General features: G+C 63.8%; 81 protein-coding genes, 1 tRNA gene and 1 pseudogene (1 of these 83 running past the window's edge). 48 read left to right on the forward strand and 35 right to left on the reverse strand.

Going from position 1 to position 85,254, the window contains the following annotated elements:
• The 6 genes from NKH33_RS15895 to tsaD form a co-directional block, all read right to left on the reverse strand.
• Nucleotides 1–295, reverse strand: partial view of a DUF1761 domain-containing protein gene (locus NKH33_RS15895; protein ID WP_352920496.1) — the 5' portion only. 122 nt of this gene lie to the left of the window's left edge; 295 of the gene's 417 nt are visible here — the first part of the coding sequence; the start codon lies at nt 293–295; its stop codon lies beyond the left edge, outside the window.
• A gap of 48 nt (nt 296–343) precedes the next feature.
• A complete protein-coding gene (locus NKH33_RS15900; RefSeq protein WP_502896515.1) occupies nt 344–1,042 on the reverse strand; it encodes a class I SAM-dependent methyltransferase in 699 nt (232 codons plus the stop codon).
• Nucleotides 997–1,422: an EVE domain-containing protein gene (locus NKH33_RS15905; RefSeq protein ID WP_023680473.1), complete on the reverse strand. Its 426-nt coding sequence runs from the start codon at nt 1,420–1,422 to the stop codon at nt 997–999. Before NKH33_RS15905 ends, NKH33_RS15900 begins: the two co-directional genes overlap by 46 nt.
• Nucleotides 1,423–1,603: 181 nt before the next feature.
• Nucleotides 1,604–1,900, reverse strand: coding sequence for a YciI-like protein (locus NKH33_RS15910; protein WP_352470768.1), 297 nt, complete (start codon nt 1,898–1,900; stop codon nt 1,604–1,606).
• A gap of 26 nt (nt 1,901–1,926) precedes the next feature.
• Nucleotides 1,927–2,937 carry an NAD(P)H-dependent glycerol-3-phosphate dehydrogenase gene (locus NKH33_RS15915; protein ID WP_352920499.1) on the reverse strand — a complete coding sequence of 337 codons (1,011 nt, stop codon included), beginning with the start codon at nt 2,935–2,937 and terminating at the stop codon, nt 1,927–1,929.
• On the reverse strand, nt 2,934–4,019 hold the full coding sequence (gene tsaD / locus NKH33_RS15920; protein ID WP_352540951.1) for a tRNA (adenosine(37)-N6)-threonylcarbamoyltransferase complex transferase subunit TsaD: 1,086 nt from the start codon (nt 4,017–4,019) through the stop codon (nt 2,934–2,936). Before tsaD ends, NKH33_RS15915 begins: the two co-directional genes overlap by 4 nt.
• 94 nt (nt 4,020–4,113) lie before the next feature.
• Here tsaD and hemC point away from each other — a divergent pair, with 94 nt between their 5' ends.
• The 6 genes from hemC (at nt 4,114) to NKH33_RS15950 (ending at nt 10,440) form a co-directional block, all read left to right on the forward strand.
• Nucleotides 4,114–5,040, forward strand: a complete 927-nt coding sequence (gene hemC / locus NKH33_RS15925; RefSeq protein ID WP_352817356.1) for a hydroxymethylbilane synthase — start codon at nt 4,114–4,116, stop codon at nt 5,038–5,040.
• Between the two features lies 1 nt (nt 5,041).
• Nucleotides 5,042–5,755, forward strand: coding sequence for a uroporphyrinogen-III synthase (locus NKH33_RS15930; protein ID WP_352920502.1), 714 nt, complete (start codon nt 5,042–5,044; stop codon nt 5,753–5,755).
• Nucleotides 5,756–6,079: 324 nt separating this feature from the next.
• A complete protein-coding gene (locus NKH33_RS15935) occupies nt 6,080–7,570 on the forward strand; it encodes a COG4223 family protein (protein WP_352920505.1) in 1,491 nt (496 codons plus the stop codon).
• Nucleotides 7,571–7,578: 8 nt separating this feature from the next.
• Nucleotides 7,579–9,186 carry a heme biosynthesis protein HemY gene (locus tag NKH33_RS15940; protein WP_352920507.1) on the forward strand — a complete coding sequence of 536 codons (1,608 nt, stop codon included), beginning with the start codon at nt 7,579–7,581 and terminating at the stop codon, nt 9,184–9,186.
• A 39-nt stretch (nt 9,187–9,225) separates the two neighbouring features.
• Nucleotides 9,226–9,705 (forward strand): tellurite resistance TerB family protein, encoded by a 480-nt coding sequence (locus NKH33_RS15945; RefSeq protein ID WP_352470762.1) that lies wholly within the window; start codon nt 9,226–9,228, stop codon nt 9,703–9,705.
• A gap of 18 nt (nt 9,706–9,723) precedes the next feature.
• A complete protein-coding gene (locus NKH33_RS15950; RefSeq protein ID WP_352920510.1) occupies nt 9,724–10,440 on the forward strand; it encodes a glutamine amidotransferase in 717 nt (238 codons plus the stop codon).
• On the opposite strand, the gene NKH33_RS15955 is transcribed toward NKH33_RS15950, so the two are convergent.
• From NKH33_RS15955 to NKH33_RS15980, 6 genes are all read right to left on the reverse strand, one after another.
• Nucleotides 10,441–11,682, reverse strand: a complete 1,242-nt coding sequence (locus NKH33_RS15955; RefSeq protein WP_352920513.1) for an MFS transporter — start codon at nt 11,680–11,682, stop codon at nt 10,441–10,443.
• Nucleotides 11,683–12,139: 457 nt separating this feature from the next.
• Nucleotides 12,140–12,604: a Ros/MucR family transcriptional regulator gene (locus tag NKH33_RS15960; protein ID WP_352481010.1), complete on the reverse strand. Its 465-nt coding sequence runs from the start codon at nt 12,602–12,604 to the stop codon at nt 12,140–12,142.
• 164 nt (nt 12,605–12,768) lie between these two features.
• Nucleotides 12,769–13,473, reverse strand: coding sequence for an ROK family protein (locus tag NKH33_RS15965; RefSeq protein WP_352920516.1), 705 nt, complete (start codon nt 13,471–13,473; stop codon nt 12,769–12,771).
• Between the two features lie 19 nt (nt 13,474–13,492).
• Nucleotides 13,493–14,869, reverse strand: a complete 1,377-nt coding sequence (gene zwf, locus NKH33_RS15970) for a glucose-6-phosphate dehydrogenase (RefSeq protein WP_352920518.1) — start codon at nt 14,867–14,869, stop codon at nt 13,493–13,495.
• 22 nt (nt 14,870–14,891) lie between these two features.
• Nucleotides 14,892–15,908, reverse strand: coding sequence for a phosphogluconate dehydrogenase (NAD(+)-dependent, decarboxylating) (gene gnd / locus NKH33_RS15975; protein ID WP_352920521.1), 1,017 nt, complete (start codon nt 15,906–15,908; stop codon nt 14,892–14,894).
• Between the two features lie 100 nt (nt 15,909–16,008).
• A complete protein-coding gene (locus NKH33_RS15980) occupies nt 16,009–18,420 on the reverse strand; it encodes a glucan 1,4-alpha-glucosidase (protein ID WP_352920524.1) in 2,412 nt (803 codons plus the stop codon).
• A 219-nt stretch (nt 18,421–18,639) separates the two neighbouring features.
• Between NKH33_RS15980 and NKH33_RS15985 the strand changes: the two genes are divergently transcribed.
• From NKH33_RS15985 to NKH33_RS16005, 5 genes are all read left to right on the forward strand, one after another.
• Nucleotides 18,640–19,653, forward strand: a complete 1,014-nt coding sequence (locus NKH33_RS15985) for an ABC transporter substrate-binding protein (RefSeq protein WP_352481006.1) — start codon at nt 18,640–18,642, stop codon at nt 19,651–19,653.
• Between the two features lie 74 nt (nt 19,654–19,727).
• Nucleotides 19,728–21,221 carry a sugar ABC transporter ATP-binding protein gene (locus NKH33_RS15990; protein ID WP_352834711.1) on the forward strand — a complete coding sequence of 498 codons (1,494 nt, stop codon included), beginning with the start codon at nt 19,728–19,730 and terminating at the stop codon, nt 21,219–21,221.
• A gap of 1 nt (nt 21,222) precedes the next feature.
• On the forward strand, nt 21,223–22,197 hold the full coding sequence (locus tag NKH33_RS15995; protein WP_023678190.1) for an ABC transporter permease: 975 nt from the start codon (nt 21,223–21,225) through the stop codon (nt 22,195–22,197).
• A gap of 2 nt (nt 22,198–22,199) precedes the next feature.
• The gene (locus tag NKH33_RS16000; protein WP_352540864.1) at nt 22,200–23,147 is read left to right on the forward strand and encodes an ABC transporter permease; all 948 of its coding nucleotides are present in this window, start codon (nt 22,200–22,202) and stop codon (nt 23,145–23,147) included.
• Nucleotides 23,148–23,268: 121 nt separating this feature from the next.
• Nucleotides 23,269–25,338, forward strand: a complete 2,070-nt coding sequence (locus NKH33_RS16005; RefSeq protein WP_352920527.1) for a 3-hydroxyacyl-CoA dehydrogenase NAD-binding domain-containing protein — start codon at nt 23,269–23,271, stop codon at nt 25,336–25,338.
• An 8-nt stretch (nt 25,339–25,346) separates the two neighbouring features.
• On the opposite strand, the gene NKH33_RS16010 is transcribed toward NKH33_RS16005, so the two are convergent.
• Nucleotides 25,347–26,159 (reverse strand): response regulator transcription factor, encoded by an 813-nt coding sequence (locus tag NKH33_RS16010; protein WP_352767438.1) that lies wholly within the window; start codon nt 26,157–26,159, stop codon nt 25,347–25,349.
• A gap of 114 nt (nt 26,160–26,273) precedes the next feature.
• Between NKH33_RS16010 and NKH33_RS16015 the strand changes: the two genes are divergently transcribed.
• The 10 genes from NKH33_RS16015 (at nt 26,274) to NKH33_RS16060 (ending at nt 37,365) form a co-directional block, all read left to right on the forward strand.
• The gene (locus tag NKH33_RS16015; RefSeq protein ID WP_023678187.1) at nt 26,274–27,404 is read left to right on the forward strand and encodes an ABC transporter ATP-binding protein; all 1,131 of its coding nucleotides are present in this window, start codon (nt 26,274–26,276) and stop codon (nt 27,402–27,404) included.
• Nucleotides 27,385–28,548, forward strand: a complete 1,164-nt coding sequence (locus tag NKH33_RS16020; RefSeq protein WP_352451301.1) for an ABC transporter substrate-binding protein — start codon at nt 27,385–27,387, stop codon at nt 28,546–28,548. The genes NKH33_RS16015 and NKH33_RS16020 overlap by 20 nt, the downstream gene beginning before the upstream one ends.
• A gap of 76 nt (nt 28,549–28,624) precedes the next feature.
• The gene (locus NKH33_RS16025; protein WP_352451300.1) at nt 28,625–29,488 is read left to right on the forward strand and encodes an ABC transporter permease; all 864 of its coding nucleotides are present in this window, start codon (nt 28,625–28,627) and stop codon (nt 29,486–29,488) included.
• Nucleotides 29,488–30,300 carry an ABC transporter permease gene (locus NKH33_RS16030; RefSeq protein ID WP_352470749.1) on the forward strand — a complete coding sequence of 271 codons (813 nt, stop codon included), beginning with the start codon at nt 29,488–29,490 and terminating at the stop codon, nt 30,298–30,300. The genes NKH33_RS16025 and NKH33_RS16030 overlap by 1 nt, the downstream gene beginning before the upstream one ends.
• 12 nt (nt 30,301–30,312) lie before the next feature.
• The gene (locus tag NKH33_RS16035) at nt 30,313–31,074 is read left to right on the forward strand and encodes an SDR family NAD(P)-dependent oxidoreductase (protein ID WP_023678183.1); all 762 of its coding nucleotides are present in this window, start codon (nt 30,313–30,315) and stop codon (nt 31,072–31,074) included.
• A gap of 140 nt (nt 31,075–31,214) precedes the next feature.
• The gene (pcaF, locus tag NKH33_RS16040) at nt 31,215–32,420 is read left to right on the forward strand and encodes a 3-oxoadipyl-CoA thiolase (RefSeq protein WP_352920532.1); all 1,206 of its coding nucleotides are present in this window, start codon (nt 31,215–31,217) and stop codon (nt 32,418–32,420) included.
• 152 nt (nt 32,421–32,572) lie between these two features.
• Nucleotides 32,573–33,604, forward strand: coding sequence for a BMP family protein (locus NKH33_RS16045; protein ID WP_352683733.1), 1,032 nt, complete (start codon nt 32,573–32,575; stop codon nt 33,602–33,604).
• 274 nt (nt 33,605–33,878) lie between these two features.
• Entirely contained in the window at nt 33,879–35,369 is a 1,491-nt protein-coding gene (locus tag NKH33_RS16050; RefSeq protein ID WP_502906736.1) for an ABC transporter ATP-binding protein, read from the forward strand.
• Nucleotides 35,369–36,424 (forward strand): ABC transporter permease, encoded by a 1,056-nt coding sequence (locus tag NKH33_RS16055; RefSeq protein ID WP_352540873.1) that lies wholly within the window; start codon nt 35,369–35,371, stop codon nt 36,422–36,424. The genes NKH33_RS16050 and NKH33_RS16055 overlap by 1 nt, the downstream gene beginning before the upstream one ends.
• The gene (locus NKH33_RS16060; RefSeq protein WP_023678177.1) at nt 36,421–37,365 is read left to right on the forward strand and encodes an ABC transporter permease; all 945 of its coding nucleotides are present in this window, start codon (nt 36,421–36,423) and stop codon (nt 37,363–37,365) included. Before NKH33_RS16055 ends, NKH33_RS16060 begins: the two co-directional genes overlap by 4 nt.
• A gap of 14 nt (nt 37,366–37,379) precedes the next feature.
• Here the strand turns inward: NKH33_RS16060 and NKH33_RS16065 are convergent, their stop codons facing one another.
• Nucleotides 37,380–38,147: an SDR family NAD(P)-dependent oxidoreductase gene (locus tag NKH33_RS16065; protein ID WP_352681879.1), complete on the reverse strand. Its 768-nt coding sequence runs from the start codon at nt 38,145–38,147 to the stop codon at nt 37,380–37,382.
• A gap of 264 nt (nt 38,148–38,411) precedes the next feature.
• Here NKH33_RS16065 and NKH33_RS16070 point away from each other — a divergent pair, with 264 nt between their 5' ends.
• Both NKH33_RS16070 and NKH33_RS16075 read left to right on the forward strand, forming a co-directional pair.
• Nucleotides 38,412–38,567, forward strand: a complete 156-nt coding sequence (locus tag NKH33_RS16070) for a hypothetical protein (RefSeq protein WP_023678176.1) — start codon at nt 38,412–38,414, stop codon at nt 38,565–38,567.
• Between the two features lie 130 nt (nt 38,568–38,697).
• Nucleotides 38,698–39,645 carry an LLM class flavin-dependent oxidoreductase gene (locus tag NKH33_RS16075; protein WP_352920536.1) on the forward strand — a complete coding sequence of 316 codons (948 nt, stop codon included), beginning with the start codon at nt 38,698–38,700 and terminating at the stop codon, nt 39,643–39,645.
• Between the two features lie 31 nt (nt 39,646–39,676).
• Here the strand turns inward: NKH33_RS16075 and NKH33_RS16080 are convergent, their stop codons facing one another.
• Genes NKH33_RS16080 through NKH33_RS16090 form a run of 3 tightly spaced genes read right to left on the reverse strand, consistent with a single transcriptional unit; the run spans nt 39,677 to nt 42,577 of the window.
• A complete protein-coding gene (locus tag NKH33_RS16080) occupies nt 39,677–40,624 on the reverse strand; it encodes a dihydrodipicolinate synthase family protein (protein ID WP_352920539.1) in 948 nt (315 codons plus the stop codon).
• Entirely contained in the window at nt 40,614–41,609 is a 996-nt protein-coding gene (locus tag NKH33_RS16085) for a Gfo/Idh/MocA family protein (RefSeq protein ID WP_352920541.1), read from the reverse strand. The genes NKH33_RS16080 and NKH33_RS16085 overlap by 11 nt, the downstream gene beginning before the upstream one ends.
• The gene (locus NKH33_RS16090; protein WP_352451282.1) at nt 41,606–42,577 is read right to left on the reverse strand and encodes a Gfo/Idh/MocA family protein; all 972 of its coding nucleotides are present in this window, start codon (nt 42,575–42,577) and stop codon (nt 41,606–41,608) included. Before NKH33_RS16090 ends, NKH33_RS16085 begins: the two co-directional genes overlap by 4 nt.
• A 97-nt stretch (nt 42,578–42,674) precedes the next feature.
• Between NKH33_RS16090 and NKH33_RS16095 the strand changes: the two genes are divergently transcribed.
• From NKH33_RS16095 to NKH33_RS16125, 7 genes are all read left to right on the forward strand, one after another.
• A complete protein-coding gene (locus NKH33_RS16095) occupies nt 42,675–43,388 on the forward strand; it encodes a FadR/GntR family transcriptional regulator (RefSeq protein ID WP_352920543.1) in 714 nt (237 codons plus the stop codon).
• Nucleotides 43,389–43,420: 32 nt separating this feature from the next.
• The gene (locus NKH33_RS16100; protein ID WP_352920545.1) at nt 43,421–45,001 is read left to right on the forward strand and encodes an ABC transporter substrate-binding protein; all 1,581 of its coding nucleotides are present in this window, start codon (nt 43,421–43,423) and stop codon (nt 44,999–45,001) included.
• Between the two features lie 66 nt (nt 45,002–45,067).
• Nucleotides 45,068–46,027: an ABC transporter permease gene (locus NKH33_RS16105; protein WP_023678169.1), complete on the forward strand. Its 960-nt coding sequence runs from the start codon at nt 45,068–45,070 to the stop codon at nt 46,025–46,027.
• Nucleotides 46,024–46,929, forward strand: a complete 906-nt coding sequence (locus NKH33_RS16110) for an ABC transporter permease (protein WP_502893704.1) — start codon at nt 46,024–46,026, stop codon at nt 46,927–46,929. Before NKH33_RS16105 ends, NKH33_RS16110 begins: the two co-directional genes overlap by 4 nt.
• An 18-nt stretch (nt 46,930–46,947) precedes the next feature.
• On the forward strand, nt 46,948–47,865 hold the full coding sequence (locus tag NKH33_RS16115; RefSeq protein ID WP_352817410.1) for a dihydrodipicolinate synthase family protein: 918 nt from the start codon (nt 46,948–46,950) through the stop codon (nt 47,863–47,865).
• A complete protein-coding gene (locus NKH33_RS16120) occupies nt 47,862–48,872 on the forward strand; it encodes an ABC transporter ATP-binding protein (protein WP_352920589.1) in 1,011 nt (336 codons plus the stop codon). Before NKH33_RS16115 ends, NKH33_RS16120 begins: the two co-directional genes overlap by 4 nt.
• Nucleotides 48,872–49,840: an ABC transporter ATP-binding protein gene (locus NKH33_RS16125; RefSeq protein ID WP_352920547.1), complete on the forward strand. Its 969-nt coding sequence runs from the start codon at nt 48,872–48,874 to the stop codon at nt 49,838–49,840. Before NKH33_RS16120 ends, NKH33_RS16125 begins: the two co-directional genes overlap by 1 nt.
• Before the next feature lie 15 nt (nt 49,841–49,855).
• On the opposite strand, the gene NKH33_RS16130 is transcribed toward NKH33_RS16125, so the two are convergent.
• The 3 genes from NKH33_RS16130 to NKH33_RS16140 are packed head-to-tail and all read right to left on the reverse strand — an operon-like array spanning nt 49,856 to nt 51,366.
• Entirely contained in the window at nt 49,856–50,800 is a 945-nt protein-coding gene (locus tag NKH33_RS16130) for a haloacid dehalogenase type II (protein WP_352920549.1), read from the reverse strand.
• A complete protein-coding gene (locus tag NKH33_RS16135; RefSeq protein WP_352470731.1) occupies nt 50,742–51,062 on the reverse strand; it encodes a DUF167 family protein in 321 nt (106 codons plus the stop codon). Before NKH33_RS16135 ends, NKH33_RS16130 begins: the two co-directional genes overlap by 59 nt.
• Nucleotides 51,063–51,075: 13 nt before the next feature.
• Complete coding sequence (locus NKH33_RS16140; RefSeq protein ID WP_023678162.1) at nt 51,076–51,366, reverse strand: YggT family protein; 291 nt, start codon at nt 51,364–51,366, stop codon at nt 51,076–51,078.
• A 165-nt stretch (nt 51,367–51,531) separates the two neighbouring features.
• Here NKH33_RS16140 and NKH33_RS16145 point away from each other — a divergent pair.
• The 4 genes from NKH33_RS16145 to NKH33_RS16160 all read left to right on the forward strand — a co-directional run bounded on the left by NKH33_RS16145 (nt 51,532) and on the right by NKH33_RS16160 (nt 57,211).
• Nucleotides 51,532–51,607 (forward strand) — tRNA-Ala (locus NKH33_RS16145).
• Nucleotides 51,608–51,858: 251 nt separating this feature from the next.
• Entirely contained in the window at nt 51,859–52,317 is a 459-nt protein-coding gene (locus NKH33_RS16150; RefSeq protein WP_352920552.1) for a twin-arginine translocation signal domain-containing protein, read from the forward strand.
• A gap of 120 nt (nt 52,318–52,437) precedes the next feature.
• Nucleotides 52,438–55,650 carry an AfsR/SARP family transcriptional regulator gene (locus NKH33_RS16155; RefSeq protein ID WP_352920554.1) on the forward strand — a complete coding sequence of 1,071 codons (3,213 nt, stop codon included), beginning with the start codon at nt 52,438–52,440 and terminating at the stop codon, nt 55,648–55,650.
• 223 nt (nt 55,651–55,873) lie between these two features.
• Complete coding sequence (locus tag NKH33_RS16160) at nt 55,874–57,211, forward strand: LGFP repeat-containing protein (RefSeq protein ID WP_352540887.1); 1,338 nt, start codon at nt 55,874–55,876, stop codon at nt 57,209–57,211.
• Between the two features lie 129 nt (nt 57,212–57,340).
• Here NKH33_RS16160 and NKH33_RS16165 read toward each other — a convergent pair whose 3' ends face one another.
• Nucleotides 57,341–57,499, reverse strand: a complete 159-nt coding sequence (locus NKH33_RS16165) for a hypothetical protein (protein ID WP_352920556.1) — start codon at nt 57,497–57,499, stop codon at nt 57,341–57,343.
• Between the two features lie 177 nt (nt 57,500–57,676).
• Nucleotides 57,677–58,510, reverse strand: coding sequence for an NAD(+) synthase (gene nadE, locus NKH33_RS16170; protein ID WP_352920558.1), 834 nt, complete (start codon nt 58,508–58,510; stop codon nt 57,677–57,679).
• A gap of 212 nt (nt 58,511–58,722) precedes the next feature.
• Here nadE and NKH33_RS16175 point away from each other — a divergent pair.
• Nucleotides 58,723–59,119: pseudogene (locus NKH33_RS16175) on the forward strand (transposase); the annotation flags it as partial.
• 327 nt (nt 59,120–59,446) lie between these two features.
• Here NKH33_RS16175 and NKH33_RS16180 read toward each other — a convergent pair.
• From NKH33_RS16180 to NKH33_RS16200, 5 genes are all read right to left on the reverse strand, one after another.
• Nucleotides 59,447–61,501: a M3 family metallopeptidase gene (locus NKH33_RS16180; protein WP_352920591.1), complete on the reverse strand. Its 2,055-nt coding sequence runs from the start codon at nt 61,499–61,501 to the stop codon at nt 59,447–59,449.
• A 171-nt stretch (nt 61,502–61,672) separates the two neighbouring features.
• Nucleotides 61,673–62,185 carry a hypothetical protein gene (locus NKH33_RS16185; RefSeq protein ID WP_352920560.1) on the reverse strand — a complete coding sequence of 171 codons (513 nt, stop codon included), beginning with the start codon at nt 62,183–62,185 and terminating at the stop codon, nt 61,673–61,675.
• Between the two features lie 195 nt (nt 62,186–62,380).
• Entirely contained in the window at nt 62,381–62,791 is a 411-nt protein-coding gene (locus tag NKH33_RS16190; RefSeq protein ID WP_352470724.1) for a nuclear transport factor 2 family protein, read from the reverse strand.
• A gap of 10 nt (nt 62,792–62,801) precedes the next feature.
• Nucleotides 62,802–63,446 carry a carbonic anhydrase gene (locus tag NKH33_RS16195; RefSeq protein ID WP_352451260.1) on the reverse strand — a complete coding sequence of 215 codons (645 nt, stop codon included), beginning with the start codon at nt 63,444–63,446 and terminating at the stop codon, nt 62,802–62,804.
• 194 nt (nt 63,447–63,640) lie between these two features.
• Nucleotides 63,641–64,177 carry a TetR/AcrR family transcriptional regulator gene (locus NKH33_RS16200; protein ID WP_352683701.1) on the reverse strand — a complete coding sequence of 179 codons (537 nt, stop codon included), beginning with the start codon at nt 64,175–64,177 and terminating at the stop codon, nt 63,641–63,643.
• 149 nt (nt 64,178–64,326) lie between these two features.
• Here NKH33_RS16200 and NKH33_RS16205 point away from each other — a divergent pair, with 149 nt between their 5' ends.
• Together NKH33_RS16205 and NKH33_RS16210 are read left to right on the forward strand one after the other, a co-directional pair.
• Nucleotides 64,327–65,604 carry an efflux RND transporter periplasmic adaptor subunit gene (locus NKH33_RS16205; protein WP_502906734.1) on the forward strand — a complete coding sequence of 426 codons (1,278 nt, stop codon included), beginning with the start codon at nt 64,327–64,329 and terminating at the stop codon, nt 65,602–65,604.
• Nucleotides 65,601–68,687, forward strand: coding sequence for an efflux RND transporter permease subunit (locus NKH33_RS16210; protein ID WP_352613219.1), 3,087 nt, complete (start codon nt 65,601–65,603; stop codon nt 68,685–68,687). The genes NKH33_RS16205 and NKH33_RS16210 overlap by 4 nt, the downstream gene beginning before the upstream one ends.
• Nucleotides 68,688–68,734: 47 nt before the next feature.
• On the opposite strand, the gene NKH33_RS16215 is transcribed toward NKH33_RS16210, so the two are convergent.
• The gene (locus NKH33_RS16215; RefSeq protein WP_352920562.1) at nt 68,735–69,199 is read right to left on the reverse strand and encodes a L,D-transpeptidase; all 465 of its coding nucleotides are present in this window, start codon (nt 69,197–69,199) and stop codon (nt 68,735–68,737) included.
• A gap of 600 nt (nt 69,200–69,799) precedes the next feature.
• Between NKH33_RS16215 and NKH33_RS16220 the strand changes: the two genes are divergently transcribed.
• Complete coding sequence (locus tag NKH33_RS16220; protein WP_352451255.1) at nt 69,800–69,967, forward strand: hypothetical protein; 168 nt, start codon at nt 69,800–69,802, stop codon at nt 69,965–69,967.
• A gap of 76 nt (nt 69,968–70,043) precedes the next feature.
• On the opposite strand, the gene NKH33_RS16225 is transcribed toward NKH33_RS16220, so the two are convergent.
• On the reverse strand, nt 70,044–70,730 hold the full coding sequence (locus NKH33_RS16225; RefSeq protein ID WP_352920564.1) for a winged helix-turn-helix domain-containing protein: 687 nt from the start codon (nt 70,728–70,730) through the stop codon (nt 70,044–70,046).
• Nucleotides 70,731–70,776: 46 nt separating this feature from the next.
• Here NKH33_RS16225 and NKH33_RS16230 point away from each other — a divergent pair, with 46 nt between their 5' ends.
• On the forward strand, nt 70,777–71,556 hold the full coding sequence (locus NKH33_RS16230) for a response regulator (protein WP_352920593.1): 780 nt from the start codon (nt 70,777–70,779) through the stop codon (nt 71,554–71,556).
• A 39-nt stretch (nt 71,557–71,595) separates the two neighbouring features.
• A complete protein-coding gene (locus tag NKH33_RS16235) occupies nt 71,596–73,683 on the forward strand; it encodes a PAS domain S-box protein (protein WP_352920566.1) in 2,088 nt (695 codons plus the stop codon).
• An 87-nt stretch (nt 73,684–73,770) separates the two neighbouring features.
• Here NKH33_RS16235 and NKH33_RS16240 read toward each other — a convergent pair whose 3' ends face one another.
• Nucleotides 73,771–74,175: a hypothetical protein gene (locus NKH33_RS16240; RefSeq protein ID WP_352540892.1), complete on the reverse strand. Its 405-nt coding sequence runs from the start codon at nt 74,173–74,175 to the stop codon at nt 73,771–73,773.
• A gap of 419 nt (nt 74,176–74,594) precedes the next feature.
• Between NKH33_RS16240 and NKH33_RS16245 the strand changes: the two genes are divergently transcribed.
• A complete protein-coding gene (locus NKH33_RS16245; protein WP_352920568.1) occupies nt 74,595–75,797 on the forward strand; it encodes an aromatic ring-hydroxylating oxygenase subunit alpha in 1,203 nt (400 codons plus the stop codon).
• A gap of 11 nt (nt 75,798–75,808) precedes the next feature.
• On the opposite strand, the gene NKH33_RS16250 is transcribed toward NKH33_RS16245, so the two are convergent.
• From NKH33_RS16250 to NKH33_RS16260, 3 genes are all read right to left on the reverse strand, one after another.
• Nucleotides 75,809–76,576 (reverse strand): DUF429 domain-containing protein, encoded by a 768-nt coding sequence (locus NKH33_RS16250; protein ID WP_352920595.1) that lies wholly within the window; start codon nt 76,574–76,576, stop codon nt 75,809–75,811.
• 92 nt (nt 76,577–76,668) lie between these two features.
• On the reverse strand, nt 76,669–77,553 hold the full coding sequence (gene pdxY / locus NKH33_RS16255; protein ID WP_352470715.1) for a pyridoxal kinase PdxY: 885 nt from the start codon (nt 77,551–77,553) through the stop codon (nt 76,669–76,671).
• Between the two features lie 9 nt (nt 77,554–77,562).
• Nucleotides 77,563–77,814: a hypothetical protein gene (locus NKH33_RS16260; protein ID WP_023678142.1), complete on the reverse strand. Its 252-nt coding sequence runs from the start codon at nt 77,812–77,814 to the stop codon at nt 77,563–77,565.
• A 161-nt stretch (nt 77,815–77,975) separates the two neighbouring features.
• On the opposite strand from NKH33_RS16260, the gene NKH33_RS16265 reads away from it, so the two are divergent.
• The 6 genes from NKH33_RS16265 to ppa all read left to right on the forward strand — a co-directional run bounded on the left by NKH33_RS16265 (nt 77,976) and on the right by ppa (nt 82,456).
• A complete protein-coding gene (locus NKH33_RS16265; RefSeq protein WP_352470713.1) occupies nt 77,976–78,620 on the forward strand; it encodes a LemA family protein in 645 nt (214 codons plus the stop codon).
• A 238-nt stretch (nt 78,621–78,858) separates the two neighbouring features.
• Nucleotides 78,859–79,641, forward strand: coding sequence for a TPM domain-containing protein (locus NKH33_RS16270; protein WP_352920571.1), 783 nt, complete (start codon nt 78,859–78,861; stop codon nt 79,639–79,641).
• Nucleotides 79,642–79,645: 4 nt separating this feature from the next.
• The gene (locus NKH33_RS16275) at nt 79,646–80,536 is read left to right on the forward strand and encodes a TPM domain-containing protein (protein WP_502906735.1); all 891 of its coding nucleotides are present in this window, start codon (nt 79,646–79,648) and stop codon (nt 80,534–80,536) included.
• Nucleotides 80,537–80,546: 10 nt separating this feature from the next.
• Nucleotides 80,547–81,185, forward strand: coding sequence for a TPM domain-containing protein (locus tag NKH33_RS16280; protein ID WP_352920573.1), 639 nt, complete (start codon nt 80,547–80,549; stop codon nt 81,183–81,185).
• A gap of 117 nt (nt 81,186–81,302) precedes the next feature.
• Nucleotides 81,303–81,809: a GNAT family N-acetyltransferase gene (locus NKH33_RS16285; protein WP_023678138.1), complete on the forward strand. Its 507-nt coding sequence runs from the start codon at nt 81,303–81,305 to the stop codon at nt 81,807–81,809.
• Between the two features lie 116 nt (nt 81,810–81,925).
• Complete coding sequence (gene ppa / locus NKH33_RS16290; protein ID WP_352451245.1) at nt 81,926–82,456, forward strand: inorganic diphosphatase; 531 nt, start codon at nt 81,926–81,928, stop codon at nt 82,454–82,456.
• A gap of 17 nt (nt 82,457–82,473) precedes the next feature.
• On the opposite strand, the gene NKH33_RS16295 is transcribed toward ppa, so the two are convergent.
• The gene (locus NKH33_RS16295) at nt 82,474–83,064 is read right to left on the reverse strand and encodes a hypothetical protein (RefSeq protein ID WP_352814775.1); all 591 of its coding nucleotides are present in this window, start codon (nt 83,062–83,064) and stop codon (nt 82,474–82,476) included.
• A 98-nt stretch (nt 83,065–83,162) separates the two neighbouring features.
• Entirely contained in the window at nt 83,163–83,768 is a 606-nt protein-coding gene (locus NKH33_RS16300; RefSeq protein ID WP_352920575.1) for a TetR/AcrR family transcriptional regulator, read from the reverse strand.
• A gap of 82 nt (nt 83,769–83,850) precedes the next feature.
• Here NKH33_RS16300 and NKH33_RS16305 point away from each other — a divergent pair, with 82 nt between their 5' ends.
• Complete coding sequence (locus NKH33_RS16305; protein ID WP_352920577.1) at nt 83,851–85,134, forward strand: MFS transporter; 1,284 nt, start codon at nt 83,851–83,853, stop codon at nt 85,132–85,134.
• Nucleotides 85,135–85,254 lie beyond the last annotated feature (120 nt).

An 85,254-nucleotide genomic window follows, 5' to 3' on the forward strand; every position in this document is an offset into this window, starting at 1 on the left:
AAAGCGTGGTGGCGACGAACCCCAGCCAGAGAACGAAGCCGAAGATCACCCCGGCAAGCAGGCTCGGCTCGCCGCCGGTCACGGCGCCGATGATCAGCGACATGACCAGCGCCATGACGATCTCCGCGACGAAGGAGACGACGAAGGGCAGCATCGATTTGCTCATCGTCGCCGGATCAAGCTTGGCGGCCTTCAGCCACGGCTTGCTCAAGCCCATGTACCAGGCCGCGCCGAACAACCACGCCACGACGGCGGCGACGATTACCGCCAGCCAATTGATTGCTGAAAAATCCATGGTTCCCTCCGGTCGATTGCGCGATGGAACGCCTGTTCGGCGATGCCGTCAAGCAAGGCGCCAGACGGTGGTGCGCTTGACCTCGGCGTCCTCCAGCGCCCGGGTCACCGCCACTTCATAGACGGCAAGCGGTTCCAGTCCCGCCCTCGGCAGATAGGAACGGCCGGGATCGCCGACGAGGATGTCGCCGCCGCGCGCCTTCAGCGCGACGAACCACGGCATCAGCCTGTCGGCGAAAGTTTTGTCGTAGAAGACGTCGCCGGCCAGCACCACGTCCCAGCCGGCATCGCTGCCGATGCAGTCGCCGATGAGGAATTTTATCTCGGTCCCATTTGCCTCGGCATTGAGGCGGATCGCGGTCGCGCAGAATGGGTCGATATCGGCGGCGATCACCTCGGCAGCTCCGGCCTTCACCGCGGCAATGGCGACAAGGCCGGAGCCGGAGGCGAAGTCGAGCACGCGCTTGCCGCGCACCGCCGCCGGATTGTCGAGGATGTAGCGGGCAAGGCCTTGGCCGCCGGCCCAGGCAAAAGCCCAGAAGGGCGGCGGCAGGCCGATTTCGGTCAGCTCGTCCTCGGTCCGCTGCCACAGTTCGTGCGCCTCGTCGGCCAGGTGCAGGCGGATCTCCGGCACATGCGGCGGCGCCATCAGCGCCGTGTTGTCGAGGATGAATTTCCTGGCGCTGTCCGGCGTCAGCGCCGTCATGGCGCCGGCGTCAGGCCGCCCATGCGGCAAACCTCTTGCCATTCGGCCGGCGTCACCGGCTGCACAGACAGCCGCCCGAGCCGCACCAGCGCCATGTCGGCCAGCTTTGGATTGGCCTTGGCCTGCTCCAGCGTCACCGGCTTCGGCATGGCCTTGAAGGCGCGGATGTCGACGCACTCCCAGCGGGGATCGTCGGTGGTGCTGTCCTGATGGGCCAGAGCGCAGACTTCGGCGATGCCGACGATGTCCAGCCCGTCATTGGAATGGTAGAAGAAGCCGAGATCGCCGATCTGCATCGCCTTCATGTTGTTGCGCGCCGCATAATTGCGCACGCCGTCCCACTGCGTGCCGGCCTTGCCCTTGGCCTTGAGGTCCTCGAAGGAGAAGACCGAAGGTTCGGATTTGAACAGCCAGTAGTTCATCTCAGTTGTCCCGTTGCCGTTGTCGGTTTGTCGCTATCCAGCGTTGGCGCTGCCCCTCACCCTTACCCGCTCCCCGTAAGGACGGGGAGAGGGGTCGCCAGCGCTGGAGCTTCTCCCTTCTCCCCGTTCTTCACGGGGAGAAGGTGCCGGCAGGCGGATGAGGGGCAGCGCGAACGAACGATCATTCACTCACAGGTTTGTTGAAGCTCCAGTTCCATTGCCGGATTTCGACGCTTTCGAACAGCCCTGCCTTGGTATAGGGATCGGCCGCCGACAGGGCTTTTGCCGCCGCCAGATCGGGCGCCTCGACAACGACGAGGCTGCCGTCCGGCTTGCCGTCGGCGTCGAGGAAAGGGCCGGCGAAACCCAGTTTCTTGTCGCCGTTCAGCCCTTCCAGAAAGGCAATGTGCTCGGGCCGCGTGTCGAGCCGCACCTGCAGGCTTCCTGGCTTGTCCTTGCAAATCAACGCAAACAGCATCTTTCCATCTCCGCAATCGTTCGCGATTACATGTCGGTTTCGGTCTTGAGTGGCCTTGTCATCAACGCCGACACAGCCTGGTCTATGGTTATGGTGCCGTCCAGTATGGCGGCGACGGCGGCGATGATCGGCGCGTCGATCCGGCGCTCGCCGGCGATGCGGGCGGCGATTGCCGCCGTCGGCACGCCTTCGGCCAAAGGCAAGCCGGCAAGCGGCTTGCCTTGCCCCAGCGCCAGCCCATAGGCGAAATTGCGCGACTGCGCGGACGAGCAGGTGAGCAGCAGGTCGCCGAGGCCGGAAAGCCCCATCAGCGTCTCCGGCCTGGCGCCAAAGGCGGCGCCGATGCGGCGCAATTCGACGAAGCCGCGCGTCACCATCGCCGCCTGGGCGCTGGCACCGAGCCCGGCGCCGGTGACGGCACCCGCGGCAATGGCAAAGACGTTCTTCAGCGCGCCGCCGATCTCGACGCCGATCAGATCGTCGCTCGAATAACAGCGCAGATTTTCCGCCGAAAAGCGGGCGGCAAGCTCGGTGGCCAGAGCCTCGTCGCGGGCGGCGACCACGACGGCCGTCGGCAGGCCCCTGGCGACATCGGTGGCAAAGCTTGGGCCGGACAAAGCGGCGACCGGATTTGCCGGCAGTATTTCCTCGGTGATGGACGACAGCAGCGCGCCGGTGTCGCGCTCGATGCCCTTGGCGCAGAGGACCAGCGGGACCCCTTCCGGCATATGGCTGGACGCGGCCGTCAGCATAATCCGCAACGATTGCGCCGGCGCTACCGCCAGAACGCAGTCGGCACCGTCGAGCGCCGCCTCGATGTCGCTCGTCGCCACGATGCCGGGATCAAGCGCAATGCCCGGCAGATAGCGCGGATTTTCGCCACGGTCGACCGCCGCGACGGTCTCCGGGTCGCGCGCATAGAGGCGGACGAAATGACCGGCGCGCAGCGTGGCCAGCGCCAGCGCCGTGCCCCAGGCGCCGCCGCCGAGCACGGCGACGCGCCAGCCGCTTGGCGCCTTGTGCTCGCTGCCGGTCATGCCTTGGCCCCACGCCGGCCCGAGCCGACCATCGGGGCCGAGACGCTGTCCAGCGGCCAGCGCGAGCGCGGCACGAAATCGGCGGCGTTTTCACCTGATATGCCGGCGCGCAAGCGCTCGATGCCGGCCCAGGCGATCATCGCCGCATTGTCGGTGCAGAGGTTGAGCGGCGGCGCGACGAAGCTGAACCCGGCCTGCTCGCACAGGCCCTGCAATGTCGCCTTGATGGTCCGATTGGCGGCGACGCCGCCGGCGACAACCAATGCAGGCTCGGCCTTGTCCGGGAATTGCTGACGGAACCGGGTCAGCGCCCGCGCAACACGGTCGCCCAGCGCATCCGCGACCGCCGCCTGGAACGAGGCGCAGATATCGGCGACATCCTGGTCGCTCAGCGGGGCAATCGCGGTTGCCGCCTGGCGCACCGCGGTCTTGAGGCCGGAGAAGGAAAAATCGGGCTGCACGGAGCCCTTCATCGGGCGCGGAAAGGCGAAACGCGTCGCGTCACCGGTTGCCGCCGCCTTCTCGACATTCGGTCCGCCCGGATAGGGCAGGCCGAGCATCTTGGCCGTCTTGTCGAAGGCTTCGCCAAGCGCGTCGTCGATCGTCGTCGCCCAGCGCTGGTAGTCGCCGACGCCGCGCACGGCGACGATCTGGGTATGGCCGCCGGAGACCAGCAGCAAGAGGTAGGGAAAGTCGAGCCCGTCGGTCAGCCTGGCCGTCAGCGCGTGGCCTTCGAGATGGTTGATGGCGATCAGCGGTTTTTTTGCTGCCGCGGCGATTGCTTTGGCCGTCATCAGGCCGACGATCAGCCCGCCGACAAGACCGGGGCCGGCGGTGGCGGCAATCGCATCGATGTCGGCGAGCTCGACGCCGGAATCGGCCAGCGCTGCCTCGATGATGCCGTCGAGCGCCTCGACATGGGCGCGCGCGGCGATCTCCGGCACGACGCCGCCGAAAGCAGCATGCTCCTCGATCTGGCTGAGCACGATGTTCGACAGGATTTGCGGCGTGCTGCGACCGTCCAGCGCCACCACGCTGGCGGCGGTCTCGTCGCAACTCGTCTCGATGCCCAGAACGCGGATCAATTCGTCGCTGTCCTCGATGATTGTGCAACCGGCCTTTCCCCGATAGGAGAAAGCCCGAAAACCTGCCGGGGGTTATCACGGACGACGCGTCATGCAAACAACCTTGAGAATCGGAACACGCGGCAGCCCGTTGGCGCTGGCGCAGGCGCATGAAACGCAGGCGCGGCTGATGGCGGCGCACGGCATGCCGGCGGAAGCTTTCGAGGTGGTTGTCATCTCGACCACCGGCGACCGCATCCAGGACCGGCCGCTGTCGGAAGCCGGCGGCAAGGGCCTGTTCACCAAGGAGATCGAGGAGGCGCTGCTGGCGCGCCGCATCGACATCGCCGTGCATTCGTCGAAGGACATGCCGACGCTGTTGCCCGAGGGGCTGGAACTGTCCGCGTTCCTGCCGCGCGAGGACGCGCGCGATGCCTTCATCGGCAAGGCGGCGCGAACGATTGCCGGCCTGCCGCAAGGCGCCAGGGTCGGTTCGTCGTCGCTGCGGCGCCAGGCGCTGATCCGGCGGATGCGGCCGGACGTCGAAGTGGTGATGTTTCGCGGCAATGTGCAGACGCGGCTGCGCAAGCTCGACGACGGCATCGCCGACGGCACCATCCTCGCCTATGCCGGGCTGAAGCGGCTCGGGCTCGAAGACGTCGTCACCGACCTGATGCCGCTCGAGGTCTTTCCGCCGGCGCCGGGGCAAGGCGCGATCTGCATCGAAAGCCGCATCGGAGACCGCGACGTGGAACAGATGCTGGCAGCGATCCACGACGGGCCGACCGGCGAGGCGCTGGCCTGCGAGCGCGCCTTCCTGGCGGCGCTCGACGGGTCCTGCCGCACGCCGATCGCCGGACATGCGACGATATCGGGCGGAACGGTTTCCTTTGCCGGGCTGATCATCTCGCCCGATGGCACGCAGTCGCATGAAGTCAGGCTGCAAGGGCCGGCGCAGGAGGCGGCGCGCATTGGCGCGGAAGCCGCGGCGACCGTTCGGGCCAAGGCCGGCGAAACATTCTTCGATGGCTGGACCTGACATGCTCCGCGTCCTGGTGACGAGGCCCGAACCGGGCGCGTCGCGCACGGGGCGCCGGCTTGCGGATGCCGGCTTTCAGCCGATCCTGCTGCCATTGACCGGAACCGTGACGCTGCCGGTCGATGCCGGCGCGCTCGCTGACGCCGCGGCGGTCGCGGTCACCAGCGCCAATGCCGTTCGCCATGCGCCGAAAGAGGTCATCGCGGCGCTCGCCGGCTTGCCGTGCCACGCCGTCGGCAGGAAGACGGCGGAAGCCGCCCGCGCTGCCGCGTTTCTGTCGGTCAGCGAAGGCCCGGGCAATGCCGAGGCGCTGGCCGATGCGCTTGCTGGCGGTTACGCGGGGCAGACGATCGTCTATCTCTGCGGGCGGGTAAGATTTCCCGGCTTCGAGGAAGGGCTGTTGGCGTCGGGCGTTCAGATCCGCGCCGTCGAGACCTACGACACCGTTGTCCTGGATTACTCCGACGAGGCCGTTCTTGCGCGCCTGTCCGCCCGGCCGGTCGAGGCGGTGCTGCTCTATTCGGCCAACGCGGCAAAAGCGATGCAGGCCCTGGCTAGCCGGCCGGCGCTGCGTAGCCTTTTTCAGGACACGCGCTGTTTCGCGCTGTCGGGACGCATTGCCGCGGCCTTGGGCGATGTCGCTGGCGAAAGGATACGGATTGCGCTCGAGCCCAGCGAAGATGCCTTGCTGGGACTTTTGCAGGCGCCGCGCTGATGGCATTAGCGGCGGCTCTGTGCCGTGCTTGAAGGGCGGCGCCAAACGCAGGCGATTGCCCTCGGGCACATTTTGTTCTTGCTTTGTGCCGGCAGCTATGCTAGTAATTTGGTTATGGTGCCAATTGGCTCCAACGACCCGCCCGCCGAGGCGGGTTTTTTGTGTGCCGAGCATGGGCCTTGGCTTGAAACGCGGATTCGGCCCTGCGGCGTTTTGCCAAAACTGAACTCCAAGCCGTGGCGTCATCACGCCGCCCCTTTTCACCGCTTGGTGATGTGCTAGACCCTTTCAACCATCCCGAAGCGAATTTTGCGGAGCCCGAGCATGGTCAAGACGCCGAAGATGCGGCATTCCAAGAGCCGCCGTGAGCCGGTGACCATCGAGCTTGAGCCTGGCGCCGTCTCGCGAGTCGCCGACGAACAGAATGCCGTGACCTCGCGGACCGACGAGGCGCGGGCCGAGGAAGCGGCGAACGCCTCGCAGCCGGAGCCACCTGAAGAGCCGGTGCATGCGGACCAGACCGATCTCGAGCCATGGGAACATGCCGACGCAGCCGCGCCGGCCGGCACGCAAGAGCCGGCGGACGCCGGCGTCGATTCTGCCAGGGAAGCGGAAACCCCTTATCCCGCCGGTTCGGATGCGCCGGCCGGGCGCTCCGCGGTTTCCGATTACAGTTTCGAAGATGCATCCAGCGGAACCGGGGCCAACGAACCGAGGATCCCAGGTTCCGGTGAGAAGACAGCTGAGACGAGGGACGACCATATGGCAGCGCAGCCGAAGCGAAGCGGCATCAACGGCATCGCCGCCGGTATTATCGGCGGCGTCATCGCCCTCGCCGCGGCCGGCGGGCTGCAATTTGCCGGCCTGCTCGGTGCGCCGGGGTCGGGCGGCGTGTCGCTCGACGCGGTCAATGGTGAGATCGTTTCGCTGAAACGCGAGGTCGCGGACCTCAGACAGGCCGGCGCCAACAATGACGCATCGGCCAAGGTGGACGGGCTGTCGTCGGCGCTGGATCAGGTCAGGGCGGACGTCGCGGCGTTGAAGTCGGCGGTCGAGCAAGGCGGTGCCGGCGACAATGCCGGCCTGGCAGCACTTGGCGACAAGGTAAGGCAGATCGAGACGGCGGTTGCGGCCCTCGGCAAAGCCGGCGGTACGGCGCCGGTCGATCTCGGCCCGCTCAACGAAAGGCTGGCCGCGCTCGATGCGCTGGTGAAATCGGCCGGCGAGACGACAAAGGCGCAGGACAGCCGGCTTGCGGCCCTGGAACGGTCGGTTTCACAGATCTCCGGCAAGGTCGATGCACAGGCTTCGCAGCCGAAGATCGCACTGGCCATTGCCGCTTCGGCGCTCAAGGCAGCGCTCGACCGTGGTGCACCGTTCGCCGCCGAGCTGGAAACCTTTGCCGCGATCTCACCCGATGCACCCGAGATCGCGACGTTGCGCACCTATGCCGAAAAGGGCGTCCCGATGCGCTCCGAGATCGCCGCCGAAGCGGACGCCGCCGCCAACGCGATGGTCGCTGCCGCGACGCCCATCGACCAGAATGCCGGCATCCTGCAGAAGCTGCTGTCCAGCGCCGAATCGCTGGTCAAGGTCAGGCCGATCGGCGCCGTCGAAGGCACCGGCGTTCCGGAAACCGTCGCGCGCATGGAGGTCGCGGTCAACCAGGGCGACTACGCCAAGGCGCTCAGCGAATACGAAACCCTGCCTGAGGCGGCCAAGGCCGCCGGCGCCGACTTTGCCGGCAAGCTGAAAGCGCGGATGGAGGTCGAGACGCTGATCGATTCGCTCATCGCCGGCGCGATGAAGGCGTGAGGAACCCGATGATCCGCATCCTCGCCTTCCTTGCCGTCGTCTTTGCGCTCGGGCTCGGCTTCGCCTGGCTGGCCGACCGGCCGGGCGAAATGCTCGTCACCTTCAACGGCTATCAATATCAGGTCAGCCTGATGGTCGCGGCGGTGGCGGTCGTTGCCGTGGTTGCCGCGGTGATGATCGTCTGGTGGGTGATCAAGGCGCTGTGGAACAGCCCCTATACGATCTCGCGCTATTTCCGCGTGCGTCGCCGCGACCGCGGCTACCAGGCGCTGTCGACCGGGATGATCGCCGCCGGGGCCGGTGACGGCGCGCTCGCCCGCAAGAAGACCAAGGAAGCGGCAAAGCTGATCCGCTCCGATCAGGAGCCACTGATCCAGCTGCTCGACGCGCAGGCCTCGCTGCTCGAAGGCGACCATGAAGGCGCCCGCGAAAAGTTCGAGACCATGCTCGATGATCCCGAAATGCGGCTGCTCGGCCTGCGCGGGCTTTATCTCGAGGCCGAGCGGCTCGGCGACCGCAACGCAGCCCGCCACTATGCCGGCCGTGCCGCGGCGGTGGCGCCGCAACTGGCCTGGGCGGCCGAATCGACGCTGGAAGACCTGACTGGACGCGGCGACTGGGATGGCGCGCTGAAACTGGTCGACGCCCAGAAGTCGACCCGGCAGATCGAGCGTGACGCCGCCAACCGCCGCCGCGCCGTGCTGCTGACCGCCAAGGCGCAGGCGCTGATCGACAGCGATGCCAATGCCGCAAGGGCGGCGGCGCTCGAAGCCAACCGGCTGCGGCCGGATTTTGCACCGGCGGCGGTCGTCGCGGCGAAATTGCTGTTTAGGCAGAACGACGTGCGCAAAGGCTCGAAAATCCTCGAGGCGGGGTGGAAGGCCGAGCCGCATCCGGAGATCGCCGAGCTCTACACCCATGCCAGGCCGGGCGATGCCGTGCTCGACCGGCTGAACCGGGCAAAGAAGCTGCAGGAGCTGAAGAAGAACCATGCCGAGTCCTCGCTTGCCGTGGCGCGCGCCGCGCTGGATGCGCAGGATTTTTCAACCGCCCGCCGGGAGGCGGAAGCCGCGATCCGCATGGATCGCCGCGAAGGCGCCTATCTGCTGCTGGCCGATATCGAGGAGGCCGAGACCGGCGACCAGGGCAAGGTGCGGCAGTTGCTGTCGAAGGCGGTGAGAGCGCCGCGCGACCCGGCCTGGGTTGCCGATGGTGTCGTCTCCGAACGCTGGGCTCCGGTATCGCCGATCACCGGCAGGCTCGATGCATTCGAATGGCGGGCGCCGATGGAGCGGCTCGGGCAGTTGATCGACGGTCATGAGGATACGCCGGAGGCGCCGGTGCCGGCCATCGCGGCTCCAGCCGGGCCGGCACAGGAAAGAGCCGGGACGATCGAGCACACGGCGGAGACACCGGGCACAGCGACCGAGGAGAAGACGGACGACCGTGCCGGCGAGGATCATGTGACACCAATCACCGCGGCGGCGTTTGCCCAAGTGCCGGAAGATGCCGAGGCCGTCGAGCCAGCGCAGGAGCTGACGCGGCTGCCCGACGACCCTGGCGTCGATCCAGACGACGCGGCGGATAAATCGACGCGCCGGTTTCGTTTATTCTGATCAGGGTCGAGTGGACCCGGGCTTATTGGGAATGATTTGATGTTCGAACGCGTTTTGTCGTTTCTAAGGGATCTGCCGTCCGGTGGTGGCGCCAGCCCCAGCGCCGACGATCCGCGCATTGCCGCGTCCGCCCTGCTTTTCCACGTGATGAACGCCGACGGGGTGCGCCAGGATAGCGAATGGGAACGGTTCAAGAAGGTGCTGGCGGAAAGCTACTCGATCAGCGGCGACGAACTCGACGCGTTGGCGGCTGCCGGCGAGCGGGCCGACAATGAGGCGATCGACCTCTACGCCTTCACCAGCGTGCTCAAGCGCCATCTCGACGCCGAGGCGCGAAAGGCCTTCATCGGCCTGATGTGGGAGATCGTCTATGCCGATGGCGAGCTGCACGAGCTCGAGGACAATACCGTGTGGCGGGTCGCCGAGCTGATCGGCGTCGAACGTCGCGACCGTGTCGAGGCGCGCCTCAAGGCGGCCGCCGCGGCTCCTGGTGCTGCCGGAACCTCAAGCGACGAATAGACAGGATCCCGCCTTCCAATGCCGCCCAAGCCAAGTCCGAGACCAAAGATCCTGATCGTGCTGCATCAGGAGCATTCGAGCCCCGGACGGGTCGGCCATATGCTTATCGAGGAAGGCTTCGACCTCGACATCCGCCGACCGCCGCTCGGCGAGGCCTTGCCGCAGACGCTGGATGGCCATGCCGGCGCCGTGGTGTTCGGCGGGCCGATGAGCGCCAATGACGGCGACGAGTTCGTCCGCCGCGAGACCGACTGGCTTAAAATTCCGCTCAACGAGAACCGGCCGCTGCTTGGCATCTGCCTCGGCGCGCAAATGCTGGTCAAGCATCTTGGCGGCAGGGTCGAGGGCCACGGCGAGGGCCTCGTCGAAATCGGCTGGTATCCGCTTAAGGCGACCGAAGCGGGCAGCAGGCTGATACATTGGCCGGAGATGGTCTATCAATTCCATCGCGAGGGCTTTTCGCTGCCGAAGGACGCGACGCTTTTGGCGACGGCCGAAACCTATCCCAACCAGGCCTTCCGCTATGGCGACAATGCCTGGGGCATCCAGTTCCATGGCGAATTGACCCGGGCGATGATGCAGCGCTGGGTGGTGCGCGGCGCGCACCGCTTCGAACTGCCCGGCGCGCAGCCCGGCCGCGACCATCTCGGCGGCCGGCTGATCTGGGACATGCACCTCAAGCGCTGGCTCGGCGAGTTCCTGCCGATGATTTTCGGCAAGCCGGCGCTGCGGTAATCAGTTTCGCCCCCTGAGATGACGCACCTTGCGCAGCTGCGGGAACAGCACCGCCCATAGGCCGGCAACGGCGATCGCCCCGACACCCCCGACCACCACGGCCGGAACCGTGCCGATCAACGCCGCCATGGTACCGGCGCGGAATTCGCCGAGCTCATTGGAAGCGCCGACAAACACCTGGTTGACAGCGTTGACGCGGCCGCGAACGTCGTCCGGCGTCCACAGCTGGATCAGCGTCTCGCGGATATAGACGCTGAACATGTCGGTGGCGCCGAGCAGCGCAAGGGCCGCAATCGACAGCCAGGTGATGGTCGAGAGGCCGAACAGAACCGTGAATGCGCCGAACAGCGCGACGAAGGCGAGCATGACAAGGCCGGCATGGTTGCGGATCGGGTGTCCGGCCAGCCAGATGGCGACGCAGATGGCGCCGACGCCGGGCGCCGAGCGCAACAGGCCGAGCCCCCATGGGCCGAGTTCGAGGATATCGCGCGCGTAGACCGGCAGCAGCGCCGAGGCGCCGGACAGGAGCACCGCAAACAGATCGAGCGAAATCGCGCCGAGCACGATCTTTTCGCTCCAGATATAGCCGAAGCCGGCGAACAGGGTCTGTACCGTCGGCCTGTCGGTCCGGCTGCGCTGGGCAGGCTTCGGGATGGTGAAGATCAGCACGGCGGCAACCAGCATCAGCACGGCGGCGGTGGTGTAGGCGGCTTCGGCTGAAAGCCCGTAGAGCAGGCCGCCGGCGACCGGCCCGACGATGGTTGCCGTCTGCCAGGCGGACGAGTTCCAGGCGATGGCGTTGGCGAAATCCTCGGGCGGCACCAGATTGGCGAACAGTGATGAGGAGGCCGGCCCGAAGAAGGCGCGCGCGATGCCGAACATGGCGAGCACGATGAAGACCGGCATCGGCCCGGAGAGGCCGCGTAGCGTCAGCAGCAGCAGGGCCAAGGCGCAGCCCGCCTCGACCAGCACCGCCGCCGCCATGATCAGCCGGCGCCCGAAACGATCGGCAACGTCGCCGGTGACCAGCACTAGCAGCAGCGAAGGCAGGAACTGGACGATGCCGACAAGGCCGAGGTCGAACGGGTCGCGGGTGAGATCGTAGATCTGCCAGCCGACGGCGACCGACACGATCTGGGTGGAGAATGTCGAGAGGAAGCGCGCCGCCCAGTAGCTCAGGAACGGCCGGTGGCGAAAGGCGGCATAGCGCTGGTCGGATGGTACTTGGGATTCTGTGGTCATGGAATAAGGCCCCGTGGCGGCTATGTCGGCCGGCGGGGCACTTCCACGATGGGCGCTGGTCCGGCCAAAAAAGCCTTTAGCGCAGTTCGGCGCAGGGCGCGCGCAAAAATCCGGCGTGGCTCCAGCTTTTTTCAGGCTGCCATACCAATTGCAGGCGGCAACCACGCTCGGCGGAGATGGAGAGGGTTATTTGGCGCGCAGGTCGAGTTCCTTCGCGCCCCCCTCTGTCCTGCCGGACATCTCCCCCTCAAGGGGGGAGATTGGACGTCGCGACGTCCTTCGCCAGTCTCCGGCTTCGAAGGCAATTTGTACGTTCAAAGATTTGTACGTTTAAAGCGTAGCGCCATCGGCGAGGCAGCTGATCTCCCCCCTTGAGGGGGAGATGTCCGGCAGGACAGAGGGGGGCGCTGTCCCGCCAATCTTCGAGGCTTGCGTTTGCAGGGCTTCGAACGATGCTTTAGGCCGTCGCCTTGGCCTTCCTGCCCCTGCCCTTGACGGGCGCGGGCGGGGGGGCTTTGCGGCCGAGACCGATCGCCTTGGCCAGCTGCGAACGCGAGGCCGCGTAGTTGGGGGCGACCATCGGGTAGTCCGACGGCAGGCCCCATTTGGCGCGATAGGCGTCGGGCGTCAGCCCGAAATGAACGCCGATATGGCGCTTCAAGGATTTGAACTTCTTGCCGTCCTCGAGACAGATGATGTAGTCCGGCGTCACCGATTTCTTGGGATTGACGGCAGGCGTCAGCGGCGCGGCGACCGGCACAGCCGGTTGCCCGAGGCCGCCTATGGAAGCGCTGACGCTGGCGATGAGATCGCCGAGGCCGGAAGCCGGCAAGCGGTTCTTCTCGACATAGGCGGACACGATATGGGCGGTCAGCTCGAGCAGGTCGATATTTTTGCGAGCGTTGTTGTTGTCGTCGGTCAATCTATCTCTCCGTCCATGGGGGTCGCAGAAATTCCTAGTCGGCAAATCTGCGCAATGCAATGACGCCGCACCACGTCACACATTATTTTGAATAATAATACTAACGGCAGCGCGGGATTAACAACCCTGAGCCGGTGCTCGATAATATCAGACAATCAGCAATATCAAATAATCAGGGATTTGTCGCGCCATAGTCGAAATCCGCCCTCGAAGGCGCGTGTGTTGTCGCCGCGTCTGCAATCGGCGGGCAAGTCGGTGAGTTCGTCGACATTGCCGCCGCCGATGACCACGTAGTCCGGCTGCATGGCGGCGCGAAGCCGGTCGACCACGTCGAAGACGTGTTTGCGCCATTTCTTCTTGCCGCGCTTTTGCAGGCCGCGTTCGCCGACATAGTCTTCGAAACTGCCGCGCTTCTTGTAGGGAAGATAGGCAAGCTCCATCGGCTGGGCAACGTTATCGACGATCATCGCGGCCCCAAGGCCGGTGCCGAGGCCAAGGAACAGCATGCGGCCGCCCTCATAACTGCCGATGGCCTGCATGAGCGCATCGTTAACGACCTTGACCGGTTTGCCGAACTCGGCGGCGAAATCGCAGCCGACCCAGCCCTTGCCGAGATTGGCGGGTTCGGTCAGTGGGCGGTTGTGGTGCACCGGGCCCGGATAGCCCATCGAGACGACATCGTAGTGCAGCCCTTCGGCGAGCGTCTTCACCGCCGCGACCATCTGCTGCGGCGTAAGCTCCGGTCCGGAAGCGGTCTTGCGCTCGTCGCCGCCGGCACTGGTGCGGATCTTGACGTGCGAGCCGCCGATATCGATCGCAAGCACGATCTTTTCTTCCTCCGATGCCGGGTGCCTCACCGCCTTGGCCATCGCCTTCGCCTCCCAGAAATCATTTCGCCGGATTGATCCAGCCGTTCGGCGGCCCGAATCCAGCCATGGCTTCGGCCGGCCCCCATGTCTTTGGCGCGTAGACAGGGGGCGGCGTGGTGTCGCCGAGCACCGGGCCGACGATGCGCCAGGCGAGCTCGCTGGCGTCCTGGCGGGTGAACAGCTGGCCGTTGCCGTTCATGGCGTCGCCGATCAACCGTTCGTAAGGCGGCATGTCGCCCTTCGAATCGTCCAGCGCGGTGAGCTCGACCTGCTCACCGACCATGTCATCGCCGGGCGCCTTGCGCCGGGCTCCGATCGAGATCGCCACCTGAGGATCGATGCGGAAGCGCACGTGATTGCAGTCGCCGGGCTTGATCGGATCGAAGACGTCGAGCGGCGGCCGCTTCAGTTGCACGATGACCTCGGTGGCGTGCACCGGCAGGGATTTGCCGGCGCGAATGAAGAACGGCACATCCTGCCAGCGCCAGGTATCGACGAAAAAGCGCACCGCCGCGAAGGTCTCGACCGGCGAGTTCGGCGCCACGCCCGGCTCGCTGAGATAGCCGTCGAACTGGCCGCGCACCACATCGTCCCTGGTCAGCGTCCGGATCGCCCGCAGGACCTGCACCTTCTCGTCGATGAGATCGTCGGCCGAGCGGCCGACCGGCGGTTCCATGGCGAGCAGCAAGAGGATATTGAGCAGATGGTTTTCGATGACGTCGCGAATGCAGCCGACCTCGTCATAGAAGCGGCCGCGGCCCTCGACGCCGAAATCCTCGGCCATGGTGATCTGCACGCTCTCGACGTAATTGCGGTTCCAGATCGGCTCGAGGAAGGAATTGGCGAAACGGAAATAGAGCAGATTCTGGATCGCCTCCTTGCCGAGATAATGGTCGATGCGGAAGATCGACTTTTCGTCGAAAACCAGATGCAGCACCCGGTTAAGCCAGCGCGCCGATTGCAGATCGTGGCCGAACGGCTTTTCCACCATCAGGCGCGCGCCCTGGGCGGCGCCCGACTGCTCCAGCCCCTGGACGACCACCTCGAACATCGCCGGCGGCACCGCCAGATAGTGCAGCGGCCGCTCAGCGCCGCCGAGCGCGGTCTTCAGCTTCTCGAAGGTCGCAGGCGCCCGATAGTCGCCACTGACATAGCGCAGCAGCAATGCAAGCCTGGCAAAGATCTTGTCGTCGATGCTGCCCAAGGCGTTGACGATGCCGTCGCGGGCGCGCGCCTGCAGCTTGGCCAGGTCCCACGGATCGAAGGCGACGCCGATCACCGGCTCGTTCAGCGTCCCTTTGGCCACCATGGCGTAAAGGGCGGGGAAGATCTTCTTGTGGGCGAGATCGCCGGTGGCGCCGAAAAGCACCAGCGTGTCCGATCGTTCCTGGCTCATGGGCGTGCCTCCCTGTCGCCCGTCACGAGCCGGCCTTGGGTTTTTCGACATGGCCGCCAAAGGCATAGCGCATGGCGGACAGAAGCTTGTCGGCGAATTCGGATTCGCCTTGCGAGGAGAACCTGTCGAACAGCGCCGAGGACAGCACCGGCGCCGGCACGCCGGTGTCGATCGCCGCCTTCAGCGTCCAGCGGCCTTCGCCGGAATCCGAGACCCGCCCGCCGAACTGCGTCAACGACGAATCGGCCTTCAGTACGCCGGCCGTCAGGTCGAGCAGCCACGAGCCGATGACGCTGCCGTGCCGCCAGACCTCGGCCACTTCAGCGATGTCGATGTCGAACTGGTAATATTGCGGGTTTTCCAGCGGGCTGGTTTCGGCATCGGCGGTGCGCTGCCGTTTGCCGGCATTCGCCGACTTCAGGATGTTCATGCCTTCGGCATAGGCGGCCATAACGCCATATTCGATACCGTTATGGACCATCTTGACGAAATGGCCGGCGCCGCTTGGTCCGCAGTGAAGATAGCCGAAGGGCGAGGTTCCGGCATCCTTGGCAGGAGCGGGCGAAGCGGCGTCGGCGCCCGGCGCCAGCGTTGCGAAGACCGGATCGATATGCTGGACCGCGCTGTCGGGGCCGCCGATCATCAGGCAGTAGCCGCGCTCGAGGCCCCAGACGCCGCCGCTGGTGCCGACATCGACATAGCTCAAGCCTTTCAAGGCGAGGCGCGCGGCGTGGTCGACGGCCTCGTGGTAATAGGAATTGCCGCCGTCTATGATGATGTCGCCCGGCTCCATCAGGGCAGCCACCTGGTCGACGATCTTGCCGGTGATCGCCGCAGGCAGCATCAGCCAGGCGCTGCGCGGCTTCGCCAGCTTGCCGACGAACTCCTCCATCGACGCCGCTCCGACCGCGCCGGCGCTCACAAGCGCGGCGACGCTCGCCGGGTTAATATCGTAGACGACGCATTCGTGGCCATCACGCAGCAGGCGCCGAACCATGTTGGCGCCCATCCGGCCCAGTCCCATCATTCCTATCTGCATGGTCTCGTCCTGCCTTACTTGAGGGATCGATGATCTAGTGGCGCTGTGATTGAAGCATGATCTTTTCCAAAAACCGGTCTCCACTCTGCGGGATCATGTTCTATCCGGTATCGCCGATGCCGACAGAAAAGTCAGCATTCTCCCAATGGCCGCTGTCGGGCCAGAAGAAAGTGAAGACAATGCTATTGCCCGGGCTATTGCCCGGAGCAATCTCGGCAACCTGCAATTCCGCAAGATGGATGCCGAAAGCATTCGCGGTGGTCTCGGTGTCATGGACGGTTGCCCAATCGTCGCTGCTCCAATGAACCACCGCCCGGGCCAGAAGTTCGATGCGCAGCGCCTTGCCTGCCGGGATGGTACGGATCTTGTGGCTGAAACGCCATGCCCTGAAGCGCGACACCGTCCTGCCCTCGATATAGCGCTTGACCCCTTGCGGCGGCATGTCGAACACGGCGCCGTCGCGGAGAGAACGCAGCAGCTTGATGTGCTCGGAATGCGCCCAGACCAGCGGCTTGGCGCTGCCGGAGGGCCCGCCATGCCGCAATTCGCGCTCCGGCATGTCGGGACCGTCCCAGACCTGCTCCGGCAGCAGGCCGCCCGGTCCGGCAGAGTTCTCGAACGTCCTGAGCAGGCTTGCCGCACTATGCCTGCGGCCTGCCGCCAACTCGTAATGAGCGCGCTCGCCGACCAGCAGCGGCCAGGGCCGGCCCCGGCCGGTTCCATCGAAGGGCGCGCCGTCGGCATGCTCGCCATAGCCGTCGCCATTGTAGCGGTACCAGAGCGGGCCCTGCGGCAGCTCGCAGCGCAATTGCGCGTCGATCACCTTGACCGTGTCGAGGATGCGCGGATCGTCGGCTGCCCGCAAGCCGAAGCGGACCAGCGCCAGCGCATCGGGGCTGACGATCGCCTCGGCCGGCCGGTCCGTATCGGCCGGCGGGCGGTTCTTGATCGGGACGTAGCCGTCTTTCGGCGATGCCGCGCCGGCTTTGTCGGGCGGCGCAATGCGGACATAGTGGCCCTCGACGCCGGCTTCATCGCCCGAGGAGCTACCGGCGACGTAGGTCCAGCGTTCGATCTGATCGTTCCAGACGTCGGCGGTTTCGCGCAGATAGTTTGCCGGCTCGGCTTTGCCGGCGGCATCGAAGATGTCGGCAGCCGCAAGCAATGCGGCGATCTCGACGGCAAGCGTGAACGGGCTGTAGCCGGCGTCTTCTTCCCAACGGTCCTCGCCGGTGACCGGGCCGTTGCGCACGACATAGGCGGTAGCGCGCTCGATCATCGGCATGAAGGAGGAGAGTGCGGCAGGCGGCAAATGGCCGGCGCGGCGCAGTGCGTCGGCAAGCAGCAGCGGGAAGGCGCATTCGTCCATCTGGATGCCCGGCCAATAGGCCGATCCGTCGAGCCAGGCGTTCTGCGGCCAATGGCCGTCCGGCTGCTGGATCGAGCGCAGATAGCCAAGGATGCGCAAGGCTTCCGCCGGGTCGCCGGCGGCGAGGAAGCCGCCGGCGGTTTCGACCAGATCGCGCGGCCAGACCAGGTGATAGCCGCCGAGATCGTCGTCGCCCTTGTTGAAGCCCCACGGGATCGACAGGCTGGCAACGGCTGCTCCGGCGGACGACCGGTGTGTCGCCAGCACCGCCGTGCTGAGGCGGTAGCTGTTGAGGCCGGACGCCGCATGCCGGTCCAGCGGCAGCAATCCGGCCTGCCATTTGCGCCATTTGTCGACGTAGGATCCGGCTGCGGGCTCAAAACCTTGCCTCAGGCTGGCGAAAGCGGTTTCCGCCGCCTGTTGCGGCGTCGTGCCGAAGCCGAGCGCCAGCGATATTTTTGGGTTTGCGGCCGAAAAGGCGATCTCGCCGGTCAGCGCGACATTGCCATCCTCGGCCCTGCGGCAGGCCGGATCGAGCCGGCCGCCTTGACCAAGCTGCTGCCAGCCGTCGGAGACGCCGACATAGCCGGCCGAGCACGCCTTCCACGGCAACGACGAGGCGAGCGCCAGGCAGGTGCCGCGTCCCGATGCAAACAGGACAGGCTGTCCTTCATGGTCGTCGATCCAGGCGGTGTTGCCCATGCCGGCGTTGACGAGGTGCGGTGCCAGCAGCGCGTAGACGCGGTAGTCGGCGGCCGCGCCTTTGAGCGGCGTGAACATGATCTCCTGCAGCAAGACGGGACGTTCCGGATCCGTCAGGATGCGCTTTTCGATCCTGTAGGTTCCATCGCTTGCGGTGTTGACCAGCCGGTAGGCAGGCACCCCGTCCGCCAGGGGTTCGATACTGTGTTCGGCGTCGCGTTTTTCTTCCGAGAAATAGCCGTCGGGTCCGGTGACGATCAGCCCCAGATCGCGGGTGCATGCGCTATCGAGGCGCGGGTAGTAGATCTCGTTGAGGATACCGTGGCTGATGGTGAACCAGATCGGGCAGGCCGGCGAGAGCGCGGTGCCGACGCCGCTCTTGGCGCTCGAGGTCCAGCGTGCCGGAATGCCGGGTGCACCCGGGGCAAGGTTCGTCGCCATCCAAATCGGTCTCCAGTGCCATCCCTAGACCAGGAGTCGAACCGGTTTCAATGATTGCACCGCAAGTTGATCGCCGGCCATGGTTTGATGTTGACAGCTTGCCGCCTATCTGCATTTGTCTGATAATAGATAAAAAACAAGATTGTGAGCGTATCAGCCAATACCCACCAGCCAGCCATTAACCACCAGTAAGACAGCAACTCACGGGAGGAGTATGACATGAGGAAAATATTCGCTTTAGGAGCTCTTGCGGCGATGCTCGCCGCAGGTACCGCTCTTGCCGACACCAGCGGCAAGAAAATCGCTTTCTCCAACAATTACGCCGGCAATTCCTGGCGGCAGGCGATGCTGGACAGCTACGCCATCGTTACCAAGAAGGCGGTTGCCGACAAGGTGGTCGGCGCCGCGGACGTCTTCACGACGGCCGACAAGGAAGTGCCGACGCAGGCAGCCCAGGTGCAGAACCTGATCCTGCAGGGCTATGACGCGATCGTCATCAACGCGGCGTCTCCGGATGCGCTCAACGGCGCCATCAAGCAGGCCTGCGACGCCGGCATCGTCGTCGTTTCCTTCGACGGTATCGTCACCGAACCCTGCGCCTACCGCGTCGTCGTCGACTTCAAGGACATGGGCAAGCAGGAAGTCGAGCAGATGGCCAAGTTCCAGCCCAAGGGCGGCAACCTGCTGGAAATCCGCGGCCTCGCCGGCACTTCGATCGACGATGCCATCCATGCCGGCATCCTCGAAGGCGTCGCTGCCCATCCCGAGTTCAAGATCGTCGGCTCGGTGACCGGCGACTGGGACCAGACCACGGCACAGAAAGCCGTAGCGACGATCCTGCCTTCGCTGCCGGATGTTGTCGGGGTCGTCGACCAGGGCGGTGACGGCTACGGCGCGGCGCAGGCTTTCGCCGCCGCCGGCAAGCCACGCCCGACCATCATCATGGGCAATCGCCAGGACGAGTTGCAGTGGTGGAAGGAGCAGAAGGAAAAGGACGGTTACAAGACCTGGTCGGCATCGATCGCACCGGGCGTATCGACGCTTGCCTTCTGGGTGGCGCAGCAGGTGCTCGACGGCCGCACCGACGTGCCGCACGACCTGCTGGTGCCCTATCTTGCCTTCACCCAGGACGATTTCGAGGCCGCGCTGCCGAAGATTCCGAAGGGCGGCGTCGCCAGCCACGAATACACGCAGGAAGACGCCATCGCGGCGATCAAGGCCAACATCAAGTGAGCATGGCGCTATTGTTGCCGCCACGGATAACCGGGTATCGTTGAGGGATGCCCGAGGCCAATGCAGACATCATCATGCCGGATGGCGCCGAAAAGCTTTTCGGCGCCGTCAGTTTGGACATCATAAGACTGGACGGAGCCGAAAAACATTTCGGCGCCGTCAGGGCGCTCGCCGGTGTCGATTTCAGCGTTCGTGCCGGAGAATGCGTCGGTCTCGTCGGCCATAACGGCGCCGGAAAATCGACGCTCATGCATATGGTGGCGGGCACGCTTGCCCCCGACAGCGGGCAGATCGCGGTCCGCGGCGGTGTCGAGGCAAGTTATTCGGTGCCGCGCGCGCAGCAGCTCGGCATACGCTGTGTGTTCCAGGAGCTGTCGCTCTGCCCGAACCTCAGCGTCGCCGAGAACACGCGGATCAACCACGCGTCGCTGCATGGCTTCGGCTGGCGGCGCAAGGCGGCCGATCTGATCGCCGCCAAGCTCGACGAGATCTTCCCCGGCCACAGCATCTCGGCATCCGACATCGTCGGTGATCTTTCCATCACCAGCCGGCAGATGGTGGAGGTGGCGCGCGCCTTCACGGTCACGCAGGAGCCGCTCGAGCTGGTTATCCTCGACGAGCCGACATCCTCGCTCGACGCGCATACCGCCGGCCAGCTGCTGGCGTTCGTGCGCCGCTTCATCGCTGCCGGCAAGAGCTGCATCCTGATCTCGCATGTGTTGGGCGAAGTGCTCGGAAATGCCGACCGCATCGTGGTGATGCGCGACGGCAAGGTGGTCGCCGCCGGGCAGGCCGACGCCTTCGACCGCGACAGGCTGGTGACAGCGATGGGCGGAGCGGAGGCGCGCGAGAAGACCGCCGCAGAGATTGCGAGCGGCAAGCCGGAGCCCGGTCCGCTGCGGGTCCGGGCGCGCCCGGCGCGACAGCAGGACGGCAACGAGCTCGTCGCCCGTGCCGGTGAGATCATCGGCCTTGCCGGACTTGCCGGGCATGGGCAGACCGATCTTTTGCTGGCTATCTTTGCTGCGGCTTCCCGTGCCAAGACCGGCATCGAGGTCACCGCGCCGGTGGCGCTGGTTGCCGGCGACCGCCAGTCGGACGGGATTTTTCCGCAATGGTCGATTGCCGAGAACATTGGCATCCGTTCGCTGGCGCGATTGCGCAACGGCCTCTTGATCTCGCCGCAGCGCGAAGCCGAGCTCGCCGAGTTGTGGCAGCGGAAAATCGGCATCCGTACGCCCGACATGAACAACAACATCTTCTCGCTGTCCGGCGGCAACCAGCAGAAGGCGCTGTTCGCGCGGGCGCTCGGCTCCGACGCCAAGATCGTGCTGATGGACGATCCGATGCGCGGCGTCGACATTGGCACCAAGCTCGAAGTCTACGACCTGGTGCGCGAGGAGGCTCGCCATGGCCGCACTTTCCTATGGTACACCACCGAAACCGAAGAGCTCGACAATTGCGACCACATCTATGTGTTCAAGAACGGCCGGATCGTCGCCAACCTTCATCGCGACGAACTGACGGAGGAAAAGATCATCCAGTCGTCGTTCGGCGATGCGGCCTGAGATGACAGCGGTATCCGTCGAGAATGGGCTAAAATCTTCGGCTCGCGCCACCAGGCGGGCGCGCATGCTGCGCAGCCTGCTGCCGGCACTGTCGCTGGCGCTGGTGCTCATCGCCATCGCCTGGCTCAACCCGCGCGCCATCAGCTATTTCGGTTTCAGCCTGATGCTCAATCTGGCGATCCCGATCGCTCTGGCGACGATCGCGCAGATGTTCGTCATCGCCGGCAACGAGCTCGATCTGTCGATCGGCACCTTTGTCGGCTTCGTCGGCTGCGTGACGGCGACATGGCTGAAGGACGCGCCGCTGCTCGGCGTCGTGATCCTGCTCGGGTCGATCGGCGTCTACGCGCTGCTCGGCGCGCTGATCCATCTGCGCAACCTGCCCTCTATCGTGGTGACGCTCGGCATGAGTTTTGTCTGGCAGGGCATGGCCATCCTCATCCTGCCCAAGCCCGGCGGCAAGGCGCCGGACTGGCTGCTGGCGCTGATGGCCTTCAAGCCACCCTTCATTCCGTTCCCGATCATCGCGGCATTGCTGATCGCAGCCGTCGTCCATTTTGGCCTGATGCGCACCTCCTACGGCGTCATCCTGCGTGGATCGGGCGGCAATTCAGCCGCACTCAAGCGCGCCGGCTGGTCGCTCCTGCGCACCAAGATCGCGCTGTTTGCGCTGACCGGCCTGTTCGGCGTTTTGTCCGGCATGGCGCTGATCGGCATCACCACCTCGGCCGATGCCAATATCGGCAATGGCTACACGCTGCTTTCGATCGCCGGCGTCATCCTCGGCGGCGGCGAGTTCGTCGGCGGCCGGGTGTCGCCGATCGGCGCCGTCATCGGCGCGCTGACGCTGGCGCTGGCGGCATCGCCCCTCTTGACGTTCATGCACATTCCGCCCGACTGGCAGGTCGCCGCCAACGGCGCCATCCTGATCATCGTGCTGGCGGCGCGGGTGCTGATCAGCCGCAGGGAGAGGTGAGCATGGCATCGCTGCGGGCACTGCTCGCCAGACCCTGGATCTGGTCGTTCTTCGGGGCGCTGCTGGTGTGGCTGGCAACCATCGCCTTCACCGGCGGCTATGGCGGCGGCGGCATGATCACGGCGGCGCTGTCGCTCGCCGTCTTCACCGTCATCGTCGGCGTCGGGCAGATGTTCGTCATCACGCTCGGGCCGGGCAATGTCGACCTGTCGCTGCCGGCCAATATCGGCCTTGCCAGCGCCGTCGCCATGAAGGTCATGGACGGCAATGATGCGATGATCGCGGTCGGGCTGCTGGCCGCGCTTGCCTGCGGCATGGCGATCGGCGCCGTCAACTACCTGCTGATCTGGGCGCTGCGCATTCCGCCGATCATCGCGACGCTGTCGGCCAGCTTCGTCATCCAGTCGGTCGATATCAGCTATGGGCGGGGCCTGCAGATCAAGCCGCCGCCGGGCTTTGCCGACTTCACCAACTGGCAGGTGTTCGGCATCCCGGTGCTGGCGATCCTCACCGTGCTGTTCACCATCGGCGCCGGCATCGTTTTGCAGCGCATGATCTACGGACGCTCGGTGCTGGCGATTGGCCAGAACATCCGCGCTGCCTGGCTGGCCGGCGTCAATGTCGGCCGCACCCGCTTCCTCACCTACACGCTGTCGGGCGCGCTCGGCGGCCTCGACGGCGCACTGCTCGCCGGCTATTTCCGCGGCGCCAATGTCGATATCGGCAATGAGTATCTGCTGGCCTCGATCGCCGTCGTCGTCATCGGCGGCACGTCGGTGGCGGGCGGCAAGGCCAATGTGCCGGGGGTCTGGGGCGCGGCGCTGTTCCTGGTGCTGCTGTTGACCATGCTCAACACGTTCGGCGTCAGCGTCGGCGTCCGCCTGGTGCTGACCGGGCTGATCATCGTCGGCGTCATCACCGCCGCCGGCGGGCAGAAGGCGCTGCGCTAAAGCAAGGCCACCCGGCGGCGAAGGGATATCGATCCGGCCTGCAAAACACGTGGTTCCCATCCGCATGCCAGCGCTGTAAATCCCGTCGCGCTATTGGCCAACATCATTGCGTGAGGTTTGCGTGTCCGATTTCGTCAGCACTACAAGGCACGGCAACGTCGCGGTGGTGAGCATCGACAATCCGCCGGTCAACGCGCTGAGCTTCCATGTGCGCGAGCCGCTGATGCAGGCGCTCGTTTACCTGCGCGACGAGCCGTCGGTCGGAGCAATCGTGATAGCATGCGCCGGGCGGACCTTCGTCGCCGGCGCCGACATCACCGAATTCGGCAAGCCGGCGCGGCAACCGGACCTGGGCGCCCTAGTCGCCATGCTGGAAACCATCGCCAAGCCGACGGTCGCGGCCATTCACGGCACTGCGCTCGGCGGCGGCCTGGAACTGGCGCTCGGCTGCCATTTCCGTGTTGCCGACCGAACGGCAAGGCTCGGCCTGCCGGAAGTCAAGCTCGGCCTGCTGCCGGGCGGCGGCGGCACGGTTCGCCTGCCGCGCCTGGTTGGTCCGCTGAAGGCACTCAGCATGATCGTTTCGGGAACGCCGATCGGTGCGGCCGAGGCGCTCGCCGCCGGCCTGGTGGATGCCGTCTTCGATGGCGACCTGACCGCGCAAGCGGTGAGTTTCGCCAACGAAACGGCCGCGAAAGGCGGTCCGTTCACGCCGGTGCGCGACCGCAATGATCGCCTCGACCAGGCCGACTTGCCGGCGTTCGACAAGGAAGCGGCAGTGCTTGCCGGCAAAGCACGCAGCCTCGAGGCGCCGATCGCCTGTGCGCAGTCGGTCCGCAACGCCCTGACGCTGCCCTGCGACGAAGCGCTGGCGGCGGAGCGCGACCTGTTCGTCAAGCTTGTCGCCGGGGACCAATCACGCGCGCAGCGGCATTTGTTCTTCGCTGAACGTGAGGCGGCAAAGATTGCCGGCAAGGACGTCGCCAGGCGCAAGATCGCCCGGGTCGGCGTCATCGGCGCCGGCACGATGGGCGGCGGCATCGCCATGGCGTTCGCCAATGGCGGCGTCCCCGTGACCTTGCTGGAAGCGACACACGAGGCCTTGCAGCGCGGGCTGGCGACGATCAACAAGAATTATGCCGTTTCCGTCATCCGCGGCTCGCTGAGCGAAGACGCCAAGCGCCAACGGCTTGGGTTGTTCAAGGGTTCCACCGACTATGCCGATCTTGCCGATTGCGACCTGATCGTCGAGGCCGTGTTCGAGGAGATGGCGGTCAAGAAGGATGTTTTCGGCAGGCTCGATGCCGTGGCCAAGCCGGGCACGATCCTCGCCACCAACACCTCCTATCTCGACGTCAACGAAATCGCCGCGTCGACGTCGCGGCCGCAAGATCTCCTCGGCATGCATTTCTTTTCGCCGGCTAACGTCATGAAGCTTTTGGAAATCGTCCGCGCCGAAAAGACTTCGCCCGACGTGCTGGCGACCATCGTCGATCTGGCACGGCGGATCGGCAAGGTGCCGGTCGTCGTCGGCGTCTGCCACGGCTTCGTCGGCAACCGCATGCTGGCGGCGCGCGGTGCGGAACTGGAGACGCTTCTGCTGGAAGGCGCAATGCCGCGCCAGGTCGACCAGGTGTTCACCGATTTCGGCTGGCCGATGGGGCCGTTCGAGATGAGCGATCTCGCCGGCCTGGACATAGGCTGGCGCAACCGCAAGGCGCGTGGCCAGACGGCCGTGATCGCCGATGCGTTGTGCGAACAGGGACATTTCGGCCAGAAGACCGGCAGCGGCTTCTATCGCTATGAAGGCGGTTCGCGCACGCCGCTGCCCGATCCCGATGTCGAGGCGCTGATCCGCAACAAGGCTGCCGGGCGCGGTGTTGCACCGCGCGCGATCGGCGCCGAGGAGATCATCGAGCGGACGCTCTATCCGATGATCAACGAGGGCGCCAAAATCCTCAAGGAAAAGATTGCCGCCCGCGCCTCCGATATCGACGTCGTCTGGGTCAACGGCTACGGCTTCCCGGTCGGCAAGGGCGGGCCGATGTTCTGGGCGAGCCTCGAAGGCGTGGACAAGATCATCCAGCGGCTGGATCACTGGCACCAGCAGACCGGCAAGGATGTCTTTCGAGTGGCACCCCGGCTCAGGCAAATGGCCGAAACCGGTTCCTGGGACGGCGCTGCCGGCTGAACTTGGGACTACCGAATCCGTGCGTCCATGATCTCGACAAAACGCGCGAACAGACCCGCCTGCGACTTTATCTTGAGCTTGCGGTAAATGTTGCGGCGATGAACTTTTACGGTTCCCGGCACGATGCGCATCGCCCTGGCAATCGATTCCGTGGAATGGCCCTGAAGCACCAGATCGACGACATGCTGTTCGCGCGGCGTGAGCGAAAGGCTCTTCCAGATGTGAGCACGTTCGAACTCACTGACCGGAGTAATCGCCTCGTCTTGCTTCGTCCCAACCGGTCCGTCAGCCGGAAGGGTAGGCCAGCGTAGCCTGACGAGGCTGATCACCGCAGGCGCCATGTCGCGCAGCAACCTGGCATCGGCGGTTCCGAACGGCCCCGAAGCGCGCAATCGCATTAGCGAGACCACCAGCGCGTCCTTTCCCGACAGCGGCACGAAAAAGCCGACCTCCTCCGCAAGCCTGGTCTGGCTGTAATAGGAGCGGTAATATTCGCTGGCATAGAAGCGATCCGGCGCCAATTCGCGCATGCGCCAAAAGCCTTCCTTGCGCTCGACTGCCGCATGGTGGAACGGATCGAGCAGATAAGGCCCTTCCTGATAGAGCGCGACGAAGACGTGGCTTTCGGCCGGCGAGAATGTCTCGAACAGCAGCGGCGGGCGTGAGGCGCCGCGATAGCCGAAGATCACGCAATGATCGAAGCTGACATGCTGGCGGAGCCAGGCGACCATCGCCTTGCCGAAAAGCTCGCCGCTCGTCTCCCGCGTCGCTGCGATGAGCGCAGCGAGCCGGCTGTATTCATCGCTGCGTGAAACGCCCAATTCATACCCCTCCAGACGAGAAAATAGACGAAATATACCACCTGGGAGGTATATACTAGCCGCCATTGGCTCTGATAGCGTTTCGAGACCAACTAGCCGCTGGAGCCCGCAGCTTTGACCGCAGTGCCCGACATCGAGTTTCGCGGGGTCACCAAACGCTACGGCAGCGTGATCGCGGTCAGCGGCATCGATCTTGCCATCCCGCCGTCTGCCTTTGTCGCGTTGCTCGGGCCGTCCGGCTGCGGCAAGACAACCTGTTTGCGCATGATCGGCGGTTTCGAACAGCCAAGCGAAGGTGTGGTATTCATCCGTGGCCGCGACATGGCCGGCACGCCGCCCTATCGGCGGCCGGTCAACATGGTGTTCCAGCAATATGCGTTGTTTCCGCATCTGGATGTGGCGGACAACGTCGCCTATGGCCTACGCCAGGCGCGGCCGCGCCTGTCGTCGCGGGAGATCAGCCTGAAGGCAGGCGAGGCGCTCGCCATGGTTCGGCTTGCCGGCTATGGACGCCGCAAGATCCATGAGCTTTCCGGCGGCCAGCAGCAGCGTGTCGCCCTGGCGCGGGCGCTGGTCAACAAGCCGGCGGTGCTGCTGCTCGACGAGCCCCTGGCGGCGCTCGACAAGAAGCTGCGCACCGACATGCAGATAGAGCTGCAGAACCTGCAGCGCGAGATCGGCATCACCTTCGTCCTGGTCACCCACGATCAGGAAGAGGCACTGTCGATGAGCGATTTCGTCTGCGTCATGAATGGCGGGCGCATCGTCCAGCTTGGGCAGCCGAGCGAAATCTACGACGAACCCGCCGACCTCTTCGTCGCCGATTTCGTCGGCAAGACCAATCTCTTGAGCGGCAAGGTCGTCGGGCTCTCGGGCAAGCTCGTCGAGGTAGCGCTTGCCGACGGCACCGTCATCGCCGCGCGCAAGCGCACTTCGCTAGCCCAGGGCGAAGCCGTCTCGGTCAGCCTGCGTCCTGAATCCTTAAGTCTCGGCGCGCCCGGAAGCGGCCGGCTGAACGGGCTTGTCCGCAACCGGATCTTTCTCGGTTCCACCGCGGAATATGCAATCGAGGTCCAAGGCATCGGGACGCTGCTCGCCAAGGCCGATCATCTGGTTGGCGGTGGAAATCTCTTCAAGCCGGGTGAACCCGTCGCCGTCGGCTTTACAGCCGGAACGCCGCTGGCGTTTCCGGAGAATAACGGGACCAACCAGAGGGAAAACAAAAATGTCGAAATCGTATCGTGACGGACTGCCGATAAGCCCTGAAAAATTCGTCGACCAGTTGATGCGCCTCAAGCGCGGTTCCATCGGCCGCCGCGAGTTCCTTGGCCTCACCGGCCTAGGCATCGCAACGGCAGTAATGGCCCGCGAACTCGGCATCATGCCGTCGCCAGCCTTCGCCCAGGAGGGGCTTGGCGACCGCATGTCGATTGCCACCTGGCCCAATTATCACGACCCGGCGACGTTCGAGAATTTCAAGGCCGAAACCGGCGTTGCCGTCGAGGTGAACGTGTTCGGGTCAAACGAGGAGATGCTGGCCAAGCTGCAGGCCGGCGCCTCGGGCTGGAGCCTTTTCGTTCCGACCAACTACACGATCTCGACTTACAAGAAGCTTGGCATCATCGAAGCGCTGGATATGGCCAAGCTTGCCAATTATGACGGCTCGCAAGAAGACCCGCGCTTCACTGGGGAAGGCACCATCGACGGGGTGACCTACGCTGTGCCGAAGAATTGGGGCACCACCGGATTTGCCGTCAACACCAAGAAACTGACCAAGCCGATGACGAGCTGGAAGGAATTCTGGGACACGGCCATGGCGGAGGGCGACGGCCGGACCATGGTTCATGATTACCAGCTGACCACGATCGGCAACGCGCTGAAATATTTCGGCTTCTCGTTCAACTCGCTGAGGCCGGAGGAACTCGCCAAGGCGGAGGAATTGCTGCTGAAGGTCAAGCCGCATCTGTTCGCGGTCTCTAGCGACTACCAGCCGTCGATGCGTGCCGGCGACGCGTGGATGACGATGTGCTGGACCAATGACGGGGCGCAGCTCCACCGCGACATCCCCGAAATCGCCTACGTGCTTGGCAAGGAAGGCGGCGAGATCTGGACCGACTTCTACGCAATACCCAAGGATGCGCCGAACAAGCCTGCCGGCTATGCCTTGCTCAACTATTTGATGAACCCGAAAGTCGCGGTCAAGGAGCACCTGGCCAACGGTGCGCCTTCCACCGATGCGCGGGTCAATGCGCTGCTGCCCAAGGAGGTGCTGGACAATCCGATCCTCTATCCGGCGGCGGATCTGCTGAAGCCGCTCGAATTCGGTGCGGCTGCGACGCTAACCGATCCGGGCCGGGCCGAATTGATGGCACGCTTCAAGTCGGCTTGAACCGGGCAGGCCACAGGCTCGATGCAGGCAACTCCCCGGCGGACAGATGTCCGCCGGCACCCGGGCGGTTTTTTCAATGCGCAGCAACGTCCTCCGTCACAATCTCCTGACCGCCCTGCTGCTCGGTCCAGCAACGGCGTGGCTGGTGGTGTTTTTAGTTTTGCCGTTCGTGGCGATTGCCGTTTTCAGCGTCGGCGAGCGGGCGCCGGAAGGCGGCTATCAGGCCGCTTTCACCTTGGCGCAGTTTGCCAATCTTCCGGCGCGGGCGACCGCCTTCTGGAACACCATGGTGCTGGCGCCGGCGGGCGCACTGGCCTGTCTTCTCGTTGCCTATCCGGTCGCCTATTACCTCGCTTTGCGCGCACCCGAACGGTGGCGGCTGATCCTGCTGGCGCTTGTCGTCATCCCGTTCTGGACCAGCCTGCTGATGCGAACCTATGCCTGGATGTATGTGCTTGGCGGGCGCGGCATCCCAGCTCTGCTGGCCTATGTCGGGATGGAGGACGTGCGGCTGATCAACACGCCGGGAGCGGTTCTGCTCGGCATCGTCTATGGTTATCTGCCGCTGATGATCCTGCCGATCTATGTCAGCCTCGAGCGGCTCGACCGCCGGCTGCTGGAGGCCTCCGCCGATCTCGGCGCGACGCCGATCTCGACATTCCTCGGCGTGACGCTGCGGCTGTCGCTGCCAGGTGTGATGACCGGCTTCTCGCTGGTCATGATCCTGCTGCTCGGCGAATATCTGATCCCGACGCTACTCGGCGGCGGCAAGGTCTTCTTCATCGGCAACGCGCTGGTCGATCTGTTCCTGCAATCGCGCAACTGGCCATTTGGATCGGCAATCGCCATCACACTTGTGGCGGTTTCAGTGGTCGTGCTGCTTGCCGCGAACCGCATTTCGACCCGGCTTTCGGGTGCCCGCCGGGTGGACCTGATCTGATGCGTGCCTTCGTCGTTGCGGTCTTTGCCTTTCTCTACCTGCCGATCGCGCTGGTGGTGCTGTTTTCGTTCAACGCCGGCCACCACGCCAGCGAGTTCACTGGCTTCTCGGTGCAATGGTACGGCAAGGCCCTGGCAAACCCGTTCCTGGTCGAAGCGCTGAAGAACAGCCTGTTCATCGCCACGACCAGCGCCTTGCTGGCGGCGCTGTGCGGCACGGCCGCCGCGCTTGGCCTAGCGCGTGTCGGCGCGCGGACGCGAGCCGTGTTCGATGCGCTTTTGGGTGCTGCGATCGTCGTTCCTGGTGTCGTCATCGGCATCTCGACGCTGGTCGCGCTGGTCCAGCTATTCGGGGTGGTCAACCCGTTTGTCGCTTCGCTGTGGCCGAACGACCAGCCGCCGCGCCTGGCGCTCGGCTATGGCTCGATCATCGCCGCGCACGGGCTGTTTTCGATGGCGCTGGTGGCGATGATTGTCAGCACGCGCCTCGGCAGCCTCGACCGCAATCTGGTCGAGGCCTCGAGCGATCTTTACGCTACCCCGCTGACGACGTTCCGCAGCATCGTGTTGCCGCAGATCATGCCGGCGGTGATCGCCGGCTTCCTGCTCGCCTTCACATTCTCCTTCGACGATTTCATCGTCGCGTTCTTCGTCGCCGGCGCACAGACGACGTTGCCGATCTATGTCTTCGCCTCGATCCGGCGCGGGGTCACGCCGGAGATCAATGCCATCGCGACGATCGTGCTCGTCGCCTCCGTTCTGCTCGTGGTGCTTGCCCAATGGCAACTGCGGCAACGAAAACCATCACACTGAAAGATAAAAAACATGATTCTGAGAGATCGCATCGCAGTGGTGACGGGTGCCGGGTCGGGGATCGGGCGTGCCGGCGCCATGATGATGGCCAGGGAAGGCGCGCTCGTGGTGATCGCCGACAGGGACCAGGCGGCGGGGGAAGCAACCGCTTCCGACATTCGTGCGGCCGGCGGTCGGGCCGAGGCCGTCGCCACCGACGTCGGCGAGGATGCGGCGGTCGAGCAGCTCATTGCGGGAACGCTGGGCCGGCATCGGCGGATCGACATCCTGCACAACCATGCCGGGATCCAGGTCGGCGGCACGCTGACCGAAGTCGGCGCCGACGGCATGGATGCCTCCTGGCGGATCAATGTGCGGGCGCAGTTCCTCGCGGCCAGGCTGGTCATGCCGTCGATGATCGCGCAAGGCGGCGGGGTGATCCTGAATACCGCCTCGAATTCGGGTGTGTTCTACGACCGCGAAATGATCGCCTACGCAACGTCAAAACATGCAGTGGTGGCGATGACCCGGCAGATGTCGCTCGACTATGCCAAACACAATGTCCGCATCAACGCGCTGTGCCCCGGCTGGGTCGATACGCCCTTCAACGAGCCGTTCATCGCGCAGATGGGCGGGCGGGCGGCGATCGAGAACTATGTCCGCACCAAAATTCCCATGCAGCGCTGGGCCAGCGCAGAGGAAATCGCCGAAGCGATCCTGTTCCTCGTCTCCGACCGCTCGTCCTTCATGACCGGTCAGGCGCTGGTGATCGACGGTGGAGAAAGCATCGGCTGATCCGCCGCTCCCGGTGGGCGGCAGCTGAAATTCTCTTTGGCCTAACGGCCGGCAGCGAGATGTGCTTTCGTCTCAAGGAGAATGCGGCCAAGATGGCGGGCCGGGAGAAGAAATCGTCAGTGCAAGAGAGAGGCGGCATAATGGCCGAGGCGTATATCTGCGACTACATCCGCACGCCGATCGGGCGCTTCGGCGGTTCGTTGTCGGCGGTCCGTGCCGACGATCTCGGCGCTATCCCTCTGAGGGCGCTGGTCGAGCGTAATTCGGGCATCGACTGGGCCGCCATCGACGATGTCGTCTATGGCTGCGCCAACCAGGCCGGCGAGGACAACCGCAATGTGGCGCGCATGGCGCTGCTGCTGGCCGGCCTGCCCAAGGAGGTTTCGGGCTCGACCGTCAACCGTCTCTGCGGTTCGGGCATGGATGCGGTGATGATTGCTGCCCGCGCCATCAAGGCCGGCGAGGCGGAGTTGATGATATCAGGCGGCGTCGAATCGATGAGCCGCGCTCCGTTCGTGCTGCCGAAGGCAGAGACCGCCTTTTCGCGCAATGCCGAGATTTACGATACCACGATCGGCTGGCGCTTCATCAATCCGCTGATGAAGAAGCAATACGGCGTCGATTCGATGCCGGAGACCGGCGAGAACGTGGCGGAAGAGTTCGCTGTCTCCCGCGCCGACCAGGACGCATTTGCCGTGCGCAGCCAGGACAAGGCTGTAGCCGCACAAGCCAATGGCCGGCTGGCAAAGGAAATCACGCCGGTGACGATCGCGCAGCGCAAGGGCGATCCGGTCGTTGTCGACAGAGATGAGCATCCCCGCGGGGGCACGTCGATCGAAGCGTTGGCCAAGTTGCCGACGCCGTTCCGACAAGGCGGCACGGTTACGGCCGGCAATGCATCGGGCGTCAATGACGGCGCCGCGGCGCTGATCGTCGCCTCGGAAGCGGCAGCGAAGAGATGCGGACTGACGCCGATTGCCCGCATCCTCGGCGGTGCCACCGCCGGCGTCGCTCCGCGGATCATGGGCATCGGTCCGGTGCCGGCCACGCAGAAGCTGTGTGCCCGGCTCGGCCTGACGCCGCAACAGTTCGACGTCGTCGAGCTCAACGAGGCCTTCGCCTCGCAAGGCATCGCCGTGCTGCGCCAGCTCGGCATTGCCGAGGACGCGGAGCACGTCAATCCGAATGGCGGCGCCATCGCGCTCGGTCATCCGCTCGGCATGTCCGGCGCGCGCATATCAGGCACGGCGGCGCTGGAGCTGCGTGAACGCGGCGCCAGATACGCGCTCGCCACCATGTGCATCGGTGTCGGCCAGGGCATCGCCGTGGCGCTGGAGCGATTGTGAGCAAGCGTCGATTTGCCAGGCCATTTAATGGCGCGTTCCGCCCACTCAAATTTGACCATGTGGACAAAAGCCGGGCACCGTTCCATAGTTCCTTCGCCGATATTCCAGAGAAGAGAGCCGGCTCGACACGGCGCCAATCAGAGGGGCATGCAATGGACAACGGGAAGAGCAGAATCCAATCGAAACGCGAAGAGCTTTCGCGCCGCAACGTGCTGGAGCTGGGCGCGCTCGGCCTGGCGGCGGCGATGCTGCCGGGCAGCGCCTTTGCCAAGACCAAGAAGCTGAAAGTGGCGGCTATCTTCGCCACGCCGATCGAGGAGCCGTGGGACAACCAGATCCATGTTGCCCTGCAGAAGGCCGAGAAGGAACTCGGCATCGAATACAAATGGTCGGAGAAGGTGCAGACGGCCGATTTCAGCCGCGTCATGCGCGAATATGCGCAGGGCGGCTATGAGCTGGTGCTGGGGGATGCCTTCGCCGCCGAGCGCGAATCGCGCAGGACCGCCAAGCAGTTCCCGAAGACTGCCTTCCTGTTCGGCTCCGGCGCCGGGCCGGCCGAGCCGAATTTCGGCGTTTTCGACAACTGGATTCACGAGCCGGCCTATCTGTCCGGGATGATCGCCGGAAAGATGTCGAAATCGGGCACGATCGGCGCCGTCGCGGCGATGGGCATTCCGGAAGTGAACCGGCTGGTCAACGCCTTCTTTGCCGGCGCCAGGGAGGTCAATCCCGACATCAAGAAGAAGGTCGCCTTCATCGGTTCGTTCTTCGATCCGCCAAAAGCAAAGGAAGCGGCCGTCGCCCAGATCGATGCCGGCGTCGACGTCATCTATGCCGAGCGCTTCGGCGTCATCGAAGCGGCGGCGGAGAAGAAGATCCTCGCTATCTCCAACATGTCGGACCAGTCGAGCCTCGGCCCCGACACCGTGATCACCGGGCCGGTCTGGGACATGTATCCGACCGTCGAGCAGGCGATCAAGCTGGTCAAGGCCGGCGTCTTCACCGCGCAGGATTACGGCGATTTCTCGCGCATGGCCAAGGGCGGCTCCTACCTCGCGCCCTATCACAAGTTCGACAAGACGCTGCCGGCCGAGGTCAAGGAACTGGTCGAGAAGAAGAAGGCCGAGATCCTCGATGGCAATTTCCGCGTCGACGTCGATGAGAATACGCCGGTCTCTGACTGAGCGATGTCTTTTGGGGGTCTGGCGCTTGTCGCACCCCCCTCTGGCCTGCCGGCCATCTCCCCCTCAAGGGGGGAGATTAGCAGCTTCGCCGACAGCACCTCTTCTTCAGCGCTGACGATTTGCGAAAGCCGAAGTGACATCCGATCTCCCCCCTTGAGGGGGAGATGGCCGGCAGGCCAGAGGGGGGTGCAGCGCATTCCCGTCGATCAAAGCTGAACCGTAAAGCCAATTCCGATCGGGAGCACCCTTGTCAACGCCTGCCCCTCTTATTGAAATGCGCGGCATCTCCAAGAGCTTTGGCGCCGTCCAGGCGAACGAGGCCGTCGATCTCAGCGTGGCGCCGGGCGAAATCCTCGGGCTGCTCGGCGAAAACGGCGCCGGCAAGACGACGCTGATGAACGTGCTGTTCGGCGCCTATGCGCCCGATGCCGGCGAGATCCTGGTGCAGGGCCGGTCGGTGGCGATCAACAGTTCGGCCGATGCGCTGGCCGCCGGCATCGGCATGGTGCACCAGCATTTTCATCTCGCACCGCGGCTTTCGGTGCTGGAGAACCTCTTGATCGGCATTCCCGGCAGATCGGGCCGGATCGACCGCGCCGGCGGGCTGGCGCGGCTCGCCGAGATCGGCCGCCAGCACGGGCTGACGCTCGACCCGGACCTCGCCGTCTCGGCGCTGTCGGTCGGCGAGCAACAGCGGCTCGAAATCGTCAAGGCGCTGTTTCGCGGCGCAAGGCTGCTGATCCTCGACGAGCCGACGGCGGTGTTGGCACCAACCGAGGTCGACGGGCTGTTTTCGGCGCTGCGCTCGATGGCGGCACAAGGGCTCGGCATCATTTTCATCTCGCATAAGCTCAACGAGGTGCGAGCGCTGACGCATCGCTGCGTCGTGCTCCGGCATGGGCGCGTTGCCGGCCGCGTCGATGCGCCGGCCAGCACCACGTCCTCGGAGATGGCGCGGCTGATGTGCGGCCACGAGATCGTGCCTCCGGCCAGAGGACCGTCGATGCCGGGTGCGGCCGTGCTGACCCTCGACGGTATCTCGACATCGCATCATTCCGGCATGGCGCTGCGCGATGTTTCGCTGTCGGTTCGTGGCGGCGAGATCCTCGGCATCGCCGGCGTCTCCGGCAATGGCCAGCGCGCGCTTGCCGAGGTCATCTCCGGCGTGCGTGCGCCCGATGCCGGGAAGATGACCATAGCCGGCAAAACGGTTTCGCGGTTCTCGCCGAGCACAGTCCAGGCGCTCGGCCTCGGCCGCATCCCGGAAGACCGTATGACGACAGGGCTGGTCACCAATCTGCCGCTTGCCGATTCGATGGTGCTGCCGCGCATAGGTACGGCGGCGTTCAGCCGCAACGGCCTGCTCAAGCCGGATGCGATCCGCGCCTTCGCCGAGGCGCAGATCAAGGCCTACGATATACGTTGCCCCGGGCCGATGACGCGCGCCGGGGCGCTGTCCGGCGGCAATCTGCAGAAGGCGCTTCTGGCGCGCGAACTCGCTTTCGATCCGAAGGTGCTGATCGTTTCGCAGCCGACTCGCGGCCTCGACATCGGCGCCGCGCGCTTCATCCACGAAAAATTCCTCGACATGCGCGCCAAGGGCTGCGGCATCATCGTCATCGGCGAGGATCTGGAAGAGTTGCTGATGCTCTCGGATCGTATCGCCGTGATGTATGAAGGCCGCATCGTCGGCACGCTGAACAGCGCCGACGCCAGCATCGCCAGACTCGGGTTGATGATGACCGGAGCGGAGGGCCATGCCTGATGTTCCGTCTCGAGGCCCGCACCTCAACGCCCGCCTGGTTCAATCTGGCGCTGCCGCTGCTCGCTATCGGCGCGACGCTGATCCTGTGCAGCGGCCTCATCGCACTGGCCGGCGCCGGCGTCGTCGAGGCTTATGGCGTTATGTTTTCGGCGTCTTTGGGCGACAGCTACGCCATCACCGAAACGCTGGTGCGTGCCGCGCCGATGATCTTCACCGGGCTGGCCGTGGCAGTCGCCTTCCGCGCCAAATTCTGGAACATCGGCGCCGAAGGGCAATTGCTGGCTGGTGCGGCGGCGAGCTGTGCCGTCGGTGCAATCCCGATGCCGGGGCCGCTCGCCATGCTGCTGATGGCGCTGGCGGGCGCTGCCGCCGGCGCGGCCGTCGCCCTGATCCCCGCCACGCTGAGGGTAAAATTCAGGGTCGATGACGTGGTCAGCTCACTGCTGCTCAACTCGGTCATTTTCTATGCACTGATGGCGCTGATCGAGGGGCCATGGAAGGACAGTTTCAGCGGCTACCCGATCTCGCCGCCGATCGAGGATACGGCCAATTTTCCGGTGCTGCTCGAAGGCACACGGCTGCATCTCGGCGTCGTCGCGGCGCTGGTCGCCGCACCGGTCATCTGGTTCGTGGTCGCGCGCACCACGCTCGGCTTCCGCATCAGGGTCACCGGCGAAAACCCGGAAGCGGCGCGCTATGGCGGCATCAATGTCGAGCGGGTGCTGATTTCGACGGCGCTGCTGTCTGGCGCATTGGCCGGCCTTGCCGGCGTCGGCGAGGTCGGCGGCGTGCATTTCCAGGTGATGAGCGACATCTCGCCGGGCTATGGCTATTCCGGCATCGTCGTCGCCATGCTGGCGAGGCTCAATCCGCTCGGCGTGGTGCCGGCGGCGATCTTCCTTGCCGCCGTCATGACCGGCGCCGAGGCGATGTCGAGGGCGACCGGCGTTCCGGCCTTCCTCAGCGATGTTATTCAGGGAACCGCATTGCTTGCCATGCTGGTGGCGCTGCTGTTCACCGCCTATCGCCTCCGTCGCGTGGGAATAGCCAAATGAGCGTGGTGCTGGAGCAGATATTCCAGGTCGGCTTCCTGGCCGCCATCATCCGCATTGCCACGCCCCTGGCCTTCGCAACGCTGGGCGAAATGTTCTCCGAGCGCGCCGGGGTGCTCAATCTCGGCATCGAAGGCATCATGCTTTTGTCGGCGATGACCGGCTTCACCGCGGCGAGCCTCAGCGGCAGCCTTTGGCTTGGCGTGCTCGCGGCGGTGCTGACCGGGGCGCTGATGGGCGCCGTGCACGCGCTGTTCACTGTAGCGCTCGGCCTCAGCCAGCATGTCTGCGGCATCGGCGTGACGCTGTTCTCGTCGGGCCTTGCCTATTTCCTCTACCGGCTGATCTTCGGACAGCAATCGGTGCCACCGAACATCAAGGGGTTCGAGACGCTGCCGATCCCGATCCTGTCCGACATACCGGTGCTTGGGCCGGCGGTGTTCAACCAGTTTTCGCTGGTCTACATGGCGATGCTGGCCATACCGCTGGCCGCCTTCGTGCTCTACCGCACGCCTTGGGGCCTAGCGGTGCGCATGGTCGGCGAAAACCCGCGTGCCGCCGATTCTGCCGGCGTCAGCGTCATTGCAACACGCTTCCAGGCGGTGATCCTCGGCGGTGCCTTGATGGGACTGGCCGGTGCCTTCCTGTCGATGGCGCAATTCAACGCCTTCACCTTCGGCGTGGTTTCGGGGCGTGGCTGGGTGGCAATCGCGCTCGTCGTTTTCGGCCGCTGGGATCCGTGGCGATCGGCAGGTGCTGCACTGCTGTTTGCCTTCGTCGACGCCTTGCAGTTGCGCATGCAGGCGAGCGGGCTTGGCCATATCCCCTACGAGGCCTTCCTGATGCTGCCGTTCATCTTCACCATCGTCGCTATGGCGGTGATGTCGCGCAATGCGGTGGCCCCGTCGGCGCTGCTCAAGCCGTTCCGGCGCGAAGAGCGGTAGCGGCGCTTCGCCTTTCACATCGCGGTGAAGCCGTTATCGACGAACAGATGGGCGCCGTTGACGAAGCTGGCCTCGTCGCTGGCCAGGAACAGGGCTGCCTTCGCGACCTCTTCCGGCTCGCCGATCCGCCCTTGCTGCGCCGCCATTGCCGCGTCGGAGACATCGACGCCGAGTTTGTCGAGATCGGCGACCTCGCGCAGGCCATGCGGTGTCCTGATGAAGCCTGGACAGACCGCATTGCAGCGGATGTTGCGGTCGCGGAACTCGACGGCGATGGCACGCGCGAACATATGGCAGGCGCCCTTGGTGGTGTCGTAAAGCACCTCCATCGGCGTCGCCGCCACCGCCGAGATCGACGAGGTGCAGACGATGGAACCGCCGCCGGCGGCGATCATGCCGGGCAGCACAGCACGCGTCATCAGGAACATCGAACGCACATTGACGGCATGCAGCCAGTCCCATTCCTGCAGCGTGGTCTCCAGGAAGGGTTTGATGACGAGGGTGCCGGCATGGTTGAACAGAACCGTGACCGGGCCGAATTTTTCCGTCGCGCCCTTCACCGCCGTTTCGACCTGCGCCTCATCCGATACGTCAGCGACCCAGTGCTCGGCGACATGGCCGCGTTGCCTGATTGCCGCCGCGGTAGCCGCCGCCGCTTCGCCGTTGCGGTCGACGATCGCCACCTTGGCGCCCTCGGCCGCGAAAAGCTCCGAGGCCGCACCGCCCATTCCTGTCGCGCCACCCGAAATGATGGCGACCTTGCCGGCCAGTCTTGTCCCCATGGTTTGCTCCCTGCTGCCTTGCCGTGACGTCGCGGCTTTCCGCTGAAGCGATGCTATCCCTCATCCATTGGATGGCCAAGGAGCCACAGACACATGGACCTGACGTTTCCTGCCGTCACCCCGGCATGCCGCAAAAGGCAGCGCTAAGCAGTAAAAGCACTAACTTGTCCGCCGTTTGGAGAAAATTGTTCTAAGGATCGCGCGAAAATAGCACTCGACAAAGTCTACTGATTTTATAGATTAAGCGCCGAGACGGAGGTCGATATGTCCTATAGCCAGAACGCTCAGACTGCCCGCAAAGGCCAAAGGCTGGGTTCCGACCAGGTGTGGCGGCCGGCCTATGCCGGTGCTTTCGCCTATCTCGTCTTTGCCCTTGCGTTTGTATTCACCGGGGCAGTGGTACTGGGGCTGATCCCCTGATTGTCAAGGCTCTGATCATCGAGGCTTCCTCGGGATAGCGGCGTGCCGTTTGCAGAAATTCCGGAGTTGATGAACCGAATGCCGGTGTGCATTTGCGCGCCCTGATTCCAACGTGATGGAGGAGATGGCAATGCCGATCGAGTTCACGCATGTTCCCGGTAAGATCCACGCTGCCGACGCCAGCTTTTTCTATGACTTTGTCGAGACCGCGACGAAGCTGTCACTGATCGAGGATGCTGGATTCCAGAGGATCGTCATCGACGACCAGGCCGGGCTGCTGACCAATATGGACCTTGCCGCCCAGACGCTGGACCGGACCTCGTCCCTGGAGGTCGTGCTCACGCATTGGGCAGGCGTGATCGAACCAACCGTGGCGGCGCGACAACTCGCTGCCCTCGACGCGAGAAGCGGTGGCCGGCTGTCGCTCAGGATGCTCAGCGAGCCGCTGAGCGACGACGATGCCGAGGCACGTCCGGCCGGCCATACGGTGGTCTGGCAACGCATCGATGAATATCTGGTGCTGCTGAAGCGGTTGTGGTCGAACGACAGGCCGTTCGACCATGAAGGCACCTTTTACAGCATCAAAGGCGGCTATGTGCCGCGCAAGGGGCCGCATGGTGCCGATGTGACCATCCGCATGGGCGGGCAGTCGGGCACTGCGCTCAGGGTCGCGGGCAGGCATGCGGACGTGTTCGAGCTGGCGCCTGGCTCGCTTGCAGAAATTCGCCAGTCAATGGAGCGCGTACGCGGCGCTGCTGCCGAACACGGCCGGGCCGGCAAGCTGCGTTTCGCGCTTCCCGTCCGAATCCGTTCGGAAGACAAATCGGCCGCTTCCTGCCAGAAGGCGCTCGAACTTGCCGGGCCGCCGGCGCAGGTCGCGCTGTCGCTGCTTTCCTACGCCGCTTTGGGGATCAAGGAGTTCATGATCGTCGGCGTCGACAGGCCACGCGAGATTGCGACCGCCGGCCGCGAGGCGATCGCGCTCTTGCGCAATTCACTGGCACGGCGCGAGGCCGATGTCCCTCAGCCGGGGGCGTTTGTGTCACGCGCGACACAGGGCGCGCGAGCCGGCTGCTGAACCGTCGTCCCGCGCCTTGGTGACGGGTCTATCACCATTCCGGGAAAGCCGCGTGAGCCGCCCTGGCCAGCGTCGGTATTTCCTGATCGGGAACGGAGCTGTAGGGCCAGAGCAATCGCGGCCCGAGCGGCGCCCAGCCGCCAGCCGCCGCCATCGCCTTATCGAGCGCTGCATCACCGACATTGTAACGGGTGCGAAACGGTAGGACATGTACGGCCAGGAAGGCCTGTATGCGGGCCTCGAGTTCGGCAGCTGCGGCCATGTCGGTGCGGATCATCTGCCACCACTGCACCGCGCCCTTCGGGTTGAGGCAGGCAACGTTGGAGTAGCTGCCATGGGCTCCCCCGGCATAGCCTGTTGCCAGCGTGTGGCCGGGGACGAAGACGGAAAATCCGTCCAGTCTGCGGCGCGTGTCGGCATACCAGCCGGCGTCGCCGCCCGGCAGCTTGGCGCCGACCAGCGATGGCACGGCCGCACGCAGACTGGCGATGCCGTCGAGCGTCAGGCGGCGCTTGGCGTGCGGCGGGTTATAGAGCACCAGCGGCGTTTCGGGCGCGGCCTCGCAGAGGCCGCCGGCAAAACGCATGATCTCGTCGTCACTGGGCGGCCACCAGTCGGGCAGCGTGAATTGAGCCGCCGTCGGGCGAAGTCCGGCGACCCGCGTCAGTCGCTCCAGCGCGACGCGCGGATTGGACTGGCTGATGCCGATCTGGAAAGGAAGGCGCGCGCGGCCGGCTATGGCTGCGACCAACTCACAAAGCCGGTCGAATTCGGGCTCGGTCTGGCAATGGAATTCGCAGGCCGTTCCATTGGAATAGACGCCGTCGACGCCTGAGGCGCAGAGCCGGGCGATCGTCTCTTCCGTCGCCTGCCAGTCGATCGCTCCGCGATCGTCGATGGCCAGCATCACCGCGCCCCAAATGCCGCGCGGTGCGTGTGCGGGCAAGCGGGCCAGATGGTCGTCGAGGTCAGCGTCCACCGGCGATCTCGTGTTCGCGGCGGGTTTCGTTCGACGCAAAGGCAGCCTCGACAATGGCGATGATCTTGCGCGCATAGATGCCGTCGACCGGCACCGGCGTGTCATCGGCAATGGCATCGCGCATTGCGCTCCATTCGCGCACCAGCGCGTTATGCATCCAGTTCGGCTCAAAGGAACCGGGCAGCTCGGTCCAGACCGTCTCGCGGCCAAGCATGGTGCCGCGGTCCATGTCGATGCGCAGCGTTCCCCGCTCGCAGACCAGATCCATGGCATAGGTGGTGGCGCCGGTGCGATAGCCGACGCTCTGCACCTGGCCGATGCCGCCGCCGGCGAAGCGCAATCCGAGCAGAGCGCTGTCGTCTGCTTCCTGGTCATGGAACTTGGCGCCGAGCATGCCGCTCACCGACACGACATCGTCATCCATCAGCCAGACCAGGCGATCGACCGCGTGGATGCCGGCCGTCAACAGCATGCCGCCGCCGGTCGCCTTGCGCAGATGCCAGTCGCGGCGATTGTGCTCCATCCACAGCTTGATGATCCAGCTCGATCCGGCGAGCGGCCGGCCGAGCTCGCCTTCCTCCAGAATTTGCCTGGCCGCCATGCAGGGCAGGGCGAAATGCATGAGGTGGGCGACCATCAGCTTGACGCCACCCTTGGCCACGGCGGCGTTGATCGCATCGCAGGCAGCCACCGTCGGCGCCATCGGTTTTTCGAGCAGGATATGCTTGCCGGCCTTTGCCGCGCCGATGGCCATTTCGGCATGGAGATGGTGCGGGCTGGCAATGAGGACCGCATCGACCTCCTTGTCGTCCAGCAGCCTTCGCCAGTCCGCGTAGCCGCGGCCGCCATGTTCAGCGGTGAATTGCTGCAGTGCGTCGGCATTTCCTCGAGAGGCGGCGACGAGGCGAATGCCGCCAGCCTCAGGGATTGCCCGCGCATGGGCTGCGCCGAAATCGCCGGCGCCGATAATTCCTATTCCAATCATGGTCCTGCCTTTTGATAGGCGGCGTCGATCAGCGACATCGCCGCAACATAATCTTCGATGGACACCGGCGGAGGCGCCTTTCTGGCCAGCCGGTCAAGCGTATCGCGCATGAACAGACGATAGCGCGTCGCCGGCAGTTCGACCGGCAAGTCGACGATTGCCGCGTCGTCGAGCGTTGCGCAGATAACATGGTCGCCATGATCGATGAGGGTGGCATTGGCACTGACGATGCGCCACTCGAAGTCACCGCCGGGGCGCATCGAAGCAAAGGTGTAACCGGCCTCGACGATGAACAGCGCGCCGGCCTCGTCTTCCAGCACCAGAAGTGCGTGATCCTCGACCGGGCCGGGATGGATGCGGTTCGCGATCGAAACGCTTTTCAGGCCGAGCTTGCCGGTTGCCAGGCTGAGTGCCGCGTCGACGCCGTGTATGCCGAGATTCCTCAACGCACCCCCGCCACCAACCGCCGGGTCGAGCACCCAGGCGACACCGTCGGCGATGTAGCGTTGCGGCGGGCCGTTGACCAGCCGGAACTGGCAATGCGCCACGGGGCCGGCGCGACCTTGCCGGCGCAGCCGTTCAAGGCCGGCAACGGCCGGCCCGAAACGGTTGGGCAGGGGAACAGCGACAAAAGCCTGGTACTGCCTGGCGAGGTCGCGCAGCGCCATCAGTTCCCTCGTATGGCTGGCCGCCGGCTTCTCCAGGATCAGCGGTACCCTTGCCGCGATGATCGCACGTGCCCGCGCCGGCACCATCGAAGGGTGCCCCATCAACAGGATCACATCCGGCGGGCTGGAGAGTATCTCCTTGAAATCTTCGATAAACGGCAGGTCGTGGTGCGCGGCGAACGCATGCGCTTGGCCAGGATTCTCGTCCCAGATACCGGCGATCTCCGCACCGTAAAAGCGTGCGGCGTCGAGGTGCATTTCGGCGTGCCAGTGGCTCGAGCCGGCGAGGATAATCTTCATTCGGAGGCAGCACGTTTGCTATGGGCTTGCAGGATATCCTACAAGTGGCTATACGACAAGCGGCGGGCAAGCTTCAGCGGATGATGAAAGCAGTGGGATGGCGGAACTGAAGTCGATCGAACCGTTGAGCAGACCACCGCTGCTGCACGTCACCGTGCAGGAAAGCCTCAGGGCCTATATCGAAAGCAACCAGCTCAAGGCCGGCGATCCCTTGCCGCCGGAGACGTTTCTGGCGCAGCGGCTCGGCGTCGGCCGCAACTCCGTGCGGGAGGCCATCAAGGCGCTGGAATCGATTGGCATCCTGGAGACACGGCGCGGCATCGGCGTGTTCGTCAAGGAGTTCTCGTTCAAGCCGCTGCTGGACAACCTGGCCTACGGTTTGCAGGATTCGCTGCGCGACGTCGAAGAGCTGCGCGAAATCCGTCGCGTGCTGGAAACCGGCCTCATCGCCAAGACGATCGAGATGATCAGCGCCGAAGATATCGAAGCGCTGCGCCAGTTGACCGAGCGCATGCGGCAACGTGCCGAGCGCCATGAGAGCTTCGCCGAAGAGGACCAGCAATTCCATCAGCTGCTGTTCCGCTGCCAGAACAATCGCATGCTGAGCGCGCTGATCGACATCTTCTGGATGGCGTTCAACAAGGCCTCGAATTTCACCAATCTCGACAATCCGACGCCGCTGGCGACATGGCGCGACCATCACGAGATCGTCGAGGCTGTCGCCGCCAAGGATGTCGAGCAGGCGCGTCGGCGGCTCGATGACCATTACCGGGGGATCCAGCAGGTTATCGCCAAAAACCGAGCAAGCTGAAGAACAACCTGACTATGCCAAGGGAGGAAACCATGCGCATCAGGACCATCGCATTCTCAGTCGCCGGGCTGCTGCTCGCCAGCATTGCCCCATTGACCAGTGTCCAGGCACAAAGCGCCAAGACCATTGCGGGCGGCTTCGACGTCGGCCCCGGCGGTTTTCCCAAGAACTTCAACCCGCTGGTCGCGACCGGCGGCTACACCTGGCTCAGCACCTATTTTGAACCGCTGGTCATCTACAATGCCGGACTGACCGAGATCGAAGGCGACCTCGCCAAGGACTACAAGATCAGCGACGACCAGCTGAGCTATACGTTCAACCTGGTCAACGAGACCTGGCATGACGGCAAACCGTTCACCTCGAAGGACGTCAAGTTCACCCTCGAGCTTGCCAAGAACAAGGCCTCCGGCAGCCTGTTTGCGGCCCGCCTCGCCAACATCGCCTCGGTCGATGCCCCGGATGACCACACCGCAGTGGTGAAGCTATCGAAACCGAACGGCTCGTTTCTATCCATCCTCTCGCAGCTGATGATCCTGCCGGAGCATGCCCTGGCCGCTCTGCCGCCGGAATCGCTGGCGACAAGCACCTGGTGGTCGACCACTCCGGTCGGCACCGGCCCGTTCAAGTTCAAGCGCTACGTGACCGACCAATATGTCGAACTGGCAGCCGATGACGATTATCGCGGCGGCAAGCCGAAGGTAGACGTGCTCATCAACCGCTATTTCGAGTCGCCGGCGGCGGCCGTTGCCGCGCTCCGTGCCGGCGAAATCCAGTTCACTTATGTCGAGCCCGACGATGCGGCATCGTTCAAGAGCGACAGCAATTTCAAGGTGATCGAAGGTGCCTCGTACGTGGTCAACTATATCGGCCTGAACCAGAAGGTCGACCTGTTTAGGGATATCCGTGTCCGCCAGGCGATCATGTACGCGATCGATCGCAACGCCATCATCGACAGCCTCTACGGCGGTGCCGCCGAGCCAGCCAATTGCGGCTATGTCGCGCCGCATCTCGTTCCCGCAGGCCTCGAACCCTATGCCTACGATCCGGCAAAGGCCAAGGCGCTGCTGAGCGAGGCCGGCTGGGACAAGATCAACGGCGACAAGCCGATCACCTTGCTGACCTATTACGGCTCGCCGCAAGCGGCCAATGTGATGGCCGCTGTCCAGTCGATGCTGGCCGAGGTCGGCATCAATGTGGTGCCGCGGGTCGTCGATACGCCGACCTACAACGGCATCGTCTACAAGCAAGGCACGCCGGACTGGAACGCCTTTCCGATGGTCTATGCCGGCCTGCAGAACGGCCCCAACCCGGCCGGCCTCAATCCCGGCCTCAACAAGTCGCAGATCCCGCCGGCAGGCTTCAACACCATGCGCATCGAGTTCGACGATCTGAGCACCGCATTGGACGCCGCGCTAGGCCAAACCGATCCGGCCAAGCTCGATCAATCCTGGCAGGGGGTCTGCAAGGTCATGAACAAGGAGCTACCCTGGGCGACGTTGTGGGTGGCCAACCGCTATGGCGTAGCCTCCAACAAGCTGCATGACTTCGTCTGGACGCCGGCGCCGGGCGGCGGCCCCTACGCAGCTCACCCCGAGCGCTGGGACATCCAGTAAGAAACCCGCAAGCAAGCGAGCAGGCGGGACCACTTTGGCGCCGCCTGCCACCGCCACGGAAAGCCGATGTTGAGCTTCATCGCCCGCCGCAGCGCCACAGGATTGCTGATGCTGGTCGCGCTCAGCGTCCTCATCTTCATCCTGTTGCGGCTGGCGCCGGGCGATCCGATCGACGCCTATATCAACCCATCGGTCCCCATGTCGGCTTCCGACCTCGAGGGCCTGCGCGAACGGCTCGGACTCGATCGGCCGCTTCCCGTGCAGTATCTCGCCTGGCTGCGCGCGGCGCTGAGCGGTGACTTCGGCTATTCGATCCAGCGCAGCGGCGTTGCCGTGCTGCCACTGGTCATGGAACGCATCGGCCCGACGGCGCTCCTGATGGGTACGGGCCTGGCGATCGCCATCGTGCTCGGCATTTCCGCCGGCATTTTCAGCGCGGTGCGCCGTAACGAACCATCCGACATCGCGCTGTCGGTGCTGTCGTTTATCGGTATCTCCAGCCCGGCTTTTCTGACAGCGCTGCTCGGTCTCTATTTCTTCTCGGTGCTGCTGCGCTGGGCGCCGTCCGGCGGCATGCAGACCGCGGGTGCGCCGTTCTCGGCGACGGATGTGCTTGCGCACCTCGTCCTGCCCGCCTGCCTGCTGTCCGTCGGCCATGCCGCGCTGATCATGCGTTACATGCGCGCCTCGCTGCTGGAAGTGCTCAACCAGGATTACGTGCGGACGGCGCGTGCCAAGGGCGTGCGCGAGTTCTGGGTGATCATCAAGCACGCGACCCGCAATGCGCTCTTGCCGGTCATTACCTTGATCGGCTCGACTGTCGGCATCGCCATCGGCGGCGCTATCTTCCTGGAAAGCGTGTTCAATTGGCCGGGCATGGGACTGCTTCTGGTCAATGCCGTCGGCACCCGCGATTACCCGGTGATCATGGGCGCTACCCTGGTGATCGGCGTTTGCGTCATCCTGGTCAACCTCTTGACCGACGTCGTTTATGCCGTCGTCGACCCGCGCATTCAGGTGGCATGATGGCAATCACGGCGCCAGATCCTACAGTTGACCCGACAGCCGTGCCGCAAACCAAAGGCCCGCTTCGCCGCGCGCTCGACCGCTTTTTTGAAAACCGCGCGGCGCGTGCCGGGCTTTTGATCGTCATCCCGATCCTGCTGGCGGTTTCGACGTATCCTTTGTGGTGGCCGTTCGGTCCTAACACCATCGACCTCCGAGCAATGAACAAGGCGCCGTCGGCCATTCATTGGCTGGGCAGCGACGGTGTCGGGCGCGACGTCATGGCCCGGCTGCTGCAAGGCGGACGGATCTCACTGCTGGTCGCCGTCTGCTCGGTCGCCATATCGACCGTCATCGGCTTCCTGGTCGGCGCCGTCGCCAGCTTTGGCGGGCGTCTTGTCGACGGCACGGTGATGCGCCTGGTCGACCTGGCGATGACGCTGCCGCCGGTGATCTTCCTGCTGGTGCTGGCTTCGATCGCCGGCACCGGCATCGCCCCGACCATCCTGGTGATCTCGCTGCTCTCCTGGCCGGTGCTGTCGCGCATGGTGCGCGCCCGGCTGCTCGAACTGCGCGAGCGCGATTTCGTCGTTGCCGCCCGCGGCATGGGCGCGGGGCTGCCGCATCTGCTGTTCCGGCATGGCCTGCCCAATTGCATCGATATCCTGGTCGTCTACGCCACCTTGCAGATCGCCAACGCCATCCTGCTCGAGGCCGGCCTGTCCTTCCTCGGCCTCGGCATCGCACCGCCCGAAGCCAGCTGGGGCAACATGCTCAATCTCGCCCGCTCCACCGTGGTGCTTGAAAATTACCCCTGGCAATGGATGTTCCCGGGCGCCGCACTGGTGCTCACCGTGCTCGCCATCAATTTCATCGGCGACGGCCTGCGCGACGCATTCGACCCCCGCTCCGATCTCAACTGACCTCAAAGGTTTATCAAAATGCCCCTGTTTACCGGCGTCGTGCCACCTGTCGTCACCCCGCTCAATGCCGATTTCAGCATCGACTTTCCGTCGTTCACCCGCACCATCGAGAACCTGCTCGACGGCGGTGTTCACGGGCTGTTCGTGCTCGGCTCGACCAGCGAGGTGGTCTTCCACGACGAGGCGGGCCGCAGGGCCGTCCTCGAGCACGCGGTCAAGGTCAATAACGGCCGGGTTCCGATCTTCGCCGGGGTCATCGACCCGACGACCGACCGCGTCATCAACCACGCCCGGATCGCCAGATCGGCCGGCGCCGACGCCATCGTCGTCACCGCGCCGTTTTATACCCGCACCAGCCAGCCGGAGATCGGCGACCACTTCCGCTATATCAAGGATGCGATCGACATTCCGGTCATCGCCTACGACATCCCGGTCTGCGTCCACGTCAAGCTGGAGCGCAAGACCACGGTCGGCCTCGCCAGGGAAGGCGCCATCGCGGGCATCAAGGATTCCAGCGGCGACGACGGCAATCTGCGTTACGTGCTCAAGGACATGGCCGACGCCCCCGGCTTCTTCGGCATGACCGGCTCCGAGATCCTGGTCGACAGCGTGCTGGCGATGGGTGCGCATGGCGTCGTGCCGGGGCTCGCCAATGTCGACCCGCATGGTTATGTCAGGCTGTGGAAGCTGACGCAGGCGGGCCAGCATGCCGAAGCCCGCGTGGAGCAGGAGCGGTTGCTGAAACTGTTCGAGATCGTCTGGATCTCGCTCGGCAGGACCAGCGCCGGCTCGGCCGGCGTCGGCGCCTTCAAGGCGGCGATGAAGAGCCTCGGCATCATCGCGTCGAACACCATGGCGCGGCCGCAGCGCAGCCTGAACGACGAGGAAACCGCAAAGATCGACATGATCCTTCGCGATGTGGGGCTGCTCCGCTGAGCGCCATGCCGATCCTCTCGATTTCCGGCCTGCGCGCGGTGTTCCGCATCGCGGGGCGCGACATCGCGGCGGTAAGGGATGTCGACCTGACGATCGGCTCCGGCGAGACGGTGGCGCTTGTCGGCGAATCCGGGTCCGGCAAATCTGTCACCAGCCTGTCGATCATCGGCCTGTTGCCAAAGAGGGTCGGACATATCGCCGAGGGGTCGATCGCGCTGCGGCGCAAGAACGGCACGGTTACCGAGCTGACCAGCCTCGATGCCGAGTCGCTGCGCAAGATACGCGGCAATGAGATCGGCATGGTGTTCCAGGAGCCGATGACCAGCCTCAACCCGGTCTACACGATCGGCGAGCAGATCGCCGAACCGATCCGCATCCATCTCGGCAAATCGCACCGCGAGGCAGAAGCAGACGCGGTGCGGCTGCTGGAACGGGTCGGCATTCCCGATCCGAAGCGGCGGGCGCGGCAATATCCACACGAACTTTCGGGCGGGATGCGCCAGCGTGCCACCATTGCCATGGCCCTGTCCTGCGATCCTGGTTTGCTGATCGCCGACGAGCCGACAACCGCATTGGACGTCACCATCCAGGCCCAGATCCTCGATCTTTTGGCCGACCTGCAGGCGCAGCGCGGCATGGGCATCCTGTTCGTCACCCACAATCTCGGCGTCGTCGCCGAAATCGCCGACCGGGTGGCGGTGATGTATGCCGGGCGTATCGTCGAAACAGGTCCGGTGAGCGAAGTGTTCACCCGTCCGCGTCATCCCTATACGGCAGGGTTGATGCGCTCGGTGCCGCGGCTCGGCCAGGCCACGGCGCTGAAGGCGGCGGGAACGCCGCTGCCGACCATTGCCGGAAATGTTCCGTCGCTCGCCTTGCTGCCCAAGGGCTGTTCCTTCGCGCCGCGTTGCCCGATGGCTATCGCTGCCTGCCGCGCCGCGGTCCCGCCATTGTTTGGGGCGACGCCGACCCAGCAAAGCCGCTGCCTGCGTTGGGAGGAGCTCTGATGGCCGACGCCCCTTTCCTCGCTGTCAAAAACCTGACCAAGCATTTTGCGCCGACAGCGTTCTCGCGTGGCCCGGTGGTCAGGGCGCTGGAGGACATTTCCTTCGATGTCAGGCGTGGCCAGGTGGTCGGCCTGGTCGGCGAATCCGGGTCCGGCAAGACGACGATCGGCCGCTCGGTGCTGCGTCTGATCGAGCCGACATCCGGCCAAATCAACTATGACGGCACCGACATCACCAGGCTGGGTGCCGCCCAGTTGCGCCGCCAGCGCCGCAAGATGCAGTATATTTTCCAGGATCCCTTCGCCAGCCTGTCGCCGCGCATGACGATAGGGCAGATCCTCACCGAAGGCCTGGACATTCAAGGCATCGGCAAGAAGTCCGAGCGGCGGGCGAAGGCCGAGAAGGCACTTGCCGCGGTCGAGTTGCCGGTCGACGCCTATGACCGCTACGCCCATGAATTTTCGGGCGGCCAGCGCCAGCGCATCGGCATCGCCCGGGCGCTGACGCTCGAGCCGGAATTCATCGTTGCCGACGAGCCGGTCTCGGCACTCGACGTCTCGATCCAGGCGCAAATCATCAATTTGTTGCGCGACCTGCAGCTCCGGCTCGGCCTGACTATGCTGTTCATTTCGCACGATCTGGCCGTCGTCGAGTACATCTGCGACACGGTCATCGTGCTCTATCTCGGGCGCATCATGGAGATTGCGCCGGCGGCCGAGCTTTATGCCCGGCCGCAGCATCCCTACACGCGCGCGCTGCTGTCGGCCATTCCGTCGCTCGATCCGCTGGCCAGGCAAGACCGACAAGTGCTCAAGGGCGATATTCCAAGCCCGGCAAACCCGCCGTCGGGCTGCGTTTTCCGGACCCGTTGCCCGTTCGCGCTGGAGGCTTGCGCCGGGGCTGTACCGCCACTGAGGGCGACAGCCGACGGCCATCTGAAGGCCTGCATTCGCGACGACATCGCTTAGGTTGCTGGCCTCTGCCTACGGGAGGACTTGGGCGAGATGGACAAGGTCGTCGGCCACAAAGTCCCAGTTCTCAAGAGGCGAGAGATCGGTCGTCTGCGCCGGGCCATGCTCTTTTGGCCGAGCAACAAAGGCGGTTCCGATACCGCACCTTCGTGCCGCAGCCAGGTCGTCATTATGCGCGGCGACCAACACGGCCTCCGCAGGTCGCACCTCCAGGATCTCCACTGCGCGGAGATAAGCCTGCGGCGCAGGCTTGTAGGTGCCGAACACATCCGAGCCAAGGACGGTGTCCCAAGGCAGGCCGGCGCGCTTGGCCATATCCAGCAACAGCCGGGTATTGGCCCCTGACAAGGGCACGATGATGAAGCGTTCCTTTAGCCTCGCAAGGCCTTTCAGCGAATCGGGCCACGGCTCCAGCCGGTGCCAGGCGAGGTTGAGTTCCTCAAGTTCGGCGGTCGGCAGCTCGGATGGGGCCAGCCCGAACTGGACGAGGGTGGCGTCCAGATTCTCCCTGTTGATTACGTCAAGTGACACGAAAGGCCGCTGCCCCGTCCGCACCGCCTCGGTCGAGGCGTCATAGCGCGACGCCCACGCATCGGCGAATTCACCGGGATCGACCTGCTCTGCACCAACTCGCGCGAGGAAGGCGCCGGCCTCCCTTGCGATACCGCTGCGCCAATCAACGACGGTTCCCAGAACATCGAAGAATAGGACTCGAGTAGTGGTCATTGAGCTTTCCTCCGACCTCATTGAAACGTCGCCGACGCCAACCCATATGCAATGCGCGTCGGATGTTTCCTCCCATTCGTCCGGCGCGTTCCCCTCTGAAGGTTTTCGACCTTCACATCTGGCCGGGCTTTGCAGCCCGGCCTTTTTTTGCGGGTAAGTGAGCCAGCCGAGATCATGGCGCAGGTGTGCCCAGCGTATCGATGCGTTTCGCCAGCGCCGCGGGATCGCCAAGCACGCGCAGCGTCTTCAGCCGAGCTGTGCCGCCGGCAGCGATCGAGACGCCCGATGCCGGCACGCCAAGCGCCTTGGCTACCAGCCTTTCCAGCGCTCGATTGGCGGCTCCGTTTTCCGGCACGGCGCGGACGCGAGCCTTCAGATGGCTTCGTCCATCCGCCGATGTTTCGATGCCTTCCAGCCTGTCCATCGCTGATTTCGGCGTCAGCCGGACAAACAGGTCGATGCCGTCGGCGCGCGTGCGGAACGGCGCACTCATGGACGCCCTGGGCTCAGACGACCAGCGAAAGCACGGTGGTGAGCAGGAACTGCCGGATGAAGAACAGGATCAGCAGCAGGATGATCGGCGAGATGTCGATGCCGCCGAGGTCGGGCATGAAGCGGCGGATCGGCCGAAGCGCCGGCTCGGTCAGCCGATAGAGCATGTTGCTGATGGTGTCGACGAACTGGTTGCGAGAGTTGACGACGTTGAAGGCGTAGAGCCAGGAAAATATCGCCGAGGCGATGATGATCCACCAGTAAAGGTCAAGCGCCATGACAATGGTCTGAATGAGGGCGATCATGCCGGTCTCCGATTGCTGCCGACATGTAGCCACTGTAGGTGAAAGCGGCAAGAGCCGTCTTCCGCCGCATGGGCGAGGGCGCACGAACGGCCGAACGGCATTTCGGCAGCAAGCGCAGCCTTGACAGGAAACCGCAGCGGCCGATAAAAGCCCCATCCGCTGGACGGGGCTGTAGCTCAGCTGGGAGAGCGCGTCGTTCGCAATGACGAGGTCAGGAGTTCGATCCTCCTCAGCTCCACCAGCGGATTTTTCTCGAACCCTTGCCTGGATGAATTCCAAGGAAGTCCTCCTTGGATTCACGGCGTCTCTCAGACGAAGCTCGCGAACGCATTGCAGGCCTGCTGGCGGCTTGGCACTATCGTTGCCGGGTGGATGGGTGGATTCACATCGGCGACGTAAAGACCCTCTACACCAGTAGCTTATGCGGCCTATTGCCACTGCGCCTCGTCCTTGCCAGACTTGGTCCGTCTTCAAAACCGAGGGGAATTCACCATGACCAGCACGACAAGGCGTGATTTTGTAGGTCTTACAGGAATGGCAGCGACTGCCCTGGCCGGCGCTGTTGCAACACGAGCTACCGCTGCGGAAAGCGTCGTATCGCCATCGTTCGATGAGGTTCTTCAAGAGTACAATCAAAACAACACAGAAAGGACTAGATCAAAGCTGGCGATCTATGTGGTCCTTTCTCATCTGCACGCCAGTCTCGAGGAGGAATTTAGCGACCTTGGGCTAGAGCTGCCTTTAGGGAAAAAGGTCTTGCCATCGAACCTGCCGGCCAATTTCGCCGACGCGCAGGTTGCACCCCTTCCTTGGCTCTTCAAGCCCTCGGAAGTTACCGACCACGAACGAAACGGCTATGCGGCGATTGCAATGCGAATGAACGCAGTGATGGCAAGACACACCGCCGACGTGAGTGTCGGGGTTTCGCATATCATGTCGCACAAGGGATAACCGCGACCTTGCCGGCGAGAACGGCACGTCAGGCGAGCACAACGCCGGCCGGCGATTTGTTGTTGCGGGCGAACCGATTACCTGTTTTGGCGAGGCGACTGCGCTGCGAGAGTCCTCACAATGGATAAATACTTCCGGGACGCGCCGCGCGAGATAGCAAAGCTCTCGGCACCCCGGCCAGTGGGAATTGTCAGCCGTCCGCGCGTAGTGGCGCTGCTTTCGCAGGCCCTCGACAGCGGTGCATGCTGGCTGGCGGCGCCTGGTGGATACGGCAAGACCACCGCGGTGATCGACTTTCTGGAACACGGCGGGCGGGAACAAGGCGGGCTGAAGCAAGGCGAGTCGGCGTACAACTGGTATCGGGTCGACACCGAGGACCAGGACGTTGCGCGCCTTTTCCACTATCTGACGCTGTCGCTCGACGGCAGGCATGCCGGCATGCCGGTCTTTGGTCCGGAATATGCCGACAATTCCGACGATTTCGCGCGGCTGTTCTTCCGCACCTATTTCTCGCGGCTTGATCCGGGCACGATCCTGGTCCTCGACGATCTGCATCGTGCCGATGCGCCAGGCTTTCGCCGGACGCTGGCGATCCTGTTGCGCGAACGCCCCAACACTGTCCGCTGCATCTGCACATCGCGGATGCTGCCTGAGGGCGACGTCGCCGACCTCGTGCTGTCGGGACAGTTGCCGGTGCTCAACCAAACGCTGCTGGAGTTTTCGCCTGGGGAGGCTCGCAACCTCGTCACCGCCCGCTCGCAATCGCCGTCCGAGGTCGGCGACATTTCGGAGGCGCGCGGCTGGGCGGTGGGCCTTCTCCTGCTGGCCAACGCCGGAATGTACTACCCGCTTTCGCAGACCGGCCTTGCCGGGGGCGCCGGCCTTCGGGAGATTGTCGGACGTTATTTCCTGCGCGACATCGCGCCGGAGGACCAGGATCTGCTTATCAGGCTCAACGTTCTGCCGGAGATCAGCACGGAGCTTGCCGATGCGTTCCTGGGCTCGCCGCAGGCTGCTCGCCTGCTGGTGCGGCTGCAGCATCGCCAGCTGCTGATCACGCGCGACGGTCCGGGCGGCGCCGCCTTCCAGCTGCATGACTTGTTGCGCGAATACCTTGCCGGCCTACTGGACCGGCGCGTGACGGAAGCGGACCGTTCCAGGCTGCGCGAGCAGGCAGCAAAGGTCCTGCACGAGGCAGACAAAACCGACGCGGCAATCGTGCTGGCGTTGCAGGCGGGCGCCTGGCCGCTGGCACGCCAGCTCATTCTGGAGTGCGCTAACGGCGTTCTCACGCAAGGGCGCAGGGCCAGCTTCGTCGAATGGTGCAACAGGCTGCCCCCCGACCAGATGGACGGGTGGGTCCATTATTGGCTGGGCGTCGCCTTCGCATCGGACGATGCGAAGGCCGAACCGCACTTCTCCAAGGCATGGCAAGCATTCGAGAACACCGACATGCGCGGCCAATGCCTGACGGTCGCGCGGGCGGTCGTAGTCAAGACCGCCAGTTGGCGTACGCATGAGGGGCTGGCGGATTGGACGCGCCGAGCCTCACAGCTTCTTGCCAGGGGATTGCCGGAGTTGGATCCGGAGGAACTCATGATGGTCAGGCTCGGCATCCTGCGGGCCGTCGATTTCGCCGAACCTGGCGAATTCGACGCCCATGACGCGAAGCGCCTCGTGAATGATATCCAGCAGCGCCTGACACATCTGCCGATCGAGGATTCGGTCGAGTTGCGCCTGCTGGCAAGCGAAGCGCTCATCGACTACGCGACCTCGTCGGGGCAGCGCGACATTTTTGCCAATGCCGTGGACAGCGTTGCCGCCGATCTCGAACATCCGGATATCCCGCCGCTGGTGCTCGGCATGTGGCTGGTGTCCTTTGGCTCGGCCAGCGGCCGTTACTTCCCCTATTCGCGGCGCGGTTTTGTCTATGCCTCGGCCGAGGATGCGTTGCGACGCGCAACGGCGATAGGCGAGCAGCACGCCTTGCGGGGCGTCGAGTTCAGCGCGCTCTATCAGCTTCAATTGCTGATGAAGCTTCACAACAGGTTCTCGGAATTCAATGCGCTCGTCTCTCGGCTGGGCGAGATCGCGGACAGCAGGTTCACAACCCAGGTCGCTGTAGTCGCCGACTGCCACGCGGCGATGCACACGCGCAACGGCGACTTCGTCAAGGCTTATCTCGACTGCGATGCCTTCATGGATTCGATCGAGCGGGCGAATGAGCCGATGATCGAACGCTGGCCGCATTACGTCACCAAATACCAGGTCCTGCTGGCCGATCGGCGTCCAGCGGAGGCCATTGCGCTACTCCAGGAGATCGTCGAAAGGCTGAGCGGCGGCCCTCGCCAGCGGGTCGAGCTCAACATTCTGGCCGCTCGGGCCCTGGAGCAGAAGTGGAAAGGCGGCGCGTCCTATGGCACTCGTCTGGCTGAATTCATGGAGGTGTTGCGCCAGGTCAACCCCTCCGCAATCCTGCTCAACCTGCCGGACCTATTGGCCGATCTGGTCGCCGATGCGCTGGAGCGAAAGATCGACGTCGATCTCTGCCGCCGCGTCGTTCGGGCGCGATATCTGGTCCCGCCCTCTGGCCGACCCGTCCAGTGGCCTTGGCCGCTCAGGATCCACTTGATGGGAGGCTTCCGCCTCGAGATCGATGGTGCCGAGGTCGCGCCCGGTGCCAAACCTACCCGCGCTCTCGACATATTGCGCATTATCTGCCTGTCGAGGGATCAGGTCTGTTCGGTGGAAACCCTGCAGGATTGGCTCTGGCCCGACCTCGACGGCGACCAGGCCAAAGCGGCCTTGGAGCAGGCGCTGCATCGTCTGCGCAAATTGCTCGGGCAAGGCGAGCTCGTAACGCTGAGAGAGGGCCGTTTGCGGCTCGCTGCCGACAAGGTCTGGATCGATCTGCAGGATTGGGAAGACCGGCTGAAACCCGTTCTGTCGGGCCAAAGAGACAGCGCAATCGAGGAGCAGGAGAAACTGCTGGAAGGCTTTGTCGGCCCGCTTTTCTCGAATGGCCCGACGCCCGCCTGGTCGAACGCCGCGGCCGACCGGGTGCGGGACGGGTTGGTCGAGCTTGCCGTGCGGGTCGCCAAACACTGGCAGAGCCAAGGCAACGCAGATCGGGCACGCCAAGCGTGCCGGCGTGCGCTCGATTTCTACCCGGAATCGGCCAAACTCCATGGCACGCTCATCCAGGAGAGCCTCTCCAGAAACGACCATGCCGGCGCCATCGAGGATTACCGGCGCTATGAACGCGCGCTCGCTTCGACCGGCGATGACGAGCCCTCGCCTTTGCTGCGTTCGCTCGTGCGCCCGCTTCTCTAGACCGGTCATCGTTTCACCGAAACGCCGAACCGCTCTATCTCTTTATTTTTGCGCAATTCCGGACGGAAAACCGTTCCACACTTTTCCTGGAATTGCTCTGGCGCAGCTCGGAACTCTGTAAGCCGTCCGTAAGTCGCGGTCTGGGAACCTCGGCTCGTCGATCAAAACCGATCGCCGGAGGCCTGAAGCCCCCGATACCAACACTCACAGGAAGGAAAAGGTCATGCCGTATACTGCCAGAGCAACTTCGAGAGTGCGTGCCGGCACCATCCGGGCTGGAGCCACAAGACTTTCCGACCAGCTCAGGATCGGGCCTTGGTCGCTCCTCTCGCCCGAAGCTGTCATACAGCAAAAGTACAACTCCCTTGGAGGCGCCGGCTTCGCCGAGATCGACAGGAAGGACACTGGAAAAGCCTGGTATCTCAAGAACGGCTCATGCATTTGTTACAACGATGCCATGCACGACGCCTTTGAGATCCATGGCGAAATCTACAGGAAGTGGATTGCGCTTGGCGGTCTCGCGTGGGGCATTCCCTGCACCGACGAAACCGGAACTCCCGACGGCGTCGGCCGATACAATCACTTCAACAACAATACCGCTTCGATCTACTGGACACCGAATACCGGTGCTCAAGCGATTTGGGGGGCAATTCGCGGCAAATGGGCAGCAATGGGCTGGGAGCGCTCGGTTCTCGGCTATCCGGTCACCGACGAAACCGGAACTCCCGACGGCGTCGGGCGCTACAACCATTTTGCCAATGCCGGCTCGATCTACTGGACACCGAACACAGGAGCCAACGTGGTGTACGGTGACATCCGCAAGAAGTGGGAGAGCCTGGGCTGGGAACAGTCATATCTGGGATATCCCACGACCGACGAGACCGAATTTGCCGATGGTGGCCGTGCCAATCTGTTTGAAAACGGCGGCATATACTGGTGGCCCGACACCGGCGCGATCGACCTTCGAGATGTCGTCGTCCACTATACCGGCCTCCATTGCTTCGGCGAGACCGACTGGGATCAGGGATCGAGTGCGGACGAACCCTATGTCATCGTCAGCGTGACAACGCCACAGATCGCCGACACCAAGCGCAGCCAGGTCTATGGCGACGTCGATGCCGGAGATACAAGACCCGACCTTATGGAAATCTATCGAGGCAAGCCTTACGGCATCAATATCGGCACGGTGCTGATGGAAAACGATTTTGGCGACCCCAACAAATACAAGGACGAGGTGCAGAAGATCGTCATGGGCGTCCATACGGCGGGCACGCTCGCTTTGGGCCTCATTCCGGTGGCAGGACCTATCATTGCCGCGATAGCCGGCCCGGCCCTGGGATCCTTGATGCCATCGATCGGCGGCGCCATCAGCGATCTCTTCGATTGGGGCGATGACAGGATCGGGAGCGCGACAGTAACCATCTCCGCAAAACAGATGGTGTTGCTCGCGGCACGCACGAACAATACCACCTTCAGCGGGATTGGGTTCAAGGTGGAAACGCCCCTGATTTCCGGCGATGGGGCTTCCTACAAAGCCTATTTTGGCTTTGTGCCTGCCTAGGCCAATCGCCCTGGCAAAAAAGCTTGCCGGGACAATCAACTTACCAGCCCCGCCTTCCGTTGGCGGGGCTGCCAGTTCGCGACAGAGAGTTTTATTGCCCTGGTACCTCTGCACAGAGGATTTGATGGGTTAGCTGAGCTGTAGCCTGGGTAGGCTTTCGGGTTCGACGAGCAGTTCGATATTGCGCGCGAGGCCGGGTTGCCTGCGGATCAATCCGCTGAGCGCCGCCTCCAGGCCTATCTCCACGAAGCGCTTGGTGCGGTAGACCGTGGAGCCGCCGACCACCACCGTGGCGGCGATGGCCCGTCGCCCAGGCCGGCATTGGCAGCGAGCAGGATCTGGGCCCGCTTGGAGCTGACCGAGCACGGACAGCTGTCGCGCGAGACTCGCGGCTGCCAAATGGCGGAAGCAATCTCCACGAGGCGCTGACCACGAAGCGGAATCATGGAACTGTTGCCCGTGCCGTCATGGCGAGAGTGTTAGCGCAATCGCTGTCACCGGAAGCGCGCGCTTATGTGCCGTGCTGGAATGTACATGAAGAATCCGCGTTCGCGCGGCCTCGTCGATTTCCTTGCCTTCGAGAAAATCGTCGATTTGTTCATACGTGACGCCATATGCATCCTCGTCAGGACGAAGCGGGACAAGGTTCTCCAGGTCGGCGGTCGGGATCTTGTCGACGAGTTCGGGCGGAGCGCCCAGATGCGCGGCCAAGGCTCGCACCCTGCGTTTGTTTAGCCCCGAAAGAGGAAGGATATCGGCGGCGCCGTCGCCGAACTTGGTGAAGAAGCCCATCAGTGCCTCGGCCGCATGGTCGGTGCCGATGACCAGTCCTCGGCTGGCACCGGCGAGCGCGAACTGGGCAATCATGCGCTGACGCGCCTTGATGTTGCCAAGCAAGAAATCCTCGCGGCCGGCGTCGCCGAACTCGACACCAGCCCGCTTGATCGAATCCAGCATTGCGTCGGCAGCCGGCTTGATGTCGACCCGGCACACTTCGTCCGCCCCTATGGTGTCCAAAGCCCGCTGGGCGTCGCTCTCGTCGGCCTGGTTGCCATACGGGAGCCGAACGGCCAGGAATTTGGCGTCGTATCCAGCCGTTCGCAGTTCTTCGACGGCTCGTTGAGCCAGAAGGGCCGCGGCGAGTGAATCCACCCCGCCGCTGATCCCCAGCACATAGGTGCTGAGGCCCGATGCACGCAGATACGTGCCGAGAAAGTCGATACGCCGGCGTGCTTCCAGCGCGACGTCAACACTGGGAGCGACACCCAACGCGTTGATAATCATTTCCTGTTCGGTCATTGGCAGTGGGTGCTCCTGATATTACAGCATTCCGTCTAGTAACTCTGCACAGAGGATTCGGCGGGTTCGATAGTTGTAGCGTGGGTAGGATATTGGGTTCGACGAGCAGTTCAATGCTGCGCGCGAGGCCGGGTCGCCTGCGGATCAATCCGGCCCGCTCGAGGATGAGCACCATCTTATGGACAGAAGGCGCGGTGACACCGACCTTGCATAAGGTCAAGGTCACCGAGCGCGCAGCACAAGACTTTGCCACTGCATGCGCGACCTCCTCGATATTCATTACCCCCAGGCCGACCGCGTCAGGGTGGTGCTCGTTAGTCTGCCGACCCACACGCCGCGCTCTATCAGGCCCTGCCGGCGTCAGAGGCGCGACGCATCCTGCGACGGCTGGAGTTCCATGACACGTCCAAACACGTGAGCCGGCTCAACATGGTCGAGATCGAGATCGGCATCCTGCGTAGCCAGTGCCTCGACCGCCGCATCGAAAGTGGCGACAGCCTGTTTGCCGAGATCGCCGCTTGGGAAAACCCGCGAGGCGCCAGCGGCGCCCGCATCAACGGGATGTTCTCGACCGAACAGGCCCGCCTCAAATTGGCCAAAGCCTATCCTATCCAAAGCCCACCGCCAACGAGTCATAATCCCTGTGCAGAGCCACTAGTAGTCGTCGCAAGGCGCGGTCCGGATGCGGCAGCGGCCGATCAGCATAGCGGGCAAGCTGTCGTTGCCTACCCCCGCACAGCCCGTAGCGCCGCCATGAACGCGGCTCCTTCGGCCGGAACGATGGAGACCGCATTAAGTGCAGTCACCTCAACGACGCGAACGGCCAACGGGGCCGAGCGGGACCGGCGGAAACCGGATCAGGCGGTGCGCAACCCGACGCCATGACAGCCGACATCAATCAGGATGGAAAGGAACGGTGACAAGAGCGGGCATGCATCACACCAGCCCGCGCTTGGCCATCATCGCTTCCGGGGAAGGCATCTTGCCGCGGAAGGCGGTGTAGAGTTCTTCCGGGTCCTTTGAACCGCCGGCGGCGTAGATGTTCTTGCGCAGCCGCTCGGCCAGCGCCGGATTGAAGGGATCGCCTGTTTCCTCGAAGGCGGCGAACGCGTCGGCGTCAAGCACTTCCGACCACATGTAGGAGTAATAGCCGGCAGAATAGCCATCGCCGGCGAAGATATGGCCGAAATGCGGGGTGCGGTGACGCATGGCGATGGTGTCAGGCATGTTGAGTTTTTCGAGCGTTTCGGCTTCGAAACGAAGCGGCTCCTGCGCCGCATCCGACCGCGCATGGTAGGCCATGTCGACCAAGGCCGAGGCGGTGAACTCGACCGTGGCGAAGCCGGCGCCGAAGGTGCGCGCCGCCAGCATCTTGTCGACCAGCGCCTTTGGCATCGGCTTGCCGGTCTTGACATGCAGCGCATGCTTTTCCAGTACCGCCGGCACCGTCAGCCAGTGTTCGTAGAGCTGCGAGGGCAGCTCGACGAAATCGCGGCTGACCGAGGTGCCAGCGACCGATGGCCAGGTAACGTCGGTCAGCATGCCGTGCAGCGCGTGACCGAATTCGTGGAACAGGGTCTTGGCCTCGTCGACCGACAGCAAGGCTGCCTCGCCGGCCGGCGGCTTGGCGAAATTCATGATGTTGTAGATGACCGGCTTGGAGCCATCGCCAAGCTTGTAGCCGGATTTCAGCGCGCTCATCCAGGCGCCGGAGCGCTTCGAAGGCCGCGCGAAATAGTCGGCGAGGAACAGGCCGCGCTCGCTGCCGTCGGCATTCTTCACGACGAAAACGCGAGCGTCCGGATGCCAGGTGGCAATGCCCTTCTTTTCTTCGAAAGAAATGCCGAACAATCGTGTTGCCACGTCGAAACAGGCGTCGATGATGCGGTCTAGCTGCAGATACGGCTTCAGCTCGGCCTCGTCGAAGGCGAATTTCTCTGCACGCAGCTTCTCCTGATAGAAGCGCCAGTCCCAGGCAGCGAATTTCTCGTTGCTGCCGGCCTCGACCGCCAGCCGCTGCAATTCGGCCTGGTCGCTTGCGGCCTTTTCCACCGCCTTTTCCCAGACCGGATCGAGCAGCGCGTGCACCGCCTCCGGCGTCTTGGCCATGGTGTCGTCGAGCTTCAATGCGGCGTAGGAAGCATAGCCGAGCAGCTTCGCCTTCTCGGCGCGCAGGCGCAGCATGTCGCGCACCACTTCCGTGTTGTCGGTAGCGCCGCCATTCTGACCACGCATGATGAAGGCGCGGAACGCCGTCTCGCGCAGGTCGCGGCGTTCTGAGAAGGTCGAGAACGGCTCGTAGATCGAACGCGACAAAGTGACGGCGTAGCGGCCCTTCTGGCCGCACATCTCGGCGGCTTCCGCCATCGAGCTTTTCAGGAATTCCGGCAGGCCGGCCAGGTCGGCCTCGTCGAGGAACAACGCCCAGTCGCGCTCGTCGGCAAGCACGTTCTGGCCGAAATTGGTGCCGAGCGACGACAATTCCTCGTTGATCGAGGCCAGCCGCTTCTTGCCTTCGGCGTCGAGCCTGGCGCCGGAGCGGACGAAGTTTTTCCAGGTCTTTTCCAGCACCCGCAGCGTTTCGGCATCGAGCTTCAAAGCCTCGCGGCGCTGATAGAGATCGTCGATGCGGGCAAACAGTCGCTCGTTCATCGAAATCGCCGAGTAATGCCGCGACATCTTTGGCGAGATGTCGCGCTCCAGCGCCTGGATCGCCTCATTGGTGTGGGCGCCGGCGCGGCACCAGAAGATCGAGGAGACATGGTCGAGCGCCTCGCCGGCAAGCTCGAGCGAGGCAAGCGTGTTTTCGATCGTCGGCGTCCCGGTGTTGCCGGCAATCGCCTCGATCTCGGCCTCATGCGCCTTCAGGGCCGCGTCGAAGACCGGAGAAAAATCGCCGTCGCCGATGCGCGTGAAATCGGGCAGGCCGAACGGCCCTTGCCATGCGGTCAGCGGATGGGCGGCGAGGTCGACGGTTGACGGCATGGGCAAACTTTCGCTGGGTGGGCGGGAGAAGCGGATCGTCACCGATGTAAGGCGCCGGCCCGTTGCGCGCAACAGCACGCCTGGTTAACGCCGATGCGTGCCCACGACTCGTATGCGAACCAGGATGCCCACTCGCGCGCAGTGCAGCAAAAAGTGCACTGTAACGGTAATTCCCATCTATAATAATCTAAAATCCATGGTCTCGTTGTAAAATTCAGGCATCATTTCGTTTCCGAGATAGATGACGCTTCCGTGACTATTTCTAATTTTATTTAGGTTAGACTTAGACAACTTGAAAACACGACTAAAGTATGCGTCGTATGCTTTCCTCATATCGCCTTCCGCCCAGTCTAAACTATAGTACATTCTGCCAGGCAACATTACATCGCCGCGCCACAGATTTATATCATATTCAAGTACCGGAGATAATCTTGAACTAACTTGCAAACATCTATTTTCAGCGTCACGCTCAAGGACTATGTTGTTTAAAAAATCCTTTAACGATATCAGAACTCTTCTGTTTTTAAAAGACCGTTCTTCTTCTCGGATGGGCTCCCAAAAAATGGGGGTATCGCCATCTTCGATGGACGGCTTGACGAATACTATATTCTCAACACCCTTGGACAAGGCATGGTTGAAAACGATTTCATCTCTGTGCGACAGGAAAAGATTGAATTGCTTGCCCATCATTGCCCTCCAACACATAAGATTTCGAATTCCGATAATAGTGCACTTTTGCAGGGCGCGACCGTCGTTGTGAGTGGATTGACCGCATGGCTTGTCGCATTGGCGTTCCCACCTGCGTAACCACGTGACGTGGACAGGTCCGAATTGACGCCGGCAATTCCAGCGCCTATCCCCCGAGAAGCTCAAGACCAAATTTCGTCAGTAGCCGTCGCAGTTTTCGGCGATCGCGGCTTGCGAACTGGCGGTGATCTGGTCGTTGGCGACTGCAAAGGTCTCCTGCATCAGCATGTCGTTGCTGGGAAAATCATAGCAGGCGATCACAGTGGTGACGCCGCCCTCCGTCTTCTCGATCCGGTGGCGGATTTCGGCCCCGGCGACGGCGCCCTGCCACTCGGCGATCGAGGCGATGAATTCCTGCTTGCTTTGCACGACGCCGAGGTCGTCGAGCTTGATGCGGACGTTGTCGGCGAGCAGGTCCGACAATTCGGTGCGGTCGGCGATCAGTAGTGCCGAATACCAGCGGTCGATGATCGCGCTATCATCGGCGCGGGCGACAGTTATCGGGCACAGCAGTGCCGCCGCCGCGAACGCGATCCGAGCTCGCACCATGCCTCGTCTCCTACTCCGTCTCCGGCCGCTCGAAATCGCCGGTTTCCTTGTTCATCACCCAAAGCTCGCCGGTCGAAATATCGAACCAGGCACCGTGCAGCGACAGTCGCCCCTTGCCTTCGAGGATCGAAACACAAGGGAAGGTACGCAGATTGGCGATGGAATAGCGGATCGAGATGCGCTCCAGCGCCGTCTGGCGCTCGGTCGCGGTCATGAAGGTGCTGGACGATACGGTCTCGGCCGCGGGCGCGATCAGGCTCATCCACTTGCCGATGAAATCGCCCGGCGACAAGGGTGCGGCCGTGGTGTCGAGTGCCGCGCGGATGCCGCCGCAGCGGCCGTGGCCCATCACCACGATGTTCTTGACCTTGAGGCTCTGCACGGCAAATTCGAGCGCCGCCGATGTCGAGTGGAACTGATCGTCTGGCGCATAGGGTGGCACCAGATTGCCGACATTGCGCAGCACGAACAGCTCGCCCGGCCCGGCATCGAAGATCGCTTCGGGCGCGGCCCGCGAATCGCAGCAGGCGACGATCATCGTTTCCGGTGCCTGGCCCTCTCGCGCCAGCGAGCGATAACGGCCGCTTTCGGTGAGATAGCGGCCGCTCATGAAACTGCGGTAGCCGGTGAGAAGATGCTCGGGAAGATGGGGCATGGGCAGCGGTGGGAGCCTTTCCGGGTTGAAGGCAGCTCGGTTCAATCCCGAAAGGCTCTAGCGCATCGGCCCGAAAATCGGAACCGATTTTCGGAAAGCGGAATGGCGTGGTTTCGACGTACCAGCCCGTGTTTTGACACGGGTGAACGAACGCCGCCATTAATCGGCCTCAGAACCGCAGATTGGCGGTTCGACTATTCCGCGATGTCCAGCAGGGTCGATATCAGCAGCCGGCGCTCTTCGGCGGAGAGAATGTCCGAATCGAACAGGTTCATGCTGCGCAGCCCTTCGATGGCGAGATAGCAGACCAGCAGCGCCTTGAGGTTCGGCGTCTCCTGCTTCAGCCGCTCGAATAGCTGCCGCCTGAACGATTTTATCGGCGTCAGGAAATCGGGATCCTCGGCAATCGCCGAAAATATCCAGGATGCCGACGGTTTCGATTCCTCGGCATGCTCGGCCGACAGCTTGATGTAAGTTGCAAGCGGGCTTTCGCCGTTGACGCCGGCCGTGCGGGCGGACTCCAGGGCCTGCTCGAAGGCGCGCAGGTAATCCTCCACCAGCGCCTGCATCAATTTCGCCTTGGTCGGGAAATTGTAGAGAAGACCGCCCTTCGACACGCCGGCACGGCTGGCGACCGCATCCAGCGACAGGCTGCCAGGACCCGTCTCGCGCGCCACGGCGGCGGCGGCGGCGAGGATCTTCTCGCGCGAATTTGCTCTGCGGGCCTTCATCAAGCGTTCCCCATTCATTAGCTTAGGCGGAATTGACAAGACCGTCCAGACGGTACAGTAAGATCGCCGTCATTTGAAATTGGGACCAGGCACAGGTATGTGTTCCGCTCATCCGACCGTTATGCTGGGCCGTGGCCGAGGGACTGTTCGTGATCAAGCGCTTCATCATCGCCTTCATTCTGCTCGTGCTGGTGTGCGGCGGCATCGTCGGCTTCAACCTGTTTCGCGACAATGCGATCAAACAGTTCTTCGCCACCATGAAGCCGCCGGCCGCGACGGTGTCGACGGTCATCGTCAAACCGATGTCCTGGACGCCCGGCATCGAGGCGATCGGCACTGTCAGTGCCGTACGCGGTGTCGACCTCACGGTCGAAACCGCGGGCATCGTCAAGGACATCCTGTTCCATGCCAATCAGAAGGTCGCCGCCAACGCCGTGCTGCTGCAACTCGACGATGAAGTCGAGCGAGCCGACCTCGTGGCATCGAAGGCGCAAGCCACATCCGACCAGACCACGCTGATGCGCGCGCTTGAGCTGCAGAAGCGCGGGGTGGGCACCGATGCTACGCTCGACACGGCGCAGGCAGCAGCATCGGTCTCCGCCGCGCAGGTAAACAAGCTGCAAGCGGTGCTCGACCAAAAGCAGTTGACGGCCCCTTTCAAGGGTACCGTCGGTATTCCGAAAATCGACCTTGGCCAGTATCTCACACCCGGCACCGCCGTGGTGACCTTGCAGGACATGGATACGATGCGTGTCGATTTCACCGTACCGGAGCAGCAGCTTCCGCAGCTGAAGATCGGACAGACGGTGCGGTTGGGCGTCGGCGGCGGCGACATGCCGTTCACCGGCAGCATCCGCGGCATCGATCCGAAGATCGACCCGACCAGCCGGCTGGTGACGGTGAGGGCGGAGGTCGGCAATCCCGAAGGCAAGCTGACGCCCGGCCAGTTCGTCCAGGTGCGCGTCGAACTGCCCGCGGAGAACGACGTGCTGGCGCTGCCGCAGACGGCGCTGACTTCCAGCCTGTACGGCGACTTCGTCTTCGTGGTGCGCCCGGCCAAATCCGCCGAAGCCAACGGCGCGGCACCCGAGGCAAAGCCGGAAGAAAAGCCGGCTGCAGATGCTGCCAAGCCCGCAGCCGAAGCACCCGCGGCAAAACCCGACGAAAAGCCGGCTGCTACCCCAGCCAAACCGGCAGAGGAAGCCAAGCCGGCAGCGGAAGAACAGAAGCCGCAGCTCGTGCTAGCCCAGGTGTTCGTCAAGCCAGGCCGCCGCAACGCCGGCCTGGTCGAGATTCTGGAGGGCATCGCGCCCGGCGACGAAGTCGTTACCGCCGGCCAGAACCGGCTCTCCAACGGAATGTCCGTTGCCGTCGACAACACGATCGATCCGAGCAAGCCAGGGAACCAGCAGGCAGCCCAGCAATGAGCTTTTCCGACCTCTTCATCCGCCGCCCGGTCCTTTCGACCGTGCTTGCCTGCATGATCCTGCTTCTGGGTTTTCAGGGAATCTTCAACCTTTCGATCCGGCAGTATCCAGAGGTTGAAGAAACGGCCATCACCATCACCACGGCCTATCCCGGCGCCAGTGCCGACCTGATCCAGGGGTTCATTTCCGCGCCGATCGCGCGTGCCGTCGCTTCGACCGAAAACATCGATTATGTCACGTCGTCGAGCCGGCCGTCCTCCAGCACCGTGACAGTGCAGATGAAGCTCGGCTCCGACCCCGACGTCGCGCTGAACGAAGTCTTGTCGAAGGTGCAGAGCGTTCGCGGCGATCTGCCGGACGAAACCAAAGACCCGGTGATTGTCAAGGGCACCGGCCAGCAGTTCGCGATGATGTACATCTCGATGCAGAATCCGAACATGACGCCGGAACAGCTCACCGAATACATCGAGCGCGTCGTGCGGCCGCGTATCTCGACGGTCGAAGGCGTCGCCGACGTGCAGATCTTCGGCGCAGCCGAATATTCGATGCGGGTCTGGATCGACCCGATCAAACTGGCGGCGCGCGGCGTGACCGCGGCGGAAGTGCTGGCCGCCATCAACGAATCGAATTTCCTTTCCGCGCCCGGCGACACCGAAAACGAATATGTGGTTTCTTCGATCACCGTTCGCTCTACGCTGCAGACCCCGGAGGCTTTCGCCGCCCTTCCACTCCGGTCGAAGGACGGCAATGTGGTGAGATTGCGCGACGTGGCCCGCGTCGAACTCGCCGCGGCGAACACCGACACCAGGGTCAGCTTCAACGGCAAGCCCGGCATCTTTCTCGCTATCTTTCCGACGCCGGCCGCCAATCCGCTGACCACTGCGGCGGCAATCCACAAGATTGTGCCGACCATCCAGGAGACGCTGCCGCTCGGCATGACGATGGAGATCGTCTACGATTCCACCGAGCAGATCAGCGCGTCGATCGAGGAGGTATTCAAGACCATCGGCGAGGCGGTCGCCATCGTCATCGTCGTCATCCTGCTCTTCCTCGGCTCGTTCCGCTCGGTGCTGATGCCGATCGTGACCATTCCGCTGTCGCTGATCGGCGTCTGTTTCCTGCTGTTTTCGGTGGGCTATTCGATCAATCTTTTGTCGCTGCTGGCCATGGTGCTGGCGATCGGACTTGTCGTCGACGATGCCATCGTGGTGGTGGAAAACATCCACCGCCACATGGAGGAAGACGGCTTGTCGCCGATGCAGGCGGCGTTCAACGGCATGCGCGAGATCTCGTCCGCCGTCGTCGCCATGACGATAACATTGGCCGCCGTGTTCGCGCCGCTGGCCTTCACCGGCGGCCTGACAGGCGCACTGTTTCGCGAATTCGCGGTGACGCTTGCCGGCTCGGTGGTGCTTTCGGGTGTCGTCGCCCTCACCATCACACCGATGATGTCGGCACGTATCCTGAGGTCCGGCTCGCACAGCCGCTTCCAGCGCATTGTCGACAATACGTTCGGGCGCGTCGAACACATCTATGAGCGGCTCGTCACCGGTTCGTTGAACTATCGCCCGGTGACGCTGATGATCGTCCTCGCGCTGGTCGCCACGACCGGTTTCATGTTCACCAAGACCGCGAGCGAACTGGCGCCGGAAGAGGACCAGGGTTTCCTGCTTTCGCTGGTGACCGCGCCGCGGTACGCGACGTCGGACTATACCGAAACCTACGTCAATCAGATACTCGGCCTGGTCAAGGATCTGCCTGAGACGCGGGCACAGTTCTCGGCGGTCGCCTTCGGTGGTGGCCAGACGAACAGCGCTTTCGTCGGCTTTGCGTTCAAGGACTGGGCTGACCGCACGCGCAACTCGAAGGAAATCCAGCAAGACATTACGGGCCGCCTGAGCAAGGTGGCGGGCGTCGAAGCTTTCGTCTTCGCGCCGCCGACGCTGCCCGGCTCCGGCGGCGGCCTGCCGATAACGATGGTCGTGCGCTCGACCGGCGACGCCTCGCAGGTGTACGAGGCGGCCGAAGACATCAAGAACAAGGCGCAGGCATCCGGCCGCTTCATCGTCGTGCAGAATTCGATGACCTTCGACGCGCCGCAAGTGACGGTGACGATCGACCGCGACCGCGCCGCGGCACTCAACCTGCCGATCGCCGACATCGGCCGGACGCTGACGCTCCTGGTCGGTGGCGCCGAAGTGGCGCAATTCGACCGCGAATCCAACAGCTACGACATCATCCCGCAGGTGCCGCAGAGCTTTCGCGACAACCCTGAAAAACTGGGCGAGTATTTCGTGCGCAGCGTATCGGGCGAGATGGTGCCGCTCTCGGCGGTGGTGAAGATCTCGACCAACGCGTCGCCGGCCGCCATCGAGCAGTTCAACCAGCTCAACTCGGCGACGATCTCTGCCTTGCCGCGGCCCGGCATCACCACCGGGGATGGGCTACAGGCGATCGAGGACATTGCCAAGCAAAGCCTGCCCGACACCTTCTTCATCGACTATACCGGTCAATCGCGGCAGGAGAAGGAACAGGGCTACACGATCATCATCGCCTTCGCGGCGGCGGTGCTCGTCATCTATCTGGTGCTGGCGGCGCAATTCGAAAGTTTCCGCGATCCGCTGATCATCATGATGGCGGTGCCGCTGTCGATCTTCGGCGCGATCGTGCCGCTTAATGTCGGGCTCGGCACGCTCAACATCTACACCCAGGTCGGCTTGATCACGCTGATCGGCCTGATCACCAAGCACGGCATCCTTCTGGTCGAGTTCGCCAACCAGCAGCGTGAAATGCACGGCATGCGGCGGCGCGATGCGATCATCGCGTCGGCCAGGGTGCGGCTGCGGCCGATCCTGATGACGACGGCGGCGATGGCGCTCGGCGTGGTGCCGCTGATCATCTCCAGCGGCGCTGGTGCCGCGGCACGCTATTCGATGGGCCTGGTGATCTTCACCGGCATCCTGGTCGGAACCATGTTCACGCTGTTCGTGGTGCCGATGTTCTACACCTTTGTCGCCAGCAAGGACCTGCCGCATCACGCCGAAAAGCCGGATCCGAAGCTGATGCCGGTAATGCCGGATTAGATTGCGCTAATATCCGGCCCTTGCCTGGGAGCGACGAGAAGCATCGCTCATTTAACGATGACGATGCTGGTGTTGGCCGGGCCGAAGACCTCGACGAGCTGGTAGAAATCGGCGGCGTTGTCCGGATGCAGACGCACGCAGCCATGCGAGGCTGGCTGGCCGAGGCGCTTGATGGCGCTTGTCGCATGTACGGCGTAGCCGCCGCTGAAGAACACCGAATGCGGCATCGGGGCGTTGTCGTATTTCTTCGAATACCAAATTTCATGCATGCGGGTCGGCTTGAACGAACCGGTCGGCGTGACGTGCGTCCTGTCGCCGGTCGAGCCTTTCCAGGCGAATGTCGGCCGGCCGTCGACCAGGATTTCCATGGTCTGCTGCGATAGCGACACACGCGCGACGATCTTGTTGGCGGCGGCGTGGGCTGCGCCGTTGCCGGCACTGACAAGCAAGGCAGTACCGGTGATGACGGCGGCGGCGATGTTGATGAGCTTGGCGGAAATGGCAGTCCACATGATGTCTCCCCTATTCTGCCGGTCGGGACCGGCTCAATTCGATGACCGGCTTATCGGGGCGTCATGTTTCAAGCCGATTTCGCTAGATGCTCGTTTGTGTTTCGATTCTGTTTCCCCTGGTTAACAGAAAAGGTCCGCGCAAAGCAGCTTGCAGTTGCACGACGTCGTCATGACGGTGGCGTGTTTGCCTAGGCGGATCGGCCAAACCGCGGCGCGAATACGCGATTGCCTTTCGTTTGATAGGAAGTCACCTGACTCCGAAACCGAGCTGCAACAAAGCGCAGCCTCGGCGGCATGATCCGGATACAGCGAACAGGCAAAGTTGACCTAACGAAAACAGCGGTCAACGAACGATCGGAAGCCAACGCTGTTTTCGCTACGGTCTGGATTGGTCTGGACAGTTTCCAGCCTGCGCGTCGACCGGCTCAAGCCCCTCTGGCGGGGGCGGCTTAGGGCCGTTGAGGATGCGCGGCGCCTCCGGCAACTTGCAGCCGAGAGGACCGAAGGCCCGCGCCGCAACGGGGGGCTCCGCTGGCGGCGCGGGCGCTTCGGGGGTTCCCCTGAAGTGCCCGTAAATTCCAATTTTGAGGAACGAACAGGATGAAAACGAAATTCGCCGCTTCCGTGCTTTCCGCCCTGCTTTACGTGCAGGGGCTGCTCGGCATTGCCGGCCTCGCCACCGTGCTGCTGAAGGAACGTGCCCATGCCGGCGAGGTCAGTACGAACAGTGACATGCTGTCCGGCCCGTCGCTTCTCGTGGTGCGCTGAAGAGCATCGGACCCCAAAGTGGAAACCGGTTTTGGGAAAATCCGATGCTCAAGAGAAGAGGGTGGCCGTCCTGCCTTCAATCGGCGAATTGCGTCGGCGGATCGAACCGGTAACCCGCACCCCGTATGGTGGTGATGGTTTCGGTATCGAGCTTGCGGCGCAGCCGCACGATGCGCGAATCGATCGACCGATCGAAGGCTTCGGCATTTTCGGCGGGCGCGGCGGCGATGATGTCGTCCCGCGTCAGCACCTTGCGTGGGCTGGCCAGGAACAGCCTGAGCAGCGCCACCTGCCCAGGGGACAGCTGTTCTTCCGTGCCCGAGCGGTGCATGACGATGGCCGATCGGAGATCGACGGTCGCGTTCTCCAGCACGATCAGTTCCCCGGCGCTCCTGCCGCGCCGAGCCAGAAGGCCGCCGACGCGAGCGGCAAGCTCCCTGATATTGAGCGGGCTTTCGACGACGTCGGCGGCGCCGAGTTCGAGCGCCAGAACCTTGTCGACCAGATCGGCCGGGCGACAGATCAGGATGAAATCCGGTCCACCTTCGCCGCCATGTCGCCTGAGCAGGTCGCGCCCCTCCGCCTGGCTGACGCTGTCGCCGACAACCACGACATCGATACCCTTTTCCGAAAGCAGCGATTCGGCCTCCCACGGCTGTCGCGCCGCGCGGACGTCATGACCGCGCCGCTCGAGATGATCGGCGAGATCGGTCGCAATTACTTCAGCGACGGAAACAAGCGCGATAACGGATCGTGCAGCCATGTTTTTCTACCCCGCATACGGCAACCCAAGAAGAGTGCTGGACATCATGTTTATACCCAATCTACTTTCCACTGAAAGCGGGAGCGAAAGCATCGTGCAGGCACGAATTGTCATCGTCGAGGACGAGCCCGACCTGAGGGATGCGGTCGCCGAGTATCTCGGCGCAAGCGGCTACTATGTGGCCACGGCCGAAAGTGCGGCGGCGGCGCGCGACCTTTTGGAAACCCAGTCCTTCCATCTGGCCATTCTCGACATCGCCATGCCGGGCGAGGACGGCCTGTCGCTCGGCCGCTGGATGCGGTCGAAAATGCCGATCGGCATCATCTATGCGACGGCCGCCGGTACCGCGCTCGACCGCATCGTCGGACTGGAGCTCGGCGCTGACGATTACATCGTCAAGCCTTACGAATTGCGCGAAGTGTTGGCCAGGGTGCGCAGCGTGCTGCGTCGCGTTCCTGAGCCGACCGAGCCACAAAAGGCCAAGGCTGAAACATCCGGCGGCCGCCGGTCCGTGAGCTTCGGACCCTTTCACGCCGATCTCGACGGCAGGCTCGTCACCGGCGCCAACGGCGCGGTCATCGACATGGCCAAGAGCGAGTTCGACGTCCTGGAGGTGTTCCTGACGCGCGCCAACCGGCTGTTGACGCGGGCAGCGATCTCCGAGGCGATCGGTTTCGTCGAGGACCCGGAATCGTCCCGCGCGGTCGACATCCGCATCATGCGGCTGAGAAAGAAGATCGAAGCGGACCCGGCCAACCCGAAATTCCTGCGCACGGTGCGCGGCGAAGGCTATATCTTCTCGCTGCCGGCCGGTGAAAATAACTGAGGCCTGGCGGCTTGAGCAAGCCAAGGCCAGGAAATGACCATGACGGCTGAAACAGCACGCGCGGATACGCAGGGCGCCAGGCAGGGCGCGGCGATGGTGGCCGTGCATGTGGTTCGCCGGCTGCGCGAAGCCGGCGATTGGCAGCGCGAGATGGAAGGTATCCTCCAGACGCTTTGCGAAGCCATGGATTGTCACCGCGGCATCCTGTTTCGCCTGCGCGAACTGCCCGGTCAGGGTTTCGCCCAGTCGGTCGCCGCTTATTGGATCGCCCCCCGGTTTGGCGGTGAGCTGGCGTCACCTACCGTCATCGTGCAGTCGGTCGTCGATTCGGACCCATTGCTGGAACGGCTGGCGGAGGACGAGCGCCAAGGCAAGATCTTCGCCGGGCACACACGCGATCTCGAAGGCTTTCTGCGGACCGATTTCGAAAAGCAGAACATCAAGTCGTTCCTGTCGGTGTCGGTCTTTTCGCACGGCAACTTGTGGGGCACGCTGGCGGTCAACGACTGCGTCAACGAACGCGAATGGACCGACCAGGAAGAGGCGGCGCTGCACATGGTGGCACTCGCCATCGGCGATGCCATCGAACGATCGCCCTCCGACGCGCATGCCAGCGACGTCATTCGCCGCACCATGCTGCAGGCCTCGCTCGACGCCATCATCGTCATCGACGAGACCGGCTCGATCATCGAATTCAATCCGGCCGCCGAGAAGATGTTCGGCTATCGGCGCAGCGATATCCTCGGCAAGGACCTGCTCGACACGGTCGTGCCGGAATATTACCGCAAGGGCTATGCGTCCGGCGCCGAATATATGTCGGGCCGCGGCGCGCCGATGGTCGGCCAGCGGCTCGAAACGGTCACCCAGAACGCCGCCGGCGAGGTTTTTCCGATCGAGCTGACGGCAACCGAGATGCGGGTCGCCGATCGCCAGCTGATCTTCGGCTCTATCCGCGACCTGCGCGACAGATTGCGCGCCGAGGAGGAAATCAACCGCCAGCGCGAAAAACTGCACCAGAACGAGAAGATGGCGGCGATGGGCTCGCTGCTTGCCGGCGTTTCGCACGAGCTCAACAACCCGCTGGCCGTGGTCGTCGCCCAGTCGACGCTGCTGCATGAATTCGCCGCCGATCCGCAGACCAAGGTGCGCGCCGAAAAGGTGCGTGCCGCTGCCGAGCGCTGCGGCCGTATCGTCAAGAGCTTCCTGTCGATGGTCCGCCTGCACCCGGCCGCACAGGCCGAAACCGACCTCAACCAGGTGATCCGCGCCGCACTCGAAGTGACCGCCTATGGCGCACGGTCGAGCGGCATCATCATCGACACCGATTTCGCCAGCGGCCCGCTGCTGGCCATGGCCGATGCCGACCACGTGACGCAGGTGGCGGCCAACTTCCTCATCAACAGCCAGCACGCCTTGGCCGGCGTTGCCGGCGACCGCCGGATCAAGGTCCGGACGTTTCGCAGCGACCGCGGCAATCCCGGATTCTCGGTCGAGGACAACGGACCAGGCGTGCCGGAAGCGATACGTTCACGCATATTCGAATCCTATTTCACCACCAAGCCGGTCGGTGTCGGTACCGGCATCGGTCTGTCGATCTCGAAATCGATCATCGAGCGGCACAATGGCAATATCTGGTTCGAGGAGGTTTCGCCGAGAGGTGTGCGTTTTGTCGTGCAGCTGCCGGCGATCGCGGCCGGCGCGGCCGCCGCCGGCAAAGCTCCGTCGCGGTCGAGCGGCTTGCGTCACGCGCTGATCATAGACGATGAGCCGGATGTCGCCGCGTCGCTGTCCGACATTCTGGAGTTGATGGGCATCAAGTCGCGGATCGTGCCGGCCTGGGTCTCGGCCGCCGCGACGCTGAGTGGCCATGTCCCGCCGGACATCGTGTTTTCCGATTTGCGCATGCCCGGCACCAGCGGCATAGCCGCCTATCGCGAGCTACTCGCCGAATTGCCGGGTCTGGCGCGGCGCTTCGTGCTTGTCACCGGCGATCTGATCGGCGCGAAAGGCGAGATCGAGGCGCTGCCGGCGCCGCAGCGGCCGCCAATCCTCGAAAAGCCGTTCAGCACGCTGGATGTGCGCGGCGTGCTCTCGGCCATTGCCGAGCAGGCGGCTCTGGGCGGCTAGACTCCGAGATCTCTCCCGGAAGAAAAAGGCTCCCGGCCGACATTGCGGCGGGAGCCTGACTGGAGTGCTGGAGGGCGCTCGCAAAAATCAAAAAACGTTCGGCGTATCGGCCAGTGGTGCGGCGTTGGCGATCATGCGGACCGGCCGTGCCTTGCCCGACTGGGCGGCGATGACGCGCAGGCAGTCCAGGCTCTCGGCGCCCCAGGCCTGCCCCTTGCAGGCAAAATCGATCTCCGGCGCCGGCAGGCGCGCCGTCTTGGTGGTGGTCGTCGCGCCATCGATGAGGTTGGCCGGCGGGTTCAGTGAGGCGAAGGCCGGACCGACGGTCGGCGTCAACGCCATGCCGGCAAATGCGGCAGCCGCCAGCAGCATGAACATCGCCATTGGATGATCACTGGCGCGCTGGCGCAGCGCCAGCTTCGGGCGCCGGTCGTTACGCTGGGGACCCTGCTGGCGAAGGTCGGTATCGGTGATCTGGATTTTCGTACGCATCGTCGTTTCCTTCGGTCTTCTTCTTTTCTCTGTTGAAACGAACCTAATCGCACCTTGTAACCGGCCAACGATGATGAATTAACGATTGTGTAACCGGCATGAAACCAAGCCCGCGGCCATTCCTGGGCAAACCGATCCGGCGTAGCTGGCAGCACCGGTGGCATTCTCTGCTCGTTTTGCGCTACCCACGGCACCAGATCCGCGTCGCCTTTCCAGGCCCACGGAGCGTCGGGCGCTCAACAAGTGTAAGGGGATTAACGTCTGGAATTCCCGGGATTTTCCCGGCTTCGATCGTTCGGACTGGGCTCTTGAATCCCGTTCGATTTCCCGTCAAGACTTAGCCCCATTTTTCCAAGCCATTGCATTTCAATGGAAAATATGCTTTTATTGAACGACCATTCAATAAATAAAGAGCCTTTATGAACCCGCATCTGCGTGACGTGGCAATCCCCAACGATTGGGATCGGCGGGGGCTGCCGGGCTGGAGCTATCATTCCGACGCCTTGCTCGAACTCGAGAAAGAGCACGTCTTCCGCAACCATTGGCAGATCGCCGGCCATGTCTGCGACGTGCCGAACGCCGGCGACTATCTGACGATGGATGTGGTCGGCGAGCGGGCGCTGATCGTGCGCGGCAAGGATGGCGTTGTGCGCGCCTTCAACAATATGTGCCGCCACCGCGGCAGTCGCGTCGTTGCCGACAGCCAGGGCACTTGCAAGAATGCGCTGGTCTGCCCCTTTCATGGCTGGGTCTACAATCTCGACGGCACGCTGCGCGGTGCTGCCCGCCCCCGTTCCTTCCCCGACCTCGACAAGACCGAATTCGGCCTGATGCCGCTCGAGCTCGAAATCTGGATGGGCTTCATCTTCATCCGTTTCCGCAAGGGTGGGCCGCAGCCATCGGTCGCCGAGCTGTTGAAGCCGATCGAAGCCGAGATTGCCCATTACGGCGTCGCCGAGATGGTGCCGTCCTGGGGCATCTGGACCCAAAGGACGCCGGTCAACTGGAAATCGGTGCGCGATGTCGACAATGAAGGCTACCATGTCGCCATGGCGCATCCGGCGCTGCAGGATCTTTACGGTGCGACCTATTTCGACGAGCCGTTCGTCAACGGCGTGTCGCGCTCGTTCGCCACCTACAATCCGCATGCCGGACGGCGCTGGAGCGTCGCGCAGTACATCAAGCTCGCACCCGAGGCGAAGCACCTGCCGGAACACCTGCGCAAGGCCTGGATCTACTACGGCATCTTCCCGAACAACGTGCTGTCGCTCATGCCGGAATCGGTGCAGTTCTATCAGGAATTTCCGCTGTCGACGGGTGAGACGCTGCTGCGCGGCGCCATCTACCGCTATCGCGACGAGACCAGGGAACAGGCGGCAGCCCGCTACCTATCCTACCGCATCGACCGCGACACGCTGGCCGAGGATGTACAGCTTTCGATATGGTCCAACGAATCCATGCTGTCCGAAGCCTTCGGAGGTTTTTACCTCTCCGATCTCGAATATGGCGTGCGCACCCACCACGACCATTTGCGTAAGCAAGTTCCCGTGCTCGGATTGGAGACCGCGCCCGAGGAGAAGGATATGTGGGCACTCAACGAGGCGCTCAGATCACGCTCCTGACGCCCCGGTCCTCAGGCCCAAATGGCGACCGGAATGCCGAAACGATCGGCGAGCGGCGGATCCGGAAACGGCATTGCCTCGCCTCTGACGATGCGTGCGGCAACCACCATCATCGCCGCGGCGTCGAGGAAATCGTCGGCGGCCGCGCCGCGCGGCGGCGTCTGGTCGAGAAAATCCTGGCTATAGCCACACCGGGCAAGCAGCGCCTTGCGTTCGGCCATGCCGGCCGGATTGATGTTGCCCCTGATCTTCTTTGGCAGGCGCATCGCCCGGTCGCCGTTCAGTTTACAGAAGGCAACTTCCGGATGCGATTCGAAGACGCGGCTGCGCAGTTCGGGGCGCGCGATCAGCAGCGAATCGATCTCGCGGATCTTGGCGAAGATGCCGAAGGCCTGGATCGAGACACCGCGCGGCGGATCTGAGGTTGTCCTGGCCACCTCGCTTGCCTTGCGATGAGCGGCGTACCAGGCGTCGACGGTGGTGAAGGCTTCGACCTCGGCGTAGAGCGCGGCGCGGGAGGGGATGGCAAAGACACTGGACTGCCGGGTCCCGAGCAGCGGCCGCACCAGCGCCTCCGGGCCGCGACCGCCTCTTTGGGAGAAATCGAGCAGGCCGATCGGCATATCGACCGCTACCAACGAGTCGGCGGGCAGTCGGTCGAGCAACGCCGCGAAGCTTGGGAAAACGGCTGTCGACGGCGCCGCATCGGGGTCGCGGCGGACGGCTATCCAGCCGGCCTTGCAACCGTCGACGCCGACAAGCACAACGTTCTCGGGCACAACATGGTCGGGCACAACATGGTCGGGCACAACATGGTCGGGCGCAACATCCTTGGGCGCATCATCCTGGGGCACGGCGTCTTCGGCCTGCGTCACGCCCGGCGGTCCCGTTCCGGATGCAGCAGATGGCGAAGCTGCACCATCGCCATCGGGTGCGACAGGCTCTGGGCATCGGTCTCGAGCTGCAACTCGTCGCCGCCGCGCTTGGCGGTCCGCGCCAGGATCTCGTAGACCGCCGCCGTGGTCGATTGCAGCGCCTTGGCGGCCGGCTGGCCGGACAGGATCCGCGCCAGGTAGACGGCAGCCGTCAGGTCGCCGAGCCCATTCGGCGGCTTGTCGATGAGCCGGTGTTCGGCAAGCAGTGCCTCTCTGCCGGCGAGCAGTAAATTGCCGGTGCCGCCGGCCATCATCGCCGGCGCCGATGTGACCAGCATGGCCGGTGGGCCGGCCTGCAGGGCTGCAGCCATTGCCGATTTCAAGTCGGGCAGCGGCGCTCCGGCCATCCATTCCAGCTCGTAGCGGTTGGGCGTGGCGATATCGGCGATCGGCATCAGCCGGTCGCGCATGGCGATTGCGGTCGGCTCAGGTACGTAGAGCCCGCCCGAATCGCCCATCACCGGATCGCAGATATAGAGGGCGTCCGGCGTCTTCGCCTTGACCGCGCCGACCAGCGAAGCGACGGCTTCGGCCTGGCCAGCCTCGCCGAGATAGCCGGACAGCACGGCGCCGACCTCGCCCAGCCACGGCGCGCGCTCGAGGTCGGCCATCAGCGCCTTGAACTGGTCCAGCGGCGGCACGATGCGGGTGGCCCGGCCATGGCCCGGATGCCAGGGCAGGATGACGGTCGGTACCGCCCAAACCGGAAAGCCGAGCGTCTCCAGCGCAAAGACAGCTGCACGGTTGCCGACCGAGCCACGGGCGACATGACTGGAGACGACGATGACCGCGCGCGGCGCGTCGGTTTTTTCGGCACTCATTGATTTTTCCTAACTGCCCCTGGTGACGAAAAGCACGAGCCAGATCAACAGGCCGATGGCAATAAGCAAGCCCGCTGCCCGACCGATGCGGGTGCCCCAATATTCAATCGGGTCCGACCGGTCGGCATCGGCCGCGGTGACGTGGTCGCGCGCGCCTTTGGTCGTTCGTGCAAGGAACGAGGTGCCCCCCGGGTCGGTCTCGCGCGCCACCCGTTCGATGATGCGGCGCGATTCCGCGTCGCTGTCGTGGCGTTTCGCCATGGTGATGTCCCGTTTTATGCCGAGCTTAACCCGTTCGCCTCGTCTGTCACAGGGCCCGACGGCGAATGGCAGAAACCAGTAACACTTCTCGGCCGAAGTCATTTTCTTACGCAAGGATTGTGCTAATGCTTCGCCTGCCAATGCTATCGAGGGGACTTATCATGCTTGCCCAGCGCCTTTCTTCGCCGCCAATCTTCCGTAATTTAGCTGCGTTCCTGGTTATGGCCGTCATGCTGCCGCTGCTTGCCGGCTGCGGCTACAACACCATTCCAACAGCTGAGGAAAACGCCAAGGCCGCATGGAGCGAGGTGTTGAATCAATACCAGCGCCGCGCCGATCTCATCCCCAATCTGGTCAACACGGTCAAGGGCTACGCGGCGCACGAGAAGGACACGCTCGATGCCGTGGTCGAAGCGCGCGCCAAGGCGACGCAGGTGACCGTGACGCCGGAAACGCTGAACAATCCGGAAGCCTTCAAGAAATTCCAGGACAGCCAGGCCGGCCTGACCAGCGCGCTGTCGCGCCTGCTGGCGGTGGTGGAGAACTATCCCGATCTCAAGGCCAACCAGAACTTTCTGGCGCTGCAAGCACAACTCGAAGGCACCGAGAACCGGATCACGGTCGCCCGCCGCGACTATATCCAGGCAGTGAGAGAGTACAATCTGACGCTGAGGACCTTCCCGTCGGTGATCTGGGCGACCTTGTGGTTCCGCGGCAACCAGCCGTTTGCGAATTTCACCATCGAGGAGGATAAGATGCAGCCGCCGAAGGTCGATTTCGGCACCAACACCACGCAAGGCGGGTGAACGGCGCCTGTTGAGCCTGGGCCTGTTGGCCTTGTATTCCGTCGCGCCCCCCTCTGTCCTGCCGGACATCTCCCCCACTTGGGGGGAGATTGGCAGCTCTTGCCAACGCGGCCAATCACCGACCTTGGGAGTTGGCGAAAGTGGTCGCGATAGTCGATCTCCCCCCAAGTGGGGGAGATGTCCGGCAGGACAGAGGGGGGCGCGACGAAGTGCAAACCAGACGCTTCCGAGCGTCACTTTGCTTCTTCTTTGCCTTGGTTTGTTCCTCCCGCTCACCGCCCTTGCCGCCGCACTGCCGGCGCTGACCGGACGGGTCGTCGACAATGCCGGCATCATCGATGCCGCGACCGAGGCGGCGCTGACGCAGAAGCTTGCCGAGTTCGAGACCAAAGGGTCCGACCAGATCGTCGTCGCGACCATCCCCAGCCTCGACGGCGAGGAGATCGAGCCTTACGCCAACCGGCTGTTCCGCGCCTGGAGACTCGGCCAGGCGAAGGAGAACAACGGCGTGCTGCTTCTGGTGGCGCCGAACGACCGCAAGATGCGCATCGAGGTCGGCTATGGGCTTGAAGGCACGCTGACCGACCTGCACACCAAGCTGATCATCGAAAACGACATGGTGCCGGCCTTCCGTGCCGGCGATTTCTCCGGCGGCATCAGCAAGGCCGTCGACGACATGATCATGGTGCTGGAGGGCAATCCCGAAGAACTGGAGGCGCGCGGCGAACGCAACCAGCAGCCGCCGTTCAACAGCGACGATCTGTTCTTCACGATCTTCATAGCCATCTGGGCAATCATCTTTTTCGGCGGCCTCGCAGCCTCCATCCTGCCGCCGATCTTCGGCCAGAAGATCGGTCCCGGCCGCTATCGCTGGCTGGGCATGACCTTCGAGCCAAACCGGCGGTCGTCCGGCGGCTGGTCGGGAGGTTCCGGCGGGGGATGGTCGTCGGGTTCAAGCGGTGGCGGGTTTTCCGGCGGCGGCGGTTCGTCCGGCGGCGGCGGCTCCTCGGGAAGTTGGTGACGAGATGACAAGACACGCCATCAGCCCGGTGGAATCCGGCCGTTTCACCAAAACGATCGGCACCGCGCTGTTGGCCATGGCGGTGCTGCTGGTCGGCTTCGCGGCCTTCGCCGCCGCACTGCCGGCGCTGACCGGACGGGTCGTCGACAATGCCGGCATCATCGATGCCGCGACCGAGGCGGCGCTGACGCAGAAGCTTGCCGAGTTCGAGACCAAAGGGTCCGACCAGATCGTCGTCGCGACCATTCCCAGCCTCGACGGCGAGGAGATCGAGCCTTACGCCAACCGGCTGTTTCGCGCCTGGGGACTCGGCCAGGCGAAGGAGAACAACGGCGTCCTGCTTCTGGTGGCGCCGAACGACCGCAAGATGCGCATCGAGGTCGGCTATGGGCTGGAAGGCACGCTGACAGACCTGCACACCAAGCTGATCATCGAAAACGACATGGTGCCGGCCTTCCGTGCCGGCGATTTCTCCGGCGGCATCAGCAAGGCCGTCGACGACATGATCATGGTGCTGGAAGGCAATCCCGAAGAGCTGGAGGCGCGCGGCAAGCGCAATCCGGCGAATGACAATCCTGTCGATCCCATCTTCATGCTGTTCATTGTCCTGTGGGCGACGATGTTCTTCGGCGGCTTGGCAATGGCGTTCCTGCCGCCGATCTTCGGCACGAAGCTGTCGCCGGGCGTGTACAAGTGGCTGGGCATGACGTTCCGCTACGGCCGTGGACCAGTTTCGTCATCCTCCGGTGGCGGTGGCTGGACGTCTGGGACCTCGTCTGGCAGTGGCTGGTCGTCTGGAAGTTCCGGCAGCGGTTGGTCGTCCGGAAGTTCGGGCGGCGGGTTTTCAGGCGGCGGCGGCTCGTCCGGCGGCGGCGGTTCTTCAGGAAGCTGGTGAGACATCAATCATGGCAACACGACCGATCAGTCCCGAGGATCATGAGCGCATCGCCGATGCGATCCGCGCTGCCGAATCAAAGACCGACGGCGAGATCTACTGCGTCGTGGCGCATGCCAGCGACGGCTATTTCTTCCCGGCCGCTTTCATGGCGATGCTCGGCATGCTCGTCGTCAGCCTCGCCGTCGGTTATGGGCTGGAAGCCTGGTGGCTGTCGATCCGCTTGCCGCATTTCGTCATCGCCGAGCTTCTGGCGCTTGCCAGTGTGCTCATTCTGTTGTGGGCATTGCCGGCATTGCGCATCCATTTGGTGCCGAGGCGGCTGCGCTACCAGGTCGCCCACGCCAATGCGATGAAGCAGTTCCTCGCCCGCAACGTCCACCGTACCACGGCGCGCACTGGCGTGCTGGTGTTCGTCTCGATTGCCGAGCGCTACGCCGAGGTGGTCGCCGACAGCGGCATCGATTCTCGTGTCGGCCAGCATGTCTGGGACGGTGTCGTCCGCGACCTTACGGCGCATGCCGGCGACGATCGGCTTGCCGACGGGTTCGTCAAGGCGATCCAAGCAGTCGGTGCGGTACTGGCCGAGCATTTTCCGGTCTCGACCGGCGACAGCAACGAACTGGACGACCATCTGGTCGAGATTTGATCTCGCCAAAAGCGGTTTCGCAGCGTCTCAAGGACGCACCGTCCGGCTGTGTGAAAGCATCGCGGCGGTTGACCGGACTCTTGCAATCGGGCGCGGCGGGTTTATGGTTAACCAATCATGAATACGCTGAGCATCGACATCAGGAAAGCCGAACCGCGCGATGCAGCCGCCATCGCCGACGTGCATCTCGAGGCCTGGCGCGGCGCCTATTCAGGCATCATCCCGCACCGCACGCTGACATCGATGATCAACCGCCGCGGCGCCGACTGGTGGGCGAATGCCATTCGCCGCGCTGCCACCGTCCTGGTCGTCGAAATCGGCGGCAAAATTGCCGGCTATGCGACGATCGGCAAGAACCGCGCCCGCGAACTCAGGCAGCAGGGCGAGATCTACGAACTTTACCTGCGGCCGGAATATCAAGGCATCGGGCTCGGCAGCCGGCTGTTCTCGGCCGCGCGGGCACGGCTGGCCGACCATGGCCTGAAAGGCATGGTGGTCTGGGCGCTGGAAGACAATCAGAACGCACTTGCCTTCTATGCCGGCGCCGGTGGCCGCGATGTTGCCGAAGGCGTCGAGATCTTCGAGCAGAAGGCGCTGAAGAAGGTCGCTTTCGTCTGGGAATGACGGCCAGCGCATGATCCGGCCGGTTTTCGGTTCGGACGATCTCCCCGTACCATTCGCCGCATTGCACCATTCGCCGTCGCCCGCTATCGATCTGCAATCGAGAGAGGGATAAAGCGATGCGTATCGAAGCGATTGCCAGCGGAAAGAACCCGCCCGAGGACGTCAACGTCATAATCGAGGTGCCGATCGGCGGCGAGCCGATCAAGTACGAGATGGACAAGGAGGCCGGCACGCTGTTCGTCGACCGCTTCCTGCACACTTCGATGCGCTATCCCGGCAATTACGGTTTCGTACCACACACGCTGTCGGGCGACGGTGACCCGATCGACGTATTGGTCTGCAACACGCGCGCGCTGGTGCCAGGCTGCGTCATCAATGTGCGGCCGATCGGCGTGCTGGTGATGGAGGACAATGCCGGCCAGGACGAGAAGGTCATCGCGGTGCCTTCGCCCAAGCTGACCTTGCGCTACGAGGACGTCCACGAATACACGCAATTGCCCGACATCACCCGCCAGCAAGTGCAGCACTTTTTCGAGCACTACAAGGATCTCGAACCCGGCAAATGGGTCAAGATCGAAGGCTGGTACGATGCGGCCTATGCCAAGAAGATGATCGTCGAGGCAATCGAGCGGGCCAGGCGCAAGTAATTATCGGGCGCAAATAATCAGTTGTCGACGCGGCCGAAAGCGGGCGCGTCGCCCAGCACCTCACGCTTGTCCTTGCCGCAGGCGAAGGTGCGTGCCTTCTCGTCGGCAAGCTTGCGCGCCTGATCGTTGGCGGCGGGATTGCCGGTGGCGAGCACAAGGCCGATCGTGCAGCCTTCGTGGGCGTCAGGCTGGGCAACCTTGGCCACAATCAGCACTTCCGTCGACTTGTTCTCGCCCTCGGTATCGCTGATCGAGCGACGATGAATGACGGCGAAAGGAATGGCAGTTTTGCCGTTGGTTTCGATACGCCACTCGACCTTGGGTCCAGCCGAATTGAGACCGGAAAAGCTTTCCCAGACCGTGGTCATGTCGCCAGGTGGAAAGCCGTAGAACAGCGATTCCCGCGCGTCGTCATAGGAAACCATCACCGGGTAGCCGCGGTAGCCCGAACAGGCGAGATCGGCCCAGTCGCCGTCGCCTTCTTCCGCTTGGGCATAGGTGACGCAGTCCTTCTCCCAATCGAGATCGGTATAGACGCTGGATATGTCGCCGGCCCGGGCCGCCTGGCAGAAACCGGCGAGGGCAAGCGGGATCAAGAGAGCGCGCATGGCGGAACAACTCAGTTCGGGGGGCGCAGCGTACCGTCAAATTTAGCGGCAGCCTAGAGGAAGTCAGGCTGCGCACAGTGGTCTTGTAAAACGGACCACTATTTCTTCAAGCTTGCCTCTATCAGAAGATCGGCGTTGCGGGCCACCGACTTCGCCGGCCCGCCGGCACCGAACAGCTGGCCGCTGATATAGGCGCCCTCGATCAGGAGCAGCAGCCCGTCGCCCAGCGTGTTGGCGTCGCCGGCGCCCATCTCTGCCGCCATGGCATGCAGGCGGCGGCGCAGTTCCTGCTTGTTGGCCTCGCTCACGACGCGGGCCGGATGGCCATGTTCGGGATATTCGACCGCGGCATTGGTCATGCCGCAGCCGCGATAGTCGGGCCTTTGCGTACGCTTGCCGACACGCGTCAGGAAGGCGACGATCTGCGCGCGCGGATCGCCGGGATGGGCATCCACCGCCTCGTCGAAACGCTCCCAGAATTCGAGGTCATAGTGCCGGAGGTAGGATGCGGCCAGCTCGTCCTTGGACGGAAAGCTGCGGTAGAGGCTGGGCTTGGTGACGCCGGCACGCCGCACGATCTCGTCGACGCCGATCGCCCTGATGCCTTGCCGGTAGAACAGATCGCGCGCCACCTGGAGAATCCGTTCGGCGGCGCGAGGCGGCGGTGCGTCATTCGCCTTGATCGTTGGTTCAATTCTTTTCATGCCTGGTCTGCCGATTAGCTGGTTGACAATGTTACCGGTCGGTACGTATGTTTCGCGCTCCTGCAACGTACCGGTCAGTAACATGATAGCTCAATCCCGCCCGTTTGGCCAGCGCTACGCTTTCGTCGTGGTCGCCGTCATCTTCCTTTGCCTGCTGATCGCAGCGGGCCTGCGTTCGGCGCCGGCAGTCATGATGCTGCCGCTGGAGAACAGTTTCAGCTGGCGGCGCGACGTGGTGTCGCTGGCGGCGGCCACCGGCATCTTCCTCTATGGCCTGACCGGGCCGTTTGCCGCGGCGCTGATGGAGCGGATCGGGCTGCGCCGCACCTTGCTTGCCGCGCTGCTGTTGATGTCGGGATCGACCGCGCTCAGCCTGTTGATGACCAAACCGTGGCATCTGCTCCTCACCTGGGGCGTGTTTTCCGGCGTCAGCTCGGGCGCCGTCGCCACCGTGCTCGGCGCGACCATCGTCAATCGCTGGTTCAAGACCAATCGCGGCTTGGTGATGGGACTGATGTCGGCGTCCAGTGCCACCGGGCTGCTGGTCTTCCTGCCGCTGCTCGCCTCGCTCGCCCAGTCGGGCGGCTGGAAGCCGGTCGCCATCGCCATTGCCGTGGCCACCGCCTGCCTGGTGCCGCTGGTCTATATGCTGGTGCCGGAGCGCCCGGCGTCGATCGGCATGGTCCGCTATGGCGCCGATGCCGACGACGTGCCGCCGGTGCCGCCAGCCTCGCAAGGCAATTTCCTTTCGCACACATTGAGCACGCTGCGCCGCGCCGCCGGCACGCGCGTCTTCTGGTATCTGTTCGCCACCTTCTTCGTTTGCGGCTTCACCACCAACGGGTTGGTCGGCACGCATCTGATCGCCTTTTGCGGCGATATGGGCATTGGCGAAGTGCAGGCCGCAGGCCTGCTCTCGATGATGGGCATTTTCGACCTGATCGGCACGACGCTGTCGGGCTGGCTTACCGACCGTTTCGACCCGCGCAAGCTGCTCGGCGTCTATTATGGCATTCGCGGCCTGTCGCTGATCTATCTGCCCTATTCCGGCTTCTCGGCGACCAGCCTGATCATCTTCGCGGTGTTTTACGGACTGGACTGGATCGCCACCGTGCCGCCGACGCTCAGGCTTTCCAACGAGGCGTTCGGCGACCGCAGCGGGCCGATCGTCTTCGGCTGGATCGTCGCCGGCCATCAGGTTGGCGCCGCGACAGCGGCCTTCTTCGGCGGCACCATGCGCGAGCTGCAAGGCAATTACGAGCTTGCCTTCCTGATCGCCGGTATGACGGCAATAGCCGCCGCCTGCATCTCGCTGCTGATCAACACCAGCCGCCCGGCGTTTGATCCGGAACCGCAGGCGGCGTAGGGCGCAATCGGCCGTGCTAATCTCCCCCTTGAGGGCAGGGCTATCGCATATGAGTGATGGCATTGATGAGATAGTCGTCGTTCCAGGCGCATTTCTTGATGCGATGGCTGATGGGAACTT

Origin of the sequence: Mesorhizobium sp. M1182, assembly GCF_040318335.1 — a bacterium.
Lineage (GTDB): Bacteria > Pseudomonadota > Alphaproteobacteria > Rhizobiales > Rhizobiaceae > Mesorhizobium.

Excerpts from the sequence above, each read along its gene's own strand:
- NKH33_RS16045 (WP_352683733.1), top strand. The coding sequence starts at position 32,573 with ATGGACAACGGGAAGAGCAGAATCCAATCGAAACGCGAAGAGCTTTCG.
- NKH33_RS16285 (WP_023678138.1), top strand. The coding sequence starts at position 81,303 with ATGAATACGCTGAGCATCGACATCAGGAAAGCCGAACCGCGCGATGCA.
- gnd (WP_352920521.1), bottom strand. The coding sequence starts at position 15,908 with ATGCAGATAGGAATGATGGGACTGGGCCGGATGGGCGCCAACATGGTT.
- NKH33_RS16065 (WP_352681879.1), bottom strand. The coding sequence starts at position 38,147 with ATGGGGACAAGACTGGCCGGCAAGGTCGCCATCATTTCGGGTGGCGCG.
- NKH33_RS15995 (WP_023678190.1), top strand. The coding sequence starts at position 21,223 with ATGACAGCGGTATCCGTCGAGAATGGGCTAAAATCTTCGGCTCGCGCC.
- NKH33_RS16150 (WP_352920552.1), top strand. The coding sequence starts at position 51,859 with ATGACCAGCACGACAAGGCGTGATTTTGTAGGTCTTACAGGAATGGCA.
- nadE (WP_352920558.1), bottom strand. The coding sequence starts at position 58,510 with ATGACCGAACAGGAAATGATTATCAACGCGTTGGGTGTCGCTCCCAGT.
- NKH33_RS15935 (WP_352920505.1), top strand. The coding sequence starts at position 6,080 with ATGGTCAAGACGCCGAAGATGCGGCATTCCAAGAGCCGCCGTGAGCCG.
- NKH33_RS16215 (WP_352920562.1), bottom strand. The coding sequence starts at position 69,199 with ATGTGGACTGCCATTTCCGCCAAGCTCATCAACATCGCCGCCGCCGTC.
- NKH33_RS16160 (WP_352540887.1), top strand. The coding sequence starts at position 55,874 with ATGCCGTATACTGCCAGAGCAACTTCGAGAGTGCGTGCCGGCACCATC.
- NKH33_RS15980 (WP_352920524.1), bottom strand. The coding sequence starts at position 18,420 with ATGGCGACGAACCTTGCCCCGGGTGCACCCGGCATTCCGGCACGCTGG.
- NKH33_RS16070 (WP_023678176.1), top strand. The coding sequence starts at position 38,412 with ATGTCCTATAGCCAGAACGCTCAGACTGCCCGCAAAGGCCAAAGGCTG.
- NKH33_RS16210 (WP_352613219.1), top strand. The coding sequence starts at position 65,601 with ATGAGCTTTTCCGACCTCTTCATCCGCCGCCCGGTCCTTTCGACCGTG.
- NKH33_RS16000 (WP_352540864.1), top strand. The coding sequence starts at position 22,200 with ATGGCATCGCTGCGGGCACTGCTCGCCAGACCCTGGATCTGGTCGTTC.
- NKH33_RS16025 (WP_352451300.1), top strand. The coding sequence starts at position 28,625 with ATGCGCAGCAACGTCCTCCGTCACAATCTCCTGACCGCCCTGCTGCTC.
- NKH33_RS15965 (WP_352920516.1), bottom strand. The coding sequence starts at position 13,473 with ATGGCCAAGGCGGTGAGGCACCCGGCATCGGAGGAAGAAAAGATCGTG.
- NKH33_RS16245 (WP_352920568.1), top strand. The coding sequence starts at position 74,595 with ATGAACCCGCATCTGCGTGACGTGGCAATCCCCAACGATTGGGATCGG.
- NKH33_RS16105 (WP_023678169.1), top strand. The coding sequence starts at position 45,068 with ATGTTGAGCTTCATCGCCCGCCGCAGCGCCACAGGATTGCTGATGCTG.
- NKH33_RS16100 (WP_352920545.1), top strand. The coding sequence starts at position 43,421 with ATGCGCATCAGGACCATCGCATTCTCAGTCGCCGGGCTGCTGCTCGCC.
- NKH33_RS15990 (WP_352834711.1), top strand. The coding sequence starts at position 19,728 with ATGCCGGATGGCGCCGAAAAGCTTTTCGGCGCCGTCAGTTTGGACATC.
- pdxY (WP_352470715.1), bottom strand. The coding sequence starts at position 77,553 with ATGAGTGCCGAAAAAACCGACGCGCCGCGCGCGGTCATCGTCGTCTCC.
- NKH33_RS16295 (WP_352814775.1), bottom strand. The coding sequence starts at position 83,064 with ATGCGCGCTCTCTTGATCCCGCTTGCCCTCGCCGGTTTCTGCCAGGCG.
- NKH33_RS15985 (WP_352481006.1), top strand. The coding sequence starts at position 18,640 with ATGAGGAAAATATTCGCTTTAGGAGCTCTTGCGGCGATGCTCGCCGCA.
- NKH33_RS16075 (WP_352920536.1), top strand. The coding sequence starts at position 38,698 with ATGCCGATCGAGTTCACGCATGTTCCCGGTAAGATCCACGCTGCCGAC.
- NKH33_RS16155 (WP_352920554.1), top strand. The coding sequence starts at position 52,438 with ATGGATAAATACTTCCGGGACGCGCCGCGCGAGATAGCAAAGCTCTCG.
- NKH33_RS16230 (WP_352920593.1), top strand. The coding sequence starts at position 70,777 with ATGTTTATACCCAATCTACTTTCCACTGAAAGCGGGAGCGAAAGCATC.
- NKH33_RS15915 (WP_352920499.1), bottom strand. The coding sequence starts at position 2,937 with ATGACCGGCAGCGAGCACAAGGCGCCAAGCGGCTGGCGCGTCGCCGTG.
- hemC (WP_352817356.1), top strand. The coding sequence starts at position 4,114 with ATGCAAACAACCTTGAGAATCGGAACACGCGGCAGCCCGTTGGCGCTG.
- NKH33_RS16030 (WP_352470749.1), top strand. The coding sequence starts at position 29,488 with ATGCGTGCCTTCGTCGTTGCGGTCTTTGCCTTTCTCTACCTGCCGATC.
- NKH33_RS16055 (WP_352540873.1), top strand. The coding sequence starts at position 35,369 with ATGTTCCGTCTCGAGGCCCGCACCTCAACGCCCGCCTGGTTCAATCTG.
- NKH33_RS16140 (WP_023678162.1), bottom strand. The coding sequence starts at position 51,366 with ATGATCGCCCTCATTCAGACCATTGTCATGGCGCTTGACCTTTACTGG.
- NKH33_RS16090 (WP_352451282.1), bottom strand. The coding sequence starts at position 42,577 with ATGAAGATTATCCTCGCCGGCTCGAGCCACTGGCACGCCGAAATGCAC.
- NKH33_RS15940 (WP_352920507.1), top strand. The coding sequence starts at position 7,579 with ATGATCCGCATCCTCGCCTTCCTTGCCGTCGTCTTTGCGCTCGGGCTC.
- pcaF (WP_352920532.1), top strand. The coding sequence starts at position 31,215 with ATGGCCGAGGCGTATATCTGCGACTACATCCGCACGCCGATCGGGCGC.
- NKH33_RS16275 (WP_502906735.1), top strand. The coding sequence starts at position 79,646 with ATGACAAGACACGCCATCAGCCCGGTGGAATCCGGCCGTTTCACCAAA.
- NKH33_RS16300 (WP_352920575.1), bottom strand. The coding sequence starts at position 83,768 with ATGAAAAGAATTGAACCAACGATCAAGGCGAATGACGCACCGCCGCCT.
- NKH33_RS16235 (WP_352920566.1), top strand. The coding sequence starts at position 71,596 with ATGACGGCTGAAACAGCACGCGCGGATACGCAGGGCGCCAGGCAGGGC.
- NKH33_RS16085 (WP_352920541.1), bottom strand. The coding sequence starts at position 41,609 with ATGATTGGAATAGGAATTATCGGCGCCGGCGATTTCGGCGCAGCCCAT.
- NKH33_RS16200 (WP_352683701.1), bottom strand. The coding sequence starts at position 64,177 with ATGAAGGCCCGCAGAGCAAATTCGCGCGAGAAGATCCTCGCCGCCGCC.
- NKH33_RS16220 (WP_352451255.1), top strand. The coding sequence starts at position 69,800 with ATGAAAACGAAATTCGCCGCTTCCGTGCTTTCCGCCCTGCTTTACGTG.
- NKH33_RS16095 (WP_352920543.1), top strand. The coding sequence starts at position 42,675 with ATGGCGGAACTGAAGTCGATCGAACCGTTGAGCAGACCACCGCTGCTG.
- NKH33_RS15900 (WP_502896515.1), bottom strand. The coding sequence starts at position 1,042 with ATGGCAAGAGGTTTGCCGCATGGGCGGCCTGACGCCGGCGCCATGACG.
- ppa (WP_352451245.1), top strand. The coding sequence starts at position 81,926 with ATGCGTATCGAAGCGATTGCCAGCGGAAAGAACCCGCCCGAGGACGTC.
- NKH33_RS15950 (WP_352920510.1), top strand. The coding sequence starts at position 9,724 with ATGCCGCCCAAGCCAAGTCCGAGACCAAAGATCCTGATCGTGCTGCAT.
- NKH33_RS16035 (WP_023678183.1), top strand. The coding sequence starts at position 30,313 with ATGATTCTGAGAGATCGCATCGCAGTGGTGACGGGTGCCGGGTCGGGG.
- NKH33_RS16225 (WP_352920564.1), bottom strand. The coding sequence starts at position 70,730 with ATGGCTGCACGATCCGTTATCGCGCTTGTTTCCGTCGCTGAAGTAATT.
- NKH33_RS16020 (WP_352451301.1), top strand. The coding sequence starts at position 27,385 with ATGTCGAAATCGTATCGTGACGGACTGCCGATAAGCCCTGAAAAATTC.
- NKH33_RS16115 (WP_352817410.1), top strand. The coding sequence starts at position 46,948 with ATGCCCCTGTTTACCGGCGTCGTGCCACCTGTCGTCACCCCGCTCAAT.
- NKH33_RS16195 (WP_352451260.1), bottom strand. The coding sequence starts at position 63,446 with ATGCCCCATCTTCCCGAGCATCTTCTCACCGGCTACCGCAGTTTCATG.
- NKH33_RS16050 (WP_502906736.1), top strand. The coding sequence starts at position 33,879 with ATGCGCGGCATCTCCAAGAGCTTTGGCGCCGTCCAGGCGAACGAGGCC.
- NKH33_RS16260 (WP_023678142.1), bottom strand. The coding sequence starts at position 77,814 with ATGGCGAAACGCCACGACAGCGACGCGGAATCGCGCCGCATCATCGAA.
- NKH33_RS16190 (WP_352470724.1), bottom strand. The coding sequence starts at position 62,791 with ATGGTGCGAGCTCGGATCGCGTTCGCGGCGGCGGCACTGCTGTGCCCG.
- NKH33_RS15945 (WP_352470762.1), top strand. The coding sequence starts at position 9,226 with ATGTTCGAACGCGTTTTGTCGTTTCTAAGGGATCTGCCGTCCGGTGGT.
- NKH33_RS15955 (WP_352920513.1), bottom strand. The coding sequence starts at position 11,682 with ATGACCACAGAATCCCAAGTACCATCCGACCAGCGCTATGCCGCCTTT.
- NKH33_RS16280 (WP_352920573.1), top strand. The coding sequence starts at position 80,547 with ATGGCAACACGACCGATCAGTCCCGAGGATCATGAGCGCATCGCCGAT.
- NKH33_RS15910 (WP_352470768.1), bottom strand. The coding sequence starts at position 1,900 with ATGCTGTTTGCGTTGATTTGCAAGGACAAGCCAGGAAGCCTGCAGGTG.
- NKH33_RS16185 (WP_352920560.1), bottom strand. The coding sequence starts at position 62,185 with ATGATGGGCAAGCAATTCAATCTTTTCCTGTCGCACAGAGATGAAATC.
- NKH33_RS16125 (WP_352920547.1), top strand. The coding sequence starts at position 48,872 with ATGGCCGACGCCCCTTTCCTCGCTGTCAAAAACCTGACCAAGCATTTT.
- NKH33_RS16060 (WP_023678177.1), top strand. The coding sequence starts at position 36,421 with ATGAGCGTGGTGCTGGAGCAGATATTCCAGGTCGGCTTCCTGGCCGCC.
- zwf (WP_352920518.1), bottom strand. The coding sequence starts at position 14,869 with ATGAGCCAGGAACGATCGGACACGCTGGTGCTTTTCGGCGCCACCGGC.
- NKH33_RS16240 (WP_352540892.1), bottom strand. The coding sequence starts at position 74,175 with ATGCGTACGAAAATCCAGATCACCGATACCGACCTTCGCCAGCAGGGT.
- NKH33_RS16135 (WP_352470731.1), bottom strand. The coding sequence starts at position 51,062 with ATGAGTGCGCCGTTCCGCACGCGCGCCGACGGCATCGACCTGTTTGTC.
- NKH33_RS16110 (WP_502893704.1), top strand. The coding sequence starts at position 46,024 with ATGATGGCAATCACGGCGCCAGATCCTACAGTTGACCCGACAGCCGTG.
- NKH33_RS15905 (WP_023680473.1), bottom strand. The coding sequence starts at position 1,422 with ATGAACTACTGGCTGTTCAAATCCGAACCTTCGGTCTTCTCCTTCGAG.
- NKH33_RS16265 (WP_352470713.1), top strand. The coding sequence starts at position 77,976 with ATGCTTGCCCAGCGCCTTTCTTCGCCGCCAATCTTCCGTAATTTAGCT.
- NKH33_RS16305 (WP_352920577.1), top strand. The coding sequence starts at position 83,851 with ATGATAGCTCAATCCCGCCCGTTTGGCCAGCGCTACGCTTTCGTCGTG.
- NKH33_RS15930 (WP_352920502.1), top strand. The coding sequence starts at position 5,042 with ATGCTCCGCGTCCTGGTGACGAGGCCCGAACCGGGCGCGTCGCGCACG.